We start from the raw sequence: 115,343 nt of genomic DNA on the forward strand, positions 1-115,343 counted from the left end.
GCACAGATCCAGTGCGCGAAGAAGACACCTGCGAGACGGAACCTGTACGGGTGTTCACCTTCGGGGTGGCACCGGTACGCTCGGAAACCTTCGGAGTCGAACCGGTACGATCCGAGACCTTCGCCATCGAGCCGGTACGAGTAGGCACCTTAGGCACAGATCCAGTGCGCGAAGAAGACACCTGCGATACAGACCCGGTACGCGGTGAGACTTTGGGGGTTGAGCCGGTGCGCTCGGACGCCTGCGACGGTGAATCTGCGCTCATCGGATTCTGCAGACGGACAGTATTCCAAGGGTTTGCAACCTTCGGAGCTGCATCTTTCTGCTCAGACGCTTTCACCTTGGGGGTTGAACCAGTGCGATCCGAGACCTTCGGCATAGAGCCAGTACGAGCAGGAATCTTAGGAACAGTGCCGGTTGCCGACGGTTTTCGTTTAACAGAACCGTTCTTTGCCGCTTTCTGTGCAGGAAGAGCACCAGTCTGAGCATGCTGCGCCGAACTCTTTGCTGCGACGGTATCGTTTTGTTCCTTAGCCTCAGAGCCAGCTTGAGCGGATGCGCTATCTTGCTGAGATTTCTCGTCCAGAACCGACAGGTCAAGTCCCTGAGCATCCATCGCGCGGATGGGCGAAGGAAGGTTCAACGGCACAGGAGCAACATTAATGCGGTTCTCATCGGCTTCACTCTGCGCATCAGCTGTATGACGGCTTTGCTGAGCTTTAGAGTCACTAGGTTTTACTGTAGGCTGCGGTGCAGTTGCCGGGCGAGCCTGTGAGGAAACAGTTTGATCCTCGGTCTCAACGATCTCAGTATCTTCACCCTCGACAACAGGCTCATCGCGCACCATGTACTGGTGCATCTTCGGGGAATTATCAGGAGAAATAATCGGGATTGACGAGGTGAACGTCAAATCGTCTGCCTCCACATGGAGGGAATCCTGAAGCAGGGAATCTTCCGGCTGTGGCTGAGGAGCAGGCGCCGGAGGCGCGGCAGGGGCAGCAGCTGGCGCAGGCTTATTAGCTTTAACCTCTTCCGGGCGAAGAGCACGCATAGTGCTGGTTAGCGGCTCAGGTTCATGCAGTTTCTCTTCATCATTCGCATTCAGCTTAATAGACCCCTGAGTAGCGAGTGCAGCAAAACGACGCTGTACCGCCAAAACGCGTGGATCTATATCGTGGGTATTTGCCAAAGACCCCATATTCTCAACAGGGTTAGGGCGCTCGCCACGACCCATAGCGCGCAGATAGTTCGCCACGTCTTCGCGATAACGTGCTAGACGGCGCGGACCCATCACACGCGTGGGAGGCGGCACCTCAATGCCGTCCTCAGTCACGTATGTTTCGTAGAGGTACGCGTCTCCCTCGCTGTAGGGCTTCTCTTCTTTGCCCTTAGCTTCAGCCATGTAAAACCTCTTGTTCCATTACTTTGTCTTCACTAGTTGGTTGAATATCTGTTGAGTCTTTCTGGCGAGGCAGCCCGCCGCCGTAGTGCGTGGCAGCATCCTCAGGAGAATACAACCGATACTTATTGATGTACTGCACCACGCCATCAGGAACCAAATACCAGATAGGGGCACCCTTAGAGGCGCGTTGGCGAATATCGGTTGACGATATTGCCATCGCGGGAATTTCAAGTGTGGTAATCTGCCGTCCTTCGCCTAACGGAGGATCAAGCTCGTGTCCCGGACGGGTCACTCCCACAAAGTTAGCCAACTCCCACAGCTTATGAGCATTACGCCACGTCATGATCTGGCTAATCGCGTCTGCACCGGTGATGAAGAAAAGATCTGCATCGGGTCGCAGAGCACGTAGTTCATTAAGGGTATCAAAGGTATACGTTGCGCCGCCACGATCTATATCTATCCGGCTTACCGTAAATCGTGGATTAGATGCAGTCGCAATCACCGTCATGAGATAACGATGCTCGGGATCGCTCACGTGCCTCTCCCCCGTCTTTTGCCACGGCTGACCAGTCGGTACGAATACTACTTCGTCAAGATCAAACACCGCCGCAACCTCGCTGGCGGCTACTAAATGCCCGTGGTGAATAGGGTCAAAGGTGCCGCCCATAACTCCTAGACGTACACGCCCAGGAGTTCGCGACGGAATCGACTCAAGGCTGAGCCGCAGAGCTTGAAAAGTCACGATACTTTCCTTAGCGACTAGCGGTTATGCTTCTCACTATAGCTACGCAATGCCTGTGCTTCGTCACCCTCCATGAGCTCCGGTGTGTGATCGGGCCGTACAATACCGCGTCCGCTGTACGAGAGAGTAACAAGCAGCAGAACGGTAAATACGACGGCAGCAACGATGCCGTAAACATAGGTCGGGATGCCGTTAAGCATTCCCGCAGTGTGCTCAGCACCGTGAGCTGCTAGGACAACCGAGTTCATGTGTGTGCTTCCTTTCGATGGTTAAGCTACTCTCTATGCTACCGGTTAGGGGCGAAAATACGCGAAACGACGGGCCTATTTATGCGTGATAGTTGAGACATCTTCCACGTCGTCAGGCTGCCTAATTCCCCGGCTTACCGGGCTATTGCTTGGCCTCAGGCATATCAATACCTTCAGCTTTACCTTTTTCCTTGAGCTTACGGCGATATTCCACCGATTCAGTCCACACACCCGCAACGCGCTCTTGCTCAAGCTCGGCGCGAGCCTCTGCTTTTGCATCCATGCGTTCCTTATATTCCTCACGTTTTTGGGCTCGGGTGGGGCGAATAATCTCTTCGAGGCGAGAGTCAGTACCACGAGGGGAAGACAGAAGTTCAGCGCCGCCTACCATAGTGGGTTCCCAGTCAAAGACCACGGAGTTATCATTTTCACCGATAACCACGGCGTCTCCGGCACGGGCACCGGATTTAAAGAGTTCGTCCTCAACCCCCAGTTTTGCCAGGCGATCCGCCAGGTAACCAACAGCTTCATCATTATTGAAATCGGTCTGCTGAACCCAACGTTCCGGTTTCTCCCCAATAACCCGAAAGAGCGGCTCCAAATTACGTTCTTCGCGGCGAATAATAAATTCTTGTTTTTTCTTGGAGCGGAAGCCCTGGGGGCGAATAACTGGGGCTTCAATCGTAGAATTATCTTCTTGAGTAACACGCTTCTGACGGTCTTCTTCCACAAGGTTTGCCATTGCAAAGATGAGCGGTTTAAGCCCTTCATGGGACGCCGTCGAAATTTCAAAAACTTTGTACCCCATGTTCTCAAATTCAGGTCGCACGAAATCGGCAAGTTCACGCGCTTCAGGCACATCAATTTTGTTGAGAACAATAATCTGGGGACGATCATTGAGCGGCACAGTTACCCCAGCGGTGGGGTCTACCGCATAGTTTTCAAGCTCACCACGAATAACTTCAAAGTCGCTGATAGGGTCACGCCCGGGTTCTAAAGTGGCGCAGTCAATCACATGCACCAGTGCGGAGGAACGTTCAACGTGACGTAAGAAGCGGTGGCCAAGCCCTTTACCCTCGGAAGCTCCTTCAATCAGACCGGGAACATCCGCAACGGTGTACCGAACATCACCTGCCTGCACAACACCCAAGTTTGGGATAAGAGTGGTAAAAGGATAGTCAGCGATTTTAGGCCGAGCCGCAGAGATAGCAGCAATCAGCGAAGATTTACCGGCTGATGGGTACCCAACAAGCGCAATATCTGCAATGGATTTGAGTTCTAGGACAATATCGGTTTCTTCCCCCGGAATACCGAGGAGTGCGAAGCCAGGTGCTTTACGTTTGGTGGATGCCAACGCAGCGTTTCCGAGACCGCCCTGGCCGCCTCGTGCAGCAGTATATTCGTCACCCACATGCAACAGGTCGGCAAGCACGTTACCGTCACGATCTTTGACGACGGTTCCCTGAGGTACGGTAAGCACTAGGTCTTCGCCGTTGTAGCCGTGGTGCATATCGCCGCGGCCGATATCTCCATTGGGAGCGTGTTGGTGCGGGCTGTGATGATACTCCAATAGTGTGGTGGTTTGGTTATCAACACGCAAAATCACGTCCCCGCCGTTACCGCCGTTACCGCCGTTGGGGCCGCCGAGAGGCTTGAATTTTTCTCGACGTACAGAGACACATCCGTTGCCTCCGTGACCACCGGATACATGCAGGACCACGCGGTCCACGAATTCTGCCACGGGTGTTCTCCTTCTGGTAAATTCCTGGTTCGCACAAGCCTAAAATACACGAGATTGCTTGAGCTTGGCGAGGGGGCGCATCCTCAAGTAGATGCGGAAAATCTTATGGTAAGAGGGGGTAGACTTTCGCCTACCCCCTCTTCCTAGCGTGAGCGAGTTTTACTCAGCTGCTGCCAGGATGTTAACGACCTTGCGGCCCTTGCGGGTACCGAATTCGACGGTGCCTGCTGCCAGAGCGAACAGAGTATCGTCGCCACCGCGACCAACATTCAGGCCGGGGTGGAAATGGGTGCCGCGCTGACGAACAAGGATCTCGCCTGCATTGACGGTCTGACCGCCGAAGCGCTTAACACCGAGGTACTGGGGGTTCGAGTCACGACCGTTGCGGGTGGAGCTTGCGCCCTTCTTATGTGCCATTCTGTTTTCCTACCTTAAGGTTTGTATCCGGTGGTTAAGATTACGCGTTGATTGCGGTGATCTTAACGGTGGTCAGCTCAGCGCGGAAGCCCTGACGCTTCTTGTAACCGGTCTTGTTCTTGTACTTCTGAATAACGATCTTCGGACCGCGCAGGTCTTCAATCTTTTCAGCAGTTACCTTGGCGGAAGCCAGGGACTTTGCGTCAGCGGTGATCTTGTCACCGTCAACGAGCAGCAGTACGGGCAGCTCGATGGTGCTACCGGGTTCACCTGCAACACGGTCAAGGGTAATTTTGTCTCCGACAGAGACTTTTTCCTGGCGGCCGCCAGCGCGTACAATCGCGTATGCCACTTTGGGACTCACTTTTCTCGACATCTTGCTTCTTCGTATCTCACACGTGCAGACAGCCTGCGCTTTCATTGCTGTGCGCTCCACGTGTATCTCTCATGGTGAGTAATAAGATGTGGATGCGGCCCGCGCTCCTTGTGGGATTGCCCAGTTGGATGCGCGCTCGGTCTGCCGGTGGTGTCTTCCGGAAGTCCTCACTATGGGGGAAAACCAGAAGCGGTATCTCCCGCTGACCCTGCGTCGATAGGGCTTCACTGAGATAAATACCAATCGTTAAGGATACTGTATGCGCGGGGTCATGCGCAATTGTATCCCTAAACTATAAAATAACGTTGGCAATACAGCCTCTAGTCCTGCATTGCCAACGTTATATTCATCATCTGCGGCAAGGAATCATATACGGTTAGTCTTCCTTACCAAGCCGCTTAATATCTGCAGCAGAAACACCGATACCGAAGAGAGTCGGAGCCTCAGATTCGACGGGTGCTTTCGCATCTGCCACAGAAGCCGAAGCCACAACCGAACCGTGAGCCGACTCGGTGGCGTCCACCGTCACGACCTTCGACTGCGCTCCCGCCGACGAAGCGGCTCGACGGGAGCGACGTTTACGCGGTGCAGATGAAGCAGCTGGCGCAGCTATCTTCTGCTGAGAACCATCTTTATCGTTCTGAGTCTCAACCGAGTTAGAGGCAGACCCGCCGGGGGTAATCACACCGGACACACGCGGCGCGCTGCCAATAACACCACTTACACGGGAGGCCGAAGCTGACTCTTCCGCACGTTGCTCCTGCCCTCGACCTGAACGCTCCTTCTCAGAGGAACGGCGCGAACGGCGGCGCTTACGTGGGCTCTCGTGCACATCTTCAACCTGCAGATTCTCACGCTCGGCGCGAGGCGACTTCTGCTCTGCTGAAGACTCGTCACCCTGATTTGACTTAAATCCACCGCTCTCGCTGCGGGTAATGCGGCCAGCCTTCTGTGAGGCACGAGCCTTCGCCTCTCCAGCGCGGATAGCCTCCGAACGGGAAGACTCGCGGGTAAACCGAGCATCATGTTCTGGGGTCAAATCACGATCGAATGCCCCAGCAAGCTGTTCCAGTGTAAAGTCGCCCTGCTCACCAATCCAATCGGTCTCGGTTACTTCAGCAACTTTGTCCTCACGGGATGAGACTTCGCGGTGTGCCTTCGCCCCCGCCTTGATGCCTTGAATCTCCTGCTCCAGCGAAAGCTCGGCAGTTTCGGTACGACGAGAGCGCTTACGACGTTTACGCTTCTTACGGTTTGCTTGGTCCTCAGCTTCAAGCTCGTCAGCCGTGTGCGAGGCTGCAGCAATAGAGGCCATAGCGTTGCGGCGCTCTGCCTTCTTCTCGTCCTTCTCTGAGTCCACGCCCTCAGCGGCATCACGGGTATTATTGCGCGAAGCCGCTCGTGAACGCTTACGTTCGGTGCGCTCTTGACGGTGAATGAAATCGGAGGCACCGCCGGAACGTCCGCTTAACGGCTGATCGTGCACCAACAAACCGCGTCCACCGCATGAGTCACATTGCTCAGAGAAGACCTCAAGAAGACCTGTTCCCAAACGTTTACGGGTCATCTGCACAAGACCCAGCGAGGTTACTTCAGCAACCTGGTGCTTAGTGCGGTCACGCCCCAGGCACTCGATCAGACGACGCAGCACAAGATCACGGTTTGATTCAAGCACCATATCAATAAAGTCGATAACAATAATGCCGCCAATATCACGCAGACGCAGCTGACGCACGATCTCCTCTGCCGCCTCCAAGTTATTCTTGGTGACGGTCTCTTCAAGGTTACCGCCGCTACCGGTAAATTTACCGGTGTTAACATCTACCACGGTCATAGCTTCGGTACGGTCGATCACCAAGGAACCCCCCGAAGGAAGATATACCTTGCGGTCTAGTGCCTTCGCCAGCTGCTCATTAATGCGGTAATGGTCGAAAAGATCATCTTCGTCCTCCCACTTCTGCAGGCGTGAGAGCAGATCAGGGGCAACATAGGTCACGTAGGCCTCAATAGAGTCCCATGCGCTCTGGCCCTGCACGATCATAGAGGTGAAATCCTCGTTGAAGACATCGCGCACGGTCTTAATCATCAGGTCAGGTTCCTGATAGAGCATTTCGGGGGCAAGCACCTTGCGGGAATTCGCTTTTTCCTGAATCTCTTCCCACTGCGCGCGCAAACGATTAATATCGTGGGTCAGCTCTTCTTCGGATGCGCCTTCCGCTGCAGTACGCACAATCACGCCTGCGCCATCCGGCAGCTTATCCTTCAAAATCTTTTTGAGACGTGCACGCTCAGTATCGGGGAGCTTACGTGAAATACCGGTCATTGAGCCACCGGGCACATACACCAGGAAGCGACCGGGAAGCGAAACCTGACTCGTCAAACGCGCGCCCTTATGACCGATTGGGTCTTTGGTCACCTGCACCAGCACGGAATCGCCCGGTTTAAGTGCATTCTCGATCTTGCGGGGTGCACCGTCAAGACCGGTAACATCCCAGTTCACTTCACCCGCATAGAGAACAGCGTTACGACCACGCCCAATATCGACGAATGCTGCCTCCATGGACGGAAGAACATTCTGCACTTTGCCAAGGTAAACGTTCCCAATCAAGGAATCCTGCTGGGTTTTAGAGACAAAGTGCTCTGCCAGCACGCCGTCTTCGAGAACTCCAATCTGAATGCGCCCCTCTTTTTGACGCACAAGCATCTGACGATCTACTGACTCGCGACGCGCCAAAAACTCTGCCTCGGTCACGATGTGACGACGGCGACCCAGCGATCGGGACTCGCGGCGGCGCGCACGTTTAGCTTCAAGACGGGTAGAACCACGCACGCCAGTCACGGTGTCAGAAGCATGAGAATCTGCAAGGCGAGGAGTGCGGACCTTGGTAACGGTCTCAACCTCGTCATTGGCGTTACCTTCAATTTCTATATCTTCGGTTCCACGACGGCGGCGGCGACGGCGGTGACTCGTCACCTCAGCTTCAGCTGCTGCCTCTTCACGACGGCGCTCCATACGATCGCGGCGCTCTTGTTCCAAACGCTCGGCACGCAAACGCTCGCGCTCCACAGCGACTGCAGAAGCAAGCTCAGAAAGCTCAGTGGGTTCGGGCGAATAGAATAGGGGCATAGCGCCCGGGCGCACCGATTCGCGCAACTGCGCAATCTTCTCATTCTGTACGTCACGCAAAGTTTTTGCTGGCTCCGCCGTTTCCTCTTCGTCTGACTTTTCATCTTCGAATGTGCTGGCAGTGCTCTCTTCGTCTGTCGGCTCAGAAGTCTCAGCTTCATCCTCTTCAGCGTCGTAGGTCGCTTGAGGCTCAGAGTCTTCATCGTTCTCTGCCACTAATTCCTTTGACTGGATGGTATGAGGCTCGTCAGCATCTTTAGTGTTTTCTTCCGAAGATATCATGGCTGTCTTATCTTCTTGAGCAGCTTCTTCAGTCTGGGCTTCTTCACGGTTATCAGAGACAGGCTCTGCTACCTCAGTCTGTTCGGCAAGTTCGGACACCTCAGTGTCCACTTCGGGAGAGGCAAGGTTTTTGGCAGAAGAATCGCGGGTTTCAGTTTTCTGAGATTCGGGTTGGGGCATAGTTTCATCAGCTGATGCTGCAGACTCGGCGGCTTGGGTAAAAAGAGTATCAAGAGTGTTCGCGACTTCTTCGGCAGAGGCCGCAGCCACAGTCTTCCTTGGTGCAGGGGCATGCTTAGCCTTCTGATTACGTAAATCCGTTAACCCAGCCGCAACAGCGTCTTCGGGCGTGGGTTCAGCAACTTTCTTAGCGCGCGATGAGTTCTTACGACGCGGTGCTGCTGATACTGCAGATTCACTATCCTTCAGGGGATCTGCCTGCTTTTCAACCCGGGTATTATTTTTTTCCTGATGAGTTCTCATCGTCTCGCCGGAGACATCCTGTTTATCAGCGAGAGAGATCATGTCAGCAAGAACATCCATATTCATGCTAGATTGATGGGCGTTCTTTTCGTCAGCCATTCTTTTCTTTCTTCTTCCTTCAAGAATTTTACGCCGCATCGTAAAACTCTCTGCATCGACGCGTTAGCGTGTCATAAGCCTAATTACCAAGAAATACGTGGCTCAAGCCTGCTCTTTGTGTCTGCCTTCGTTTGCTTCCGGGCGTACAAGACGGCGAGCACGAAGTCGGCTTACTCCGCAAATACGGCGGATGCGTTTCTTCATGATTTTCTCGGCCAGTATGTTTAACCGAGATGTCACTAAGATGCCAATGCCTGGGGTCATCATCCGCTAACGTCTTATCTGAACTTTTGCTATGACGGATGCGCGTGCACGTTCTCTCGGTCAATATACTGGGTATCTTTTATGCGTGCGGGGCATAAAAATGTACCGCTCATCATTATACCGTGTGCAATCCAGAACACCCCATACATGCATAAAAAGCGCAACATTGGTGTGACCAACATTGCGCTTATAACGAGAGTAAAACCTAGCCGAGACCTAGTTCAGCATCACGTTTTTCGCGTGCTTTCTGCGCCAGTTTTGGGTTACTAGGCAGATACTCTGGCCCGGAACCTGTGGCAAAGGGAATACCGAGGATGAAAGCGAAAGGAGCTGCGATCAGTAAAATAACCCACACCATCGAGAACTTTCCTGCGGTCAGAAAGAGTAGCGCCGCCAAAAAAATTACTGCTGATGCCAGCATCAATGTTGTGCCAAAGCCTTTCACGGATTCTCCTCGGTGATTGAACAATAACGCTACGATTATACGCCTCTTCTTAAAAATTTCGATGCGTATCTTGGCTGAAGCACACATGTCGGCGCCTCTTTCCCCTATGATATTGAGCAACCACTACAGAATGAACGCAAACAAGATAGAGGAAAATTATGACCGAAAAGACCCTAATTCTGGTAAAGCCTGACGGTGTTGAACGCGGGCTTATTGGCGAGATTTTGAGCCGCTTTGAGACTAAGGGTTACGTGATTGAAGGACTGAAAATGCTTCAGCCCACCGAAGAACTTCTCGCCCAGCACTATGCTGAGCACGCAGGCAAGCCTTTCTATCGTTCCCTCGTGGATTTCATGGTTTCTGGTCCCGTGGTCGCCGCTGTTCTCAGCGGAGATCGTGTAATCGAGGGTGTACGTACAATGCTGGGAACCTCAGACCCGACAACGGCAGCACCGGGAACAATTCGTGGAGATTACGGACGTGATTGGGGTGAGGGTGTGCAAAAGAACCTGGTGCATGCCTCAGACTCCCCCGAATCTGCAGCCCGTGAGATTGCTCTTTGGTTGTCTTAGAGTTGAAACCATATAACAGTGAGGGTGGGTCTTCCAGAAGATTATGGAAGACCCACCCTCACTGTGTTCACATAAAAATTAGCGCATCATATTCATGATCACGTCAAAGAAGCGGATCACAATAATCCCAAAGATGAGAATGAGCACCAAGGTGATAGTAAACCAGCTCCACGTACCGATACTCTCACGAATATTTTCAGGGGCAGGAATAACGCTATGAGAAATATTGCGTACCGTCACCTTTACAAACATAGTAATCGTCATAACCCACACGATCATGCAGAAAAGACATAGTGCGTTAATGTGGAAGGTAGTCTCAAACCAGAGCCAGAAGACAAACGCCGTAGCGAGCGCTAAGCCGATGTTGGTGGCTACCCAGAACCATTTTTTGAAGGTAGCTCCTGCAAGCATGGAGGCGGCTATCGTCATAACGATGGAGAACCCTATGAGTCCGATGAAGGGGTTGGGGAATCCAAAGGCTTCAGCTTGCGGGGTGCGCATCACGGTGCCGCAGTTAAGAAGGGCGTTGATGTCGCAGACCGAGGTATGCCCCGCATCCACGAAAATCTGAAGACGCTCAAAAACAAGGGTTGCCGATGAAGCCAGGGCTATAGCTCCCGTCATAAAGAGCCAGATCGCTAAGGAACGCTCCGATCCTTCTGCCGTATCTCGCTCACGAGAGGAAACCTGGGAGTCTATAACATCTTCAGATAGTAGATCGTCGGTTTCCGATGTTTGCTCAACGGCACCCATGTGCTGCTCCTTTACATATACCTGTTTATCGGTGGTGATAAGTGACGCATCATACCGCAGCCGCAGTATGATGCGTTGAACCCTTTGTAGCTATCCTAACGTGTTCGGCGCCTAGGGTTAAGTTTCTCGTCATAAAGACAGGGATTTTTATACCTATATCTTGGTGTTGCCAGCGATCATGGCATAATCGCCTGTATCGTTGCTTACTCACTCTCATGTAAGTTTTTACGCTCCCATTCTTCTTGTTCGGCGGCGCGTATTTCGTTTTCGGCATCGATGCGGGTACCGGCGTGTAGCGCATACCACCAGCAGGCAACAAACGGGATTGTTACTACGAGCGAGAGGGGTAACGCAATGACTGAGGCAAGAAGCATGGCGCCTTGAAGCACCCAACCAGCAGAGTATCCCCACGGTTTTGCCAGCTTAGCGGGTAGGAATATACACGCACCGGCAAGAACCAAACCTGCAACCCAGATTATAATTTTTACAGTGCTCGGATCGTTGAAATGAAGTCCGAAAACGGCTAGTGTGCCGAAGAAAATCGTGAATGCTTCGAGTACCAAAATGGTGGAAGCAAACATGACTTTCGTAGAACGTGGTTTCTTAACCGTCCCGGGCTTCCAATCCCGTTGAGCGCGTGTCATAAACTGCTTTTTTGCCATATAGTCTTAGCTTTCCTCAGGATTATCGGTGCCGTCTGCCAGAGGCAATCCCAATGAGTCTTCTAACGGGATTTCACGAGGTTCCTCCCCCGCCAGCTCAGCCATAATCTCGCCAAATAGTTCATCGGAATCGGTTTCTGCAGCCTCAGCGAGTTCTTCAGGCTCGGCGTTGTGCTGTGCAGTGGATTCTTGGGCGGGTTGTGCCAGCAGGGTACGCGCCTCCCCAATGACCGTGACCGATCCTGTTACCAACACACCAGCAGTTTCCTGCTCAAAGAGGGCGTTCTCCATGGCGATGGCAAGAGCCTCATCCAGGTGGTCATATACCGTAATAATGTTTTCGTCGAACCCGGCGTCGAGGGCGATCTCTTGAAGTTCTTCCGGGGCAATGGCTCGGGAAGATTCTGAGGCAGAAAGATACAACCGGAATGTGGCATCGGTTGAGTCTACGTATTCTTCACGAAGTACTTCAAAAATACCGAGAGCGTCTTTTTCGCCTAGAATACCGACGACTGCATGCACATGGGACAGTTCAAATGCCTCTTTAAAAGCCGTAGATGCGGCGCGCACCCCATGCGGATTATGGGCGGCGTCAAGCACTACCAAAGGCTCGCTGCGAATCATCTCAAGCCGCCCTGGCGAACGTACCTGGGCGAATCCGGCGAGTACTACATCTCGCGCAAGGGCACGATCCCCACCGAAAAATGCCTCGACTGCGGCAAGAGCTAATGATGCGTTCTGCCCCTGGTGCTCACCGTGTAGGGGGAGCTCAATCTCGGGGTATTCTCCTGCTAAACCTCGGAGAGTCAAAAGCTGCCCGCCGACCGCGCGGTCACGCTCAACCACACCAAATTCAACACCTTCGAAGGCGTACTTGGCGTTCTGCTTACGAGCAGTATCAAGAAGTATGGTCGCTACTTCAGGGTCTTGCGCCGCAGAAATAAGGTATCCGTCGGGTTTAATAATCCCGGCTTTTTCCGTTGCAATCTCAGCCAGAGTATCCCCCAGCATATCGGTATGGTCAAGGCCAACGGGTGCCACGACGGAGACAATACCGTCGGCTACATTCGTAGAATCCCACGAACCACCGATCCCGACTTCTAGAATCACCACGTCCACGGGCTCATCGGCAAAAATAGCGAAAGCAAGTACGGTGATGGACTCAAAGAACGTAAGTTTTGGTTCTCCACGTGCAGCAAATTCTTCGTCCACAAGAGTGAGGTATGGCAAAATTTCATCCCAAACGCGCACGAACGTGGCATCAGGCACCGGTTCACCGTTAATGCTGATGCGCTCAGTAACGCTTTCGAGATGTGGGCTAGTAAAACGCCCGGTGCGCAGATCATGAGCCAACAAAAGCGATTCAATCATGCGGGCGGTACTGGTTTTACCGTTAGTTCCGGTGATGTGGATGACCGGGGCGGCGCGGTGCACATCCCCGAGGATTTCAACGGCTCGACGAACCGCATCCAGCCGGGGAGCCATCTTATTTTCGGGGGCGCGTGCTAGCAATTCACCGTAGACGCGTTCAACCCCTTCGGGGTCCGGGATTGCTGGGTAGCTCATCTCGCTCATAGTGTTCTTTCCTTGGCTGGTATCAAGCTGTGCGGCCAGCGTCTTTACCAGGATTCTGCCTTATGTACAGATATATATTTGGGTGTATAGCCACCCCAGCACGGTACATACCGCGGTGTGTTATATGTGCCGGGGCGGCTTAGAGGCTATATTGCCCCTATTCTATGCTGCCTTTGCGACCGTAATGGTCAGGCTCTCGCCCTCCGTGAGGTCCAGGGAAACCGCTAGGGTCTCGCCAGTGACCAGTTCCTCGTGGGTGCGCAGAGCCTCCAGGGTGTCCTGCGGGGCACTCACCGTTAGGTTAATGCGGTCAGAGACATTCAGTCCGGCATCTTTACGGGCCTGCTGAATAGCGCGAATAGTATCGCGGGCAATACCTTCTGCTACAAGTTCATCGGTTAATTCGATGTTCAGCACTAGGAAACCGCCGGGCAGCACGGCTGCCGCTTCACGCTCGGTACCATCGTCCGAGGACGCTACCACGGTTGCCAGCTCATATTCGCCGTCAACTAGTGCAAGTCCGCCGTCGATGGTGTTGAAAGCAACGGTTACGGTACCGTCTTCGGCGATTGTCCAATCGCCAGATTTCGATGCCTTAATAGCTGTCTGAACCTGTTTACCAAGGCGGGGACCTGCGGCACGGGCATTCACCTTCAGCTGTTGCGAGATACCGTAGTCGGCTGGGTTAGCGTCCTGTGCATTCACGAGGATAACTTCACGCAGGTTCAGCTCGTCTTTCACAATCTTGGCGAAGTAATCGGCGCCCTTAGTGCCGAATGCGGTTTCCAGCTGTGCGAACTGCTCGTTGGCAATGGCCGCCGTGAGCGATTGCAGAGGCTGACGCACACGGATCTTCTTCTCTTTACGCAGAGAAGACCCTGTAGAGCATACCGCCCGTACGGTTTCCATGAGCGAAAGCAGCTCAGATTCATCAGCAAAGTCTTCAGCGGCAGGCCAGTCGGCAAGATGTACCGAACGCTCGCCGGTCAAGCCACGGTAGATTTCTTCGGTCGTGAGCGGCAGAAGTGACGCCGCTACCTTTGATACCGTCACCAAAGCGGTGTACAGGGTATCGAAGGCATCGGGGTCTTCGTCAAAGAAACGTTCACGTGAGCGGCGCACATACCAGTTGGTAAGAGCATCAGCATAAAGACGCAGATGCTCGCAGGCACTCCAGATATCGTAAGAGTCCATGTCCGCAGTAACCTGCTGTATCAGCTCCCGGGTTTTACCCAAAATAAAGCGATCCATCACATGCTGCGAATCGTACTTCACCTGTGCCGTATATCCCGCGCCTTTATTGGCGGCATTCGCGTAGAGAGCGAAAAAGTGATAGACGTTCCAGAGCGGAAGCATCACCTGTCGTACCCCTTCACGAATCCCCTGCTCGGTCACAATCAGGTTGCCGCCGCGCAGAATCGGCGATGACATGAGGAACCAGCGCATAGCGTCTGAGCCGTCGCGGTCAAGAACTTCAGAGACATCCGGGTAGTTGCGCAGCGACTTTGACATTTTCTGCCCATCAGAGCCGAGCACGATGCCGTGGCTGACAACATTCTTAAAAGCAGGACGGTCAAATAGTGCGGTCGCCAAAATATGCAGGGTGTAGAACCAGCCGCGGGTCTGACCAATATACTCAACGATGAAGTCCGCCGGATAGTGGTTCTCGAACCAGTCCTTATTCTCGAAGGGATAGTGAACCTGCGCATACGGCATCGACCCGGAGTCAAACCATACGTCCAGCACGTCTTCGACGCGGCGCATCGTAGACTTACCCGTTGGATCATCAGGGTTTGGACGCGTCAGCTCATCAATATAGGGGCGGTGCAGATCTGGCTGCCCCTCCTTGTTCAGCGGCAGGCGACCAAAGTCAGCTTTGAGTTCTTCAAGCGATCCGTAAACATCAACACGAGGATAATTTGGATCGTCCGAAACCCAAACGGGAATAGGAGAACCCCAGAAACGGTTGCGCGAAATTGACCAGTCGCGAGCGTTCTCAACCCACTTACCGAACTGCCCGTACTTGACATTTTCGGGAATCCAGTTGATCTGCTCGTTCAGCTCAGACATGCGGTCTTTGAACTCGGTCACCTTCACATACCAAGAGGTAATGGCGCGGTAAATAAGAGGATTACGGCAGCGCCAGCAGTGCGGGTAGGAGTGCACATAGGATTTCTCCACGATGAGCGCACCATCTGCCTTGAGAGCATTAATAATGGTGCGGTTTGCCTCGAAAACCTGAACTCCGGCGATACCCGCAAGTGCGGTAGACCCTGAAGGGCTAGGCTGTCCGAATAGGGGAAGGAACCTGGCGCCTTCATCTACCGAAAGCACCACGGGAATATCGTAGGATTCACAAACTTTCTGGTCGTCTTCACCATAGGCGGGTGCCTGATGAACGATACCGGTACCATCGGTGGTACTTACGTAATCGGCAACGAGAATCTGCCATGAGGTTCCTGTGCCCCATTTCTCGGCATCGGCGAAGTAATCCCACAGCGGAGTGTAGCGCACACCTTCTAGTTGGGAGCCGGTGTAGCGCGCTGTGATGGCGGCTGCCGCATCCTCGGCGGGGCTCTCCCCTGCATACCCGAGGTCTTTCGCATAGGTTCCCAACAAATCAGCTGCGATGAGGAAGCGCCGTCCGCTGAGCTCACCGGCACCGGGAACTACGACATATTCAATGTCGGGTCCGACGGCGAGCGCCTGGTTGGTGGGTAAGGTCCAGGGGGTGGTGGTCCAGGCAAGCGCCTCAACGCCTGCCAGTTCAGCGACAATATTTTTATTGGCAGCGAGCGAGTCGTCCGCGGTGAGAGCGAAAGCTACCGTGACGGTCTGATCTTGACGATCCTGGTAGACGTCGTCATCCATGCGCAGCTCGTGGTTCGATAACGGGGTTTCGTCTTTCCAGCAGTACGGCAGAACACGGAACCCTTGGTACGTGAGCCCTTTATCGTAGAGACGCTTGAACGCCCAAATCACGGATTCCATGTACTCAACGTTGAGGGTCTTATAGTCGTTCTCGAAGTCCACCCAACGCGCCTGCCTGGTAACGTATTGTTCCCACTCATTGGTGTATTTGAGCACGGAGGCGCGCGCGGCATCATTGAAATTATCGATGCCCATCTCTAGGATTTCTTGTTTATCGGTCATGCCGAGCTGTTTCATGGCTTCAAGCTCGGCAGGCAGACCATGAGTGTCCCAGCCGAAGCGGCGTTCTACTTTATGCCCGCGCTGAGTTTGGTAACGTGCTACAAGGTCTTTCGCGTAACCTGTGAGCAGGTGCCCGTAGTGCGGCAGACCATTTGCAAATGGAGGGCCATCGTAGAAGACGAATTCGTTATCGCCGTGGGGCCCGGCTTCGCGGTTATCGATAGATGCTTGGAAGGTTCCGTCTTTCTTCCAATAGTCGAGTACAGCTTCTTCGAGCTTAGGGAATTTAGGTGATGCGCTTACACCGTATCCTGAGGCTTCAAACGCGCTCACCTTGGGGTAGATATTTTCTGACATGCAGTGCGCCCTATTTCTGTTCAGATTCCCGCCATTGGGTACGTGAACCGCACCCTTTGCCGAGGATGGACAAACGGGTGCAAGGACGCCTTCATCGTGCACCCCTCATGGGGCGTATATGCTGGCGCGGTACCACCTTGCTTACTGATACAGACAAACGCACCGACCTCCCCCGGGGCTATGAACTGTTCATCAGGAACGTTCTTACGCCCCCGGAGAGCGGCACGTTGAGCGAGTATCAGTCGCTTATTAACAGCTGTATCGGGCTTAACCGTCCGGGTCTACTAAGACTGCATCTGTTCCGCTAAGGCGCCCCTCGCCGCAGCGAAAAGGTGGGGTCCCGCAGGTGCGGTCTGTTCTTCCGAATTGCTCGCCGGTGATCGCCGGGTCTTTGCAAACATCTACATTCTATGGGGTTTGTAGCTACGGGTGCAAGCTACAAAAAACCCAATTTTTACCCGCTTTCAGACCCTCTGTGACGCATCTCGGGCGTGTCGTAAATGCATGTTTTTACAAATATACTCAATGTTTTCATACACTTTCAGTTGAATATTAACCCTCGACACTAGGTATTGGGGTCATTCTTGCCAGCCTCCACTAAATATGCATTTTTACGTGCTCTGTCAACGAAAAAATTTTCGTTTATCTAGCGTTTATACAGCACATGGGACGTCCTGTTTCTCTGAAGAACACGCCCAGAATGCTGTGGGAAAGTTCACGGGTCTCCCCACATCGATTTCCTTCCTCAATGATGCACTTCTGACATTCCGCGCCAGTTCGGCTCCCTCTGAAATAAGGGGTTATTGAATCTGAAAAACATAAATTTTTAACAGAAGTCGCTAGCCCCTGAATGCTCTGCTCGGGTAAGTGTAGCTCACGTTCTTCATGTGCACGGCAAGCAGAGTCGTCTCGGTTGCTAATTCGGGAAGCCCCAGAATCTCGGAATTCTCCATAGAAAGCAATCCGTTATGTTCTATTAGCAATATTTTTGGGACTATAGAACAAAAATCATTTTTGGGACAATATTTACGTTTCCTGCTAGCTGGAACAAGTGATGGCTTCTAGACTGTATGACATGGAGAAAACCCGCACGCGATCCGCCGGAACACCACTGTTTATTGGAGCCGCTATCGCAGGTTTATTGCACGCTGCACCCAGCTTTTACTGGATGTGCGGCGGGATGTGGCTGTTAGATACCGTGGGGCCGATGGCTGTCGAACTACAGCAAGAGGGTAACGTTCCGGTGCGGTTTTTACTGGCTGCCGTGTTTATCGCCAAAGTTACGGGCGCACTTGTGCCGCTTATAGACCATCTACGACCGCCTGCGCACGCGTGGGTTCGCATTGTTTCTTGGGTGGGCTCTATAGTGCTTATAGGCTGGGGCGGCCGTGGAACTTTTACGGGGTGGCAGCGTGTAGTAACTGGCAAAGCTTCCCTGGATAATCCAATCATCGCGGGACACACCTACTTATGGAGTCCCCTTTTCCTCATTTGGGGACTGCTGCTGTGCGGGGCGCTATTCGTCTCGCGCGCTCGACGCCAGAAAGTGTCGTCAACAGGCTAAAGACCACTCGGCGTATGACCTTAAGAGATGTTGAAGGCATCTGCCACATCGCTACTACATATAACGTTTTGGGTAGAAATGGAGGCTTAAATTCCCTCGGCAGAAAGCTTCTTAATGTATTTGGTTAGTTCAAGGAATGTACAGTCGAGGATTTTTACATAATTATTATCTTCTGGCTCCCCGAAAGTATTTGGGGAGCCAAAAGAACTTTTGAAAATTACTTTAGAGATTTCTGCGGCTAAAACCGTAAGAGTAATGTAGCTAGGCAGCGGAGGAAGAGCTGTTGCCATTTTCAACAAGCTGAGGATATTTTTGCTTCAGATAGGTATTGGTAACGTACTTCCACGATCCACCATCGTATATGGTCACCATGTAGATGTTATCCGCTGTATCTGCTGGCTGGTCTGCCACTTCTTCCTTGCTGAGGTGGGCTTTATAGGCTTCAAACTTTTCACCATAATTCCAAGCAACAGCAACGATATCGGATTCGAATACTACCATAGGCCTTTTATCAAGAATCCAGCACTTGAGGTCGTACCCTTCCATCCAGCCACCACCGTTATAAATGTCACGATACAAGTCAAATTGTGGTCGAAGATTCGGATCATCTTCATGGCTAAGTTTCTTCGCATATTCAGAATTTCCGGTAAGAACCGCGTAAAGGAATGATGCCTCATAGGCGGCAAGAGCCTTATATGAGCCTTCCAGGGTCTTCTGGCGTATGGCATTCTCGTCAATATCAGGTTCGGGAACGTTCTTTGCAGGCTCGGTGTTGGTTGCGGGAGTATAACCGCCTTTATCTTTAGTCGGAAGTTTTATGTCTCCCACATATTTATTCCAGTCAGCAACGAACTTTGCGTACTCTTCCGGTGAGGTCGAGTCGCTGGGTGAACTTGTTGACGAAGCGCTAGAGCTTGAAGAGGATGAGCTGTTGCTCGGCGAGTTTTGAACACTCTTGACGGAGGGGGCGCATCCGGCGAGGGTTGCAATCCCAAAAGCCCCAAAACCAATAAGAGTAGCGCGACGTGAAGGAGTAGAGGTGAAAGTGGTGTATGGCGAATTCATTGGTTTTCTCTTTTCAGTATGCGTATGTTTTTGAGTGATTACTCTGCACCGTAACAACCGCGTCTGAAAAGACCCTGAACTTTCGTACCCACAACCTGAGAGTAGCCTAAAAGTTACAGAACAAAACTCTAAGAATTAGACCTGTAGGTAAATATCGCCGTCTCGCACTTCTAGAGGGTACACACCAATCGTATAGTCAGCCCCTGAGACACACTCACCCGTGGTGAGATCATACACCTCTTTATAAAGGGGCGAGGCGATAGTCGAGTGTCCGTCTTTCTCTCCAACAATGCCGCGAGCAATCACAAGAGACTGACTATTAGGGTCACGATGATCGCATGCATAGTACCCATGCTTAGTTTTAAAGATTGCGTACTGCTGACCTTTGACGAGGGCAACTTCGCCCCAATTTTCTTCGAGTTCACTTTCGGGACAGATGCGAACCCAGGAAGGTGCTACGGCGGCATTTTCAGCCATGACGGCTCTACCTTTCGACAGGTGCTATCTATGCAACCGGTCACAGTCAAGAGCTACATATCAAATCAGCATAGACAGAAGGCGGCATACGAGAGCACAAGTATTTCTTGTGTGTTCTGTTTGGAGTCTACCTTATAAAAACCACAGATAAAAATATGACATACCTAAGCTACTAAAGGTCTGAAAAACCCTTAAAAACACAGCGCTTTAGGGAGTTTAGGCTTACCTAAAACAACAATCCTTAGGGTCAAAAACACCCATTGATCCCTAGATATTTCAAGGAATTTCCTTAAAATTTTTCTCAAAAATACCGATTTTGGCACTTTCGTCGTATAGCCTCTGTGTAAGATAAAAACAGCGACTTTTTACAAGCAAGAATCTGCGTATAAAACAACATAATCCCACACTCTTGTTGTTCTGGCTCAAGGTTTGTTCCCGGTTTTCCTGCATTGCCGGTTCCTAGAGACAGGTCATTCTTTGCTGAAGTCGGTATACACACAACTAGGAAGGACAAATATGTCTCAGAACGGCCCTGGGAACACCGCCCGTAATATTCTGGTCGTCGGTGCAGGACCCGCAGCATGGCGTTTTGTACGCGCTTATCATGAAGGTGCCCAAGACGCTGGACGCGCCTCTGACACCATTACCGTTCTCAATGATGAACCGTATATTCCGTACGACCGCGTTGCTATCGAACAGCTTTTTAAAGATACCGACAAAGACCTTACCCTTGGCGACCCAGCGCTCTGGGACGAGTCCACGATCAACCTGGTTAACAATACCCGTGGCGAATCACTCAACCGTGACTCGCGCGTTGTTAAAGGTTCAGACGGCGTAGACTACCCCTACGATGTGCTTGTCTTCGCTACCGGTTCAAGTGCGGTGCGCATTCCGATTCCTAACGCAGATTGCGCCCATGTATTCCGCACCGCAGACGATGTTAAAAACATGGTCTCCGAAGTTGAACGGTTGCAGACTAAACTTGGGCGCGCACCGCGCGGTATTGTTGTCGGCGGAGGCCTTCTCGGGCTGGAAGCCGCAGAAGGTCTCAAAGACCTTGGTGCCGAACCCACCATCCTCGATGTTGCCCCGTGGCTTCTCTCCGTGGAGGTCGATCAGGGCGGCGGTTACGCGGTCAACGCCCAGATCAAAGCAACCGGGATCGACATCGAAACCGGTGCGTTCATATCCGCTATCAACAAAGATGCCTCAGGCGAGGTTATTTCGGTCTCCGTAGCAGATTCCACCTCGGACGAAGCCGTTATTCACCAGATTGATGCAGACCTCGTGGTCTTCGCTGCAGGTATTCGCCCCAACGATGAGCTGGCACGCGCCGCTGGACTAGAGACTGGCGAACGCGGTGGTATTCTCGTCAATAATGCATGCCACACAAGCGACGAGCATATCTGGGCTATCGGCGAAGTAGCCTGCGTACTTGGACGAACTTGGGGTCTGGTTGCCCCCGCCAACGCGATGGCGGATGCGGTCGCCAAGAATCTGCTCAACGGCAACGAAGATGCTCAGGTCGAAGAATTCGATATCGCCACGAAACTCAAATTCTCAGGCGTACAGGTTGCAGGCTTCGGTGACCGCCGCGGCACCACGGAAGGCTGCCTCGAAATTCTCTTCGCAGACCCCGCGCGCGGCATGTACCAGAAGATCGTGACCAGCGGCGACGCCAAGACTCTCCTCGGCGGCGTTTTCGTGGGAGACACCGCTCCTTTCGATTCCCTCAAGCCGCTGCTGGGACGAGAACTCCCGGCAGAGCCCAATGTGTATCTCACGGCGGCAGGTGGCGGCGACGGCATTCCTGATACAGAGCTGCCTGACGATGCCATTCTCTGCTCGTGCAACAACATTAGCTTCGGCGAAGTCCGTCAGGCAGTGGTTGACGGCAACCACGACGTACCCGCCCTAAAGGCATGCACCACGGCTGGCACCCAGTGCGGCTCCTGTGTGCCCATGCTACAGAAAACCCTCGAACAGCAGATGAAAAAGATGGGTATGACCGTCTCTAAGGCGCTGTGCGAACACTTCGATTTCTCCCGCGCAGAGCTTGCAGAAGCGGTACGCCTTACTAACCTCGACGACTTCGATTCGGTCATTGCACGCTTTGGGCACGGCGGCGACGGCTGTGCTATCTGTAAACCAACGGTCGCATCCATTCTTTCATCTTTCCGCAACTCCTACGTGCTCGATGCCGGTCGCGGCGGCCTACAGGAAACCAACGATCGTGCTCTGGCAAACATGCAGAAGAATGGTACCTATTCGGTTGTGCCGCGCATTCCCGCAGGCGAAATTCCCGCTAAGAAACTGGCCGTTATTGCTGCCGTTGCGGATGAGTTCAACCTCTACGTCAAGATCACCGGTGCGCAACGTATCGGTATGTTTGGCGCCCGATTGGAGCAGCTGCCCTACATTTGGGAGCGGCTGGTTGATGCTGGATTCGAGTCCGGTCAGGCATACGGCAAGTCGCTGCGTAACGTTAAATCCTGCCTCGGCTCAACCTGGTGCCGCTACGGTGTTCAAGACTCGGTGGGTATGGCCGTCGAGCTGGAGAATCGCTACCGTGGTCTGCGTTCACCCCACAAGTTCAAGTTTGGTGTCTCCGGCTGTAACCGTGAATGTGCTGAAGCACAGGGCAAAGACGTGGGCCTGATCGCCACCACCAACGGCTGGAACCTATACCTTGGTGGTAACGGCGGCGCGAACCCCGCGCATGGGCGCTTGTTCGTCAAGGATGCCTCCAGTGAAGAAGTTGTTCGTTACATCGACCGCTACCTCATGTACTACATCCGCACAGCGGATAAGCTACAACGCACTGCCCGATGGCTTGAAGATCTTGACGAAGAGCACGGTGATGGTTTGGCTCATCTGCAATCCGTACTCATCGAAGATTCTTTGGGAGTCTGCGAGGATCTGGAACGAGATATGCAGCGCCACGTGGATTCTTACCAGGACGAATGGGCTGCCACTCTCAAAGACGAACGCCGTCTGCGTCGCTTCCGCGCCTTCATCAACGAGCCCGATGGCAGCGATGAAGCAGCGCACCTGTTTGTTCTTGAACGTGAGCAGATTCGCCCAGCAACGCCCGAGGAAATTGCTGCCGCAGAGAAGGGTGAAGGCAATACCGTGCTGGTGACGGGAGCGAAAATCCCAGTCGGCCCACCCAGCGCGCATAATCCTGTTCCAGCGAACGCATAAGGACCCGCCCATGTCACCTAAAATTCCGCCGTTTCCACCGCGCGAATTTGCGACGATAGATGAGGTTCTAGCCAATATTCCGGCGGGTGTTGCTCAAGACGCGCCTTTAGTTCCAAGCTCCCGGGCAGATGTACCCGGTAAGGTGTACATCGCCGGGGGCGGTCCCGGTGCTCTCGATTTGCTGACTCTACGTGCCGTTCGAGCGCTCGGTGAAGCCGATGTCGTGCTGTTGGATCATTTAGCTCCACAAGAGCTTGCCGAATACGCTCCAAACGCCCTGATCATTGACGTGGGCAAAGTACCCGGTAAGCATGCGGTGCCGCAGTCACGCATCCAGCAACTCATGATTGACTATGCACTCGCGGGCAAAACCGTGGTGCGGCTTAAAGGCGGCGATCCATATGTATACGGTCGCGGTGCTGAGGAGCTAGATGCTTGTTTTGCAGCCGGACTGGATGCTGAGGTTATTCCGGGCATTACTAGCGCTATTGCGGTGCCTGCCCGCGCTTCTATCCCCGTGACTCTGCGTAAAGTATCGTCGATCTTTACTGTAGTTTCGGGCCATTCGGGGCTTGATGAAACCGATATACAAGCTGTTGTTTCAACATTGCGCGCTCATGGTACCGTGGTGCTTCTGATGGGTGTGCGTACTCTGCCGGATACTATCGAGCAGATGATGTCGTGCGGTGTTGAAAGCGATATGCCGTTGGCCACCATTGAGAAGGGCTTCACGAACCAAGAGCGCGTTATCGTCACGACCTTGCAGCAAGTTCCTCAAGACTGCCAAGACGTTAAATCACCTGCTATTACAGTCATTGGTGAGGTCGTCTATTATGCACGCGACGATCGGCATCAGTTCATCAGTCATGTACATGAACGGCTGCGTGAGCAATCCACGTCTTGAGTTCTCTGCCGCTCAGAAACTTGCTCCATAGTGGATTGATTATCCGCTAATTCTGGCGCATACAACGTGGCTTCCGTCTTCGTTTTCCTAGTTGTCGAAGGCGGAAGCCATTTTATATGCTTGACCGTATTTGAGTATTATTCGGCAGAGATGGTCAGCACCTCGTCAAGACGAGATAGAGCGCACTGAGCAATAATGCGTGCGGAGGCAATATCGTGAGAGGATACCAACGGTGCAGCCACTATAGTTGAAGCGCTAACAGCCTCGATATCACGTCTCATCTTTTTGGCAAAAAATCCATCTGCAAGCAGGTACGGGGACGCGAACCTTGGTTGCTCTTGACGAGCTATATCAATTATTGTCGGCTCAATTGCTGCGATAAAAGCGTTTCTGGTAGGTGTGTGAAGAACTTCTGCGAGCAAATCGGCGGCGCGCTGCATATCTGCTCGCCCATCTTGGCGGGATGAACCTGCAGCCCCTTGAACAATCGGTGGTGCGGCAGAACCGGCAGCTATTTTTTCATGCCATCCAATTTCCTCAAGCCGAGTTCGCTGAAGATGGGCAAGCCGCGCATCCGGCCCCAGAGAGGCAGCAATATGAATATCTTTAACTCCGCTGGTACGTGCAGCGCGCCTTAGATCAACCTGGGTGTGAAATCCTGTGGACAGTAGAACCGGCACAATAACACAAGGCTCGTCATCCGGTAAGGCTTGAGCGACTTCATCTACACTCGGTGTCTGAACGTCGACATAAGCTTCGTGAACTTTATATTCTCGCCCGTCAGATGTGCTTCGTTCATGAAGTAGCTTTTGAAGCTCGGCGCGCACGAGGGCAATCGCTTGGCGCCCTTCTGAAGAGTCGGTACCGTGAGAGGTCGCAAGAATATTGAGAACAGACATAGCTCAAGTGTACGCGCCTGAAGAACCCGACTCACCTATAAAGGTAATTACCACCTTATAGAAGGGCATAAAGAATGGGTACCCGTACGATGCGGGCACCCATCCTTGTACCTATTCACAACACACGGAATTCGTGTGCTTCCCTATGTGATAACCTGCGGACTACCGCAGAGGTTCTTATACGTTGTCTTTCTTACGACGACGAGCCGCAACGAGAGCGGTACCTGCCACCAACGTTGAGCCGCCAAGCGTCGTGAAGAGTACAACGCCGTCAGCACCGGTACGAGCCAGGTTACGCTTATTGGCTGAGGTCGTAGCTGCAGAGCTCGAGTTACTGTGCGCATTACCAGTATTGGCGTCCGGTTCAGCTTGTACTGCATCGCCTTCTGCAGATCCGTTCAGAGCAGCTGCACCGCCTTGTCCGCCGTTGTTGTGTCCAGCCTTCTTAGCGCCGGGGCGGGTTGCGGCGACGTTGGCATTGTTATCCTCGCCACCGGGTGCCGGGTGCGAGTCATCAGAAACCATCGCTACTGTGTATGCCTGTACATGTTCTTCACCCTTGGGATTGCTAATCGCGACGATACCGTATGAGTACCCTGGACGCAGCTTTGCAGCTTCGACTTCCAGCTGTGCAGTGAACGAACCATCAACAATTTCTGAGGGTTTCACAAAGACACTCTTGATGGCTTCGCCTTGTGCTTTACCTTCGCTATCCAATTCGAAGATAGTAACTTCAACGCCTTCTGAGACGTGTTCGCCGGTAAAACCAGTACCCCGGACTACAACGACGTTAGTTGCTGCATCGCCAGAGAAGTGTGCGCTATCGACACGCAGCGAAGCCTTATTCGCTACATCCATTGTGGTTTCTTCCGCAGACGATGCAGGGGCAGGAGCTGAAGGAGTTGCGGAGGGGTTAGCAGATGCAGTCTCTGAAGCTTCAGCAGATGCATTGGAAGGGGCTGCACTAGCTGATTCAGAAGCGCTGGGAGCCTCGCTCTTCGCTGTATCAGTGGATGCGCTCGGTGTGGGAGCCGCGGACTCTTGAGGTTTGGGAGTTACTGTCTCTATAGGCTTAGGCGCCGGGGTATTCTCGGTTTGCGCCGGTGCGGCAGTCGAGGCATCCTTCTTACTAGATTCCTGAGGAGCCGGGACCTCACTCGTTACAGTATGAGCAACGCGGCGCTGCTTGAGCTCAACGATGGTACCTGCTACAAGGTGATCTTTACCGCCGGGGTTACTGACAGCAACAATTGCATAGCTCTTATTGCCTTTCAGTCTGCTTGAGCTGACGTTCACAGTGGCGGTAGCAGTACCATCAATGAGTTCTTGGGCAGAGACACGACCGGTTGCAAGAGGGGCGCCTACAGGGCGGCCTTGAGCATTTACTTCCTGAATGCGAACCTCTATAGAGCTACCAACGCGCGGACCGTAGAAACCACTGACACGCACGGTGAAAGGGCTAAATTCGTTATCGGTGTAGATAGTGGCAGAATCAACAGAAACCTTAGGAGCGTTCTGGCGCCCCTCTGAGGTTTCATCACCCTCATTCTCAACCCCGATAACCTTTGTGCCGGGAGTAGCCTTTGAGGTTTTCTCGGTCTGTTCTGGAACGGCAGAGGTTTCAGATGGTTTAGCTTCAGGGGTTGAGGCTGAATCAGTCTCAGAGGCGGTCGGAGATTCGGATTTTACCGGTTTTTCCTGTTCAGGCACCTGTGTAGAGGCCGCAGAAGCGGTTTCCTGAGCACCTGCCGGTTGAGCAGATGCGTTGGAGTTTGCCCAAGGGATAGTCTGAAGCGGCAATGAGGAATTCTCATGCGTCGATTCAGTAGCGGAGGTATCTGAACCGGTCGAACTACCTGCTTCAGATGCAAAAGTAGCAGGAACATAGCTTAACGTTCCTGCTGTAATAACGGTCGCGGCGGCGAGTGCGTAGACACGGGTTGACTTCTTTGGAGCCATGTTTCCCTCTTTGAAGTTATGTGAGTTGAGCTACTGCATATTTCTGTGATGTGAGTGCCAGATTCAGTTACTCATTGACCCATCTCAATTTATCGGTGACGCCCTAACACTAGCATTCGTGAGGGGCTTGCAATGAGAAACTGTACCACCACCCCAAAAGTGTTACCAAATATTTATTTTTACCATTACTTAATCCACGTTAAAATCAGACCAATAGCGCATATATTACGAATATTGGGAGTAAACCTCAGGTTTCTCTTGAAGGAGTAATAAGAACGCCAGATACCGCGTGCGAAACCTTAGTTTTGCACGCGGTATCTGTAGCACCTCTTTAAATATCTACGAAGACCGGATGACCTTGAACTGGCTTGCCTGAGCAAGCGGACGCAAAGTCACATGATCAAGATTGATATGGTGAGGGATATTCAATGCGAAAACTACTGTCTGAGCAACGTCTTCTGCCACCAAAGGGTTCTGTACCCCGGCATATACCTTTTCGGCAGCTTCCACAGACCCCAAGCGGTTCAATGAAAATTCTTCTGTATGCACCATACCCGGGCGAATCTCAATGACGCGCACATTGTGGTCAGCTTCCTCAAGACGCAGAGCCTCGGTAAGTCCCCGAGCACCGAATTTCGCGGCGTTATACCCTGCACCTCCTTCATAACCGCCTTCGGCTGCTGTGGAGGTCAGGTTCAGAATGCTCCCCTGACCTTGAGCCCTCAGTGCGGGAGCAAAGGCACGCACCGTATGTAGAATTCCGAGCACATTCAGGCGGTACATCGCAAGGTAGTCTTCCGGATCTCCATCAGTAACACGATCAAGACCGATCGCTCCCCCAGCGATATTAACCAGCGCATCAAGCTGTAAGTGCTCCGTTATGATCTGCTTTGCAGCTGCGTTTACTGCCGATTCATCAGTAACGTCACAGGTTATAGGATGCGCTCCGGTCTCTGCTTCAAGCGTGCGAAGACGTTCGGTACGGCGAGCAAGCGCATAAACCGTCCATCCGGTAGCCGTTAGCTGTTCAACGGTTGCGCGACCGATGCCACTGGAGGCTCCTGTTACGACGGCAACTTTACCCTCACAAGCGTTGGGGGCAAATGGATTGGCAGGAATACGAGTATTGTCTAGCATCATGAACTTACCTTTCCACGTCGGTGGTGAAAGTCTTATTCATCTATGATGCCATACACAAAATTATCGTATAGAAAGATAGGCAATGCGCGCTAACAGAGTCACACGCGCATCGTACATCTGCGGGATAGCAGACAGCATTATCGATTCTTCCCACTCTCATGAACGCTCACCTTATAAAGGTGCATAACGCAGTACTCTTAGCGTTTCCGCTGGGGAAAACCCCATTTAGAACGTTTACCGTCACGGAAACCCAGACGATGCTCAAAATGGCGAGAGCTGCTGCCCGTCTTCGTAGTATCGGGAGGAACGGTTCCTGCTTTTGCTGACATGAGGTATAAAATTCCCGCTCCCGGCAAGAAAAGCACAAGCGGAAGTATCATATGCAGACGCTCTTCGTTGTATCCGGTTCGCGTTGTTAAATGCCAAACGCAAACCGCAACGATCGCGAGATGAAGAGCAAGTACCGTCATAACAGGAGCTGATATCTCAAACATGGAAGTCCCTTAAAAAGTTTTCCTGTGTGATATTCACCAGTCTACTCTTATGCGGTATCTTGTGATAGGGAATCGAGAGGTAACACACGATGAATAGATAAATACCTCACATAAGGCACGGAAACTACAGATATACCTATGGATCTTTTAGCATTTCGCTCTCGCAGCACACAATGCGATGCTCTCTATACCCGCCGCGAGCAGCTTCGTACTCGGGCCGAGCAAATCCGTGCAAGAACGCGTCGCCCCTGGAGCTCCGATCTACATTTCCTCTTTGGACAGACCTATCGGGACCCAAAGTTCTATCATTATTTTTCGCATCTTCCACGCCGGGAACAGCGCCGTTTTCTCTCCTCGCAACGCGAGCTTATTGCACGAGTTGAGCGTGCATTAGCAGAGTACGAAACACAGGCATATGGTGCGTGATGATACGTTTCTGCGCTATACGGGATATCTATAAACTCACTCATCGTAAAGCGCCAACCTATGCTAGCGATACACCGCCACAGCCCATAAAGTATGAGAAAATAGCCCCTATGGCTGAAAATACTCAGGGCTCAGACTCGCCCGCACAGATTAACGTTCCTGATCGTCCCGCGCTCGAAGGCCTCGAAGACAAACTCTCCGAGCGCTGGGCACAGCAGAAAACCTACGCCTTCGACGAGAACACGACGCGCGAACAGGTCTATTCGATTGATACCCCACCGCCGACCGCGTCCGGCTCGCTCCATGTGGGGCACATGTTCTCCTACACTCAAACCGACGTCATCGCCCGCTACCAGCGTATGAGCGGCAAGAACGTCTTCTATCCTTTGGGCTGGGATGATAACGGTCTGCCCACCGAACGTCGCGTACAAAACTACTACGGTGTATTGTGCGACCCTTCCGTTCCCGATAACCCAGATTTTCGCCAGCTGATTCCGCTCAAGGCCGATGGCTCACCCAAACCCGACCGCAGCCAAGCAAAGTGGCCACGTATTTCACGCAATAACTTCATTGAGCTATGTGAAGAACTCGCTGTTGAAGACGAGAAAGTTTTCGAGCATCTTTTCACAACCCTGGGGCTTTCCGTCGACTGGTCCCATACCTACCGCACCATAGATGCGCATTCACGCAAAGTCTCACAGCTTGCATTCCTCAAAGACCTTGAGGCGGGTAATGCTTATATGGCGGAGGCACCGACTATGTGGGACGTTACCTTCCGAACCGCCGTAGCGCAGGCCGAGCTTGAAGATAAGGAACGCGACGGAGCATACCACCGTATCAGCTTCCACCGCGAAGATGGCGAAAAAGTCTGGATTGAGACTACCCGCCCCGAGCTGTTGCCGTCCTGTGTAGCGTTGGTGGCGCATCCCGATGATGAACGGTATCAGCCGCTCTTCGGAACGAAAGTGACTTCTCCTCTATTCGGCGTTGAGGTCGAGGTGATGGCGCATCCGCTGGCTCAGCCCGATAAAGGGGCTGGCATCGCCATGATCTGTACCTTCGGTGATACCACCGACGTTACCTGGTGGCGTGAATTGCAGCTTCCAACCCGAGCCCTCATCGGGCGTGACGGCCGTTTCTCCCGCGAGACTCCCGAATGGATTACCTCTGCCGAAGGCCGCGAACGCTACGAGCGCATGGCGGGCACCACCGTCTTTACCGGTCAGAAGACCGTAGTCGAAATGCTTGTTGAAACTGGCGAGATGGAGGGTGAGCCGAAAAAGATTAAACACCCCGTCAAGTTCTATGAGAAGGGCGATAAGCCTCTTGAGATCGTGGCTTCACGCCAGTGGTATATTCGCAACGGTGGTCGCGACGCCGAGCGCCGCGAAAAGCTTATTGAGCGCGGACGCGAAATCAACTGGGTTCCCGCCTTTATGCGCAGCCGCTACGAAAACTGGGTGGAAGGTCTTAACGGCGACTGGCTGATCTCCCGTCAGCGTTTCTTCGGCGTTCCGTTCCCGCTCTGGTACCCGCTTGATGCCGAGGGTGAGCCGGATTGTGAGAACCCGATTCTGCCGGCTGAGGATATGCTTCCGGTGGATCCGGCCTCGCAAGCTGCCCCCGGATATTCGGAAGACCAGCGTGGTGTACCTGGCGGATTTATTGCCGATCCAGATGTTCTCGATACCTGGGCTACTTCTTCACTCACCCCGCAAATTGCAACCGGCTGGGCTACAGATCCTGAACTGCACGCGAAGACCTTCCCGATGGACCTTCGCCCGCAGGGACACGATATTATTCGTACCTGGCTCTTCTCCACCACCGTACGCGCCGAGACCCTTGCATCCTCTGTACCTTGGTATAACACCGCACTGTCGGGATGGATTCTTGACCCCGACCGCAAGAAAATGTCGAAGTCTAAGGGCAATGTTGTTGTCCCGCACGATGTACTCGATAAATACGGTTCGGATGCGGTACGCTACTGGGCAGCCTCGGCCCGCTTGGGCGCTGATACCGCTTATGACGAAGGTCAGATGAAGATCGGCCGCCGCCTGGCGATTAAACTTCTCAACGCCTCAAAGTTCGTGCTGAATTTGGGTGCTACTGAGAAATCGGTGATTACCTCGCAGTCTCAGGGGCAGGTGCTTACCAACGCGCTGGATCGCTCCTTGCTTGTGCGTTTGGCGTACCTCATTGAGGAAGCAACTGCTGCTTTCGAGAAATACGAATACGCTCGTGCCCTCCAGATTGCAGAGAGTTTCTTCTGGTCTTTCACCGATGATTTCGTGGAACTCATTAAAGACCGCGCCTACGGCGCTCGTGGCGAGACCGAGCAGGCTTCTGTGCTGGCGGCTCTCGCCACCACTCTGGATGCGCTTCTGCGGCTCTTCGCGCCTTTCCTGCCGTTTGTGACCGAAGAGATTTGGTCGTGGTGGCGTGCGGGCAGCGTGCACCGCGCATCCTGGCCACAGGCTCTGCCGGTTCTTGAAGGTGCATTATTGGCGGAGTATGCAGCAAACAACCCAACAGACGGTATTTCGGCACAGTGGGTACTTGCTGATGTGAACCCCGCCCAGATTGAGAACCTCAAGCAGGTCCTCCCCGATGTCGCAGAAGCACTCGGCGGTCTGCGTAAGGCGAAGAGTGACGCAAAGGTTAAGCAGCGTACCGAGGTTGAATCTGCTACGATTGCCGCCTCTCAGGAGCAGCTGGAGCGCATCCAGTCTGGTCTTGAGGATTTGCGGGCGGCAGGCAACGCTCGCGAGGTTTCTCTGGTACCTTCGGAAGGAGAACTTGAAGTTCGTGACGTAGTGCTTGTTGTGGGAGAAGCTGCCGAGTAGTCTCTCTAGAACAGCCACGTTCTCACGTTGTTTCTGGATATGCCGCATGGCATAGACTCCGTGCTGGAGCGAAGAATTAGGTTCTTCGCTCCAGCATTTTTTTATACGGTGGGGAACGGTTCAGCGAAACGACGCCCTATTGCGCACCGCCCTATGGTAGCCTGTAGAATTCACATAAGCGCCGAACGCGCAAACGCACAGATTATGCAGGCAGAAGGAATCCCCATGTCACATAAACCTTCTGACATTATTAATGAGGGTGTAGCAGAAGAACATGTTAAGGCGAGCAAACCTGTAACGGTCGCGCCTCCAGCATCTCCTCCAGTGTATCGGGGCGACTTTGAGTCGCGCGGCGAGCATAAGGATATTATTCCGAGGACCTTCTGGGTTGGTATTTGGGATACGGCTTTTTTTACGCTGGCAGGTATAGCCTCTGTGGTGCTTACCGTTCTGATCCTACTTAATACCGTGGGACATTCTTGGTGGGGCATTCCGATTGCACTTTCGTTCTGGGCAGTCACCGCTTATTTGACGCTCCCCCGATTTCACGCGATCATGACGCGCATCTATGTTCCCGACTATTTTATTGGGCGCACCCGCACCCCGGATGGATTATTAGGCGACCCCGTCAATATCGGTATTATCGGCTCAGAAGAGCAAATTCACCAGGTGATGCAGGACGCTGGCTGGACTCGCGCAGATGAAGTCACTTTGGTTTCCAGCTGGAAGATTATTGTTTCGACAATTACCCGAAAATCCTATAGTGAAGCACCGGTATCTCCTCTCAAGATTTTTGGGCGCGTACAGTCTTTTGCATACCAGCAGGAGGTTGACGGGAACCCGGAGAAACGCCACCATGTGCGGTTTTGGCGAACTCCAGATGGCTGGCTGCTTCCCGGTGGCCATCGCGTCGATTGGCTGGCGGCAGGAACCTACGATTCAGGGGTCGGCTTTAGCTTTTTCACCCTACAGGTGACGCATCGGATCGATGCCGATACGGATTTTGAGCGTGATTATATTGTCGAGTCTATTCAGTATGCGCATCCGAGCACACGGGTAGATATTCTCGAAGATTTTTCGACCGGCTACCACTCCCGAAACGGTGGTGGAGATACAATTCGTACGGACGGCGCGCTACCTATTATCACGCTAAGCAATGAGGGCGTGAAAGACCCGCGCCAGGTTAAAGACCTAAACTTGGCGAGCGCTCATGACCTAGCTTATGAGATGCCTGCGGGTCTGCTGATAGCCTCTGTGATGATGATTATTTCAACTCTCTTAGAGCTTGCTAACGCTGTTCTGACTGTGGTTAATCATCAGGAATTACGCAGCACGGTACTCAGAAGCGATGCGAGTGAAGAAATTACGGCCTTGCTTGCTGGGGAACAGGGGCAAACATTTTTGACGGTGCTTAGCGGTGTGCTTCTTGCGGTAACTCTTGTCTTCTCTCTCGTACACCTATTTCTGCTCTGGAGTACGCTCCGGGGTTCGTCGAAGGCTCGTCGTCTGGTTCTCTTACTCCTTGCGGTGAGTTTTACAGTAACCGCTGGCGGTGTTATCTGGGGGCACCAGCATATGCCATTGAGCGCGCTTTTCTTCCAGCTTGGAGTCAGTGTTTTTGCCATGCTAGGTTTCACCTCGGATGCGGCGGTCAGCTATACGGCTGCACGCACATTCCATATGCGCGATATTCGCTTGCGGCATCGGGGTTCTCGGCGAAAGCAAACGAGTAACTAATTAAATACGCATAGCTGAGCCGTTACGCTCCTCCAGAGAAAGCGTAACGGCTCAGCTATAGTACATGGTAAATCTACTACCCATCTTCACCGTGGAAGATAGGTCCCACGGTACGACTGCGCTTGAGTTCAAAGAACCCAGGATACGATGCCATTGCTACGGCGCCGTCAAAGACCTTACCGGCTTCTTCACCATGCGGTGAGGGCGAGAGCACGGGACCGAAGAAAGCTACATCGTTAATCGCAAGAAGGGGCACGCCAACATCATCGCCGACCTTATCAAGCGCCTCTGCTGTCGAGGCGCGTAACTGCGCATCGTATTCGTCGGTGGTAGCGTACTGAATCAGGTCCGCAGGCAAATTCGCTTCTTTGAGAGCTTCCTCAATAGCAGGCAAAAATTTGTCTCCTTCAGAGATGTTTTTCTGATGGTGGATCTGCTCTCCCAGAGCATCGTAGAGAGCCTTCAAAACGTCGTCACCGTGGAGTTCGCGGGCAGCAGCCACTACACGGGCGGGGCCCCAGGTGTTGTCGATCATAGCGCGGTATCCAGGATCAAGCTCGCGTCCTTCATTCAGAACAGCGAGTGAGAATGGGCGCCAATGTACCTGAATATCACGCACCTTCTGCACCTCGCCAATCCAGCGCGAGGTAATCCAACACCACGGGCAGGTAGGGTCGAACCAAAAATCAACGGTTGTTGTCACGAGGGTATTTCCTTTCATCATTGTATAAGTTCAAACCTCATCCAGACCTCCAATATTCCGCCGGGTTCTCACCTGCACGAATAACCTACGCAGCCTTCTTCTTGGCACGAGTACGAGCACTCTTAGAGGACTTTTCATCAGCTTCAAGAACGTATACGGGCTCAGCACCGGTGCGCACGGTATCTTCTGTGATTACCACGGAGGTAACGTCCTGACGGTCAGGAACCTCAAACATAATTGGCTGCAGAATACCCTCCATCATGGAGCGTAGCCCGCGTGCCCCAGTCTTACGGGTTTCTGCGAGCTCGGCGACCGCGTGCAAAGCATCATCTTCAAAGATAAGCTCAACGCCATCAAGCGCAAAGAGATGCTTATACTGCTTCAGCAAAGCATTTTTAGGCTTCGTAAGAATCTGTTCAAGCTCTTCGGTGGTGAGCTCTTTCAACGTAGAGATCACAGGCAAACGACCGATTAGCTCAGGGATGATACCGTAATGGGTCAGATCTTCGGGCATGATCTGCGAAAGCGTCTGATCAGTATCCGGTGCGGCGGTCAGCTCGGCCCCAAAGCCTATACTGGTTCGATCGGTGCGGGCTAAGATCCTGTCTTCCAGCCCATCGAAAGCACCAGCGACAATAAAGAGAATATTTGAGGTTTCAATCTCAAGATTGGTATGTGCCGGATGTTTACGCCCGCCCTCTGGAGGAACCGTTGCCAGAGTACCTTCAATAATCTTCAAAAGCGCTTGCTGCACGCCTTCCCCCGAGACATCGCGGGTAATAGATAGGTTTTCTCCGCCTTTGCGGGCAATCTTATCGATTTCGTCAATATAGATAATGCCGTTCTGCGCCTTTTCGACATCACCGTCGGCGGCGTTAATAAGCCGAAGCAGAATATTCTCGACATCGTCGCCAACGTACCCAGCTTCGGTGAGCGTAGTAGCATCGACAATGGCGAAAGGAACATCAAGCTTCTTTGCAAGAGACTGCGCAAGATAAGTTTTTCCGCTGCCGGTGGGACCAATCATCAGAATATTAGATTTTCCCAGGTCTACGGATTCACCCGCAGTTGCCGAAAGGGTTCGGGAGTGAAGTACCGGATTGTTTAAGTCATGGACGCGCTTGTAGTGGTTATAGACCGCCACCGCCAAGGTGCGTTTTGCAGAATCTTGACCGATCACATAATCATGCAGATAGCTGTAAATCTCACGAGGAGTAGCGAGTTTCTTGATCTTTTTGGTCTGCGGCTTCTTTGTTTTTTGCCGTTCCTCATGCAAAATCTCGTTGCATAGTGCAATACATTCATCGCAAATGGAGACATGCGGACCGATCACAATCTTGAAAACCTGGGTACGCGTCTTAGAACAGAATGAGCAACGCATACCCGGAGCAACAGTTTTCTTGTTTTCTTCCGTACCACCGGTGTTGTCGGTGTTAGCCACGCGCCCTCTCCTTTCTACGAGTGTTTGCAAGCTATCACAAGGTGCTTGTTACCAGGCTACCCTAGTTTTTCGCTGAGGTGTGAAGACAGGCTGTCACTGTGATGCGGCGTGTCGTATTCGATGTAATTTGACAATTATGACGCTGTGTAACTTGAGGTTTTATGTACTTTTTGGGGTACAACGTATAGGTGCCGCATCCTCAATTTTGAGGATGCGGCACCTAATAGTAATCGTATATACGTTTAGACAACAGAAAGGACTACACTCATATTTCTAATCGTGCGACGTAGCAGTATTGGTAGCAGGCTTGTTAAGTTTACGCGAATCCAGTACCTTATCCACTAAACCGTATTCTTGAGCGGCAGCAGCAGTTAGAATATTATCGCGCTCGATCGAACGGTCAACTTCCTCATAGGTCTTACCGGAGTGCAGAGCCAGGGTCTGTGCAGTCCACTCACGCATACGCATAACTTCGTTCGCGTGAATCTCAAGGTCAGAGGCCTGTCCGCCTTGCTGCCCGCTCAGGGCGGGCTGGTGAATAAGCACGCGAGCATTCGGAAGAGCCAAACGCTTACCCGGGGTTCCAGCAGCCAAAAGCACTGCCGCAGCCGATGCAGCCTGCCCCAAGCATACGGTCTGAATCTCGGGGCGAATAAACTGCATGGTGTCATAGATGGCGGTCATTGCCGTAAAAGAACCACCGGGAGAGTTGATGTACAGGGTAATATCGCGATCGGGATCTTGAGCCTCAAGCACGAGAAGCTGAGCCATAATATCATCTGCCGAAGCGTCATCAACCTGGGTACCCAAGAAAATAATGCGATCCTCAAATAGCTTGGCGTACGGATCTTGACGCTTATAACCGTAGGGGGTACGTTCCTCAAAGCTGGGGAGCACGTAACGGCTCGAGGGCATCTGCGGTGCAGAATCTTGAGGTAGGTAGTTCATATGTGTATTTCCCCTCTTTACTTACCCTCGGCGGTCAGATTACCGCCAGTGGATAGTGCGATGTGATCGAAGAAGCCGTATTCCAAGCCCTCTTCAGCGGTAAACCAGTTATCACGGTCATTGTCTTTCAGAATGGTCTCAAGGCTTTTACCGGTACGTTCAGCCGTGATCTCTGCCAGACGTTTTTTCATATCTAAGATGAGTTCTGCTTGAGTACGGATGTCGGATGCGGTACCACCAATACCACCAAGCGGCTGGTGCATCAGGATTCGGGCGTTGGGGGTCGCATAACGTTTGCCCATGGCACCTGCTGTCAGAAGGAACTGTCCCATAGATGCAGCCATACCGGTTACTACAGTCACCACGTCATTCGGAATGAGCTGCATTGTGTCGTAAATAGCCATGCCAGCGGTCACCGAGCCACCGGGAGAGTTAATGTACAGGTAAATATCTGCCTCGGGATCTTCAGCCGATAGCAACAACATCTGTGAACAAATTAAGTTTGCGTTTGAGTCCCTTACTTCAGACCCCAGCCAAATAATACGCTCCTTGAGCAGACGATTATAGACGTAATCTTCCTGCCCTGTGACGGGGTTCGTAGCCATAGTCGGGGTGTTATTCCCAGACCCAATAGGCAGAGGCATGTAGCTAGACATCTTCCCTCTTCTTCTCGATGGGTTTCACGCGCTCCCTACCATGCGGGCCCGTGAAAATATTCATTGCTACTACAATACCGGGTCACGGCTGTATTCGGGCGGAGTTTCGCCGTAGTTCGCCAAAGGGCGAACGTCACTCAACCCTCAGCGCATTATATCTATTTCCTCTGTTGGGGCATGTACCAAAACTTAACACAACAATGCGGGCGTGCACCGCAGGATTCTTTCCTGCACATGCACGCCCGCATCCGTTATAGGTATCTGCGGAGAGAAGGACTACTTCTCGTCTTCTTCACCTTCAGAGAGGAACTTGGAAAGGTCTACAGCCTTACCCTTAGTGTCTTTGACGACAGCCTTCTTAAGAACTTCGCCTAGAGCCTTGGAGCGGCGTACCTCGCCCACAAGCATTCCAGCCTGGCCGGAACCGTCAAGCATCTGTGCGAACTGGTTCGGATCCATGCCGTACTGCGAGCTCATGGTGATGATGTAGTTGATCATCTCATTCTGGTTTACTTCAACTTCTTCAGCATCAGCAATAGCATCAAGCACCATCTCATTCTTAAAGGCGGTCTCGGTGTTCTCACGAACTTCCTGACGGTGCTCTTCGGTATCGTGGTCTTCACCGGCTTCGGGGTTGTTGAAGTGCTGCTCCAGCTGTTCTTCAATGACCTTTTCAGGTACGGGAACCTCAATCATCTCAATGAGCTTAGCCAGCACCTTATCGCGTGCCTGTGCGCCCTGCTCAGAGACCTTGGCCTCGGCAACCTGGTTCTTCATGTCTGCTTTAAGCTCATCAACAGTATCGAACTCAGAAGCAAGCTGCGCGAACTCATCGTCAACCTCAGGAAGCTCACGCTCCTTAACAGCGGAGAGCTTCACCTTAATGGTTGCGTCCTCCCCCGCGTGATCGCCGCCGGAAAGCGTGGTCTCGAAAGTTGCATCTTCGCCCGCAGACAGACCGATCAGGGCCTCATCAATACCGTCCACCATGGTGCCGGAACCGATCTGGTAAGACAGGTCGTTTGCTGCGTCAATTTCCTGACCATTGATTTCAGCGGTGATGTCAATGGTGACAAAATCATTCTTAGCTGCGGGACGCTCAACGTTCTTCAAGGTACCAAAACGCTCACGCAGAGCTTCAAGAGCCTGCTCTTCGTCTTCTGCAGTAACCTTGATTTCGTCAACCTCAACCTCGATACCCTCATAGTTGGGAAGCTCGATTTCAGGACGAACGGTCACGGTGATGTTCAGCTTCACGTCTGCTTCACGATCGTTCACCGTGGGCTGGCTCTGCACATCAAGTTCGGGCTGTGCCAGCGGGGAGAGCTCATTCTCGCCCAATGCCTGTGAGTAGAAGTCGTTCAAGGCGTCGTTCAGAGATGCTTCGACAATGTAGTCGTAACCTGTGCGCTGCTCAATGAGCTGCTTAGGCAGCTTGCCCTTACGGAACCCAGGAACGTTAATCTGCTGAGCCAGGTTCTTATAGGTGCGGTCCAGGTAGGACTTGAACTCTGCGAAGGGAACCTCGACCTCGATCTTCGCGAGGGTCGGGTTGAGCTTCTCGACGGCGGTCTTCACGTCCGTGTTCTCCTCATATAGTCGAATGCGGCACAAGCCTGTGAACCGCAGTTGGTTACTGGAAAAGGGCGCCGCACATGCGACGCCCGCTTCACGTCGGGGCGACAGGATTCGAACCTGCGATCTCCTGCTCCCAAAGCAGGCGCGTTAGCCAAGCTACGCCACGCCCCGTGAAACGCGAATGCTTTTAGGCATTCGGTTTTTAAGTTTACCGTGTACAAGGATAAATGCCTAACATTCGAATGTCTAATTTAGAACACGAAAACCTTAAGTCTTTCTGAGGAATAATCTGAGTACGCCCATCTATCATGCATGCTAGCTTATTCAGACGCTTCTACACGTCCCAGTCTCATCGGATTGCCGCGTTAAATAGGCTCCTTGTATTCAGGAATTTTTCTAATTCAATACCAGGATGGATACAAGCGGCTCTTTGGTGAGAGACATCAAAAATCTGTGCCTATAAAAGATCCCCGTTTTGGCCTCTCAGTAAAAACACCCCAGCGCGAAAACACTAAGAGTTTTTATTCCCGAGAGGGGATGACGAGCTGAAGGGTACAAATTCCGAGCAAACGAGGCACCAAATCCGTGCCTGTCAGCGATTCCCGTCTCAGATCCTCGGAATAAGGAAAACGCCCCAGTGCAAAGCACCAAGGCGTTTTATATATACCGAGGGGATGACGGGAATCGAACCCGCGTCATCAGTTTGGAAGACTGAGGCTTTACCATTAAGCTACATCCCCGCAAGAACTAGATAAGATTACCTGCCTGTACTGGAGACTGTCAAGTTCGGCGCGCATCGTTTGCGGGGATCGTAGCTAACGCTATTTCTGGCATCCAGGGCACCAATAGAGTTTGCGGCCCGCTATTTCCTCCATACGAATGGTGGTGCCACATCGGGGGCAGGGTTCTCCGTGGTGCTGGTAAACGTAGTTGGCATGCTCAGGCCAGGCTTCGGTTTCATGGATTCCCGGGCGGTCCTTTTGTTCGGTGGTGATGATGCGGCCGACACGCACTCCGATGGTGAGCAGATGTTTGTTATCTTCCCAGAGTCTACTCAGCTCATCATCGGTGAGAGTCTTACCGGGGCGAAGAGGATCTATTTCTTGGCGGTAAAGCGATTCGGCACGAAAAATATTGCCCACGCCCGAGATAGCGGCCTGATCCATGAGGATCACGCCGATAGGCCTTGAGCTTTTGCGGGCTGCGGCATAGAAACGTTCGGGATCTGCATCGGTGTTGAGCGGATCCGGTCCAAGTTTGGCGCGTACCTGGGCAACTTCGTCTGGGTTTAAGGTTCGGCAGATAGTGGGACCAACGAGGTCAGCCCAACCGTGTTCTGAAACGATGCGGCACCGGGTAGTGCCTTTCGGCGCGGGCGGTCCGGTATATTCTTCGGCCTCCCCCGCCGTATATTCTTTTTCGCCGATCTTACGGGGTGCGCCTATGCTGGATGCGCCTGTAAAAGTTTCGTCCCCTCCAAAGCTCCAGTTGCCATAAATGCCAAGGTGCACGTTGAGGGTCAGCTCATTGTTGAAGGGCACGAAAAGATGCTTACCGTGCGCATATGCGTTGAGAATGCTGGCTCCGTCAAGAAGGGCTGCACCATCCGTATAACGCCCCTGTGGGCTTGAGACTCGCACGCTCTCCCCCGTGAAAACATCGTTGAATTGACGGGCGATACGATGTATCGAGTGTCCTTCGGGCATGGGAATTCTCCTGTGAGCGCGTGTCTGTGGTTGTATTTTGGTGCATGCGTCTGGGGTCTAAACTTTAGAAGATGCACCTTTAATACGGTACACCGCCTATCATTCGGACGGCGCCTTGGGGTGTTTCATATACCTATAAACTAAACGGCGAATGCAGCGACATTTGTTATTCCCCGATTTTTCAGGGTACGCTACCGCCGCATCCATATAAAAAATCTGTGGCTTACTGATCTACGGTGCTATGAGTCGATATGCTTACCTTCAATACGACCGGTTCGCTCGTATTCGGCAACCTGACCGATGCGGCGGGCGTGGCGTTCTTCGTTCGTCCACGGGGTGGAAAGGAAAACCTTAATAATCTCTAGTGCTTCTTCATTGCTGTGCTGACGACCACCGACCGCAATGACCTGGGCATTATTGTGTTGGCGGGCAAGAGCGGCAGTATCGTGATTCCAGGCCAGTGCGGCACGAATTCCTTCTACTTTATTAGCGGCAATCTGCTCGCCATTACCAGAACCGCCTAGGACGATGCCCAGCGAGTCAAGCCCCTGATCACGATCTCGTTTAACGGCAAGGGCGGCGTTAATGCAGAAACTTGGGTAATCATCCAGCGGATCGTACTCTTGGGGCCCGTGATCAATCATGTCGTATCCTGCGGCGGTGAGCTGTTCGATCAGGTATTGACTCGTCTCAAGACCTGCATGGTCGGTGGCGATATGTACGCGCAAGGGGTTCTCCTGATGGTGTTCCGTGGCGCTCACAGCGTGGATATTTATATCTTTGCAGTGAGTGGTGGACTGGCTTCCCGAAATGTGCACGGCGATAGTCGTCTCTATTCTGGGCGCCCTCAGCTGTTGTGTCTCTATAACTGTAGCGAATTTAAACTTATTCCTGTAACCGGTATCGGGGCAATGGCAGGTATTATTTCGGCACATATTTTTCTGCCCACACCTGCCCTTACCATCGGCACGTATTTTGCGCATGTGATGAGTAATAATGTGCTCTCTGACAGGATGCGTTAGACTGTGGTACTAGGCACTTTTTGCCGGGGCACATACACATATCTGAATTTGTCTGATGCCTATATTCTTGAGCTTGGTTTTGCACTGTTTCTCCTGGTAGGTCCGCTGCAAAACGCTACAGGAAGATTTATAAACACATATCGAGAAAGGGAATCATGCCCGGTCTAAATTTAACCCGCGATGAGGCGATTGAGCGTGCGGGAGTTATTAAGCGGGTTCACACCTACCGTGTTGATCTCGACCTTCGCACAGACAAAGATGTTTTCTCGTCGATTGTTGAGATTCGGTTCGATGCTGAGCCTGGCGCATCCACGTTTATTGACGCTATTACCTCTCAGGTAAATTCGATTGAGCTAAACGGCGAGCGGCTTGATCCTGCTCTTGCCGATGGGGAGCGCATTGCTCTGCCGAATCTTGCAGCGCAGAATGTTCTGAAGATCGATGCAGAGATGTTCTATACAAATACCGGTGAAGGTTTGCACCGTTTTGTGGACCCGGCGGACGGTGAAATTTATCTGTACTCACAGTTCGAGGTTCCGGATTCTCGCCGTGTTTTCCCTGTATTTGAGCAGCCAGATTTGAAGGCCGAGTTTGAGTTCAGCGTGCGTGTTCCTTCGCACTGGGTTGTGGTTTCTAACCAGCCCGAGGTGAAGATTGAGCCCAAGGACTGCGGTTGCGGTCGGGCACAAACATGGTATTTCAAGCCTACTCCGCGCATGTCTTCGTACATTACAGCCATCGTGGCGGGCCCGTATGAGAAGGTTACGAGCGAACTGACGAACTCTGAGGGGCGTGTTATTCCGCTGGGTGTTTACGCGCGTAAGTCGCTGATGCCCTATGTGGATGCGGACGATATTTTTGAGCTGACTCGCCAGGGCTTCGAGTTTTATGAGGAGCAGTTCAAGACGCCGTATCCTTTCGAGAAGTACGATCAGCTCTTCGTCCCCGAGTTCAATGCGGGTGCTATGGAAAACGCAGGGTGCGTAACCTATCTTGAAACCTATGTGTTCCGTTCCAAGGTTGCAGAGGCGCTGCGTGAGCGCCGCGCCATTACGATACTTCACGAGCTTGCGCATATGTGGTTTGGTGATTTGGTCACCATGAAGTGGTGGAATGACCTGTGGCTGAACGAGTCATTTGCCGAGTTTATGTCTACACTGGCTGCGGCTGAGAATACCCGCTACGCACAGGAAGCATGGGCTACGTTCTCTGCTTCGGAGAAGACCTGGGCGTATAGGCAGGATCAGCTCTCCTCAACCCACCCAATTGTGGCTGAGATTCGTGACCTTCATGATGTTCAGGTGAACTTTGACGGCATTACCTACGCGAAGGGCGCATCGGTGCTGCGGCAGATGGTTGCGTGGGTTGGTCAGGAAAACTTCATGGCGGCCTTGAAGAAGTATTTTGACAAGCACGCTTGGGGTAACACGGTTCTTGACGACTTGCTGGTCGAGCTGGAAGAAACTTCCGGCCGTGATGTACGCGCATGGAGTGCCAAGTGGCTTGAAACCGCCGGGGTAAACACACTTACGGTCGAGGTCGCCGATGATGCCGAGGGCAATATTACTTCTCTGGGTATCCGCCAATCCTATGCTGCCGGTTATGAAACGTTGCGCCCGCATCGTGCAGTTATCGGTTTCTACGATCTGACAGACGGAAAGCTGACTCGCACCGACCGCATTGAGCTGGATATTGACGGCGAACTGACCGAGGTTGCCGAGGCTGTAGGCAAGAAACGCCCCGACCTGATTCTGCTCAATGATGAAGATTTGGCGTTTGCCAAAGTTCGCCTGGATGAGCGTTCTATTGATACTGCGGTGAAGTATCTGGGCGACATCGACTCGTCGGTAGCTCGCGGCGTGGTCTGGGGTTCCCTCTGGGATACCGTGCGTGACGCCCAGATGCCAGCGCGGCAGTATGTGGAATTTGTGCTCAATAATATTGGCAAAGAGACTAATTCGACTGCACTGCGAACCCAGCTGGGTAACCTCTCCATCGCTCTGCGTTCCTTTGTTAATCCTGAGTTTAGGGATGAAACTCGTGAACGTGCCGCCGATCGCCTGTGGTCGTTGGCTTGCGCCGCTCAGCCGGATTCAGACTCGCAGCTGCAGCTGGTTCAGGCATTTGTGAATCAGACCCGAACCGAGGCGCAGTATGAGATTGTGCAGCGGCTTTTTGAAGGCGATATTGTGCTGGACGGTTTGGAGATTGACACCGATTTGCGATGGACCCTAATCTGCCGCCTGGCGACGGGTGGTCGTGTGAACGCCGCACAGATCGATGCTGAGGCGGCAAACGATAACACGGCAACCGGTCAACAGTATGCGGCTCAGGCATATGCGTCTCAGCCAAGTGAACAGGTGAAAGCCGAATACTGGAACAAGATTATGGTGACCGGTGAACTGTCTAATATGATTCAGCGCTACGCCATTTTCGGTTTCAAATCGGGCGAACCCGAGCTCATTGCACCGTATATTGAACCGTATTTTGAGCTGATTGAAGGTATTTGGCGTTCGCGGTCACACGAGATTTCGATGCAGATTATTGGCGGCATGTACCCTTCGGAACCGACCGCCGAACTACTGGAACGCACCGAAACCTATTTAGCGTCTTTGCCTGAGGATGCGGCGGCGCTGCGACGACAGATTGCGGAGGCGCGCGACGGCGTGGCTCGTGCCTTAAAGGTTCAGGCGGCTGACGTTTAGGGTAATAATCCCCTAGCCTGCCCCCCCCAACCTATATAAAAAGGTTCTTGATGTGAAACAAACCGCGAAAATTACGCTTATTTCACATCAAGAACCTTTTTTAGCGCCCATGGGTTACATTGAGCCAGGTGGGTCTTGAGAATTATTGTTTTTGAGCAATAGTTCTATTCGCTAAGATCCTTGAAGTACCGAGCAACGGGCCAGCGAACAAATCCTTCGGACTCATAGAGCGCTCGGGCCGGTGCGTGTCCCGAATCGCCGCCGGTTTCGACCATCACCATGCGCATCCCGGCGTCTTTAATCTGCGCAAAGGCATGCTCCATAAGCTGCTGCCCCACGCCGCGCCGCTGGTACTCGGGATCAACAGCAATCACATAAATCTCACCCATCTGATCCTCAGGATGGATACGCGTGCAAACCCAAGCGACCGGGCACTCACCCTCAAGCGCAACAGACACATTCTGAGGCTCCTGATCGAGCACTTCCTCTAAATCGCTGAGCTGCCGCTGCTGCCACCCTTGAGGGTAGAACGCATCATAAACGAACTCGGGGACGTCGTTGTGCATCCGCGGAAAAACGGGTCCCCAGGCGCGAAGTGAAATATCCAGAAGAGCTTCCCGATACTCAGAGTTATAAGAAACAATACGCATTGTTACAACCTATAAAAGCAACGTCTGAAATGCAATGCTGTCTTGAACTATGCCCGGTTCTGCATGGCACGTGCCGCACGCTCGAAATAGTCCCACATGGTCGCATCAATCATCATCGGAAGATCGAGGGTATCCATTGCCTGCCGCATATATTTCAGCCAGGTATCGCGTTCCTTTGCGCCGATCGGGTACGGGTTATGCCGGATGCGCAAACGCGGGTGACCTCGCTGCTCCTGGTAGGTGTTGGGCCCACCAAAGTACTGAATCAGGAACATTTTCAGCCGCCGTGCCGATGCATCGAAGTGGTCAGTATCGTTTGCTTCAATCTCGGCGGTCTGTTCCTCTGTGAGGTGCTCTGGCGGAAACGGGTCAAAATCCGGGTACATGGCGGAAAACTCGGGGTCGGCCTTCACGAGCGCATAGAACCTGCGGGTGAGCTTATCGAAGGTTTCCTCGCCACCCACCTGGTCGTAAATGCTGACCTGCTCACCCGGCTGATTCGCAGCATAACTCATGCGAGCGCTCCCGAGCCCGAACGCACCAGCACATGCCCGCCGGGGGCGGCAATGCGTATCCATCCGTCAGAACCAGTACGGGCGGCATATATAGCGAGCTCACCGGTGAAGGTTTCGGGAAGGAATCCGAAGACTTGCAGGGCGAAAGCTGCGCCTGTAGGTATAGGGGCTCGGTCAAACTCCGGCAGGTGCTCAAGCACCATGGGTGATGACCAGATGCGGGTTCGCACGGTGGTGAGCACTGCAGCACCAGGGTTTTCGGGGAGTGCTTTTTCGACGGCGGCAAGTCCTTCACGGCTGGCGCGGCGGAACTCGTCGGCGTCAATAGTTCCTAGTTTTTCCCATCCTTGCAGGGGTGCGGCTTTCCCAGCCCATTCGGTGTGCACGGTAACGGGCGGCAGATACAGCACCATCTCGGATTCTTCAATGCGCGCCAGGCGTTCGAGCAGGGCGGCTGAATCTACCACAATATCAAGGGATGAAGGCTTTGCGAGGTTGAGGGCTCGCATCCCCAGAATGGTGGGGGTGTTATCCAGCATGGTTTCGGGGGCGAGAGAGCATGCGAAAACGGCGAGCACGCTCCCGCGGGCGGTAAGTCGTATTGCCGCTTGGGTATCGAGGGAACGTGCGCGTGAAATATAGGTGCTGAGGTCGGCAGCGGCGGCTATACCTTGCTGGTTGTTGGGGAAGATAAGGTAGGGTTCGTCGATGCCTTCGTGCGGATTGTATTTGAGGTCTATACGCCGGGTGTTGGTTGTGGCTGAGCGTGGAGGTTCTTGTGGTTCCGGTTCTGGCAGAGGTGCTGCGTCAGGTGTGTGCAGGTCATCAGTCATGTTTTGCCTCTCGCTCGCATATTTTCTTCGATAAATCATCCTCAACTTTACCCCTTCGTGTCAGAATTAAAGAATGACGAAGCCCACCCCCACCCAGAACTTGATGACCATGCTGAACCTGACCCCCGCTGAGTCGGTGGGCGGTGACGATGCTTTTACCGCTGTGACGCTAACACGCGAGACCCCGCGCACTTATGGCGGGCAGGTGCTCGCTCAGGCCATTATGGCGGCTGATAATACTGTTAGCGATAAGGTGTTGCATTCGATTCATGCATATTTTTTGCATCCCGGTGATATTACGAAAGAGCTTATTTTTACCTCACAACAGCTCAATAATGGGCGTTCTTTTGCGACTCGCCGGGTTCAGGCGCTTCAGGACGATATTCCCATTTTCTCTGCGATTGCATCATTTCAGAAGCCCGGTCGCGGCCCCGAGCATACGGTTGTTGAGATGCCGCAGGTTCCCGATCCTGATGGACTGCCGAGCGTGAGTGACTACATTGGCGAGGTGGCGCATCCGGTAGCGCAGGCTGTTGCATGGGAACGCCCAATTGATATTCGGTATGTGAGCCCGCACCTGTATACGGCCCCGGATTCAAGCTCGCAGGAACCGGTTGCCACGGTGTGGTTTAAGACTTTCGATCCGCTGATTGATGTTTCCGGCGCCCCGGTTTCGGATGCGATGCATCGGGCGGCAATTGCGTATGCTTCGGATTATCTTCCCCTAGAACCAGCGCTACGCAGGCACGGCAAGTTTTGGCTTGAGCAGGGCATGAAGTCTGCCTCTTTGGACCATGCGATGTGGTTTCATCGTGAGGCACGTGCGGATGAGTGGCTGCTGTATGTCATGGACTCTCCCACAGCGCAGGGTGGCAGGATGCTCGCGCAAGGTTCGATTTTCAATCGTTCCGGTGAGCTGGTGGCGACCGTGGCGCAGGAAATGATGTTCCGCCTGCCCGAATATCGCTAAAGCTCGGGCGCCGTTAGGGCTCCGGTACAGCGACAGCTCGGAGCGTCAAAGCATACAGAAAGACCGTGTGAGGTGGTTGTCTCACACGGTCTCTCCTATGTTCTAGTGTACGGTCTAGAAGCCGTTAGGAAGCTCTTATCTAGCTTCGACGTCAATCGCACCGTCCGGGGAAATATGCACGGTGCTCTTGGTGCGGCGGGAAACGAAGAAGTCACCCACGAACACCAGACCGGTCACCAGAAGCCCCAGGGCTGCCATCCATACTGCCGCCACGCCGAAGATCATCGGGAACAGCAGCACGAGGAAGCCCAGAATCAGGGAACCAATCGCAGAGAACTGCAGGTGGCTCCCAGCGGCATAGTTTAGGTGTTTCATTTCCTGGGCGGTCATCAGACGAATCAGCGCCCATGCAACCATCCATATGCCCACAACGATCGGGATGTAGGTTGCCTGTGCACCCACCGAGGCAGTCAGCAGAATCAGACCAGCCACCACGGTCAAGATGCCGTCAACCAGGTCCCAGCCGGTACGTGCCTGCTTTGGCGTGCCGAAGTAACGCACCACTTCAAACACGCCACCGAGCAGCACCGCAAAGGAGAACACATAACCCAGAACTACCAGCGGAGTAGCGGGATCGGCGAACATGTAGATTGCCGCTGCAATCAGCAACAGACCGGTGACCAAGGACGTCCAGTTATATTTTGAGAGAATGATGCACTCTCCTTCTTATGAAATACATCAACAGTACACACCCATTATAAACCACGAATGTGAACTCCGCCATGATGTACCGGTCACCACTGGGCGAACTATTTCTACCGACGAACAGCCAACACGTAGCGGAGCAACACGTGAGATAGCGGGATCATGCCCCCCCATCAGGCACAGCAAAGCCCCGCCTCCTGAGTCATAACAGCATCAGGAGGCGGGGCTACAGCTATCAGCTACCCCTAGCGAGTAAGCTTGCGGTGCACCACGCGGTGCGGCTTCGCAGCTTCCGGTCCCAGACGTTCGATCTTGTTCTTCTCGTAAGACTCGAAGTTACCCTCGAACCAGTACCACTGATCCGGATTTTCTTCGGTGCCTTCCCATGCGAGGATATGGGTCGCCACACGGTCGAGGAACCAACGGTCGTGGGAGACGACGACGGCGCATCCAGGGAATTCCAGCAGAGCATTCTCAAGCGACGCCAGGGTTTCCACATCAAGGTCGTTGGTGGGCTCGTCCAGCAGCAGCAGGTTTCCGCCCTGTTTGAGAGTCAGCGCCAAATTCAGGCGGTTACGCTCACCACCGGAGAGCACACCCGCTTTCTTCTGCTGATCCGGCCCCTTGAACCCGAACGCCGAAACATAGGCACGCGAAGGCATCTCAACATTGCCGACCTGGATATAATCCAGACCGTCCGAGACAACCTCCCACAGGCTCTTTTCGGGGTCAATGTTGGCGCGGTTCTGATCGACATAGGAGATCTTCACGGTTTCGCCGACCTTGAGCGAGCCGCCGTCAAGCTCTTCCAAACCGACGATGGTCTTGAACAGGGTCGATTTACCCACACCGTTCGGGCCAATCACACCCACAATGCCGTTCCGCGGCAGCGAGAACGACAGACCGTTAATGAGCGAGCGCCCGTCAAAACCCTTCTGCAGGTTCTCGGCCTCAATCACCAGGTTGCCCAGGCGCGGCCCCGGCGGAATCTGAATCTCTTCAAAATCGAGTTTGCGGGTCTTCTCAGCCTCGGCCGCCATCTCTTCGTAACGTGCCAAACGTGCTTTCGACTTCGCCTGACGTCCCTTCGAGTTTGAGCGCACCCACTCCAGCTCTTCGTTCAGGCGTTTAGCGAGTTTCGCGTCCTTCTTGCCCTGAACTTCAAGGCGGGCACGCTTCTTCTCAAGGTAGGTGGAGTAGTTGCCTTCGTAAGGGTAGAGGTTGCCGCGGTCAACCTCGGCGATCCATTCGGCAACGTGGTCTAGGAAGTAGCGGTCGTGAGTAATCGCAATGACCGCACCTTCGTAGGACTGCAGATGCTGCTCAAGCCACAGCACCGACTCAGCATCTAGGTGGTTGGTGGGCTCGTCGAGTAGAAGCAGGTCTGGTTTCTGCAGCAGGAGCTTGCACAGTGCCACGCGGCGGCGCTCACCGCCGGAGAGGTGGGTGACGGGGGCGTCGGCGGGTGGGCAGCGAAGTGCCTCCATAGCTTGTTCCAGCTGGGAGTCTAGATCCCAGGCGTTTGCGGCATCGATAGCTTCCTGCAGCTTACCCATTTCTTCCATGAGGGCATCAAAATCAGCGTCAGGTTCAGCCATGAGCGCGGAAATTTCGTTGAAACGATCCAGCTTCGTCTTGATCTCGCCCACGCCTTCTTCGACGTTGCCGAGCACGGTTTTCTCTTCGTTCAGCGGCGGTTCCTGAAGCAGAATACCTACGCTGTATTCAGGCGAGAGGCGTGCCTCGCCGTTTGAGGGCTGATCCAAGCCAGCCATGATTTTCAGGATGGTCGACTTACCGGCGCCGTTGGGACCAACCATACCAATCTTGGCGCCCGGGAAGAACGACATGGAAACGTCGTTAAGAATGACCTTATCGCCCACAGTTTTGCGGGCTTTGGTCATCGTGTAAATAAATTCAGCCATAGTGTTCTATTCTACCGTGATTCTTTGGATGCGCACGCGGTTTTCGCCGCAGATTTTACGGGTATATTCCTTCTGGGTTTTCGACGTTCTACAGATGTAAACCGCCCCGGCGGCTTGGTTTTGGTTTTCTCAAACTTTGAGTCCTTTCACTACGGTGTAACAGCCGTTAGACTCGAAGGTATGGGTACACCAAATTCTCAAGAGATAACCGCCGAAGACCTCCATAAGGTTGTCGATCAGATTGCGCTTACTATGCCGTTGGCTACCTCCGATCAGCCTTTCGGACCACGTAATACGGTGTACCGCATTAGCGGCAAAATTTTTGCTATGTACACAAACGGTATCGGCTACCCGATCGTGAATCTGAAGACCGACCCCGAAGAATCCGAGGTTCTGCAGCGCATGTACCCAAGCATTATTCCAGGGTGGCATATGAATAAACGGCATTGGATTTCGGTCAGCGCAGGCAAGGGTGTTACGCGCCAGCTTCTTGAAGAGCTCATCGAAGATGCTTACCTGCGTATTATGTACGCCCTGCCCAAGGCAAAGCGCCCTATCGAATTCCGCGAGCGCCCGGTTCCCGAAAAACATTAGATACTGCAGGCTCACATGTATATTCCCGCCAGCGATCCCGTTCTTTTTCTGAAGCTTTCTGCTGATTACAATTATGCATACATGGCGCATGGACGTACCGGCGGGGTGGTTCTGCGCGCCTATGATAGGTTTCAGAAGGCGCATGCTCTCGGTATTCCTGCGGTTCCGTGGGGTTTTTCATGCCCTGAGAAAACGGTTCGGCACATTCGCCAGGAAATTCTGCGTACCCGTAAGCTAGGCGGTGAGCTGGAAATTTTGATGATCTATCGTAAGCCTGATCTGCCGGTTATTCCGGCGCCCGAATCGCACGGTTTTGAGAGGCGTGATGATGTTCCTCAGCTGATGCCTTCCGAGTTGCGTGATAGTTGGTTGGATGCCGGTTTTTCGGCGGAACGTCACGGTAGTTTAGAGGACCGGATGCTTGCTCTCGCTCAGGTAGAGGAATTTACTGACCCTGAACCTCTAGATCTTGCCCGCTATGAGCATACGAGTACTCACCGCCCGTTATCATTCTCGATGCGCGGCTCGCTCTCCCGTGCCCTGGGCAGCAGGTATAAGCCTGCGGAGGATCCGGGTGCCCCGAGTAAGATTTATTGGGTTCAGGGGCGCGCCGTTGTTTACGATATTCTCGACTTTGAACGTTTTAGTTTTAGCCATCAACTGTAAGGGGCTTCAACGAATGCAACGGTGCGGGGTGTTAGAGCTCTTCCGGTTTAGTCTGCTTGACGAGATTTGGGGAAATGCACACCGCGCTCGGCAAGAAAACGCCGGTCTTTCTTATCCCACTTCTCCTCGGGGTACGCCGCAAAAAGGTCGGGGCGGCGACTCATGGTACGTTCAATCTGCTGCTCACGCCGCCACCTGGCAATAGCACCGTGGTTGCCCGACAGCAGGATAGGCGGAACCTCGTAGTCGCGCCACTGCGCCGGTTTCGTGTACACCGGGTACTCCAAAAGCCCGCCGGTGTGCGACTCTTCTGCAAGAGATTCTGGGTTTCCCAATGCCCCGGGAATTAGTCGAGTAATAGCCTCGATCATCGCCATCACCGCAACTTCTCCGCCGTAGAGCACATAGTCCCCCATAGAGACGGGAAACACGCGGAAGCGGGTTTGTGCCCAGTCGAGCACCCGTTCATCAATACCTTCATAACGCGCGGGAGCAAACGCAATATGCTGTTCCTCAGCGAGTTCATAAGCCATTTGCTGGTTAAAAACCGCGCCCGCCGGGGAAGGAACAATCAAGAGAGGACGATTATCCTGCGCAGGCACGAGTTTCTGAGGACTCGAATTTTCCTCTGCTCTTTCTCGCTGTTCTTTCGGCTCATCGCGATTATTTTCGTGGTGCTCCTCCTCCGCCCGCTGCGGTGAATTCGCAAGCACTTCATCAAGCGCAAGCCCCCAAGGTTCCGGTTTCATGACCATACCAGCACCGCCGCCGTAGGGAGTATCATCAACCGTGTGGTGACGGTCGAAGGTATAGTCACGCAGATTATGCACACGCAGATCGACCAAACCGTTTTCGCGGGCTTTCCCTACCAGCGAGAGGTCTAACGGTGTCAAGTACTCGGGAAAAATAGTGATAACGTCGTAGCGCACAGGCTACTCCCCCGTATTATCTGAGTTCGATACGGCAGATTCTGCTTCAGCCACGTTGATAAGACCGGGTGGCGGGGTCAGAAGCACGAAACCGGGTTCGTCCTCAGCGGTGGTCACAACTTCAGGAACGATCTCTTCGACGAAGGGAATCATAATCTCGTCGCCGCCGTGTTCGGCAGCAAGTTTAACGAGCAGTATATCCTGCGCGGGCATGGTCTGCAGACCGGTAACCTTTCCCAGAGGCTTCCCCGCTTTAGGATTATTGACGGGGTTCTCCCCCTCAGGAACCTTCACCAGAAGATATACGGGCAGGTTCACGAGTTCCTGTTCGTAGAAGCCTTCATCATCTTCGTCCTCGGGAACCTCAAACATCAGGCGGCTGCCCCGCAGCTCTTCCGCTTGGTTGCGGGTAGTGACTTCCTCAAAACGCACCACCAGAATCTTCTTATTCCAACGATGCCCCGCTACTTTAAGCCTGCCCGTTGGTGCAACAGTGGCCACAGGGCTCTTCGGGGTGAAGTTTTCCAAGTCGAGAACTTCTCCGGGGGCAAAGCGCTCCTCGGGGATATCTGTGAAGAGTTGAACCGTAACTTCACCACGAATACCGTGCGGTTTGCCGATGCGCGCAACCAAAACCTGCATGTTGTAAACCTCTAGAAAAACTGGGGCTTGTAGACACCTAATATTCTACCGGCAGGTCCGAAAAAGCGCAGACTCTCATAAGCTTTGGAGGCACCCGCCTGCCGTGCGATTACCTGATGAAAATTCTCATGGTTAAAGCAGAACGTTCCAACACCTTGTCGGTGGTGGAACGCTCTTGATGCTATATCAGCTAACGTTTTCTGTCGGTGTCGATAATATCGATCCGAACCTGATCGCCCTCAGAAATCGCATCCATTACGGTGCGAATGCTCTTAGCGGTTCGGCCCGAACGACCAATCACTCGACCCAAATCATCGGGATGTACCCGAACCTCCAGCGTCTCGCGATGGCGCTGCTGGCGCAAACGCACTTTCACATCGTCCGGATGCTCGACAATCCCTCGAACCAAGTGTTCGAGTGCATCAGCCAACATAATTACTCAGCTGCTTCCTCGGCAGCCTCTGCTTCAGCTTCAGCAGGAGCCTCCTCGGTTGCTTCCTCAGCCTTATCGGCCTTGGGGGTGATAGCCTCAGGAAGAATAACGGAACCCTTCTGAGGGACAACGAACTCAGCCTTAGGCTCAACGGGCTTGATGCTGTTCTCAGCCTTCTCGCCCTTGAAAGTTGCCCAGTCACCTGAGAGCTTCAGCAGAGCCAAGACCTGTTCGGTCGGCTGTGCGCCAACAGACAGCCAGTACTGAGCACGCTCAGAGTTAATCTCGATACGCGAGGGCTGCTCGGTCGGGTGGTAGATACCGATCTCTTCGATAGTCTTACCATCACGCTTCACGCGAGAATCCGCAATCACAATACGGTAGCGAGGATCGCGGATCTTACCCATACGCTTGAGACGAATTTTAACAGCCACTGTAGTGGTTACTCCTGTTTCAATACTTGGTGCGAAACCGCGCTTCAGCGCCCGTGGGGCGGGCCGTTCACGAAGTCTCTATGGACACAACAAAGCGCGAAGAGAGGGGTCACGCAATGTCGGGTACTCAGATAGGGTAACAAATAGGGCGATTTAAATCTAGCGGATCCCCGCGTTTTCGGGCATATGTCGCTGTTATAGCGTTAATCGTCGGAGCTTATCTCAAGAACTTCGCCGGTTTCTAGGGCTTTCAAGGCTTCTTGCAGCCGCCTCACCATCGCCGGGCGCACGTAATCGCCCAAGTTTTCGCCGGCCACCCACTCATAGGTCACCAGTTCATCATTCTGCAAAGTAATGGGGGTGTCGCGCGGAATAACGCCCGCATCGTACATGTAATATGTGGAATCGCCCCAGACACCTAATGCGAGCCCATGGAAAATAGCCACCAAACGACCCGGAGTTAGGGTAAGCCCTAGCTCTTCCTGAACCTCACGGAAGCATCCTGTTTTCGGTGCCTCGCCCGCCTCTACGGTTCCGCCCGGAAGAATCCAGCCGTCCTTGTAGTTCGGCTTCACCACAAGTAGTTCGCCTTCTTCATTGCGAATAAGCGCTCCGGCGGCAAGTCGACGTGTTGGAAGTGTTGCAATAAAAGCTACCAGTTCCTCATGGCTTAAATATGTATCTTTCATAGATTCCGCTTTCGTCTGTACTTAAGCATGGTTCTTGCAAGCGTTGAAGGTTTTAAGAGAAGAACTTACGGACGGTACGACGTACCCTCTCCCCCAGCTCTGCGGCGGACGAAGCATCTGACGTGGAACTCGCGGCCTGTGAGCAGGCTTTGCGGGACTTACGCGGAGCTTCCACGTAGATGCCGTCACGCAGGTCATCAACTAAGGTTCGCCGGTGCAGCCCCTCCGACGATGCGCCCTGCGGGTTATCGCCCCGGCGCACGAGCTCCGCGCTTACGGGAGCGTCTGAAGCTTCTTTACTGCGATGCTCATCAAGTTTCTCGCCAGCAAGCCGAGCGAGACGAGGCGCTAAGAGAATCTCACTCGTGCCGCCAGCTGCGAGAACAGTACTCAGAGCTGTCAAAATTGGGGCGCTCTTACCCTGCGCTTTTTTGCGGCGCGCAACAGTCCAAAACACGGTTGCCAGCCCCAACTGCGCGGTACCGTCCACCCGAAAAACACGGGTAAGCAAACGATTTTTGGGATCTTTTCCAGCAGAAGTCTCACCAGGCGATTCCGAGTGTGCGGGCTGAACTGTATGCGTTGAAGAGTTCGTCTCAACGACCGCTTTGTTTGATGCACCGCTAGGGCTAGACGCATCCACACGCGGACTTGAGGAAGGCTTCTTCACCAAAGACTCGTTCTGCTGATTATCCCGTTGTTTGGTGGTACCCACATGAGTATATTCGTAAGGAATCTCGCCACTTTGAGACGCAGCAAGCCACTCCGCAAGAGTCACACGGCGGTTTGTAGCTACCAGACGATAGCTGCGTTTTAAAGCCTCTATATCGGGAAGTTTATCGGACTGGTAATGTGCAGACAGTGAGTTATCGTCACTCTGCGCAGGATCCATGTCTACTTGAGACGAACTTTCGTCATGAGGTGCCGCCAGCAATTCAGCAGGGTCTTCGCCAAATACACGAGCGGTTCCAATAGCACCGATCTCAAGCCCTTCCGTCGGTACCGCTGCCAGCTCAACGGGAACGTGCAATAGCTGAAGCACCGATTCGAGAGCAAGAGTGTTCTTCGTATCTCGCAGATAGCTTTCAAGGCGCCTTCCCGCAGAAGTTCCAGAAGGAACACCGAAAAGCAGGGAAAGCTCAACAATAGAGCGAGTAAGCTCGTCTTGGTCCAGGCCAAAAGGCTCAGGCGGCAAACCTGGCAGACTCGTCAGAATATCTTCCAAAGAACCCTCATAAGAATCGCAATGTTCACGAGTCATAGTTCGTGTGAGAGTCTTCGGAACAGACTGCCAGAAGAACTCCAGAATGGTCGAATCCTTCTCCTCCGGCTCGCCCAACATCCAGGCAGGTGCGTTTTCGTCCTGCTCTAGCTCTTGAGGGGCCTCCATAAAGATGAGATGCTGTTGATGCGCATTCCCCTCCGCAATCAAGGCATGACACTTTGCTTCGGCGATAACAGCCAAAATGTCATGCGGATCGCCGCTAATAATCGTCCATGTTCCTGCCGGGGCTGCGACAATCTGGCGTTCCGGCTGGGTGAGGAGCATGCTGGTGAGTGCATCCAGGTTAATATCTAGAAGCGCCGCGGCATCGCCATCAACTAAAAATTCGATCTGGTAAACATCATGCGGTACCGGTACCCACATCCCGGGTTCTTCTTCAAGAGCAATACCGGTTACTGGCATGCGTTCAAGAAGCCACTCAACGTATTCTTCCAAGGGCTCACCCTTGCGAATCTGTCCGTGTGCCACATGCAAAACGTTCAGATAACCTGCGGGATTAAGCGAACACAAAACATATATCTGAACCTCACGCTCACCCATCTCATAGGCAATAAGTTCGGGCCGTTCCCGAGTCAGCTCTATAAGAGCCTGAATTACATCATGATCGCTGGCGGCGCGCGCCAACATGCGGCGACGGTGCAGGTTCTCATCCTCAACATCAGAAAAAGTCACATCAAAGATCTCTTCGGGAGAACCCGCATGGTCATGCCGAGGAGCCGAATAATGTTCTCCGTCTTCCTCGGAGCTATCCGGGTCTTGGGGAGCCGGAGTATCCTGCCACATCTGGTTAAGTTCTTCGACCGTCAGATCATCATGGGCTAGTGAGGCAGCAACATCATCTACTTCACGCGGATCAATGCGGTGTTCTTTCTCCTCATGAAGTTGTTTCGCCCGCCGGATCAGGTCAATAATAGCGCTCGCAACATCCGCAGTTTCAGGACCAGTATCATCACTAGAGTCACTAGAATAGACCACTTTAGAACCGGCGATGTCGGGGGTGTTTTCACCATACTCTAAAGACAGGCGAACCCATAAATAATCCGGGACGGTGCCATTTTGACTGGCAGATGCCTCCGGCTTGGTGTAAGTCCAAGGGTTGGCAGTTTCATGGCGCTCACGACCGTTCTGTTCAGCGCCGCCCTGCGCCGAGTCTCGGTGATGTTGCTCGTTGTTCTGCATTCTTCCCCTTAATAGCGTTCTGCCGTTTGCCTCATCTGCCCCGCTACTAACACCGTAAAGCCTTCTGCTAATTTGTAGGCGCAGTTCGCATTTAGGGCATCGCCGGTGAGAAACGGCGTTACGAATCATCGGATGCACACTGTAGAGATCTGCATTCCACGCCTATCAATCGGATCCGTTTTCTCATGCAGGTTTTCAGCCTGCAGCACGTGACCTGATGGTGTGTGTCATAGGCGCGGTATTATCGAATCCTCTATACCAGAGTAACGCGTATGTCTTCATGATGTGTGAATACGGAGTGAGTCGTCTTCATACACCGGTAAATTCTTGTCAAACAACGTTCACGATGTTTGACGGCTCCTTCATAAAGCCGCCAGAACACCGCGAACACCATTTCACAGTCCCTCTACTGTAGGAACTTCTCAAAGCCCTTCGGCAGATTCATCTTCGAAAGATCAAGATCTTCTTGCTGCTGCGCCTGCTGCCCGAAAGCCGCACCCTGGCGTGCCTTCTGAGCGGCAAGTGCCTCTGCCTCTTGCTGCTTACGCTTCATGGGGTTGCCTGAGCGACCCGCCTTCTTCTTGTTATTATTTTTCTTATTCTTTTTACGGTTACTTCCGCCAGCCGCGGCCATACCGGGCATCTGCATGCCGCCGGGCATACCAGACATCTTGCCGGTGGCAAGCTTCTTCATCATCTTCTGTGCCTGAGCAAAACGCTCCATGAGCTGATTCACCTCAGAAACAGTCACGCCCGAACCTTTCGCGATACGCGCACGGCGTGAACCGTTAATGATCTTCGGTGCCACACGTTCATGCGGGGTCATCGAACGTACGATAGCTTCAACGCGGTCAATTTCACGTTCGTCAAAAGACTCTAGCTGCTGGCGCATCTGGGCGGCACCGGGCATCATCATGAGAAGTTTCTTCATGGAACCCAGCTTGCGAATCTGCTGCATCTGCGCCAAGAAATCATCAAAGGTGAAATCTTCCTGATCAATGAATTTCTTGGCCATGCGGTCGGCTTCTGCCTTATCCCACGTGGCCTCTGCCTGCTCGATCAGGGTGAGCACATCGCCCATATCCAGAATACGGCTGGCCATACGGTCGGGGTGGAACTGCTCGAAATCATCCACGTTCTCACCCGTGGATGCGAACATAATAGGTTTGCCGGTAACCGAAGCAACGGAAAGAGCCGCACCACCGCGGGCGTCACCATCGAGTTTAGAGAGCACCACTCCGGTGAAGTCCACACCCTCGTTGAAGGCATTTGCGGTATTCACGGCGTCCTGACCGATCATCGCATCAATCACGAACAGGACTTCTTGAGGCTCAATAGCATCGCGGATATTACGTGCCTGCTGCATGAGTTCAGCATCCACACCCAAACGGCCTGCAGTATCAACGATTACCACGTCATGAAGCTTCGCACGCGCTTCAGCAACGCCATCTCGTGCAACCTGCACAGGATCGCCGGTAGGGGTATCAAATTCACTGGTCACGCCCGGGTGAGGCGCGAAAACGGGCACGCCCGCACGCTCACCCACAACCTTCAGCTGGGTCACCGCGTTCGGACGCTGCAAATCAGATGCCACCAGGATAGGGGTATGCCCCTGCCCCTTGAGCCACTTTGCGAGTTTACCCGCCAACGTGGTTTTACCGGCACCCTGTAGACCAGCCAGCATAATAATGGTGGGACCGGTCTTCGCCATGTTAATGCGGCGAGTCTGCCCACCCAAAATGGTAATAAGCTCTTCGTTGACAATCTTGACGATCTGCTGTGAAGGGTTGAGCGCTTCTGAGACCTCAGCACCGAGGGCACGCTCCTTAATATGTGCAGCGAATTCACGGACAACAGGCACGGCGACATCCGCATCCAGCAGGGCGCGGCGAATTTCGCGGACGGTTGCGTCAATGTCTGCCTCAGAGAGGCGGCCCTTGCCACGCAGGTTTTTAAAGGTTGCCGTCAAACGGTCAGAGAGAGAATTGAACACGAGCCGTGATCACTTTCTTATCGTCGAGGAAACGGACTGCACCCAGCTTGAAACCAAGATGGTCGCCCATTTTTAAGATGCTTACTCAATCTCCAAGGATACAGGATGTGCCAAGATCTACTGTCGATGACACCCTCACAATGAGCGTTTGGCGAAACTGTATACAATACGCAGTTAGATAATAAAGGTATGGATTTTCGAACGACAGCTGCAGGATATCAGTACGGTGTGCGAGCTTCGGCACTGATCATACACGCCGGTAAGCTCTTGACCTACAGTCACGACGGCAAATATTTTGTGCCCGGCGGCGCTGTACAAGTTGGTGAGCACAGCGCGGATGCGGTGCGTCGCGAAGTACGCGAAGAACTAGGCATCGGCTGCACGGTTCGGCAGCTTGCGTTCGTAGGAGAGCACCTTTTCACAGTGCACGGTATACCGAACCACCGCATTGAATTTCACTACCTCGTGGAGGTTGATTCTGAAGCGGTTCCGATAACCATCTGCGAAGAGGAGCATCGCTACCCCTGTGTCTGGCTGCCGCTCAATTCTCTGGCGGATTATCCGCTCAAACCAGAGTTTCTCGTGCACGAACTGCCGCAGTGGGATGGGAAGCTAAAACACCTGGCAACTCGTGAATAGGGTGTTCTGGCAAGCGAATACACAAAGCGGGAGCGTTTTCTTCATCTGGTAACAATTTAAGATGAAGAAAACACTCCCGGAAATATCGCCTCATTGATATGCTCCGCTAAAATGCACGACGCACAAGAGCAGGGTTCAGCCGCTAATCGAGAAGCGCATCCACGAAGCCTTCGGGGTCGAAGGGGGCCAGATCGTCCGGGCCTTCGCCGAGTCCCACGAGCTTGACGGGAACACCCAATTCTTCCTGAATCGCCACCACGATGCCGCCCTTCGCGGTACCGTCGAGCTTGGTGAGCACAATACCGGTCACATCCACGATTTCGCCGAAGACCTTCGCCTGCACCATACCGTTCTGCCCGGTTGTCGCGTCAATCACCAAAAGCACCTCGGTCACGGGGGCTTCCTTTTCGATCACGCGTTTGATCTTGCCGAGCTGATCCATCAAACCGGCCTTATTCTGCAGGCGACCCGCGGTATCAACCAGCACCGTGCCGATACCCTCAGCTTTAGCGGTCTTCACCGCGTCGAAAGCAACAGAGGCAGGATCAGCACCTTCCTTCTCGCTGCGCACGGTCTTCACGCCCACGCGGTCGCCCCAGGTCGTCAGCTGTTCGGAAGCCGCCGCACGGAAGGTATCAGCCGCGCCCAGCAGAAGCGAATTTCCGTCCGCAACCATCACACGGGCGATCTTACCGACCGTCGTGGTCTTCCCTACGCCGTTCACGCCGACCACAAGCACCACGCCGGGATTACCGTCGGTGCCCTCGGTCTTTAGCTCACGATCCATTGTGGGACCAATAATCTCAAGAAGCTCTTCATGAAGCATCTTCTTCACGGCGGCGGGGTTATCGGTTCCCTCCACACGCACCCGTTTCTGAAGCGCCTCCACTAGGCGAGTGGTCGGCTCAGCCCCCAAATCAGCCATGAGTAGAGTCTCTTCGACCTCATCCCAGACATCCTGATCGATGCGATCTCGTGAGAGCAGAGCCAAAAGCCCCTTACCCAGCATGTTGTTCGACCGCGCCAAACGGGCACGCAGCCGCACCAGACGCCCCGCCGAAGGATCAGGAATATCGTAATGGGAGGCTGGTTGCTCGGTCTCTTCCGATGTGTCTTCCGTCTGCGTATCATCAGCATCACGTGTGCTCGGATACCCGCCACGCGGCGCTTTAGCACCGCGTGTAAAGGCGAAAATGACGCCAGCAATCACTAATACACCCAGCACAACTGCCAGGATTATCCACATTGATTCATTCACACTACTAGCTTACCGGCTGGTATGAAGATGAAAAGGGGGCTTATGAAGGAAAATCCGTTCTGCAGCGCACTTCCGCATAAAATAGCTCTTCGCTCAGGCGTTTCACGGCAGGCAAGGAATATCCTCAATGCTCCCGACCCACAATTCTTAAGAAGAGTAGACTAGTGAGAGCGAGCGGTATCAGGCAAGATTCTGATGCGCTCCCCCTAACCAACACGCACGGCAGCTTCGCTGCCAGGGTGGTTCTACCGCCAAATACTCAGAAAGAGTTATGACCCCGCACGAACACAACGCACAGTCCCGAGGCTCCTCCCCCGCAGAAACTCAGCAGGATACCGGGAAGAAAGAACCTTCCAATACCGGCAGCACGCAGCAATGCACACCGGACTACATGAGTGCAGCAACCGGTGCGATCCCTATCGTCAGCCCCGGAGCGGATGCCATCGCATCCGCAACTATTGAGGATGAGAGCGGCAGGCGCATCCAGCTCACGAAGGCTGACGAAACTGAAGGTACACCGCCTGAAACACCTGCAAAAACTCGTATTCCTACCGGGTTGAAGGTACTCATTGCCGCATCTTTTATGATCGCGCTCGGGTACGGACTCGTAGCACCTGTACTCCCCAGTTTTGCGCGTAGCTTTAACGTGGGAGTAGCGGCAACAACGATTGTGGTCTCGGCATTGGCAGCCATGCGGTTAGTCTTCGCACCGGGGGCGGGCAAGCTCATCTCACGGTTTGGTGAGCGCCCTATCTACACCTGCGGCATGGTTATTGTGGCGGTTTCGTCCTTCGTAAATGCCGCTGCCTGGGATTACTGGGTGCTGCTCGCTTCGCGCGCATTCGCAGGTATTGGTTCGGTCATGTTCACGGTTTCTGCGATGGGTCTTCTGGTGCGTTTAGCACCTTCGCATATGCGCGGGCGGGTTTCGGGATACTACGCTACCGCATTCCTGCTCGGGAACATTATGGGACCGGTCGTCGGCGGTGCGCTCAGCGGCTTGGGGATGCGTCTGCCATTTGCCCTCTACGGCTGCTCTCTGCTAATAGCTGGGGCTATCGTCTGGTTCATGATGCCTCCTGCCGATCAGATTGATGCCGAACGTGAGGCATATAGCCTTCCCACCCAGCATGATACTGGCTCCAAAGCTTCCCCTGATACTAACGATGCTTCTGCAACCGATGTACCGGCTTCGGGCGAGGAATCGCCCCGGCAGAAACCCCCTATGCCAGCCACGATGACCGTTCGGCAAGCACTCAAATTTACGAACTACCGATCGGCGCTTTTCACGAACTTTACGATCGGCTGGGCTGTTTTAGGCATACAGTCTTCTCTGATTCCTCTGCTCGCGGCGTATTTGGCGACGGGCGGCGATGCGTCTAGGGCACCGGAGGGAACCGTCCTTGCCTCTACGGTGATGGCGGTCGGTTCGTTAGCAAATGCTCTTACCCAAACCGTTTCGGGGCGTCTATCAGACAACTTGGGGCGGCGCATCATGATTTTTATCGGTTTGCTTATCGCCGGAACCGCCATTTCGACTATTGGTATTTCTTCGGCGCCTTGGATGCTTGTGGCTCTCATCGTGGGTATGGGTGCTGGTGCCGCACTGATCACGCCCTCGCTGCAAGCCTCTGTTGCCGATGTGATCGGTAGCAAACGCGATGGTGCCCCCGTACTTGCAACCTTCCAAATGCATAGTGATTTCGGCATGATTCTGGGTCCGCTTCTCGCCGGTGCTGTTGCCGATACGTGGGGCTTCACACCTGCATTCATGCTCTGCGGAGGTTTACTCCTGGCAGCTTCACTCACCTGGCTACCGTTCCGTACTCCACACTGGCCCCGCGAACTGGCGGATGAGAACTATACCGGAAGGTAGGAGGAACATTCACAAAATACTGTGGGCTAAGAACACCTTCGAGCGTTCTTAGCCCACAGTATTTTATTTTGCGCCTAGAAAACGTTAGAGAAGCTCGCGCAGCTCATCCATATTTTGTGAGATTACAGTCGAAACGCCGTTGCGCATCGAAACGCCGTAAAGGGTTTGTGCAATCTGCATCGTGCGTTTTTGGTGGGTTATCACGATGAGCTGCGAGCGCTCCCCTAGTTCTTGCAGTACTGTGAGGACTCGCCCTAGGTTGCGGTCGTCAAGGGCTGCTTCTACCTCATCAAGGGCATAAAACGGTGAGGGGCTTACCATAAAGATGGCGATTAACAACGCCAGGGATGCGAGCGATCGTTCTCCACCGGAAAGAAGCGAGAGACGTTTGACTTTTTTGCCAGCCGGACGGGCATAAATATCTACGCCTGAGTTAAGAATATCGTCAGGGTCGGAGAGCTCTAGGCGACCTTCACCTCCGGGGAAAAGTATGCCAAAGATACGTTCATAGTGCTCGTTTACGGTGTTGAATGCCTGCGTGAAAACTTCAGTAATGTGGGTGGTGACTTCGTCCATGACGGTCATGACATCGCCGCGAGATTTTTTGAGGTCAGCGATTTGTTCTCGCAGGTAGGTGTGTCGTTCGGTGAGTGCTTCGTATTCTTCGAGGGCGAGGGGGTTGATTTTGCCGAGCTTTTCGAGTTCGCGTTCGGTGGCGGCAAGCCGTGTTTGAATGGTCTCGGTGGGTACGTAATCTTCGGCGTTTTCGTCTGGGTTGGGGTGTGTCTGCAGAATTTCGTCGAGAGGCAGCTGGGTCAGAAGCCGTGAGCGTTCTGCCAGAGTTTCACGACGGGTTTCGAGGCGTGCGAGTTCGGTTTCGGCGCGCGAGATGAGGGCGAGGGCTGCTTGGTGGGCTGTCGCAAGGTCTTGTTCTTCGGTGTAGGTTTCGGCGCGTTGTTCGGCGGTTTCACCCATGCTGCGCGCGATTTCGTCAAGACGATTTTTCCAGGTTTCTGCTTCAGTGGTTAGAGCATCAACTAGCGCGTGAGCTTGGCGCTGTTGTGAACGTGCTGCGGTAGCTAGGCGATGCGCTTGCTCGCGCGCTGCCTGCGCTGCGGTGAGAGCACGTTCTGCACGGCTATAAACCTCCCGAGTGCGTTCCATTGAGGCTTCTGCAGCATGCATTTCGGCGACTCGTTGTGCAGCTTCGGCCTGGATGCGGGCATGGTGCTGTTCTGCCTTATGCAGTGTTTTGCGTGCCTGCGCGAGAGAGCCTTCGAGATCGGCAGGGTTATCCGGGGTACCATCGGCTTCGGCCTCTGCACTCCCCATGATGCTATGCGTTATACGAGCTTCTTCATGGGCGGTCAGCTCGTCGCGTGTCTGTTGGTATGCGCTCTGAAGTTCCTGTGCTTCATCTGCGGCATGGTGCAGTTTTTCGGCAGCGCGCGCGATCTCGGCATGCAAACTTTCGGATCGGCTTAGGATGCGCGCATGCTCAGCCTCGGCCCGGGCGCGGGCGGCACGGGATTCGCCTAGAAGTTTGGCGGTGCCGCGTTCCGCATCGAGTGCATCGGTGAGAGCGCGTTCGGCGGCCGTAAGTTTTTTCTTGGCACGGTTGAGTTTTTCTAGAGCTTTTTCGGCGTCGTCACAGGCGGCCTGCGCGGCGGCGGCAAGTTCGAGGGCACTCTGTTCGTGTGCCGGGTGCAGAACACTGTAGGCGGTGTATTCGATTCCCTGCCTGTCGTAAACACGGTAAGCGCCGGCGGTAAGTGCCAAGGCAGCTGCGGGCGCATCCTGCACAAAGTAAACTCCGTGCAGGCGTGCGTAGAGTGCCGCGTTAAGAGCTGTGCGGGCGGGTTTATCGAGTAGATTCTCTGCCGAGTCTGTGGCAGGAGTAATGACTGTAAGCGCCGCTACGGCATCTGGCACATCTGGAAGGCCCAGAGTTTTTTCCGCTAATTCTTCTGTCTTTCGAGATGGCTTCTTAGTCTTCGCTGTCTTCTTCCCAGCATCAGAGATAAGACGAGAAATATGGGTGTCTTGCGGGGCGTTAATTGCCGCCGATGCAAAGGCAGCCAGTGCGGCAGAGGCGGCGCGCTCCCAGCCTTTCTCGATGGTAAGAACCTCAAAAACACGCACGAGCTGATCGAGATGTACTTCCGAGAGATTGCCAGCTATATCTAGGCTTTGCCCAAGGGCTTCTCGCAGAGTTGCGGCGCGTTCATGGGCGCCAGCGTATGTTTGGGAGGCCTCTAATACCCGGGCACTGGCCTTTTCACGGGTTTCTTCGGCTTTAGTTCGTGCACTAGCGGCAGCGGTGAGATCCCGCTGGTGAGTTTCTTCTTCCGCTGCAGCTGTCTGCAGGGCAGCCTCTGAGTGCGCTACGGTCTTAGCCATACGCGCAGATTCGGCGGTCAAGTCTTCGTGTTCAGCACGGCGGGTCTCTTCCACGGCACAAGCGCGTTCATAGGTGGCGCGTGCCACGGCGGTAGCTTCAGCAAGTTCGGCGCGGCGTTCCCTAGCGCGGTCACGCTCAACCTCGCGTTTAGCACGAGTGTTTTCCAATGTGGCGAGAGCGCTTGTAAGTTCCTGTACTCGACGTTCAGATTCCTGAGCCTCCGTCTGCGCTTTTTCGTGCTCAACAGCCGCACTGTCACGATTTTTTTCATCCTCTGCAAGGCGTTGTGCACAGCGCTCAACTTCCTGCCGATAGTCTTCAAGAGCAGGAGCGTTTTCTTCCGCTTGGGCACGCTCAGCCGCTACCGCGATTACCGCGTTAACCCGTGCCACAAGCTCGCGGATGCGCACTAGATGAGCGTTCGCCTCCGTTTGCTCGCGGCGGGTTGATTCAAGATTCTCGTCGAGGGTTTTTCGCCGCGTCCGTATTTTTTCGCGGTTTTCATCGAGTTCATGCGCCTGCTCACTCGTATCGATAAGTCGCCGGGTCTGTTCCTGTACTTGGGCGTTGAGCGCATGGGTTTCTCGGGTGATTAGTATGCCGTGCAGTTCGCGGATGCGCGCTTGCAGTTCGCGCGCGGTTGCCGCAGACTCTGCTTGATCCCCAAGCGGTTCCAACTGGTTGCTGAGCTCGGCAGCCAAGTCGTTCAGGCGGGTCAGATTAGCACTCATGGCCTCAAGTTTGCGGGCGGTTTTATCCTGGCGGCGGCGGTATTTTAGGATTCCGGCGGCCTCTTCCATAATTTCGCGGCGTTCGGCGGCAGAGGCATGCAAAATTTTATCGAGCTGACCCTGCCCGATAAGCACGTGCATCTCACGCCCCATTCCAGCTTCCGCGAGAATATCATGCACATCAGACAGACGAGCAGGCGACCCATTAATCTCATATTCGCTGCCACCGGCACGGAACATAGTGCGTGAGATTTCGACAGTGTCGGCGGGTATCGACAGCGCACCATCTGTATTATCTAGGCGCAAAACAACTTGGGCACGCCCTAATTGGGATTTTCCGCCGTTTTCGGCTCCACTCGTACCAGAACCCGCAAAAATAACATCCTGCATGGAACCGCCACGCAGAGTTTTTGCCCCCTGCTCCCCCATAACCCAGGCGAGCGCATCCATAATATTGGATTTTCCCGAGCCGTTAGGTCCTACCACAGCGTTAATGCCGGGTGCGAATTCAAATGTGGTGGACGATGCGAAAGACTTGAAGCCGCGTAGGGTGAGCGAAGTCAGGTGCACGGATTGCCTTTCATCGGGTGGAAACCGCGCCGGGGTTTTAGCAGGCGCAGAGTAGTTCTATTGTACTCAGATGCATCATCAGCGTTCCGGGCATGAAACGAGCTTATCCAGATTTTAAGGACGCACAACGGACGTTGCCCGGCTTTAGGAAAGTTTGCATCCTGAACTGCCGGGAAGCGTCGGCTTCCAGTTGAAGGTCTTAAGCGATAGGTGAACGAATATTCCGTATCTCGAAGCCGCCAAGGGCCGCACAATAACTTTACGCCTTGATATTCTAGGGATGTCTGCCATGCGGCGCACGGAGTCATGAATGCGGAATTTCGGACTTTAGGGCGCGGGTACGGTAGATTTAACTAAGTCGACGATGCGGGGAGCGTACCAGCGCCTCCGCTATTTCTTCGTTGCACCCATCATAGACGTACCTCCCTGTAAAGGTCATACAGATTGTCCGAACACACTGCAGCCGCGACTTCTGACGCAGATAAGCCCGGCGTAAATTCTGATATCCGGCATCGTAACGCTGCTTTACTTTCTATCGCGCATGAACTTCCTCCCCGTGTAGTTACAAGCTCATATTTTGACGAACAATTGTCCAACACCTATAAGCGTCTGAAGATGCCTAAGGGGTTACTGGAGCGTCTGGCGGGTATTAGCGAACGTCGTGGCTGGGCTGAGGGCCAAACTTTTGAAGATGGTGCCGTTGCTGCAGCAGAGAAAGCGCTTCAAGCTGCGAAGGTTGACCGGGACCAAGTGGGGCTGCTCATTAATGCTTCTGTAACCCGCGACAATTTTGAACCCGCAGTATCTGTGGGTATTCATGACCGCCTTAATCTGCCTCGTCACGCCCTAAACTTCGATATTACGAACGCCTGCCTAGGGTTTGTAAACGCTATGACTGTGGCGTCTACGATGATCGATTCCGGTGCCATTGACTACGCTCTCGTTGTTGCCGGTGAAGATCCTTCCCCATGGCATCGTACCGCCCTGCGGATTTTGAGCCAGCCTCATACATCTCGTGAGGATGTGCTCGCCCAGTTTGCTACCCTCACCCTCGGCTCGGGTGCGGCGGCGGCGGTACTCAGTAAGGCAGATGCGCATCCCGAAGGGCACCGCATCATCGGTTCGGTATCGCGTGCGGGAACTGAGCATCGTAATCTGTGCATTGGCGGTGAAGCTGATCAGGGCATGAATACCGATGCCGCTGGTCTTCTTGAGCATGGTCTGCAGCTGGTAGCTCAGGCTTGGGAACAAGCTCATGAGGACGGCTGGGAGTGGACCGATATGGATTCCTATGTGACTCACCAGATTTCTAATGCTCACACCAACGCTATTATCGAAGCCGTAGGAATTAAACGCGACCGTATTCCGCTGACTTTCCCCGTTTGGGGTAACGTAGCGGCAGCGGCACTGCCCATGACTCTTGCGGAATGCGCCCCCACCTATAAAAAAGGTGACCGTATTCTATGCATGGGTGTGGGTTCCGGTTTGAATACTGCGCTCATGGAAATCGACTGGTAACGTGAATTAGTATCGTCTCATCGCGTGGGAGCCTCGGCAGGTGCGGGGCTCCTCACTGTATCGGTACATAGCCCCACGCCAAGGTACTCTGAATATCACCGGCGACGAGCCGTCGCAACAGCAAGGACAGTATATGCGCCACCTTAACTTCCCGAAGACCCAACCACCATATAACCCACACGAGTGGACGGGCGTTGATCCTCGCTACTCGCACATGCTTGAGGTACCTACCACCGCCCCGATTGAGGCGCGGGCCGCCCAGGCGCAGGCACGACGGTGGCATTACCTCGACAATACTCCAGCGCTTCAGGAACATGGGCTTGACCCTATCGGCACGATCCTGTGCGTACACGGCAACCCCACCTGGTCGTATCTGTGGCGTACCGTACTCGATGCCGGTGTGAACAGTACAGCGCCGTGGCGTGTTATCGCTGTCGACCAGCTCGATATGGGGTACTCCGAACGCACGCACCTCGATCTGGAGGACGAACGGCGCTCTCTTGAAGACCGCATAGCAGACCTGGGTGACTTTACCCGTACACTCGGGCTGGATAAAACCGATAAACCGGTGGTGACCCTCGCCCATGACTGGGGCGGTTTGATTTCGCTGGGCTGGGCGATTGAACACCATAATATTCTTTCAGGCGTCATGCTCACGAACACGGCTGTATATCACGATGGTGTTGAGCGCATCCCGGCGGCGCTGCGCCTAGCTTTGGGGGTTCACGAGCTGGGTACACGAGACTCTACAACTTTTCTAGACGTTACTCTGGGGCTGGCGCAGAACCAGGGCCGGGTACCCTCCGAAGGTGAGCCAGGCTCTTCGGAACGGGCTCTAGCCGGGCCACAGGAATCCCAACCGCGTGCGCTTTACCCCAGCAAACTTCACGAGGGGATTCGCCGCACCTACCGGGCACCCTATGCGCATCCGGCGTGGCGCGAAGGTATCCGCAATTTTGTGGGCGATATTCCCACGGGAACCGATATACCCTCATACGCTCATATGGTGCGCATTGCGGAAGGTGTTCGGGATTTGAAGGTTCCCGCGTTCTTCCAGTGGGGTACTAAAGACCCGGTTTTTCAGCGGCGCTACCTCTTCGATCTGATGGGTCGTTTTCCCCAGGCCAAGGTGCACCGCTACGAAAAGGCATCGCACCTAGTTGCCGAAGATGAAGATATTGCCGCCCCTATCTTTTCTTGGCTGGGGCAGAACTTCGGCACGCTCGTTGAGGGTTATCTAGAGAAGCCGGTCAACGCAGAGGCACAGCATCGTGAGGCGCGGCGAGCTTTGGACGAACGTATTCGGAATCTGAAAACTTCCGAAGAAGAAGCACACGAAGAATTCCGCCCGATGATAGCGGCGTTGAACGAACGCGCGCAGGACACCTCGCTCGCAATTGTAGATATGGACTCCGCAGGCGATGGAACCCAGGTTGCAGCACAGCTTACGTGGCAGCAGCTCGCAACGCATGTGGATGCGGCGGCGGCGCGCCTGCACGCCCTAGGGGTACGTCCCGGTGACCGTGTGAATCTGATGGTGCCACCTGGGTCACGCCTGACAACGCTTATTTATGCGTGCCTTAAACTGGGTGCGGTTATTGTGGTGGCGGATACCGGTTTGGGGCTTACGGGTCTTACGCGCGCGCTCAAGGGCGCCAACCCGCAATTTATCGTGGGCATTCCCGCCGCTCTCGCCGCCGCACGATCCCTGTTGTGGCCCGGGCACCGCATTTCCGTAGAACCGCTCGGTAAGTTCCAGGATCGGGTGCTCGGTGTAGAAGGTTCTGTCTTTGAGTCCGTTCACAAACGTTCGGCACGTTCTAAAACATCCGAAAACACACTCAGCGCCCCTATTGCCACTCCTGCGGTTATCGAGTTCCCCGACCCCGATCCGGATGCGGATGCCGCTGTCCTGTACACTTCCGGCTCAACCGGCCCCGCAAAGGGTGTTGTGTACACCCAGCGTCAGCTGGCGGGTATGCGCGATGCCATCGTCAACACCTACGGGTTCAAGTCCGGGTCAGGTCTGGTAGCTGGATTCGCGCCCTTCGCGCTTCTAGGCCCGGCTCTGGGCGCTACGAGTGTTACCCCGAAGATGGATGTGACCAAGCCCAAGACGCTCACCGCAACCGCGTTAGCCTCCGCAACCGAGGCGATTGGCGCATCCACCGTCTTCGCCTCCCCTGCGGCACTCGTGAACGTGGTGGCAAGCGCCTCTGAACTCACTGATTCGCAGCGCGCAGCCCTAGCGGAGGTCACCACCGTACTGTCGGCTGGGGCGCCTATTCCTGTTCCCCTGCTTGACGAACTCTCGAAGCTGGTGCCTCATGCCTCACTGCACACCCCTTATGGTATGACCGAGGGGTTGCCGGTTACCGATGTATCTTTGGATATGATTCGCCAGGCACTAGCTGAGGGAACCCCAAATACCGAGGGTGATATTCTTGATCCTTTTGCACGCGATGGAGTATGCGTGGGATACGCAGTCTATGGTGCGGCGGTGGCGATCGCTCCTTTGCAGGAGGATGGAACCGTGGCTTCGGAGATGACCCACGAACCGGGTGTGACCGGTGAGATTTTGGTATCGGCTCCCCATGTAAAAGACCGTTACGATACCCTCTGGGTGACCGAAGAACAATCGATTTCAACCCCTGGCTGGCATCACACCGGCGATGTGGGGCATCTGGATGCTGCCGGTCGTCTCTGGGTTGAGGGGCGCTTAGCGCATGTCCTTTTGACTGCCCAAGGTGTACTGACCCCGGTTGCCGCTGAGCAGTCCGCTGAGACCTTGGATGCAGTTCGCCGTGCCGCACTGGTCTCGGTCGGTCCTGCAGGCACAGCCGCACCCGTGCTCGTCATTGAGACCGCCAACCGTAAACTCAAGCAGGGTCAGGCACCCTTCGAGCTGAGCCGACAGATCCGCGAGCGCGTTCAGGACGATACGGGTATCGAGCTGGCGGCTGTGTTGGTTATCAAGGAGCATCCGACCGATATTCGCCATAACTCGAAGATTGATAGGCCTGCCCTTGGCGAGTGGGCTTCAAAGGTACTTGCGGGTGCTTAGTTCTTAAGATAACGGTGAGAGGATACGCAGGAAATCCGCCTGACATTGTTCTCCCGTTGTGTTTTCGCATATAGATTCTTGAAGATCAGGAGAAACCTGAATTTTGGAGGCTTTTATGGCTACCCCGGCTCCTTTAGCGGCTCGGTATACCGACCCTGCGCCGCGGTCTTTGCGTCCCGTCGATGAATCGTATTTTGCTGCCCGTAGCGGCGAACGTGTGCTTATTACCGGCGCAAGCGGCATGCTCGGTCGTGAAACCGCCATCGCGCTGTTGCGTGCCGGGTATGATGTGCGCGTATTCCAGCGCAGTGATGCGGGTATTGCAGCGCTGCTGCCAGATACGATACGCCCTCGTTTCGAGCAGATTCGCGGTTCTCTTAATAATGCTGAGGTTATTGAGCAGGCTCTTGTGGGAGTGGACGGTATTGTGCATGCCGCTGCGAAAGTCTCGGTTTCGGGCGATTGGGAGGATTACGAGCGTACCAATATTGTGGGCACTCAGGCTCTACTGGATGCCGCTATAGAGCGTTCGATTTCTAAGTTTTTGTATGTATCTTCTCCTTCGGTTGCTCATGCCGGAACGGCTCTCATCGGCGAGGGGAACGGGGCGGCGTCCCCCGAACATGCTCGTGGAAACTATGCTCGTTCCAAGGCGACGGCAGAGCTTACTGTTTTGGCGGCGAACGGCACAAAGCTCGCCTCGGGCTCTACCATGCGCGTGGGGGCGTTACGCCCGCACCTGATTTGGGGACCGGGCGATACTCAGTTGGTGGAGCGTATCCTAGATAGGGCTCGGTCCGGGCGGCTGCCCCTACTTTCCGGGGGCACAGGTCTGATCGATACGCTCTATATTGATAACGCGGCTGATGCGCTGGTACGTGGTTACGAGCGCCTAGAGTCAATAGCCGGGCGCGCGCTGGTGGTCACAAATGGTCAGCCCCGCACGATTGCTGAGCTGATGAGTGGTTTCTGCACGGCGGTTGGGGTTCCTGCGCCGCGTTTCTCGGTTCCCGCACCGACGGCGGCTTTTGTGGGGCGTTTGATCGAAAAAGTGTGGGGGCGTCTGCCGAAGTCGGTAACAGCCGGGGATGAGCCTCCCATGACCGAATTTTTGGCGGAGCAGCTTTCAACGGCGCACTGGTTCGATCAGAGGCTCACCCGCGAACTTTTACAGTGGGAGCCCGCCGTTACGATCGACGAGGGGTACCGTCGTCTGGGTCTTTTCTACGGGGATAAATATTCACGTTCCTCTTCAGCAGTGTAGGAAAAACGTTAGCTGATTTTTAGCCCGCGCGGGGTGCGTTGGCAGTGCGGGCAGCGGTATGAGGAACGGTTCATAAATGGTTCACGCATAATAATGCTAGTGCGCCCAGCCTCTAAGCACCGACGGCAGGGTTCGCCGGCACGGCCGTAAGCGTTCAAGGACCTATCAAAATAACCGGACTGCCCATTGACGTTCACATAGAGCGCATCGAAACTGGTCCCGCCTGCGTGTAGCGCTTCGGTCAGTACCTGGTGTACGGCGGCGAATAGCTCCCGGGTTTGGGCGGCACTGAGAGATTTTGCGGGTTTTGCGTAGTGTATTCTGGCACGCCAGAGCGCCTCGTCCGCATAAATATTCCCGATCCCAGATACCACGGACTGGTCCAGAAGCAGGCGTTTAATGCCGCTGGAGGTGCGCAGCATGATGCGGCGAATCTTTGCCACATCAAAGTATGGATCTACCGGGTCACGCCCAATATGCTCAACAGCTTCAGGAACCAAGAACTCTTCCGATATTTCTTCCGCACCAGCGGGCGAAGTGCCCGCAGGAATGTCGGGAACTAGATTTGAGAGGAACATTCCCCCAAAGATACGCTGGTCGACAAACCGTAATTCAGTGGCTTTATTGGTACTCTCACCATTGGCGGGTTCGAGTTCAAGTACGATTTTGAGGTGCTTCTCAGCGGGGAATCCTGGAGTCTTCACGAGTAGCTGCCCGCTCATCCCCAGATGAATAACAAGCGCGTACGGCAGTAACGTGTCATTGCTGTCGCCACGCTTCGGGAAAGGTTCGTCTTCGGGTGCAGAGAGTGTCAGCCACATATACTTGCCACGCCTATATGCCCCGCGAATACGGGTTCCTTCTAAACGCATCGTAAAATCCGCAGAACCCCCGATATGGCGGCGAATAGAGCGTTCATCGAGAATGCGTACACGCTCGATTACACAACCGACAGCATGATGATGCACACCCTCACGCACAGTCTCAACCTCGGGTAGCTCCGGCATCTCTCTCCTTCACAGCGTCATGAACTCGCCACTCGGCGCAAGAGCTAGTTTCTCCCACCGGGCGGCGCAAACTTATTTTTAGACTAGTATGCGATACGCAGCTTCTGCGGCGAGACGCTCTGCTTCCTTCTTGCTAGGTCCGCTTCCGGTACCCGCGGTCTGCTTTGCCACGATAGCGCGGGCGGTATACAAGCGAGCATGGTCGGGGCCTTCTGCTTCGAGCTCGTAGGTTACATCTCCCCAAGACCGCGAGGTTACCAGCGTCTGCAGATCGGTTTTCCAGTCGCGTCCGGAATTGAGAATTTGCTCGTCTTCTAACATGGGTGCAATCAACCTTAGAACGAGCTCACGGGCGGCTTCCCGCCCCAAGCTGATGTACGTTGCTCCAAAGATAGCTTCCATTGTGTCGGCAAGAATCGAATCTTTATCGGCACCTCCCGTAAGCCTTTCCCCCTTACCTAGACGGATATGCTTACCCAGCTCTAGTTTACGGGCGGCTATTGCCAAAGCGGGAGCCGAAACCACCACATGGTGCAGTTTCACGAGCTCACCTTCGGGAAGTTCGGGGTGGCGGCGGTACACCTCCTCTGCAATGGCGAGAGAAAGTACAGAATCACCCAGGAACTCTAGGCGTTCATTATGCTCTACTCCGGGGTTTTCAAAAGCGTAGGAACGGTGTGTGAGAGACAGCAAAAACGTCTCGGCGTCAATATCGACACCGAGACGTTCAAGCAACTCCCCAGCTTCGCTAGGAATGTTAGTCATCAGGAATACTCGCGTGATTAAGCGTCGGCGACCTTACGGCCCTTGTATTCCAGGAACAGGGCGTTGCCTGCAGCGTCGGTTACAACCTTTGCCTGGTGAGGCAGGCTGTAAGTCACGCGACCGTTTTCAACAGTCTTAACCAGCGGCGGCACAGATGCCTTCCACTGGGAACGACGCGCGCGGGTGTTAGCGCGGGACATCTTGCGCTTGGGAACAGCCACAGCTATCTCTCATTCTCTCGTAACAACAATTTAGTTTTCGGTATCCTCGCTCAGCAAACCCTGTAGGGCTGACCAGCGCGGATCCAACACCTCGTGATGATGCCCGGGGTCTTCCTCCAGGCGCGCTCCGCATTCAGAGCACAGTCCCTGGCAGGTTTCCCGGCAGACGGGCTGGAACGGCAGTTGAAGGATTACTGCATCCCGCAGTGCCGGCTCAAGGTCAATAGATTCACCTTCAACGGCATACTGCTCATCGTCTTCGTCTTCGGGGCCGCCAGAGGGGGCCTTCTCGAAAACAAAAAGCTCTTGTATGTTGGTCGACATTTCGTAATCAATCGGATCCAAACATAGGCTACACTCGCCGTGTACATCCACTACGGTTGTGCCGCTTACCAGGATACCATCTACTACCGACTCCAGCCGAATGTTCAGGTCCATGTCGGTGCCTTCTTGTACACCAATCAGGGCATTACCCATCTCAGCGGGTGCCTGTACAACCTCGTCGAGGGTTTCCATAGATCCGGGACGGTGCACCAGATTTTTGACTGACACCACCAAATCAGAGGAGTTTTGAGGTGAAATGGCATATCTCCTTATACAAAATGCTTAAACCAAAGAGATATTCTATCCCCTCAACCGCCGTTAATCAAGGTTTGGGTGGCAAACTATGACATTCGACGTATCAAAATTCACATAAAATACGCGCAAACCCAGGAAAAACGCCCTAGATCGTGGGAGAATCGCGCATAAAACTACGCAATCGTGTTATCGGTCGAGACCTGTGAGTGCTTAGCGACGAGCGCGTCCGAGACCACACGCGGCACATAAACAGAAACGTCGCCGCCTAAGGATGCAACCTCACGGATAATCGTCGAAGACACCCCGCCGAAACGGTCTTCCCCCGCCAAGAACACCGTCTCCAAGTTTGCTAAATGACGGTTCATACTCGCCATTGGAGCCTCATACTCGTAATCCGCCCCCGAGCGGAGGCCCTTAACAAGCACCTGCGCCCCGTGTTCCTGAGCCCACTGTGCCAAAAGTACCCCCGGCGGAATAACCTCAACCTTCACGGTGGTAATACCGCGCTCCGCGAGGGAACGCTCCACCAAGTTCACGCGCTCCGACAGAGAAAAAAGGTATTTTTTAGAGGAGTTATGTGCAACCCCCACGATCACATCATCAAAGAGCGCAGAGGCACGAGCAATAATCTCCAGGTGTCCATGGTGAATCGGGTCAAACGATCCGGGGCAGATAGCTAACATGAAGCATTCTCGCTTTCGGCGGGTTCAGAACCAGTATCCGTATATGATTCATCTGGTTCAAGATAGTACAGCACCGTCTCGCCATATTTCTTCATTGCAAACCGGCGCAGCTGAGAGCTCCACGCGGGTTCCGCATCGCGTGAGGAACGCTCCACGACCACGATGGCACCCTCCGCTAGATTCGGGGTGATGACACGCAAAATATCGAGAACCTGCTCTTGCGTAAATGCATATGGAGGGTCAAGAAATACAAGATCCCAGGGGCCGCTATGAACCGCTGCATAGCTTTGCGCGCTCCCTTGAGTCACTCGGGTAATACCGGTTGCAGTTTTCGACGTTGCCGCAACATTTCGGCGGGTAACCTCACATGCCTTGGGGTGCTTCTCCACGAACTCGACGGATGCGGCGCCCCGCGAGAGCGCTTCGCATCCGAGGGCACCCGATCCGGCATAAGCATCAAGAACACGCGCTCCCTGCACAACATCATAGCTCTCCAGTTTCGAGAAAAGTGATTCCTTCACTCGGTCGGTCGTGGGACGAGTGTTCTCCCCCGGCACCGAGGCAAGGCGTAGACCACCAGCAGTTCCGGCAATAATACGACTCATGCGTTCCTCACGTCTGTTCGTCGATAGTCTCTAGTGGCGGAGGCCCAAGGTAACAAAACCGCCAAACCCGTGTGTTAGCCACGCCCCAAAAATGCCTCACGGTCGGCATCAAGCGCCCGGTCAATCGTACGTGCCAAGTTCGGATGCTTCGCCAGCGTGGGATCCGCCGCGATCAGCGCCCGCGCATCCTCACGAGCGCGCTCAATAATGGTTGCGTCAGCGAGAGCCCTCAGGAACTTAAGGGTACTCTTCTTCCCGGACTGCGCGGCACCTAGGATATCACCCTCACGGCGCTGCTGCAGGTCTATCTGTGAAAGTTTAAACCCGTCGGTGGTGGCCGCTACCGCATCTAGACGTTCGCGAGATACCCCTCCCGCTTCTTGCCGGGTAACAAGCAAGCAGGTTCCGGCAAAACCACCACGCCCTACACGACCGCGAAGCTGGTGCAGCCCGGAAATACCGAAGCGATCGGCGTCCATAATCATCATGAGGGTTGCGTTCGGTACGTTCACACCCACTTCAATAACAGTGGTGCTCACCAGAATATCTATCTCTCCGCGTTCAAACGCGGTCATTACAGCAGTTTTTTCCTCGGGGTCCATACGCCCATGCAGGCTTGCAATCCGGGTTCCAGTCAGCGCCGGATTCTGTTTTAGATAGGCGGTCATCGCAGTCACGGAGGTCAGGCGTGTTTTGCCGTCAGAACTCTGAGAACCTTCACGCCCGGCATCGCCGAAGAGGTGCTGGCCTTCTTCAAGTTCTTCATCGTCATCGCCAATTTTGGGAACTACCACGTAGACCTGGTGCCCAGCATCGATCTCTTCGCGAGCGCGTGTCCACAGGCGATCTGCCCAGGTCGGTTTTTCGGCAAGCGGCACCACGTGGGTTGCGATCTGTTGCCGTCCGGCGGGTAGCTGATCGAGAACGGAAACATCAAGGTCGCCAAACACGGTCATGGCGACGGTACGCGGAATGGGGGTTGCCGTCATCACCAGACGATGGGGCAGCTCGCCGTTGTTCCCACGCAGAGAGTCACGCTGTTCCACGCCAAAACGGTGCTGTTCATCGACCACAACCATGCCAAGGTCGCGGAAGGTGACCGTGTCCGAAAGCAGGGCGTGGGTTCCGATTACCACGTCGGCGGTGCCGTCGGCGATCTCGGCGAGTACGGCACGCTTGTGTGCACTAGGCATTGAGGCGCTGAGTAGCCTAACCCGCACGCGATGCGCGGGTTTTTTGCTTTCTTTTTGGTTTTGGGGGTGAAAAAGTGTAGTCTCATATCCCGGTATGCCCTCGGTATCCGCTAAATCCCCGAGAATATCGAGAATCGAACGGAAATGCTGTTCGGCGAGCACTTCGGTGGGTGCGAGCATCGCGGATTGCCCACCAGAGTCGGCTACCTGAAGCATAGCGCGAAGGGCTACCACCGTTTTGCCCGAGCCGACATCGCCTTGCAGAAGCCGATTCATGGGTGACGGTGAGGCGAGATCACGGGAAATTTCCTTGCCCACTCGTTGCTGCCCCTCGGTGAGCTCATAGGGAAGCACGTTCAGCAGAGCATCTGCTGCCCCATCCGGCAGGGCGGGCCGGGCCACGGTGGCGTGGGCGGCACGTGCGGCGTGTAACCGGGCCAAGGCGCTCTGCAGAACGAAGGCTTCTCGGTAGCGCATCTGAGCTTGAGCGGCGCGCCAGGTGTCCTCACTATCGGGAGTGTGCAGGGCGCGATAGGTCCACTCCAGCGAAGGGACTTTTCGGGCGCGGCGTATTTTATACGGTATTGGGTCTTCAAGCTCTTTTAGGGGCACAGATTCGATGAGCTGAGCAATAGCAGTCGCGATGCGATCCGTTGGCAGTTTTACCGGAGCACGATAAACGGGAATGGGCGCCTCGGCCCGTTCGGGGGCGTTCGCATTTCCGTCGTCCGAAAGCAGGGCGTAATGCGGGTTTGTCAGTGTATACTCCCCACGATAAATCCCCACCTTCCCGGAGAACATCATGGTTTCGCCGGCATGGATCTCGCGTGCCGCGGTCCATGCGTTGAAGAAGGAAAGCTTCATGGTGGAGCCCACCCGCCCGGTTCCTGATATATCCGAACCGCCGAATATATGTTGCGGCACGCCGAAGAAATTATTCCCGCTGCTCTGTTGTCCGTAGGAATCCGCATAGCCCGAGTAACCGGCGGAAGGCGCGGCCAATCCGCTCACGCGCGGGTTGGTTTTACCCGCAGGCATTCGTTGCGGTGTATTGGCCCTACCCTCGCGTACGGCAAAGGTACCTGATGAAGAATTATCGACCGAATTCTGGTCGGATTCTGCAAGGGTATCGGTAATCGTGACTTCGGTGATTTTTCCTCTGCGTGCCGCCATAGTTCGGGTCGAAACGTTCGTGACCCTGGCGATAATTGTCACGTCCTGTCCCTCAACAAGGTCGGCAAACCGGCTAAGTTCTCCGCGAGGCAAATACTTCCGTGGAAAATATTCCAGCAGCTCCCCCACCGTGCTTATGCTCAGGTGAGTTTTGAGGGCGCGTGCCGTTGCCACTGACAGGTAGCGTGTTAAGGGTGCGTTTTCCAGGCGTTTCTCATCGTTATAGCGTGCTAAAACCTGCGACCGTGCGGCACGTTGCTGTTGCTTTTCTTGCTCTTGAGAAGAGTCCGAATTATATTTTATATTCCGCACTCGCGCGGCTAACTTATCTGCTTTCTTAGGGGTATTTGGGCCGGTGGCTTTCTTGCGCGAAGGTTTCTTTCCCGGTGTCTTTACGGCGTTCTTTGGTTCGGCCTTTTCATGATGCGGCTCTTCTACAAGAGAAGCAAGATTATTGTTTTTCTCCGGAGAGAAATCCGTGCTTAATTGCTTATGCGTAGAATTTTTTGGATTGGTTCGTGGGGGTTTCGCTTTCTTTGCTGCCGGTTTTTGCGGTTTGGTTTGTGTGGTCTTTGTGCTCTTTCGTCGGGCAGATGTTCCGCACCTAGATGGTGCCTCAGTACGTGCCGTATACGCAATATCAGCCAGTTCGTACAGTTCCACTGTCTCCATATTCTGAGCCGCCGCACCCAAAGAGGCACGCAAAGCATCCACAATACGCTGATACTCCGAACTTTCACGCTGATGCGCAAGGGTGGAGAGCTCCGCTAACGTTTTAGTGCCGCGTGCATACTCGGCAAGGTCGCGAACCGTTACATATTCATGGGCTACAAGTTCGTCCTCAGAGAGAATGGCAGATGATTTAGGGTCAGAATGCTCGGCATCGGTTGGCTGCTGTTTGGCAGCTTTCTTGGCCTGTCCAAGACCGCTTTCTAAAAATTCATCAGCAAAAAGGCTGGGAGTCGAGCCCTCATCATGCGCTTCTTTCGAGTTTTGAGGTGACACGTTTTCCCTCCTTTCTGCTCGCGGCACTCCGTCAACCCGAATACCTTCGGCTCAAACGGTCTTATAAGACGTAGATTTAATACTACCGTTGCACATTTGGGACACGCTACGAACCTCGTTAGCTCATGTCACCACGCAGCGCATGTCCTGATCGCCCACCCTCCCCGTGAACACAGGCTCTAGAAATCTTGAGAGCAGGATGGCGCAGTACTTTCATTCTCTTGGGCGCTCAGTGAGCTCACCCGTTCATCGTCCAATACGCCGTAGCGCGCGATAACTCTGCGGGCTTCTTCCAAAGACGGCACATGCACGTGTAAGGTCCACATATTGTTCTTAAAATCGAGCGGGGTGAGCAACAGCGAGTCGCCAAGCTCTTCTAATTCTGCTCGAAGCTGTACGAGAGTAAGGGGGTCTATAGTTAGCGTCCCCATGATTTCCCAGATTGACCCTGGGTTTTCCCGAGTACCGGTCGCATCAGTATGATGCTCTGCCTGGTCCTGCGTTCCTTCGGTCTTTCGTGCTTTCCGAGCAGACGTACTGTTCGGCTTTGTAACATCTGTAGGAGGCTCCGCCAAGGCATAAACTTCCTGCGCAGGCATACGCGAGCTCATCCAGCGCGGATTTGATTGTACCGCTGCCAAATAAAAGCCTAGGGCACCTGCATCTACGTATCCCTTGAGTTCTGGCAGCGGCGGATTCTGCGCTGTGCCCTCAAGCGCTCGGCGCATCGTGGCGCGACGAAACTCTGCACGTGCCGTCACATCGGTAAGCTCCGATCCTGCACGATAGTGAAAACGGTAATCTGCGAGCGCAACCATAATCGCTACCATAGTGCCCTGCTCTAGGCTTTCATCCGCAATAATACGGCGTACTCGTTCGGCGGCAAGCGCTAACGCATAGCTCTCACGGTACGCGCTCTCGCGTGTACCGGTTTCCGTAACAGGTGTTTCACGGTACATCGCCTCAAGATCCTGAAGAAGTGGCAGATTATGTACCTCTTCGCCCAGCTCTTCTGCTAGACGGCCGGAAAAATTCCAGTAGGTACGCACTGCCTCCAACGCCCAGGCGCACAGGAGTGTCCCAGAATTGCCGCGAGCCATCCGACTGGCTTGCACGAGAGCATTCTCATAGATTTCACCCAGACGTTGGTTAACGCTCTGTATATCCGTCGTGAGAGCGTGAAGATCGTGCAGAAGGGTATCAAGCTCCTCACTAAAGGCCTTATTGAGGGCATCTAAAGTGTGTACCAAATTCGAGCCTGTGTCCTGGTCGGGAACAGGGAAAGCGTTCAGAGAGTTAAGTGTGTCGCAATATGCCCGCACCGTTGAGAGCGCCTCGCCAATCCACGTGACCCCGAAGTTAAGCGGGGTTTGTGCGGCAAAGTGCTCGCTCGTCATAACGTATCCTTCCCATCTAGGATTGGGTAACCGTGCTCTTTCTAGCATACGACGGTTATGCTCGGTAATGTTCCCAACCATAGTTTTGGAGCTCATATCCATCGCACAGAATTCGTGATGCACTTCGTTCTTGAGCACTGCAAGAGCCTAAAGCGACAAATCCCTCAGGAATCGTGGCACCCGCCGGAAAACATGCTAAAAGCCCGTGGTCCTCGCCACCGCCCAGAACGCATTCACGGGCCAGGCTGACCGCAGAATCACCATGATCGTTATGGGGCTGATGCTCAAGAATAAGACTTGCCACTGGTACCAGCTCACGTGCCAGCTCGGTAATCGCAGGATCATTGAACACGATATCGACGCCGGATGCTTCGGCAATTCGACGCGCGTCTTTAACGAGTCCGTCTGAAAGGTCTAGCATAGCGTTGGCGCCGTACGCTGCAGCGCGTCGCCCTGCGGGTATGGGCGATACGGGCCTTAGCTGATGGGTAACAGCGCGTTCGATACGTTCTTTCTCCGTGGAAGGCAGCTGCTCTATCAAGTCGAGAGAGCCTGTGATTGTCAGTAGCCGCAGCCCGGCATCAGCCCACCCGGTACGGCCCGCCAAAGCTACGGTATCTCCCGGTTGCGCCCCAGACCTCAGCACGGGGTTTTCGCATCGTCCAACAGCCGTTACGGTAACGCTGGCATCACGTGCGCTACCTAGATCACCGCCGCCTACCGTACAGACTGTAGCGCCGCATGCATGCAGCGAGTCGAGGATACCGCGGGCAAAGTCTTCAACCCAACCATAGGGGGTTTCGGGCGGCAGACTTAGAGATACAAAAAGGCTAACGGGTTCAGCACCCATAGCCGCAATATCGGCAAGGTTCTGGGTGGTGGCTTTCCACCCTACCTCGTAACCGCCGCTACGCGGACCGGCAGGCCAGATATCGAGAAAATCTTGCCCATGTACCAGAGTATCTGTGGTGATAACCGTGCGTCGATTATCGCCCGTGAGCACTGCGCAGTCGTCACCGGGACCTACTTCAAGCACCGGTTCCTGCCCATGTGCGGAGGCAACCTGGATTACGGAGCGGTTATGCTCATCCAGCATGGGCATAAACAATTGCAAAACACGGGACTCCCCCAGCTGAGCCAATGTACTCTTCCGGAGTGAACTTTCCCGTGCTTTATGCTTTTTGGTCCGAGGGTTCATTCCCCAATAATCGCCCATACCCTGTTACCTGGCACGGATAAAGTACCGAATCGCCACAATGGTAATCGCAAGAATTAGCAGGGAGAAGAACGCCAACGGCACGAAACCTGAGAGTCCAGGGCCACGAGAATCCGTTGAACGTTCCTGAACACTCTTAGGGCTATCGCCGTTCCGTTGCGCTTGCGAACCAGCGGACGTTGCAGGCGGACGGGCAACCGGGTTCACAGCAGATGGAACAGAATAAGAACCGTTTCTAGACTCCTGTGGGTTCGCCATTCTCAAAGTTGGCGAGCCATTCCGGGCGTTCTCTCCACGGGACAAATATCCCTGTACCCAGTCTGCGGCGCCGGGGAACGCATTGGGGAACCCTGAATTTGTTGCAAAACGCCCCAACGTCGCGATGCTATTGGGGAAGGGTTCAGCAGATGTAGACGGCGCGGGTGCTGGAGAGACATTGCTCGACGGCGTTGCCGAAGGGCTGGCATCTGGAGCTGGCGAATCGTCAGACCCCGGGTTTCCATGCCCCGAAGGACTCGGGCTAGGAGTTGGAGCTGCCGATTCGGAAGCACTTGGGCTCGGGAACGGAACAGGCTGGCTAGTAGGCTGCTCCGAAGGCGCAGGGGTCCACCCAGGATCCTGAGACGGTGCAGGTGCGGGGTCTGCAGGAGTAGGTGTTACGGGCGACGGGGTCGGAGAGACCGGGACCGGCGTGGGGGTCACGGGTGTTGGCTTAGCCGGAGCCGGTGTTATGGGAGTGGGGGTAGGATACACCGGTGTTGGGTTGGCCTGTGTAGGCGTAGGGTTCGCCGGGACCGGTGTGGGATTCACCGGAGCAGGGTTAACCGGGGTCAGATCCGGACTAGGCACAATGGTCGGTACCGGATCAGGCGCAGGGGTAACTGGTGTTGGGTTGGCCTGTGTAGGCGTAGGTTTCACTGGGGCCGGTGTGGGATTCACCGGAGCAGGGGTTACCGGTGTGGGATTCACCGGAGTCTGATCTGTAGGAGCCGGAGTAGGCGTCACAGGAGTAGGGTTGGCAGGCACAGGCTCCGGGTTCACCGGGGTCGGATTAACCGGTGTGGGCGTAGGGGTTACTGGTGTGGGATTCACCGGAGTCTGATCTGTAGGAGCCGGAGTAGGCGTCACAGGAGTAGCTGCTGGTTCTTCTCCAAGGTCCGGGGAAGCTGCCTCAGCGTCCTCAGCAGGAAGGTTCTGAACGGGGGCTGCAGGAGTTGGGGTTACAGCCTCTGTGTCAGCATCCTCTGTAGGAACTTCGGTATTATAAGGCTGCGCCTGCGGACTCTCATATTCGGGGCTTACAGGCTGAACTTCCGCGTCATCTTCATCAGTGTTCTGGTCCGGGGCAGCTCGTTGTGTAGGGGTTTCGGTAGCCTCAGGAGTCTTGTCGTCCTGCTGGTCATAGTCAAGCGGAGGTGCAGCGGCAAACTCGGCGCCTGCAATGGGAGACTCCGATTGCAGGGCGACGGCAGGCTGAGCAGCATAGGTTACGTTGCCGGAGGCCATGCCGTACATAGTCAAGGTAGCGGTTGCAGACGGCATGGGCATAGGAGTCACAGCATTTTTCTGACCTAAAGCTGCAAAGGTAGCTGGTACGGCAGGTTGTACGACAGCTTGTCCGGGCGCGACAACGTCAGAGGTCGCAGGATGGTTTGCGACCTTCCCGGAAGCGCCACGTGCCTCCTGTGTCAGCGTTGCGGCGATCGGCACACTACCGAATGCAATCAATGCAGTCGCTAGGCTAGCCGACGCTACTTTGCATTGTCTGTTTCCCAAAAAGTGTCCTTATACCGAATAGCTACCGAACAATATGCGTGCTTGGGTGAGTCTACACCCTAAATAACAAGGATGTGCTTCTCTCAAAAGTTTATCGAATTTTAAGAATCTTTTCACGATCAACTATTAACTGTTACTTTCATGGTACCTGGACTATGGGCAAATTGTCGTGACTTTGAGCTTTAAATTGGTATTCAAATTTTTGCTTTCCTCTGATCTGCCGCGCTATGTTTTTGCGACACGCCAGTGAATATACCGTACGTTAGAATGAAAGAGTGACTTTTACGTCTTTTAACTTTTTCGTCATGTCCCCAGCGAAGCGAGCAGGCTTGGGTCTTGCGCTCACCGGGGTGCTGTCGCTCAGCGCATGTGGAGCGGGCAATGTCAATCTTGATCCGGCTCCAGATGCCGCCAACCCCGTATGTGCTTATGCGATGGTTGCTATGCCAGAAAAACTCGTTGGCCTACAGCAGCGTGAAACTACGGCGCAAGGAACGACTGCTTGGGGCGAACCAGCCTCCGTGATTCTCAAATGCGGTGTTACCGTTCAGGAACCCGTATCGGACCCATGCGCTGAGGTCAATGGGATTGATTGGGTACTGCGTCCCAAGGATGCGCCAGAGAACTCAGCACCGCCAGTCTCAGCGTCTTCCTCCGCCGCTGCAGGCCCTGAAAACCGTGCGACGGGAACGTGGACGGCAACCACGTACGGACGAACGCCTGCCATTGAAGTAACCTTCGACGCAGATAAGGTTTCATCATCAACTCTTCTTGCTGAGCTCAACTCGGCGGTCAAACAAATTCCGTCTCAGAAGAAATGCACGAACATCAACGATACTCTCAACGGTGTCAAAACCGGAAAATAGAGGATTCAAGACCTCTGGATCCTTACCGTCAGTTCGCTTCACGCAAACGCAAATTTTAGAGCCCCCAAAACCTGAGGTCTTGGGGGCTCTAACACTGGAATTTCCTTCTCTATTTAAGACTTCATTAGCGCAGCCCTAAAGGACGCTCCAGTGCAAGAGTCAGCAGTTCATCAATCAGTTCGGTATAGGAAATTCCGGTGTTTTCCCACATGGTTTTGTACATTGAAATCGGAGTAAATCCCGGCATAGTGTTCACCTCGTTGATCACCAAACGACCATCCGGGGTGTAGAAGAAATCTGCGCGGGACAATCCTTCGCCGTCAAGGGCCAAAAACGCCTTAACCGCCAGAACACGCAAACGCTCCTGCATATCCTTCGGTAAATCGGCGGGGCACCGGGTAACTGCCGAAGACTTTGAGATATATTTAGCATCAAAATCATAGAAACCGTGGTCCTCATCAACGACCTCGATTTCGCCGGGGTATGATGCGCGCGGCATATCACCGTGGTGACCGTCTAGGACGCCGCACTCGATTTCACGCCCCACAATGCCAGCTTCCACAATAATCTTTGCGTCATGGCGGCGCGCTTCTTCGATAGCCGGAACAAGTTCCTCAAATTTATCCACTTTGGTAATGCCAAAAGAAGAACCCGCACGCGTGGGTTTAACGAACATGGGGTAACCAAGGGCGGTTATACGTTTAAGCGATTCCTCGCGCTCATGAGTCCATTGGCGATCGGTCACCACCTCATAAGGCCCAACCTCCAGCCCAGCAGACTCAAATGCAACCTTCATAAAGTGCTTATCCATACCTACGGCTGATGCCGTCACGCCGCATCCTACATAGGGCAACTCAGCGAGTTCCAGAAGACCCTGAATTGTTCCGTCTTCGCCGAAAGGACCGTGTATGAGGGGGAATACCACGTCAAGGGCAGGACCATACTCAAGATTTCCGTCATCATCTACTAGGTGCACTCGCGAATCCCCGGCTCCAAGAGGCAGGAAAACCTGGTGCGAACCACCTGTAAACTCTGCATGTGCAGGGGCAGCGTCGAGAAGTGCACTCAGCTCTTCCAGATTCGTCAAATACCAACGACCGTCTTTTGTAATGCCAATAGTCACCACGTCGTAGACGCTGCTGTCAATGGCGCCTAGCACGCCTACGGCAGTAATCAGAGAAATAGGGTGTTCCGAAGAACGTCCGCCACACAGTAGAGCAACAGTTTTCTTCTGTGCGTTTTCGGTCATTGTATCTCCTTCGTAAGAGAGCGCCCCTCAAGCGCCCATGTCTGCGCACACGTGCTGTATTAGTTGTTTTACCTGCCGCAAAAATTTTCTTGCGGAAGATCTTGATGTTAATGGCCTTCGCGCTTCAGGCGCCGTCCCAGCAGCAGCGGTGCCAGCTGTCCGATCTCGATGCGTCCAGTCAGGACAGCAACGACCGCTTCCACGATAGGCATTTCGACTCCGTGACGGCGTGCCAATTGCGCTACGACGGGGGCTGATTTGATGGATTCCGCTGTCTGGCTCATATGTTCGCTGAGTTTATCCGGGCTTATCCCTTCGGCAAGTAGACGCCCGGCAGTATGATTTCGTGAAAGCGGCGATGAACAGGTAGCAATCAAATCTCCCATCCCCGCAAGCCCGCTCATTGTTGCTGCTTCACCACCCAGTGCGACCGCAAGACGAGTAATTTCGGCAAGTCCGCGCGTCATGATTGAGGCTTTGGAGTTATCACCGTAATTGCGACCTTCACAGATGCCGACGCACAAGGCGATCACGTTCTTCACCAAACCGCCGATTTCCGTACCCACCACATCGGTATTCGTGTAGGGGCGGAAATAGCTGCAGGCACAAGCCTGCGCGACAATTTCTGCGATGGGCAGTGTGCGTGCTGCGACTACAGAGGCGGTGGGCTCCTCCCCCATAATCTCAGTAGCAAGATTCGGCCCTGAAAGCACGCATACCCGATGCGGTATATGCCCGATAGTGCGGATGTCTGCGCCGCGCATCGCCAAGGCTTCCTCAAGTTCCTCGGTAATCACCTGGGACATGCGCAAACCGGTACCGGTTTCTAATCCCTTCGCAAGCGAAACCAGCAGGGCATGCGGCTCAATATAGCGGGCATAAAGTTGAAGCTGCGAACGTAGCACCTGTGAGGGTAAAGCCAGTACCACCAAATCGGCGCCAGTGAGCCCGGTAGGAGCATCCGCCGTGAATTCCAGGTTCTCGGGTAGCTTCATCCCCGGAAAATATTTACTATTTTCCCTAGTCTGAGAGCACTCTGCCATAGCTTGTTCGCTGCGGCCAATAAGGACTACCTGCACGCCCGTTTTATTTTCTCGCGCCGAATCAGCCACAATTTTGGCGAATGCTGTCCCCCAGCTTCCCGCACCCAAGATCGCAATTTTTAATACCTTACGCGGAGCCGGTTCGCTGTTGTCAGCGGAATTCGTGAAAAGAGCCATAACCTCGCCTCCTATTTAGGATCCGGTTCGCCCAGGTTACCAGCTATCCCGGTCATTTCACCGGGAGCTTCACGACGCTTGGTTCGGGGATTCCAACGACCGGTTGGCGCCTTTTCACCACGTATATCTTCCAGCAGTTCGGTCACTGCATCAAGCATAGCGTCGGTCACGACCCCAAGCTCAGTACGCGTATGCTTTGCCTCCGGCGAAGGATCATCGATTAAAGAGGCGATATCGAGAGGCTTACCCACCTTCACTTTGACCGTTTTACGGGGAAATAGGGAAACCTTACGATGTTCTTTGACGCGGCCACCATCCACGGTTTCGTAGTCATACCCAAGAATCTGCTCATCGCCCCAGTGCGCCACCGGTACTACGGGAGCACCAGTTGCGAGGGCAAGACGGGCAGCACCCGTACGGGCCTGCATGGGCCAGCCCTCGGGGTCGCCAGTAGTTGTCCCCTCAGGGTAAATCACTACAGCGCCACCAGCCTCTACAACTTTACGGGCAGTAATAAGTGCCTTGCGAGCGTCTACAGAGCCGCGTATCACGGGAATATGCGCCATCTTACGCATAATATATCCCAGAACGGGCGCTCGGAACAAAGAGTCCTTCGCTAAAAACCGCGGGAAGACTCCGTTATTGAAGATAGGGAGTGCAACGGTTACAGGGTCTATCTCGGTGGAATGGTTAGCAACCACGATATAGCCTCGGTCGGTCGGGAAGTTCTCGCTCCCGATAATTTCGATGCGGGCTATGCCTTTATACACCGCACGGGCGGCGTTACCAAGAATCTTAAAGAGCTTATCTCCTTGAGGGGTAGGCTCAAGTGTGGGTAGTGCTTTTTTCCCCTGTTGACCGCTCATACTAGCCCTGTACCTCAACCTCTTCTGGCACAACAATCTCAATTTCTGCATCGGGCTTAGGAGTCTTGCTCTGTTTGCGGGCAAGTACCTCAAACTTTGCGCCCAGAGCTTCGAGTTTCTTTTCAAAGTTCTCGTAACCACGCGCGATAATTTCAACACCCGTAACGTGGGATGTACCTTCTGCTGTCAGAGCGGCGATAATATGCGAGAATCCACCGCGCAGATCGGGCACCTCAATGTCAGCGGCCTTAAGCGGGGTAGAACCGCTAATAATAGCGGAGTGCCCGAAGCTCTTACCGTGGAAACGACAAAACTCGCTACCAATGCAATCGCGCATGACCACAATATCGGCGCCCATCTGTTTGAGGGCATTCGTAAACCCAAAACGCTCTTCGTACACGGTCTCGTGCACAATAGAAGTTCCTTTTGCCTGCGTCAGCGCAACGACAAGCGGCTGCTGCCAGTCGGTCATAAAACCGGGGTGCACGTTGGTCTCAAAAACGATAGGGTTCAACTCTGCCCCGGGAGTAATCACACCGGGGTGAGTAAAGCGGATTCCTTCCGGTGTAACCTCGAATTCACCACCCATCTTCCGGAACTGATTGAGGAACGCCGTCATATCCTTCTGCGAAGCGCCGCGCACAAAAATATCTCCGCCGGTTGCCAACGCGGCGGATGCCCAGGAAGCGGACTCATTGCGGTCTGCCAAGGCGGTGTGGTCGTACCCGGTTAGGGCGTCAACCCCTTCAATAATAATGGTGCGGTTTTCGTTAATGAAGATAATGGCACCCATCTTCTGCAAAACCGCAATAAGATCAATAATCTCGGGCTCAATAGCGGCGTTCTTCAAAACCGTGGTGCCACGGGCGCGCACACCGGTCAGAAGAACCTGTTCTGTAGCGCCAACGGAGGGGTAATTGAGTTCGATTTCAGCACCGTGCAGGCCTTCATCGGGAGCGTTCAGAGTAGTGCCGCTTTCATCGTCTTTCTCGACGACGGCACCAAATTTACGGAGGGCATCCATATGGTAATCAATGGGACGGTCGCCGATTTTGCATCCCCCTAGATTAGGGATGCGCGCGGTACCGAGCGTATGCAGAAGCGGGCCTACCATCAGGATCGGAATACGTGAGTTACCGCCGAAGAGTTGAATCTCTTCAGCGTTATCGGCCGCAGTCTTCGCGTCTTGGGCGGGATCTAACGTGAGAATACCGGCTTCAGGATCATAGTTAACTTTCGCACCGTGAAGTTCAACAAGGGTAGTTACAATCTCAACATCGCTTAGGTCTGGTACGTTACGCAAGGTCGAACGGGTGGATCCGTGCAACGCTGCTACCATCGCTTTAGGTACGAGGTTTTTGGCGCCTCGAACGTGGACTTCGCCTTTAAGAGGGGTACCACCCTCAATGCGAAGTTCGCTGATGTTAAGGGACATAACTAATCCTTCGAACGGTCGGCTCGGTGGGGCCGACAAGAACTGCTGTTAGTGCTGAGGTCCGGCGCCATTAACGAATTATTAATAGGTCTGCACAGACTTTCAAGCTATCATTTTACGTTCTCGAACGGGCTGCTACAAACGGAAGAGCTGTGTAGAACCTGTGCTTCGCGATGTTTATCGAGATAGTTCAAAGATGCCGCTCATAAACTTCCTCGAAGAACCACCTCATATAACCATCAAACCCCAGCAACATACCAATAATGTGTTTCTGATACACCCCGTAACGCTCGGTGAGGTGCGTACCCTGATGTCACAGGGTACGCACCTCACCGAGTGTCCAGTCTAGACTTCCTGAGTTCGGGGCATCCACGCGGGGCGGCGCGCCTCGTAGTCTTTAATGGCCTCAATGTTCTGAAGGGTAAGCCCGATATCGTCAAGCCCTTCCATCAAACGCCAGCGTACATAATTATCAATCTGGAAAGGCACCACGAGGGCACCCACAGTTACCGTCTTATTCTCTAAATCAACGGTAATTTCGGTACCAGGTTCCCGCTCAAGAGCTTTCCAAATCAACTCGACATCATCCTGAGCCACCTGAGCGGCAACGAGTCCTTGTTTACCTGAGTTACCACGAAAAATATCGGCGAATCGTGACGATATAACGACTCGAAACCCGTAATCCTTAAGCGCCCAGACCGCGTGCTCACGCGAGGACCCTGTGCCAAAATCGGGGCCCGCCACCAGCACTGACCCATTTTTATAAGGTTCTTGGTTCAGAACAAATTCGGGGTTCTTACGCCAATTCACAAAGAGGGCATCGTCAAAGCCTGTTTTCGTTACGCGTTTGAGGTAAACCGCCGGGATAATTTGGTCGGTATCCACGTTCGAGACGCGCAGAGGAACACCAATTCCGGTGTGTTTAATAATTGGTTCCACAATGTTCTCCTTTACGCCGCCGCAGGGGCATTGTCTGCGTGTGGTTCTAAGTCAGAAGGTGATGAGAGGGTTCCGCGAACCGCCGTTGCGGCAGCGACTAGCGGCGAGACAAGATGGGTTCGTCCGCCTTTACCCTGGCGTCCCTCAAAGTTTCGGTTCGAGGTGGATGCGCATCGCTCCCCCGGTGCCAGTTGGTCGGGGTTCATGCCCAAGCACATAGAGCATCCGGCAAAGCGCCAATCTGCCCCAAAGTCCTTGAAGATTTTATCTAGGCCTTCTTCTTCGGCCTGTGCGCGAACTTTCTGTGAGCCGGGAACGACCATCATACGCACGCCTGAGGCAAGGGTACGCCCACGAATGATTTCGGCGGCAGCACGCAAATCCTCAATGCGTGAGTTAGTGCACGAACCTAAGAATACGACGTCCACCGGAATATCTTTCATGGGAGTTCCAGCTTTAAGGTTCATGTACTCCAGGGCACGGGATGCGGCTGCCTGGTCGTTTTCATCCTCAAAGTCTTCAGGTGCGGGAACCGCTTGGCTCAGCGGCACACCCTGACCCGGGTTTGTTCCCCAGGTAACGAAGGGCTCAAGCTCGTCTGCATTAATAAAGATTTCTTTGTCGAAAACAGCCCCTTCGTCGGTGGGAAGGGTCTTCCAGTAGGCGAGCGCATCCTCCCAATCTTGCCCCTTGGGTGCGTGAGGGCGTCCTTTAACATACTCGAAAGTAGTCTCGTCGGGAGCTACCATACCCGCACGCGCGCCTGCCTCAATCGACATATTGCAGATGGTCATACGCCCTTCCATAGACAAGGAGCGTATCGCGGAACCGCGGTATTCGAGTACGTATCCCTGCCCACCTCCGGTACCGATCTGAGCGATAACGGCAAGAATAATATCTTTGGCGGTTACTCCAGGTTTTAGGGTTCCTTCGACATTGATTGCCATTGTTTTAAAGCGCGCCAGCGGCAGGGTTTGGGTTGCCATCACGTGCTCAACCTCAGAGGTGCCGATGCCGAAGGCAAGTGCACCGAAAGCCCCGTGGGTTGAGGTGTGCGAGTCACCACAGACGACGGTTATTCCGGGCATGGTCAATCCCAGCTGCGGGCCGACTACGTGTACGATACCCTGTTCGATATCGCCGAGCGGATGGAGGCGCACGCCAAATTCCGCGGTGTTACGACGCAGGGTTTCGATCTGGGTTCGCGAAGTAATATCCGCAATGGTCGAGAAAATATTTTCGGTGGGGGTATTGTGATCTTCAGTTGCGATCGTCAAGTCGAGACGGCGCAGGGGCCTGTTTTCGAGGCGTAGTCCTTCAAAAGCCTGGGGCGAGGTCACCTCATGCAGAAGATGCAGGTCAATATAGAGAAGGTCGGGTTTGCCATCTTGCCCGGGCACCACGACGTGGTTCTCCCAGACTTTTTCGGCGAGAGTACGCGGGCGCTTCACAGATGTGGGTATAGCGCTTGTCGCAGCAGTATTGTCCCCTGCCATTTTTCCTCCTGCTTTGATATGGCGGGCTTTCCGCCAATCATAGATATATAGTGCCTTATAACACATATATTCTTAACCCTGGAATATATTTCAAAAATTTGGTATTCAGGGTTCCTCCATCATGGGCAGGTTCAGAAGAAGAGTCTATGAAGTGAGCCCTATCTTCCACATTTTGAGATGCACTGAGCTAAACTAGAGTTATGACATCTGCACCATCGTCTACACCGTTGCCTGGAGCACGTCACCCTCGCGATACGTCGGGGCTTTCGACTCCTTTGAAGACTCCCCATACTCTCACGGATGACCAACAGGTTGTTGAGGTCGAACCAAACATCTCCTCCGGCGTGGGGGTACTTGATAAAGCCGCGCTTATTCTTTCATGCCTAGAGGCTGGTCCGGTCACGCTGGGGCAGCTTGTTAAGGCCACCGGGCTAGCCCGTCCAACGGCGCATCGTTTGGCGGTGGCGCTCTCTCACCACCGTATGGTGGCACGCGATGTTCAGGGGCGATTTATGCTGGGGCCCCGCCTAATGGAACTGGCGAATGCAGCTGGTGCCGATCACCTCCTAGCGGTTTCGGGAGCGGTTTTAAATCAGCTTTGCCATGTGACCGGCGAATCGGCGCAGGTTTATCGGCGTCAGGGAAATTGGCGCGTATGCGTAGCATCCGCAGAACGTCCCGTTGGACTGCATGATTCAATTCCTATAGGAACCCAGCTCTCCATGAAGGCTGGTTCCGCAGCCCAGGTACTCTTGGCATGGGAAGATCAGAACCGCCTTGTTGAGGGTCTGCAAGATGCGTATTTCAGCGCTGCCATGCTTGCTTCCGTGCGCAGATTAGGGTGGGCACAGTCTGCAGGTGAACGCGAGCGCGGCACGGCTTCCGTGTCTGCCCCTGTGCGTTCACCGTCGGGCAAAATTATTGCAGCCGTTTCTATTTCCGGTTCTATCGAAAGACTCGGTATGCAGCCCGGTCGCAAATACGCCGAGGTTGTTGTTGATGCGGCTCATAAGATTTCACAGGCGCTTCGGAACGTATAGTAGCTTAGGTCAAACCATAGAGGGGTGTGGAACCGACTAGTTGGTTCCACACCCCTCATGCTGTTTAGGTGTTCATTCTTATGTCAGAGCCTGCCTATAGCGCCTGAGCTTCTCGCATTCTGTCAATACGGGCGCCACGACAACCTGCTGTGCCGCGTTTTCGCACTGTTGGATCATGCGCGTTCGCAAGGAACGCCGGTAAGCACGGGCACTCACATTCACCAGTGCCCTACCCAATACGGCACCCAGGATCCCTAAAAGCACCCCCAAGATAAGTAAAAGTGTGGGTACAGGTACGGGGGATCCTTCGGGTACGGGCGCAGGCGGCAGAGGTATCTGCAGGTAGCTTGCAAATGCCATTGCAGTCAGCCAGGCTACGCCTCCCAAAAGACTGAGAAATGCAATCCATTGCACCGCGTTAAGTAGCTTCCACCAGAAACGTGACTGGGTAGTGTTGTAGTCTACACGCGCGATCGCCCTCTCAAAGGCCTCCGGAAAATCCTGTTCTCGGGTCAAGGCGGCGTTCTGGATACGTTGCTTCCAGGGAGCTTCAATATTTTGGGCTACAGACTCACCATAACCGCGCGCTGCCTGAGCTAATGCTGCCTGCTGAGCTGCAGTAAGCGGCGGTAACGAACTAGCCGTTAGATGCATCGGAGATTTCTGTGGTGCAGATTCACTCGCGCTATGAGTACCCGCAGTATCGTCTCCAAGATGCAGACGCTTAAGCGGGTCGGCACGGAACTTAGCAACCCACCGCGTAGCTATCCATCCTGTGTTGGCAACGGCACGACGACGATACGAGGCTTCTGCAGCATCAAGAACTTCAACAGCCCCGCAGGCTTGAAAGCAGCCTTCCGTCAGCTCATCAACGGCGTAGTCAGGCTCATGAAGAGGTGCTTCACCACCCTGATAGTCTGCAAGATCACGGCGAATCGCATATAGCTGCGCCTCAGTACGCTCATACGCCGCATTTTTCTCAGCCGCCACACGTCCTAACAACGACCGCAGGGCAGAAACGCCTTCGCCGGTATGCGCCGAGAGTGCAAATGGGGCTGTAATGAGCAGCGGCGTAATACCGTCCGCTTCTAAAAGCTCCGTGAGCGCATCAAGTACTTGTGGAACCTCATGGGAATCTAGGGTATCTGCTTGGTTCAGAACGCATACCATGCGATGCCCACGAGTGGAGAGAGGAGCCAGAAAATCATGGTGCACCGCCGCATCCGCGTACTTTTGGGGGTCGAGGACCCACACCAACACATCCACATAGGAGAGCATGCGCTCTACCTGCTCCCGGTGGTGATGGGCTACCGAGTCAAGGTCGGGCAGATCCAGCAGGATCAGCCCGCCAGATCGTGTGCGGGTCTGCCCACGCCCAACCGCCGTTTTGAGCTTATTCCACATACCAGGAACGGGCTCTACGATTTCGTGGGGTGCTGCAAAATCTGCCGCCGAATTTTGTGTTTGGGTACGAATCTGGCGTATCGATTCGTTCTCCTCGGGATAGACCCTATGTTCGATCTTAAGCCAGTCCAGAAGCTCTTCGCTTCCGTCCCGTCCCCAAATCGCCGCCTGAATTTCTGAGGTAGTCGGTCGTGTAACGGCGGTACGTGCCAGGGGCATCCCAGCAATGGTATTGAAAAGGGTGGATTTTCCACTTCCGGTGGCCCCGAAAAAACCAATTACAGTGTGTTCTGCCGAAAGCTGCCGACGTTCCATGACACGGCTCAGCGTTGCGGATGCGTTCTCCTGCACGGTATCAGGAATAACGTCAAGACCCAGGCCGAGCGCATCGTGAAGGCGAAGCGCACGTTCTTCAAAAGACCCGCGCGGCGTAGCGGATGCTAAAGATGAGTTCATCGTGTGTGCTCCTGGCGAGAGTTCTTAACAGGTAATGGCTGTGTTGTATCGTCATGCATGTGCTGAACGAGCCCCGAGTTTTGAGGCGAGTCTTCACGCCAAGCCAAGGGATCATGATCTAGTTCTTGACCTAAGTCATGAAGCTGTTCGGCAGCGACACGAATTTCGTCCGGCTGTACGCGCGGTTCACGGGAAGAAAGCACCTGCCGGTAGTTTTCGGATTGCCGTTTGAGCAGGGTTTCTAGGCGTGCCACTAGATCACTGCGAGCGCGAGTCGCCATGCGGCGCACAGCATCCTCGCCGAAGACCGATTCAAGAAGCTTAGATCCAACGACCCCAGATCCTCCCGCAATACCAATTTCGATGCCGGTGAGTCCGCCAGTCGCCGAAAAAGCCACCATCATGAGCAGCACCGCCGTCGCGTTAACACCCAGGGAGAGCACGCGCGCTCGCTGGCGTTTGCCGTTGCCTTCAGCACGGATCATATCAAGTACAGAACTTTGCCAGGCTCGTATTTCTGCGGCGATAGTCTCATCAAGCTCCGCACGAGCCTGGGTGCTGTGCGGAGGGTACGGGCTCTCGTCAATATTCTGTAAGAGTACGCGCCCTGCCCGTTCCGCTCCCCAGCTTCGACGGATAGTTTCATGCGCACGTTGAGCGGCATCAAGAACAACGGCGTGCAGACCCGTTTCGAGAGCCTGCTCAACCCGCGTGGTCGCTGCCGGTTTCCCGGTCAGCATTCCGGCAAACCTGTCCCGCAGCCGTCCGATGCGGTTCTCCAAAGAGCGGAAGAAGTCGCCCGTTCCCACAAAATCGTGCCACCGGGCCAGAACCTCGCCGCGAAGCAATGAGCCGTCAGTGAGAGAATCTTCCACACGGGCGAGCGCATCCTCATAGGCTAAGGTCACCGCAGTTTCTAATCCGGTGTAGGTTTCCACCTGACGGGTTTGTGCATCAGCAAGTTCTTGCAGAGAGTTACCGGCACCGGTGATAGCGCCCGCCAGGGTGCGACGCGCGATAGCTGCACGGGCTGGCGCATCCGCACCAAGCTGCTCAAGCCAGGATGTTAGAGGCGCTACCGCTTCTGCGGGCAGCATCCCCTGTTCGTCCCGCAGCTGTTCATGGATACTATGCAGAATAACCGGTGTCATACCGGCTTCGGTGAGCATCCGCATAAGGTCGGACTCGATCTCATCCGCAGCCCCTTCGGGAACTCGGTTGAGAACGACTGCTACAGCAATATTGCGCTGGGCAGCGCGATGCAACAGATCCCAGGGTACGGCATCCGCATAACGGTTAGCAGTTGTGACGAAGAGCCACAGGTCGGCGGCAGATAAGAGCTCGTTGGCAAGCCTGCGGTTCTCGTCGGAGACCGAATCAATATCGGGGGCATCGATCAGGGCGATGCCGCGCGGCAGAGCGCTAGTTTGCACGCTGATAAGCGTATCGTGCAGATGATGTTCGGCACCTGGCAGCTCCCAAATGTCACTCCGGCGTGGTGAAGTTTCAGAGATAGATGCCATCTCCTGCCGTTCTAGGGTAGGCAGAAAACGTTCGGGGGTCAGGTATTCGGAGTCTTCAGCACGATAAAGCAAGATTGGCTGCCGAGTGGTGGGGCGAAGCGCACTGGAACGGGATACGGGGGTTCCCATCAAGGTATTCACCAAAGTCGATTTACCGGCACCCGTAGAACCACCAACTACCACGGTAAGGGGTGCCTCCAAAGCGGTAAGCCGCGGCAGAATGTAATCGTCGTACTGTTTACTCAGAGAACGCACTTGTTCCCTCGCCCGAGTAACATCAGCGGTATCGAGGGGTAGAGTGAGCTCATCTAGGAGTTTGCGTGCAGAATATACACGCTCATCGTTTGTGTGTTGCACGTGCGCTATTGTTTCACACTTTATTGCATGCTTGCTGAGGAAACTTAGAGTGTTTCCTGTGAGTTTAAGTTGCTTACCTCACGAATTTTAGGTGCCGTAAACAGAGTCGAAGCGCTGTATTTTGCGTAACTCTAGCCTAATATCATGGTTTAGGTCGCTGTACGTTTGTGCTTTCACCCACCACGCCCTAGTCTGGTTTTACACACTAAACCCGGGTTTCAGATTTTCTGGAAATAACGATATTTTGGGAGTTGCTATGCGCCCTTCACGTCGCCAGTTCTTCGTCTTTACTGGCAGCGCCGTTGCTGCCGCACCATTATTAGTTTCATGTTCCTCTAACGATTCCTCTAATTCTGCCGCTGGTTTAGCAACCGCTGAGGGAGCATCCCCCTCAGAGACAGGCGCACACTATGGAAATCTTTCGGGAGAGCTACTCTGGCAGCGTTACGATTCCGCCACCCCGGTCACTCCCAGTATGAACCCCGAAACCGGGGAAAAGGTCGTGCCGATTCCCCAGGCAGACCCGGCAACTGCCGATCACAAGGCTCAGAACGTTCCCATCCCCCAAGAAGACGACCTGATGTTCAAAGAGGATTTTCAGGGGCTGCGAAACACCTTCGCCTATTATGTGGCGTGTATTAACTATGCACGCATGACTGGAGATCTCACCCCTGCTCTCAAAGTGGTACATAGCGAAAACACCGTCGATCTTGAGCGGCTTAAGGCCTGGGAAACTCTGTACGCCGAACCTAATAATAGTTGGATCGTTGGAGGTACCTGGAAAATCTCCGTCTCGGAGAAACCGACAGAGCATAACGGCAAATTCTCGTGGGAATGCACCGCTACCCAGGAAAACGGAACGCTCATCAATAAAACGACAAACGTGACGAAACCGCTTTCGCAGGATGAAATACGCGATTTTACGGCTCTCTACGCGCAATGGATGAAGGACAGGTGGCTCATCATCTCCCCACAGCAGTTTGACCCAGCGGCAAAGCCCACACGAGCCTATACACCCGCTCCACAACCGACTTCTACCTATACCCCAAAGGTGAGTACCATACCCGCCGATTACTAAACCCCTAATCCTTTATTTCTTAACGTGAAAGGTTCCGCGTGATAACTTCACTTCCCTATTCCCGACGCTGTGTATTACGTACCGTTGGGGCAGGGTTATTCGGCACTGCAGCCACCACTTTGATAGTCGCATGCTCTCGAAACCAGCAAACTCATGCTACGAGTGACCCTTCGGTAAGTCAGTATGTACGCAGCGATTTTAGCGGTGAGGTGGCTTTCGAGAGCTTCAACACCTCGGCAGGGTCTTATGTACCCGCAAACGCAGAACATCCGGCGCAAAACGTTCCGGTCCCCATCAAAACAGAGAATATGGGCAAAAACTCCATTGCAGGTTTTTACGATACCATCGGTTACCTCAATGCGGCGCTCAATTATCTCTTGGCTACCGGTGACACCAATCCTCTGGAAGTCATCACGATCAACCCCGAGTTCACCAAAGCTCTCCTGCTTTTCACTGACGAGACTGGTGAGAGTCAGGCTGCCAAAAGCTGGTATGTTTCTCCTCAAGCCACGCTCTCCCTCACCTCACGCATGCCAACAGCCGTGAACGATTATCGAAAAGACTGGCGATACACCCTCGATATCAGTTTGGGAGAACAGCAGGTCGTCAACTCTCAGGCCAGTGCAATACCTGCCGAGCAGCAGAAATTCCACTATGCGGGTACTATCCAAGGCACCTTCGAGAAAGAAGCCTGGTCACTCACGCTCACAGTTCGTGACCCGCAGTCCACGGCAGGCGCGAGTCCGTCCTAGAACTAAGAAGGCTCAGCGGCACCTCCGCATGAGAATATAGAGACATAATATTTTCTTCTCCAACCGCATCCGGGTGAAGGTGCCTATGCGCTTTAACCCTCATAATCATCGAAAGGCTTCCATGTCACCGCACTTAACTCGCAGGCAAGCTGTTACAGCCGTTTTAGCAGGTGCCGGACTCACTATACTCGCCGCTTGTTCCTCGAACAGCTCCACCAACACATCAAACGGCAATAACGCTAACGGCTCTGCACCAAGCCCAAAATCCTCAAACCCACACGGGTATAGCGACGACGGCAATAACTATTCCGGGCGTATTACATTTGACAATTTTGAACCGGGTAGCACTTATGAACCAGGCAACACCGAACATCCCCCACAAAACGCACCTATGCCTAAGCTGCCTGATAACGCCAACGAAAATAGCGTGACAGGCTTCCACGCGACCGTCGCTTACTATGCTGCAGCCATGGATTACCTAGTGAAAACCGGCAGCCTTGACGCCGTAAAAAAGGTCAAACTTGCAGGTAACGATGCCCAAGAAAATGAGGCGCTTGCTAAATCCATCGCTCAAGGGATCGAGCAGAAAACCTGGTATGTAGATCCATCTGCCTGGTACGAGCTCAAGGAATCACAGCCCGCTATTATGAGCGATGGAAATCTGCTCTTCAAAAGCGTCTATACGTTCGATTACGGTGCTGAAAGCGTGGCAAACGGCGAAATAAAACCGGTTAAGGAGGAAGAGCGAGTCTCTACCCAGGACTGTGATTTCCGTGGGCGTTACAATCCCACCACGAAATCCTGGGAACTCAATCTATCCTACGGCACGAAGAGCTCGGGAAATGCGGCAGCAAGTCCTGCTGCATCGGCAACGGGTGGAGCCTCGGACCCTGCGGCAACCGGAGAACCGGCAGCTAATCCCGAGAAATAGTAGCTGTCGTTATCTTTGCCCAGCCTTCGGGGTTCTGTTGATGCAGGAACCCGGAGGCTGGGTATTTTGAATTCCTGCTCTTCACCTTGCGTTCTTCAAAGTCAAACTAAGGGTTTTATGTCTCGACATATACCCTCTAGATATGTATTTTCCCTCACATGTCGGAGAGCCCTGCATATACGGTATTATCTGCGCAGCAGTGTTACTTTCCTTGTGAACTATTGGGGTTCCTGCACAGCAACGTATAACTATTTCGCGGGTCCCCTATATCTATCTTGCGAGGGCATCTTCTATGTAGAGTTACACTTGAGAAGCTAGTGCTATTTCAACGTTGAAGGGGCATTTTATGTCTTTCACTTTTTCGCGCCGAATCCTCCTGCGCATCACCGCCCTCGGTACTGTTGGACTGGGCGGAATCACCGTACTCTCTGCGTGTGGCAATACGTCGCAAAACAGCGCCGAAAGATCGAGCTATAAGGGCGAGGCTAAGCTTGATAGCTACGATACATCTGCCGGAACTTATGAATTAGCGTCACGCGAGCATCCGGCACGGAACGTACCCAAACCTGTCAAGCCTAATAATATGAATGACAACTCAGTAGCGGGCCTTTACTCGACTATCGCGTTCTTTGCGGCTGCACTGCAATACCGGCTTATTACGGGCGATGCCCAGTACCTCAAAGAGGTCAAGCTAGAACATACTGTAGATTCCATCGAAGAGATCACCAATGGTTCTACCTGGCTCTCCAATCCCACGGTTACGATTGAGCTCACTACCGATCAACCGGAGCAAAAGGACAACGAATACTTTTGGCCTGCAAAGCTCACACTCACCAAGGGCGACTGGGCGGTCGCTCGACACAGAGCAATCAACGTTCCAGAAAATGAGCAAAAAGTTACAAGTGAAGGAAAAATCAAGGCAAAATACGCCGATGGCGCATGGGCTATTCGGGACATTGCTGACTAGTCTTCACCGGATTCTCTAGAGAAAAATACGGGACTTCTAAGTCTGCACTGGGCATGGCAATAAGCCTTTGCCCGGGCGTTTTAAGTGCGTATGAGACCCATACCCTCTCCATGCCAGGTATTACCTTATACGGTAACGTTACTCACCTTTGGTTAGGGTTAGGTCACATTCCTCGGTACAATCAAGTATCTCGTTTTGTTTTACGTTTAGACTTATACGGGATTAATGCATTCACACGAAAGGTATAACGATGTCTTCGGCTCTGAATCGTCGTGCAGCATTGGGGATTCTCAGTATGGGAAGTGTCGCGTTCTTAGCGGCGTGCGGCAGCGATAAGAAAGAAGAATCTAATTCTTCAGCCTCCGCAAGCACTTCTCAGACGAAGAGCTCCAGCGCTTCCTCCTCAGCTTCTGCTACCCCCTCAGCTTCCGAATCACCTACCCCCACCCCGACTCCTACGGAACTCGTCAACGACGGTAAAGACTACTCCGGAGTCGCTAAGCTAGAGCAGTACGAAACCCCCGGAGAGTACCAGCCCGCTACGGCAGAATCTCCCGCGCAGAACGTACCCACCCCCGTTATTCCCGAAGCAATGCACCAAAACACAGTTGCAGGATTCGCCTCTGCGCTTGCATATTTTGGTGCTGCTGTCGATTACCTCCTGCAGACCGGCGATATGAAGTATGTTCGGGAGGTCAGCACCGATGCTGATACCCTGAATGCACTCCAGAAATACGCCGATCGTACGATGAAGGGTATCGAAGAAAAGACATGGTACGAAAAGCCTTCGGCCACAATGGTTATTAGCAGCAAGCAGCCTACTATCGCGCAGGGTGCCTATAACTGGACCGTCGATTTCACTATTGATTTGGGCGAAAAACTCTTCAATAAGGGTAAAGAGCAAGACACCCCTTCTGATAAACGCTACGTACGTATGCAGGGCGAGGCTGTAGGCCGCTACATCAATAACGTGTGGGATCTACACATGGATATCGACTAATAAGTATCGTTCCGCAGCACAACACCGTATGCTCACAAACGTTGAGTATACGGTGTTTTTATATCTTCTCGATTATTTTTCAAATCTCTTTTCTGTACCACATACCAAAATACGTGCGGCAGAAAAATATTTATGTGAGGCTCCCCCTACCCACCAAAGCAGCAGTCTTCGTACCGAACAGACACCAATTAACAAGAGTCCAGCAGACGACACAACGCGGGTATCAGGATGTGTGCGACGACTCTCTCGATTCTTGTGCTTAGCTCTAGCTCCACGGGCAGATGACAGCCGGTCACCTGCTCGTCAAAATGCTGTCTTTTCACGCTTGTATAAATGCGACTCGAACAAAAGTGTTTAGAGTGCGTGTTAACTTTGTGCGAAATACATTAAAAGCTTGTACCAAATAATAAAGTTTAGGTAAGCTAAAACCATCACCAACCCATCCCATGAGAGAGGACTACTTCATCATGCCTGCTTCCGGGATATTTTCCCGCCGTAACACGCTCAGATTTACCAGTTTAGGAATACTGAGTCTCGCGGTTATTCCAATGCTCACCGCATGCGGCAAAGATTACCAAGGCGAAGTCAAACTTGATTCCTATGACGAATCTGCAGGTTCTTACGAACCCGCGACAAAGGAGCATCCAGCGCAGAATGTTCCAAAACCCAAGAAGCCTCAAGACATCAACGATGATTCAACCGGCGGGCTATACTCAACCCTCGCTTTTGCCGCCGCTGCCATGCAATATGCACTGCGCACTGGAGATACGAGCTATCTTCAAGAGGTCAATATTCCTGAGAGAACCAAAGTATTCTTTATGTCTAACTCCCCTTTCCTCGGGGGTACTACGTGGACCGATAACCCCGTTGTAACCATCGCCCTCAAAGCTGGTTCTCCCACCAAAGATGGTGATACATATACCTGGCCGGGTCATTTCAAAGTCGATTTTGGCGCATGGACTGTTAAAGACGGTACGGCAACCGACACTCAAAACAACAGATTAAATTTAGATCAAGATATCGATATCAAAGCAAAGTACCAGAATAACGCTTGGACTATTCTTTCACTCGACCATTAGTACCGCTTAGAGCCTCGAGAAGGAACGCCGTGCCGTATAATTTTCCAATGGGAAATATATACGGCACGCGGACTATTAAGGGTGAAAAATTATTGCCTGCTACACCGCCGCCAGCGTTTTTATTCCCAACTCAGTAGCATATTACGAACTGTGACGGGTAAACTTACACCGCTACCCGCAGCGTAGTAAAGTTTCTCACGTACCCAAGGTTCCCCGGAAAATCAATCGGATTTTTCACCACACACTAAAGGATTAAATACTGTGGCAGAGATCGTAAACAGCATTGTTGATGCTATTGGTCAGACTCCCCTTGTTCGACTCAACCGCCTCGATGCTGGTTTGCCCGGCAACGTAGCCGTCAAGCTCGAATTCTACAACCCCGCAGGCTCTGTGAAAGACCGCATCGGCCGCGCCATCATTGATGCCGCTGAAGAAGCCGGAGCCCTCAAGCCCGGCGGTACCATTGTCGAAGGGACTTCTGGAAACACCGGTATTGCCCTTGCAATGGTTGGTGCAGCACGTGGATACAACGTTATTTTGACAATGCCCGAGACCATGTCGGCTGAACGTCGAGTACTGCTTCGCGCTTACGGTGCGAAAATTGTTCTCACTCCCGGCACCGACGGCATGCGCGGCGCTGTTGAGAAGGCACAGGAAATCGTTGCCACCACGGACAACGCAATTCTCGCATCGCAGTTCTCCAATGAGGCAAACCCTGCTATTCACTACAAGACCACCGGCCCTGAAATTTGGGATGCGACTGACGGCAAGATTGATATTTTCGTATCGGGTATCGGTACCGGGGGTACTATCTCCGGTGCTGGCAAGTACCTGAAGGAGAAGAACCCTAACCTGCAGATTGTTGCCGTTGAGCCTCAGGATTCACCACTCCTGTCTGAAGGACGCGTTGGTCCGCACAAGATTCAGGGTTTGGGCGCTAACTTTGTGCCTGACACCCTCGACCGCGAAATCTACGATTCGGTCATCGCAGTATCTGGTGAGGAAGCAATCCGCACTTCCCGCGCACTAGCAACCCAGGAGGGTATCCTGGGTGGTATTTCTTCCGGCGCAGCCGTCTATGCAGCACTGGAAGAAGCTAAGAAGTCCGAAAATAAGGATAAGCTGATCGTTGCAGTTGTTCCCGACTTCGGTGAACGCTATATCTCTACGGTACTCTACGAAGATATCCGTGGTTAACCTTCCTCAAGAAACAACGCCCCACGTTTCCGTTCGCTACGGTGCTGTGGGGCGTTTCTCTGCTCAGAGAAGAATAGGGAATTTCAGCATTCTTTTCTAGTTGTACGCAATAAAGGGTCAACATCAATATTGTGCGGCGCAGGCGCGCCTAATATGAAAACTGGCTTCGATGTTGGTACCTTGGGGAAGTATCTACGGTAACAGAAAGAAGATTATGGGATTTTTTGCCCGTCTGCGCGAAGACATTGAAAATGTTCGAGAGCATGATCCAGCGGCGCGTGGGGCTGGCGAAATCATGCTTAACTATTCGGGCATGCATGCGATATGGGCCCACCGGCTTACACACAAACTTTGGCAAAAGGACGGCACGAAATCTCTAGCTCGTACCCTCTCGCAGCTCACCCGTTTTTTGACCGGTGTCGAGATCCATCCGGGGGCTGTCATTGGGCGGCGTTTTTTTATCGATCATGGCATGGGAATTGTTATTGGTGAGACCGCCGAAATAGGCGACGATGTGATGCTCTATCACGGCGTTACTCTCGGTGGCCGTTCGCTTGAAAAAGTTAAGCGCCATCCTACGATTGAAGATAGAGTAACAATCGGTGCTGGTGCTAAGGTTTTGGGGCCAGTAGTTATTGGGGCAGATAGCGCTATCGGAGCAAATGCCGTGGTGGTAAACGATCATCCGCGTGATTCCATAATTACGGGTATCCCTGCGAAACATCGTCTGCGTACACCCGAGAAGAAGAAACCTCTGGTCGATGCTGTGGAATATATCGACCCGGCAATGTGGATCTAATCTTGAGTGGTGCTCTCTATGAGGTTTGTGGTGTTTTATCTATGACGGCATCTCGCCGCAAACCAATAGTGCAACTACTACGATATAAGGTTTCTGTACCCTGAATAAGGTCTTAAATCCACCGATAATCCGGTGTTACCCGTGTGAACCACCCACGACTCCAGGTCTTCCTTCTTTGGGCAGACAGAGCATCATTGCTCGCAGCGTGTTCTCAAGGTTCTCAGTCTATCGGTCACTGGATCACGCGCATACGGACAAAACACAGACAAAAAAGGGGTGTGGCTGCTTTCTCACGAAGCGACCACACCCCTTTTATTGACGCTGTTCTTAAGATCCAGGTTCTAGTGAACGTGAATATCTGCAGCGTTTACTTCTGAACGGTCACCGCTCCACATAGTGTGAAATGCGCCTTCTGCGTCCACACGTCCATAGGTGTGCGCTCCAAAGAAGTCACGCTGCCCCTGAATAAGGGCTGCGGGCAGACGGTCGCGGCGCAGTCCGTCATAGTAAGAAAGCGCCGAGGAGAAGACCGGAACCGGCACACCCAACGCGGTAGCCTTTGCAACCACACGGCGCCAAGAAGGAACAAGCTCTTCCATCAGATTCTTGAAGGCGGGTGCGAGAAGCATATTGGCCGGTACCTCGCCCGCGTAAGCCGCCATAATATCGCCCAGAAGCTCCGCGCGAATAATGCATCCGGCACGCCAAAGCGATGCGATAGTGTCAAGGTGCAGTTCCCAGCCGTATTCCTGCCCGGCACGAGCGATCATATCCATACCCTGTGCATACGCCACCAGTTTGGAGGCAAAGAGCGCACGGCGCACGTCTTCGACAAATTCGGGATCGCCTGCACCGACTCCGGTGGTCGCAATGAGACCAGCAGGAAGTTCCTGCTGAGCCTGTGCACGCGCCTTAACATCTGAAGAAGACAGAGCACGAGCGAAGACAGATTCAGCGATAGCGGATACTGGAGCTCCCAAGTCAAGAGCAGCCTGAACGGTCCAACGACCGGTACCCTTCTGACCGGCCTGGTCAAGAATAACGTCTACCAACGGTTTACCGGTCTTCGCATCAACCTGTGCCAAGACTTCCGAGGTAATCTCAATCAGATATGAGCTGAGGTCGGTCTCATCCCATTTCTTGAAGATTTCAGCCTGCTCGGCGGGTTCAATACCTGCAACAGAACGTAGAATATCGTAGGCTTCGCCAATAACCTGCATATCGGCGTACTCAATTCCGTTATGCACCATTTTGACGAAATGTCCTGCGCCATCAGTAGAGATCCAGGCGCAACAGGGAGAACCATCCTGAGGCGCTTTTGCTGAAATTTTCTCTAACATAGGACCTATGTGCTTGTAGGATTCAGCCGAACCGCCCGGCATAATCGAGGGTCCCCAGAGGGCACCTTCTTCGCCGCCAGAAACGCCGACGCCCACAAAGTGCATACCTTTTTCTGCAAGAGATCGTTCACGGCGAATAGTATCGGGGAAATGAGAGTTACCGCCGTCAATAATAATGTCCCCCTCATCAAGAAGAGGAGTTAACTGCTCAATAACAGCGTCTACAGGGGCACCCGCCTTTACCATAATCAGGATACGGCGGGGAGATTCGAGCGAGTCCACCAAGCCTTGAAGCGACTCGGTACGGATGAAGTCACCGTCTGCGCCGTGCTCAGAGAGCAAGGCATCGGTCTTCTCAACAGAACGGTTATGCAGTGCTACGGTGTACCCGTTACGTGCTAGGTTACGTGCTAGGTTAGCGCCCATGACGGCAAGCCCGGTAACACCAATCTGTGCCTTCTTGTTTTCAGTCATGTATACAAGAATACGCTGTTTTACGTTTTATCCGCGTGTATCCAAGGAATTAAGCGTTTGGATTAGACAGGAATAACATTCGGCAGTCTTTGAATGATTATTGTGAGCATTCCACGATATACCCATAATGCGCGGAGAGAGTGGATATAAAGGAAAATCCCGTACCGCCTGTTACGGTACGGGATTTATGTGTGGGTCCTACCGGGATCGAACCGATGACATCCACGGTGTAAACGTGGCGCTCTACCAGCTGAGCTAAAGACCCAATTTTCGCCATAAAAACCTTTGTTTTCCTGCGAACAAGGTAATACTATACGGGGTTTCTCATGTACTCGCAACTGAGATGTGCATGTTATATGTCACATCAGAATTAGATAGTGGTTACTACGCCCTCAAAGTCTTCACCCCATGACTATACCCCTCATAAAACCACATAAACACAAATAACAACATGCCTCAAGGTGTCAAATTTTAAGGGGGAAAGCCCCTATATCGGGAAATTTGCACATTTTAGGCAAAAATTCTTACCGCGGAATATCGCACCAACCTGCCTACTTTCATTCATAACCCAGAGCCTCCAACGAAAAAACCTCAAAAACAGTCATCGGAGATCAAAATAAGGTCTAAGATAGTAGAGAAAGAAGTATGCTCCTAGAACACTGTACGCATGCTTACCAAAGGGTGCCTCGCACCAGCGCCACAAGCGCCTTCACAATTGGATAAGAAGAGAGGTTGGATTAGTTTGGCTAACGTACCGAACGAACACTCCCTGAGTACTCTACTTGACGGCCTCAAGGACGTCGACGTTGAGGAGACTCAGGAGTGGACCGAGTCCCTTGAGGACCTCATCAAAACTCACGGCACCGAACGTGCCGAGTACATCCTGCGATCCCTAATTCAGGAAGCAGGCAAGAAAGGCGTTGAGGTACCGGTTCTAACCAAGACCGACTACATTAACACCATCGCAGTCGACCAGCAGCCTGAATACCCCGGCGATGCTGATCTTGAAGAACAATACCGTAACTGGATTCGCTGGAACGCTGCCATTATGGTGCAGCGCGCACAGAAACAGGGCATCGGTGTTGGTGGACACATCTCCACCTATGCAGGTATCGCTGATCTTTATGAAGTTGGGTTCAACAACTTCTTCCGCGGGCGCAATCACCCCGGCGGCGGTGACCAGGTATTCTTCCAGGGCCACGCCTCTCCCGGTAACTATGCGCGTGCTTTCGTTGAGGGCCGCCTCAACGAAGAAGACATGGATGGCTTCCGTCAGGAGAAGACCAAGGGCGAGCACGGCATTCCCTCTTACCCGCACCCCCGGTGCATGCCTGAGTTCTGGCAGTTCCCCACAGTATCGATGGGTCTAGGCCCCCTCAATGCTATTCACCAGGCTTCCTTTAACCGCTACTTGCAGAACCGCGGTATCAAGGACACCTCACAGCAACACGTCTGGGCATTCCTCGGCGATGGCGAGATGGATGAGCCCGAGTCACGCGGTGCACTGCAGCTCGCGGCTAACGAAAAACTCGACAACCTGACCTTTGTAGTGAACTGCAACCTGCAGCGTCTCGACGGTCCCGTGCGTGGTAATGGCAAGATCATCCAGGAACTCGAAGGATTCTTCCGCGGCGCTGGTTGGCATGTCATCAAGGTTGTCTGGGGCTCCGAGATGGACGAGCTTCTCGCTAAGGACAAGAGCGGTAAGCTCATCCAACTGCTGAACGAAACCTTGGACGGCGACTACCAGAACTTCCGCGGTGAAGACGGCGGTTACATCCGTGAGCACTTCTACGGCAAGTACCCCGAAACCAAGGAGCTCGTTGCCGACCTGACCGATGACGAAATCTGGGCTATTCGCCGCGGCGGTCACGACTACAAGAAGATCTACGCTGCATACAAAGAAGCGCTGGAGACTAAGGGGCGTCCGACCGTTATTCTGGCACAGTCCATTAAGGGTTACGCTCTTGGCCCCTACTTCGAGTCCCGTAACTCGACCCACCAGATCAAGAAGTTCACCATGGAAGCGCTCAAGGGCTTCCGTGACCATCTGAACATCCCGATCTCTGATGAAGAGCTGGAGAAGGACCTCTACAATCCACCGTACTACCGTCCCGGTCAGGACAACCCGGCAATTCAGTACATGCTCAAGCGTCGCGAAGAACTCGGTGGCTTCCTCCCCGGTCGCCCCAATACTCAGCCTGAGATTCAACTGCCGGACGATAAGGTCTACGCGGGTACTAAGAAGGGTTCAGGCAAGCAGCTTGCCGCATCCACAATGGCATTCGTGCGTCTCATGAAAGACCTAATGCGTGTCAAGGGCTTCGGCCACCGTATTGTGCCTATTACTCCCGATGAGGCACGTACCTTCGGTATGGACGCATTCTTCCCCTCAGCTAAGCTGTACAACCCGAACGGACAGAACTACGTTCCTGTTGACCACGAGCTTATGCTCTCCTACACGGAGTCGCCTCTGGGTCAGATTTTGCACGTGGGTATTAACGAGGCTGGCGCGACCGCCGCATTTATCGCGACCGGTACCTCTTTCGATACGCACGGTGAGCCGATGATCCCGATTTACATCTTCTATTCGATGTTCGGTTTCCAGCGCACTGGCGACGCTTTCTGGGCTGCTGCCGACCAGTTGGCACGAGGCTTTATTATCGGCGCTACTGCGGGTCGTACCACGCTTTCCGGCGAGGGTCTGCAGCATATGGATGGCCACTCCCCCATCCTGGCAAGCACCAACCCTGCCGTGAAGCACTACGACCCTGCATACGGCTACGAGATCGGACACATCGTCAAGCGTGGTCTTGAGCAGATGTACGGCAACCTCGATGAAGATCACGATGTCATGTACTCCCTGCCCGTGTACAACGAGCCGATCCACCAGCCTGCAGAACCCGAGAACCTGGATGTTGATGGTCTACTCAAGGGCATCTACAAGCTCAAGGATTCTGAGCTTACCTCCGGACCCAAAACTCAGCTGCTCGCCTCCGGTGTTGCTGTACCGTGGGCTTTGGAAGCTCAGAAGCTCTTGGCTGAGGACTGGGGCGTTTCGGCCGATGTATGGTCGGTAACCTCATGGAACGAGCTGCGCCGCGAAGGTCTTGCCGCCGAGGAAGAAACCTTACTCAACCCCGATAAGCCTGCACGTGTACCCTATGTGACTCAGAAGCTTGCCGGTGCTGAAGGTCCTATTGTGGCGACCTCCGATTACATGTCGGCTATGCCTGACCAGATTCGCCAGTTCCTCCCGAACGATTTTGCAACTCTGGGAGCCGATGGCTTCGGTTTCGCGGATACCCGCCCCGGTGCACGTCGCTTCTTCCACATTGATGCTCAGTCAATGGTAGTTCGTGCCCTGCAGCTGTTGGCAAAGGACGGTAAGGTGCCCGCCGATGCGGCTGCCAAGGCGTTTGCCAAGTACGATCTGAATAACGTTAACGCAATTCAGGCAACACATATCGATGACTAGTTCCATTGTGTTCTAGCCAGGCTTTCAGCGGAAAGCCAAATTAACTGGTTCCCTCGCTCTTGTACGGTGCAAGAGCGAGGGAACTTTTTACCCTTGAAAACCGTCCAGTACAACTTCCGAGGGGCTTCTATCACAGGTGGAGCTTTATCAAATAAATATGTTTTGATGATATTTTTTACTCCATGTCTCGGTATATAATTGGAAGGTCAGAATCACCACAATCACCAAGGGACTTCAGTGTCTAACAACCTCCAGGCAAACTTTAAAAGTATAGACGCGGAGATTACATCGTCGTGGGCTTTTGGAGAAAGTATCCACGATTCCGAATTTGTATCTTTTTATACTTTTGTCGAGAAAATTAAATCCGCACAACAAAAGAATACTCAAATACTACCGAGTAAACCTTTTAATGGTAGCGTGCAGGTATATTACTCCTTTAAATACAATGACACTATCGTTCAAACAGAACATGCTTTCTACGAGAATATTTGGCAAGGTTTTCGGGAAACTCTGCGCATGATCCTTGACGGCCATGACAACCTACTTCCGGGTGGCATGAACCGTATTATCGATCGTCAAATTAAAGCTGCCGAGAATCAAAACCCTAATATTTCTGCACTCCAGCTTGTGGAGTGCATTCCTCTTTTTAATACCGCAGTACAGGAAGCCCATAAACGTTCACAAGATACCGTAAAAAAGTTTTCCATATACCGCGATATTCGTATTTGCATCTATTTTGGAAATTCTGCCGGAATGCCATATTCCCGAGTTCCTGTACAACTTCAGGATCTCATTTCGCAGCATATTAAACCTTTAATCGAAAAACCGCCTACTCAACGAAAAAAACCCACGCCTAAAGATTTTGAGAATACCCTCAATGCTGTTGAAGAAGAAAGTGGCAGGTTTTATCCCACCGGACCTGTTGCAAAATCTCTTTTTAAAAATAAATGTGTTGTTCTTGAGGGAGTCGCGGGCTGCGGAAAATCTTACCAGATCAATACTCTCTCACGTGAGGATACTGGGTACGGCAAGGCCAACATTACAACGGTAGTCTTCCACCCGTCTACGAGTTACGAAGAGTTCGTGAGCGGGCTGCGTCCAAACTTTTCACGCCAAGAAGATGAGCCTGAATTTGTGTCGCACGAAGGTGTATTTCTTCAAGCCTGCCGAAAAGCTGTTGAGAACCCCACGACACCACATCTGCTTTTCATTGACGAGATTAACCGTGCCAATACCTCTCGTGTTTTCGGCGACCTTATGCTCGTTATTGAAACGTCAAAGCGTGTTTCCGTAAAAAAACTTCAGGATCATCGTGAAAAACTTTACGGTTCAGTATTTGCGGCTGATGCGGATATTCCCCAGGGTTTCACCTATGCGACTTTGCAAACTCCGCTTTATTATCAGGGTAAAATATATAACCGTTTAGTAGTTCCAGATAACCTGCACATTCTGGGAACTATGAATTCTACCGACCGCTCTGTGGGTACCATTGATTTGGCTTTGCGCCGTCGCTTTATCTGGATGGAAATGAATCCTCACAATGAAACAGATTTGCGTACAGAGCTTGAAGCTGAACGAGGTGCTATTTCTGAAGAATTAGACATCGTTATAGAACGGTATGCGGATATTAACGCCATTCTTGAATCCGAGGTTGGCCCGGATGCACGTCTAGGACATTCCTATTTCTTCTCTCGAAATTCCACCCCCGAAGACATTGCACGGGCTTTGTTAACCCAGCTTGCGGAAATTGCAGCGACTTTCAATATCAGTTCCGGCATTCTCGAAAAGATCGGTTCTATCAATGGGCTATCCGTCAAGATGGTGGGCCAGCGACTCGGCAGCCGCCCACGCGTGGTTGGTTCATGGAGCGGTCCCGGTCTGCCTTCTGCTCCTAAGCCCGCAGGTCAAATTCCCTGGTTGGAAGTAACGAGTGGTGAGTGAAGTTCGCTACTTTCAAGCGAGCGCGCGCGGTAACGGTGTCGGCGTTACGATCCTAAAACACACGCATCCTCAGCCGGGTGTCGTGCATACTCTGGTTATCCATGTGCTGCCCAAGCTCTGGTGCACACAATGGGTATCGGCTGAGCAGCCGGAGGTTATTGCGCCTTTTAATGTGAAAATCGCCCCTGAGGCAGGCGGACAGTTCGCCTCTGTGCAGGATCCTGAGTCTTCGCTTTACGAGCATAGCGATGACGGTACGTTATCTCTCTATGTCTATGAGACTGAGATTCTGGTGCTTCCGAAGCCTTGGGCTGGGTATTTAGAGACGGTTTCGGGCTCTGCCCTGCCACCGCATGATGATGATAATGAGGGCGGTGCCTCAGATCCACTGTGGACAGCGCTGGAGTACCCTGAAAAGCCTGTCTATGCAGTGGCTGCTACGGTTTGTGGACGGGTTTTAGGGCCGGCTACGGCCCGTGAGAATATGGACTTTTCGGCAGGTGGTCAAGGTACTGGCTGGCAGAAGGTTTCTTTGTTATGGCGTATGCTGGCAGAGCATCATGAGGAACAGGCAATTATTCAGGGACATCGTGACATTACCCCGCAGGGTTCCGAACTTTTTCCGCATATTCCTTCGCTCAAAGAGGCTATGTACCGCGTTTTTGTTGATTCAAGCGGGCAGGCTTTGGCGCATCGTCGTCCGGTTTTTGAGCCTGAGGTGGATGAATTACTTTTTGTGCGTGGTCGTATGCTTCCACGCGAGCTTGTAAACCGACGGATTAACCGACGTATTGGGGTTGTTTGCGAGTTCGATTCTCTGACGACGGATACGCATTTATGGCAAATGATCCGCGCCGGATTACAGCAGGTGGCAACTCATGCCGCCAATAATGAGGTCGTCGACGATGCTTTAGGGTACGAGTCTGTGTTGCGTGATGTGAGCACGCAGAATATTCGTAGTCTGCTGACCGAAACGCTCTCCCCTGCTTTTGCTATGCGATTGTCGGCACAAACTTTGCGCGCTTACCACTATGCGCAATCTATTTTGTCGCAACAATATGGTTTTGGTTTGAGCGATAGCCCGTATGAGGCGGGTGTGCTGGCAAATATCAAATTTGATACTTCGTCATTATGGCGAAAAATGTTGGTGCGGGCCCTCACGGATACCGGTTTAGAAGTGCGTGTGGAAAGCCCCGTTGGTATGCTTTATCACCGCAATGCTGAGGGTCGCCAGCAGGGTGTGGCCTTTGCGAAACCAGATATGATGCTGTATTCCCGAGGCATTCTGGTAGCAACCCTTGATGGCAGGTACACCACGTATTGTGAAGATTTAATGCAGCTTCCCGAGCATGAACGGTACCGGATGCTGGCGGTCGCGTACCGCACAGGCGCGGATGGTTATACAGCATATCCAGTAGCTCACGGTCCTGGAACTCTAGGCAGGATCCTGACGGTAGGCGAGCCCGGGGCGTATCCTCAGGCGCCTATGTCTTCGGAACATCATGTGACGACCTGCGGGGTACGTTTCCCTCAACCCGAGGATGGACGCACTACTGCTGATGCCTCGCATTTGGCGAAGGTGCTTAGGAAGGTTCCTGCTGAGCCTTCATAGAGTGCACCAGGGGCATGTGTGTCTTACCCCGAATTCTTATTCGCACGCTTTGCTGCCTCTGTTTTGTCCTATACCACTGGGGCGCAGGTTAGAAGGCTTCTGCAATAATTTCAGGAATGCGCTCCGGGTTCACCAGATCGGGATGGGTACCGTTCTTCAACGTGACGGTACGGAACGAGCCCACATGAGGCTCCCAGCCGTGCGCATCCAGATAGGGTTGATCGTCATGGTTCACTCCAATCAATACGACTTTTCCGCCAAAGTTAAGGTGTTTCGAGCCGCGCATAAGGGCGGCAGAGGCGCGCATTGACTCCAGACACACCCCTAACTTATCTTCAGACAGATATCCCATAGCCGACCCGGCATCTCGCAGTCGTTCGAGCGTCTGTGGCAAGTCAAGAACGGTCTGCGCCGATACTTCGGGAAGACCGCCCATACGTAAGAGGGCACGAAAGCTCTCTTGCTCGTCCGGTTCAGGAATCCCCTGCCACTGTTCGACGGGGTATGCATCCAGAAGCGTAACCTGTTGTACATCGTAACCGGCAGTCTCGGCAAGCGCGGCTACCTCGACGGCGGCAGTACCGCCAACGGACCAGCCCATCAGGGAAAATTGTGATGGAAGCTGACGTTCCTCAAGGGTCTCACGAATACGCGCAAGATACCCCTCGGCGAGTTCACGAAGGCTCTGGGCGTAGCCAGCATTTGGGTTCGTGAATGCCTCATGTTGCAGTGCGTAAACCGACGGATGCCCGGGTATGTAGGGCAGATAGGCGGCATAGCACCATCCCAGACCGCCTGCGGGCGGCAGGATAAAGAGCGGTACGGTATTCTTCGATGTTGCGGAGTCCACCGAGTCCGCCTCACGCAGAGGCAGAACCGGGGCAAACTCGACATCAGTAGAATCCTCGTTCAAGACCGCAGCCTGCCCCTTGACCGTGGGATTAGCGAAGAGGGCACCAATACTGAGCATCTTTCCAAGGTTTTCTTCAATCTTGGCAATGACGGAAAGTGCCGCGAGGGAGTTACCACCTGCTGCGAAGAAGTCTTCGGTTACGCCGAATTGTGAGCGTCCCAGCACACCCGCGATAATCTCGCTAATTTGCTGTTCCAAAAGTCCATGGGGGCCGTCTGCGGTGTTGGTATCAAAGGTAAACTCGATCTGTGCCAGGTTTTTGCGATCTGTCTTGCCTGAGGGGCTAACCGGGAACTGAGCCTTGGTGTGCCATAGGCGCGGTACCATATAGTCCGGCAAGGTGTTCTCACAATGTTGGCGAGCTTGAGCAACGATACGGTTGCGTTCTGTTTCAGAAACGTCACCTATCTCTAGGAACGCCGCGAGAGCAGGTTCGGACATCTTCGTGTAGAGCAAAACGACGGCGCTATGGACTCCCTCAACGTGGGAGAGCGTAGTTTCGATGTCGCCAAGCTCTAGACGTTGCCCATGTAGTTTTACTTGGTGATCGGCACGACCACGGTAGAGGATGACTCCGCGAAGGTTTTTGGCCAAGGTGCCGGGTTTTTGGTTTGTGGCGGTGAGGTTCCACTCGGCAAGATCGCCAGTACGGTAAAGCCGCTCCCCCGTAGCGTTGTCCAGGATAAAGGCTTGTGCAGTTGCCTCGGGATTGTTCTGGTACCCCACAGCAAGCTGTACACCCGATAGGTAGAGTTCCCCTACGAATCCGGGCGGTATCGGCTGTAAAGCCTGGTCGAGAATACGAGTTTGGGTGTTCCAAACGGGCTGGCCGATAGGAACAGTACTGCACTCTGGGTTTTGGGAGCTATCCCAGAAGGTAACATCGACGGCGGCTTCCGTAGGCCCATAAAGATTTAAAGGGTAAACACCCATAATATTATGCGCGCTGAGAATCTGATCCTTCTGAAGTGCCTCGCCCGAGCAGATAAGATAGCGCACATGGCGTTGCTGCTCCCCCGATCCAAAACCTGCTTCGGCTAAGGTACGTTTTGCGGAAGGGGCCTCCAAGAAGGCGGTAAGCATCGTGGGTACGAAATGCAGACAGGTAACGTTCTGTTCGGCGATAACACGCGCCAGGTAGGCCGGATCCCGGTGCCCATCAGGAGCGGCAATAACGACGGCTGCCCCTTCCTGAAGCGGCCAATAAAGCTCCCACACATGAACATCAAACGAGACAGGCGTTTTATGTAAGATGCGGTCCCCCGCACGGTCTTGTGTGGATGCGCCGACCGGAATCTGTGACTGTTGCCAGCGTAACCGGTTATCAATGGAACGATGACTAATCGCAACACCTTTGGGTCGCCCTGTCGAACCCGAGG

The 115,343-nt window shown here is 53.6% G+C and carries 87 protein-coding genes, 3 tRNA genes and 1 pseudogene (1 of these 91 cut by a window edge); 29 read left to right on the forward strand and 62 right to left on the reverse strand.

Going from position 1 to position 115,343, the window contains the following annotated elements:
* From HMPREF3164_RS00810 to HMPREF3164_RS00845, 8 genes are all read right to left on the reverse strand, one after another.
* Positions 1–1,402: hypothetical protein (locus HMPREF3164_RS00810; RefSeq protein WP_141744092.1), on the reverse strand; the 1,402-nt coding region annotated here is incomplete at its 3' end.
* Complete coding sequence (gene nadD, locus HMPREF3164_RS00815) at positions 1,395–2,144, reverse strand: nicotinate-nucleotide adenylyltransferase (protein ID WP_013399181.1); 750 nt, start codon at positions 2,142–2,144, stop codon at positions 1,395–1,397. The genes HMPREF3164_RS00810 and nadD, both read right to left, overlap by 8 nt.
* Positions 2,145–2,161: 17 nt before the next feature.
* Positions 2,162–2,392, reverse strand: a complete 231-nt coding sequence (locus HMPREF3164_RS00820; protein WP_004004816.1) for a hypothetical protein — start codon at positions 2,390–2,392, stop codon at positions 2,162–2,164.
* 142 nt (positions 2,393–2,534) lie between these two features.
* Entirely contained in the window at positions 2,535–4,133 is a 1,599-nt protein-coding gene (gene obgE, locus HMPREF3164_RS00825; protein ID WP_070448479.1) for a GTPase ObgE, read from the reverse strand.
* A 159-nt stretch (positions 4,134–4,292) separates the two neighbouring features.
* On the reverse strand, positions 4,293–4,550 hold the full coding sequence (gene rpmA / locus HMPREF3164_RS00830) for a 50S ribosomal protein L27 (RefSeq protein ID WP_004004819.1): 258 nt from the start codon (positions 4,548–4,550) through the stop codon (positions 4,293–4,295).
* A gap of 40 nt (positions 4,551–4,590) precedes the next feature.
* Complete coding sequence (gene rplU / locus HMPREF3164_RS00835; RefSeq protein WP_006887214.1) at positions 4,591–4,902, reverse strand: 50S ribosomal protein L21; 312 nt, start codon at positions 4,900–4,902, stop codon at positions 4,591–4,593.
* Between the two features lie 400 nt (positions 4,903–5,302).
* Positions 5,303–8,917 carry an Rne/Rng family ribonuclease gene (locus HMPREF3164_RS00840; protein WP_070448480.1) on the reverse strand — a complete coding sequence of 1,205 codons (3,615 nt, stop codon included), beginning with the start codon at positions 8,915–8,917 and terminating at the stop codon, positions 5,303–5,305.
* Between the two features lie 469 nt (positions 8,918–9,386).
* Positions 9,387–9,626: a nucleoside-diphosphate sugar epimerase gene (locus tag HMPREF3164_RS00845; RefSeq protein WP_238382412.1), complete on the reverse strand. Its 240-nt coding sequence runs from the start codon at positions 9,624–9,626 to the stop codon at positions 9,387–9,389.
* Positions 9,627–9,784: 158 nt separating this feature from the next.
* On the opposite strand from HMPREF3164_RS00845, the gene ndk reads away from it, so the two are divergent.
* A complete protein-coding gene (ndk, locus tag HMPREF3164_RS00850) occupies positions 9,785–10,198 on the forward strand; it encodes a nucleoside-diphosphate kinase (protein ID WP_048755287.1) in 414 nt (137 codons plus the stop codon).
* Positions 10,199–10,276: 78 nt separating this feature from the next.
* On the opposite strand, the gene HMPREF3164_RS00855 is transcribed toward ndk, so the two are convergent.
* From HMPREF3164_RS00855 to ileS, 4 genes are all read right to left on the reverse strand, one after another.
* A complete protein-coding gene (locus tag HMPREF3164_RS00855) occupies positions 10,277–10,951 on the reverse strand; it encodes a vitamin K epoxide reductase family protein (RefSeq protein ID WP_048755286.1) in 675 nt (224 codons plus the stop codon).
* Between the two features lie 203 nt (positions 10,952–11,154).
* On the reverse strand, positions 11,155–11,595 hold the full coding sequence (locus HMPREF3164_RS00860; RefSeq protein WP_246822541.1) for a DUF4233 domain-containing protein: 441 nt from the start codon (positions 11,593–11,595) through the stop codon (positions 11,155–11,157).
* Between the two features lie 24 nt (positions 11,596–11,619).
* Positions 11,620–13,188 carry a bifunctional folylpolyglutamate synthase/dihydrofolate synthase gene (locus HMPREF3164_RS00865; protein ID WP_070448483.1) on the reverse strand — a complete coding sequence of 523 codons (1,569 nt, stop codon included), beginning with the start codon at positions 13,186–13,188 and terminating at the stop codon, positions 11,620–11,622.
* A 162-nt stretch (positions 13,189–13,350) separates the two neighbouring features.
* Positions 13,351–16,698: an isoleucine--tRNA ligase gene (gene ileS / locus HMPREF3164_RS00870; RefSeq protein WP_070448484.1), complete on the reverse strand. Its 3,348-nt coding sequence runs from the start codon at positions 16,696–16,698 to the stop codon at positions 13,351–13,353.
* Between the two features lie 1,075 nt (positions 16,699–17,773).
* Between ileS and HMPREF3164_RS00875 the strand changes: the two genes are divergently transcribed.
* The gene (locus HMPREF3164_RS00875) at positions 17,774–18,262 is read left to right on the forward strand and encodes a DUF3995 domain-containing protein (protein WP_048755326.1); all 489 of its coding nucleotides are present in this window, start codon (positions 17,774–17,776) and stop codon (positions 18,260–18,262) included.
* Between the two features lie 261 nt (positions 18,263–18,523).
* Here HMPREF3164_RS00875 and HMPREF3164_RS00880 read toward each other — a convergent pair whose 3' ends face one another.
* Both HMPREF3164_RS00880 and nirD read right to left on the reverse strand, forming a co-directional pair.
* Positions 18,524–19,327 (reverse strand): DUF6318 family protein, encoded by an 804-nt coding sequence (locus HMPREF3164_RS00880; RefSeq protein WP_141744089.1) that lies wholly within the window; start codon positions 19,325–19,327, stop codon positions 18,524–18,526.
* A gap of 135 nt (positions 19,328–19,462) precedes the next feature.
* Positions 19,463–19,804, reverse strand: a complete 342-nt coding sequence (gene nirD / locus HMPREF3164_RS00885; RefSeq protein WP_070448485.1) for a nitrite reductase small subunit NirD — start codon at positions 19,802–19,804, stop codon at positions 19,463–19,465.
* Positions 19,805–20,320: 516 nt separating this feature from the next.
* On the opposite strand from nirD, the gene nirB reads away from it, so the two are divergent.
* Both nirB and cobA read left to right on the forward strand, forming a co-directional pair.
* Positions 20,321–23,008 (forward strand): nitrite reductase large subunit NirB, encoded by a 2,688-nt coding sequence (nirB, locus tag HMPREF3164_RS00890; RefSeq protein WP_070448486.1) that lies wholly within the window; start codon positions 20,321–20,323, stop codon positions 23,006–23,008.
* Between the two features lie 10 nt (positions 23,009–23,018).
* The gene (gene cobA, locus HMPREF3164_RS00895; protein WP_070448487.1) at positions 23,019–23,912 is read left to right on the forward strand and encodes a uroporphyrinogen-III C-methyltransferase; all 894 of its coding nucleotides are present in this window, start codon (positions 23,019–23,021) and stop codon (positions 23,910–23,912) included.
* Between the two features lie 137 nt (positions 23,913–24,049).
* Here cobA and HMPREF3164_RS00900 read toward each other — a convergent pair whose 3' ends face one another.
* From HMPREF3164_RS00900 to HMPREF3164_RS00915, 4 genes are all read right to left on the reverse strand, one after another.
* Positions 24,050–24,811, reverse strand: a complete 762-nt coding sequence (locus HMPREF3164_RS00900) for a sirohydrochlorin chelatase (protein WP_004004834.1) — start codon at positions 24,809–24,811, stop codon at positions 24,050–24,052.
* A 177-nt stretch (positions 24,812–24,988) separates the two neighbouring features.
* Complete coding sequence (locus HMPREF3164_RS00905) at positions 24,989–26,770, reverse strand: LPXTG cell wall anchor domain-containing protein (protein ID WP_070448488.1); 1,782 nt, start codon at positions 26,768–26,770, stop codon at positions 24,989–24,991.
* A 339-nt stretch (positions 26,771–27,109) separates the two neighbouring features.
* Positions 27,110–27,907: an SDR family oxidoreductase gene (locus HMPREF3164_RS00910; RefSeq protein WP_070448591.1), complete on the reverse strand. Its 798-nt coding sequence runs from the start codon at positions 27,905–27,907 to the stop codon at positions 27,110–27,112.
* 200 nt (positions 27,908–28,107) lie between these two features.
* On the reverse strand, positions 28,108–28,404 hold the full coding sequence (locus tag HMPREF3164_RS00915; RefSeq protein ID WP_037230985.1) for a hypothetical protein: 297 nt from the start codon (positions 28,402–28,404) through the stop codon (positions 28,108–28,110).
* A gap of 536 nt (positions 28,405–28,940) precedes the next feature.
* On the opposite strand from HMPREF3164_RS00915, the gene valS reads away from it, so the two are divergent.
* Both valS and HMPREF3164_RS00930 read left to right on the forward strand, forming a co-directional pair.
* Positions 28,941–31,673: a valine--tRNA ligase gene (gene valS / locus HMPREF3164_RS00925; RefSeq protein ID WP_070448489.1), complete on the forward strand. Its 2,733-nt coding sequence runs from the start codon at positions 28,941–28,943 to the stop codon at positions 31,671–31,673.
* 153 nt (positions 31,674–31,826) lie between these two features.
* Entirely contained in the window at positions 31,827–33,410 is a 1,584-nt protein-coding gene (locus HMPREF3164_RS00930) for an LssY C-terminal domain-containing protein (RefSeq protein ID WP_246822542.1), read from the forward strand.
* Between the two features lie 76 nt (positions 33,411–33,486).
* Here HMPREF3164_RS00930 and HMPREF3164_RS00935 read toward each other — a convergent pair whose 3' ends face one another.
* The 9 genes from HMPREF3164_RS00935 to HMPREF3164_RS00975 all read right to left on the reverse strand — a co-directional run bounded on the left by HMPREF3164_RS00935 (position 33,487) and on the right by HMPREF3164_RS00975 (position 41,170).
* Entirely contained in the window at positions 33,487–34,134 is a 648-nt protein-coding gene (locus HMPREF3164_RS00935; protein ID WP_048751457.1) for a mycothiol-dependent nitroreductase Rv2466c family protein, read from the reverse strand.
* Positions 34,135–34,198: 64 nt separating this feature from the next.
* Positions 34,199–35,494 carry an ATP-dependent Clp protease ATP-binding subunit ClpX gene (gene clpX / locus HMPREF3164_RS00940; protein WP_070448593.1) on the reverse strand — a complete coding sequence of 432 codons (1,296 nt, stop codon included), beginning with the start codon at positions 35,492–35,494 and terminating at the stop codon, positions 34,199–34,201.
* Positions 35,495–35,827: 333 nt separating this feature from the next.
* Positions 35,828–36,502: an ATP-dependent Clp protease proteolytic subunit gene (locus HMPREF3164_RS00945; RefSeq protein WP_048751458.1), complete on the reverse strand. Its 675-nt coding sequence runs from the start codon at positions 36,500–36,502 to the stop codon at positions 35,828–35,830.
* 17 nt (positions 36,503–36,519) lie between these two features.
* A complete protein-coding gene (locus HMPREF3164_RS00950) occupies positions 36,520–37,158 on the reverse strand; it encodes an ATP-dependent Clp protease proteolytic subunit (protein WP_048751459.1) in 639 nt (212 codons plus the stop codon).
* Positions 37,159–37,434: 276 nt separating this feature from the next.
* Positions 37,435–38,736: a trigger factor gene (gene tig / locus HMPREF3164_RS00955; protein WP_048751461.1), complete on the reverse strand. Its 1,302-nt coding sequence runs from the start codon at positions 38,734–38,736 to the stop codon at positions 37,435–37,437.
* A gap of 96 nt (positions 38,737–38,832) precedes the next feature.
* A tRNA-Pro gene (locus HMPREF3164_RS00960) sits at positions 38,833–38,907 on the reverse strand.
* Positions 38,908–39,405: 498 nt separating this feature from the next.
* Positions 39,406–39,476, reverse strand: a tRNA-Gly gene (locus tag HMPREF3164_RS00965).
* 81 nt (positions 39,477–39,557) lie between these two features.
* Positions 39,558–40,442 carry an Fpg/Nei family DNA glycosylase gene (locus tag HMPREF3164_RS00970; RefSeq protein ID WP_048755273.1) on the reverse strand — a complete coding sequence of 295 codons (885 nt, stop codon included), beginning with the start codon at positions 40,440–40,442 and terminating at the stop codon, positions 39,558–39,560.
* A gap of 239 nt (positions 40,443–40,681) precedes the next feature.
* Entirely contained in the window at positions 40,682–41,170 is a 489-nt protein-coding gene (locus HMPREF3164_RS00975; RefSeq protein WP_048755272.1) for a ribose-5-phosphate isomerase, read from the reverse strand.
* 36 nt (positions 41,171–41,206) lie between these two features.
* On the opposite strand from HMPREF3164_RS00975, the gene HMPREF3164_RS00980 reads away from it, so the two are divergent.
* Both HMPREF3164_RS00980 and pepN read left to right on the forward strand, forming a co-directional pair.
* Complete coding sequence (locus tag HMPREF3164_RS00980) at positions 41,207–41,464, forward strand: hypothetical protein (protein WP_141745247.1); 258 nt, start codon at positions 41,207–41,209, stop codon at positions 41,462–41,464.
* A gap of 155 nt (positions 41,465–41,619) precedes the next feature.
* Complete coding sequence (gene pepN / locus HMPREF3164_RS00985; RefSeq protein ID WP_048755270.1) at positions 41,620–44,169, forward strand: aminopeptidase N; 2,550 nt, start codon at positions 41,620–41,622, stop codon at positions 44,167–44,169.
* Between the two features lie 164 nt (positions 44,170–44,333).
* Here pepN and HMPREF3164_RS00990 read toward each other — a convergent pair whose 3' ends face one another.
* From HMPREF3164_RS00990 to HMPREF3164_RS01000, 3 genes are read right to left on the reverse strand one after another with little or no spacing between them, the layout of a single operon-like run.
* Positions 44,334–44,819, reverse strand: coding sequence for a GNAT family N-acetyltransferase (locus tag HMPREF3164_RS00990; protein ID WP_048751466.1), 486 nt, complete (start codon positions 44,817–44,819; stop codon positions 44,334–44,336).
* A gap of 47 nt (positions 44,820–44,866) precedes the next feature.
* Positions 44,867–45,334 carry a globin domain-containing protein gene (locus HMPREF3164_RS00995; RefSeq protein WP_048751468.1) on the reverse strand — a complete coding sequence of 156 codons (468 nt, stop codon included), beginning with the start codon at positions 45,332–45,334 and terminating at the stop codon, positions 44,867–44,869.
* On the reverse strand, positions 45,331–46,206 hold the full coding sequence (locus HMPREF3164_RS01000) for a DUF8185 domain-containing protein (protein WP_048751469.1): 876 nt from the start codon (positions 46,204–46,206) through the stop codon (positions 45,331–45,333). The genes HMPREF3164_RS00995 and HMPREF3164_RS01000 overlap by 4 nt, the downstream gene beginning before the upstream one ends.
* Before the next feature lie 34 nt (positions 46,207–46,240).
* On the opposite strand from HMPREF3164_RS01000, the gene HMPREF3164_RS01005 reads away from it, so the two are divergent.
* Positions 46,241–47,137: an acyl-CoA thioesterase gene (locus HMPREF3164_RS01005; RefSeq protein ID WP_048751471.1), complete on the forward strand. Its 897-nt coding sequence runs from the start codon at positions 46,241–46,243 to the stop codon at positions 47,135–47,137.
* Between the two features lie 135 nt (positions 47,138–47,272).
* Here the strand turns inward: HMPREF3164_RS01005 and HMPREF3164_RS01010 are convergent, their stop codons facing one another.
* Both HMPREF3164_RS01010 and ettA read right to left on the reverse strand, forming a co-directional pair.
* The gene (locus HMPREF3164_RS01010; RefSeq protein WP_239662017.1) at positions 47,273–47,821 is read right to left on the reverse strand and encodes an HdeD family acid-resistance protein; all 549 of its coding nucleotides are present in this window, start codon (positions 47,819–47,821) and stop codon (positions 47,273–47,275) included.
* 266 nt (positions 47,822–48,087) lie between these two features.
* Positions 48,088–49,767: an energy-dependent translational throttle protein EttA gene (gene ettA / locus HMPREF3164_RS01015; RefSeq protein WP_070448490.1), complete on the reverse strand. Its 1,680-nt coding sequence runs from the start codon at positions 49,765–49,767 to the stop codon at positions 48,088–48,090.
* 180 nt (positions 49,768–49,947) lie between these two features.
* On the opposite strand from ettA, the gene HMPREF3164_RS01020 reads away from it, so the two are divergent.
* Both HMPREF3164_RS01020 and HMPREF3164_RS01025 read left to right on the forward strand, forming a co-directional pair.
* Positions 49,948–50,361: an MmcQ/YjbR family DNA-binding protein gene (locus HMPREF3164_RS01020; protein WP_048755323.1), complete on the forward strand. Its 414-nt coding sequence runs from the start codon at positions 49,948–49,950 to the stop codon at positions 50,359–50,361.
* Positions 50,362–50,442: 81 nt separating this feature from the next.
* Entirely contained in the window at positions 50,443–51,027 is a 585-nt protein-coding gene (locus HMPREF3164_RS01025) for a hypothetical protein (RefSeq protein WP_246822543.1), read from the forward strand.
* 47 nt (positions 51,028–51,074) lie between these two features.
* Here HMPREF3164_RS01025 and trmD read toward each other — a convergent pair whose 3' ends face one another.
* The 7 genes from trmD to ffh form a co-directional block, all read right to left on the reverse strand.
* The gene (trmD, locus tag HMPREF3164_RS01030) at positions 51,075–51,956 is read right to left on the reverse strand and encodes a tRNA (guanosine(37)-N1)-methyltransferase TrmD (protein WP_070448492.1); all 882 of its coding nucleotides are present in this window, start codon (positions 51,954–51,956) and stop codon (positions 51,075–51,077) included.
* Positions 51,957–51,959: 3 nt separating this feature from the next.
* Positions 51,960–52,598, reverse strand: a complete 639-nt coding sequence (rimM, locus tag HMPREF3164_RS01035) for a ribosome maturation factor RimM (protein WP_048751478.1) — start codon at positions 52,596–52,598, stop codon at positions 51,960–51,962.
* A 190-nt stretch (positions 52,599–52,788) separates the two neighbouring features.
* Positions 52,789–53,031, reverse strand: coding sequence for an RNA-binding protein (locus HMPREF3164_RS01040; protein WP_004004867.1), 243 nt, complete (start codon positions 53,029–53,031; stop codon positions 52,789–52,791).
* A gap of 2 nt (positions 53,032–53,033) precedes the next feature.
* Positions 53,034–53,465 (reverse strand): 30S ribosomal protein S16, encoded by a 432-nt coding sequence (gene rpsP / locus HMPREF3164_RS01045; RefSeq protein ID WP_013399230.1) that lies wholly within the window; start codon positions 53,463–53,465, stop codon positions 53,034–53,036.
* Positions 53,466–53,668: 203 nt separating this feature from the next.
* Positions 53,669–54,154, reverse strand: a complete 486-nt coding sequence (locus HMPREF3164_RS01050; protein WP_048751484.1) for an NUDIX domain-containing protein — start codon at positions 54,152–54,154, stop codon at positions 53,669–53,671.
* Positions 54,155–54,206: 52 nt separating this feature from the next.
* On the reverse strand, positions 54,207–56,618 hold the full coding sequence (locus HMPREF3164_RS01055) for a hypothetical protein (RefSeq protein WP_070448493.1): 2,412 nt from the start codon (positions 56,616–56,618) through the stop codon (positions 54,207–54,209).
* Between the two features lie 406 nt (positions 56,619–57,024).
* Positions 57,025–58,611, reverse strand: a complete 1,587-nt coding sequence (ffh, locus tag HMPREF3164_RS01060) for a signal recognition particle protein (protein WP_013399233.1) — start codon at positions 58,609–58,611, stop codon at positions 57,025–57,027.
* A 189-nt stretch (positions 58,612–58,800) separates the two neighbouring features.
* On the opposite strand from ffh, the gene HMPREF3164_RS01065 reads away from it, so the two are divergent.
* Complete coding sequence (locus HMPREF3164_RS01065; RefSeq protein WP_070448494.1) at positions 58,801–59,250, forward strand: NUDIX hydrolase; 450 nt, start codon at positions 58,801–58,803, stop codon at positions 59,248–59,250.
* Positions 59,251–59,392: 142 nt separating this feature from the next.
* Here HMPREF3164_RS01065 and ftsY read toward each other — a convergent pair whose 3' ends face one another.
* A complete protein-coding gene (gene ftsY, locus HMPREF3164_RS01070; RefSeq protein WP_080972605.1) occupies positions 59,393–60,508 on the reverse strand; it encodes a signal recognition particle-docking protein FtsY in 1,116 nt (371 codons plus the stop codon).
* Between the two features lie 271 nt (positions 60,509–60,779).
* Between ftsY and HMPREF3164_RS01075 the strand changes: the two genes are divergently transcribed.
* Complete coding sequence (locus tag HMPREF3164_RS01075; RefSeq protein WP_246822544.1) at positions 60,780–62,384, forward strand: MFS transporter; 1,605 nt, start codon at positions 60,780–60,782, stop codon at positions 62,382–62,384.
* Between the two features lie 84 nt (positions 62,385–62,468).
* On the opposite strand, the gene smc is transcribed toward HMPREF3164_RS01075, so the two are convergent.
* The gene (gene smc / locus HMPREF3164_RS01080; protein WP_070448495.1) at positions 62,469–66,086 is read right to left on the reverse strand and encodes a chromosome segregation protein SMC; all 3,618 of its coding nucleotides are present in this window, start codon (positions 66,084–66,086) and stop codon (positions 62,469–62,471) included.
* A 444-nt stretch (positions 66,087–66,530) separates the two neighbouring features.
* Here smc and HMPREF3164_RS01085 point away from each other — a divergent pair, with 444 nt between their 5' ends.
* The 3 genes from HMPREF3164_RS01085 (at position 66,531) to HMPREF3164_RS01095 (ending at position 71,932) form a co-directional block, all read left to right on the forward strand.
* A complete protein-coding gene (locus HMPREF3164_RS01085; protein WP_070448496.1) occupies positions 66,531–67,604 on the forward strand; it encodes a 3-oxoacyl-ACP synthase III in 1,074 nt (357 codons plus the stop codon).
* A gap of 133 nt (positions 67,605–67,737) precedes the next feature.
* Positions 67,738–70,668: an alpha/beta fold hydrolase gene (locus tag HMPREF3164_RS01090; protein WP_070448497.1), complete on the forward strand. Its 2,931-nt coding sequence runs from the start codon at positions 67,738–67,740 to the stop codon at positions 70,666–70,668.
* A gap of 115 nt (positions 70,669–70,783) precedes the next feature.
* Entirely contained in the window at positions 70,784–71,932 is a 1,149-nt protein-coding gene (locus tag HMPREF3164_RS01095; RefSeq protein ID WP_070448498.1) for an NAD-dependent epimerase/dehydratase family protein, read from the forward strand.
* 8 nt (positions 71,933–71,940) lie between these two features.
* On the opposite strand, the gene mutM is transcribed toward HMPREF3164_RS01095, so the two are convergent.
* From mutM to HMPREF3164_RS01145, 10 genes and pseudogenes are all read right to left on the reverse strand, one after another.
* Positions 71,941–72,939, reverse strand: coding sequence for a bifunctional DNA-formamidopyrimidine glycosylase/DNA-(apurinic or apyrimidinic site) lyase (gene mutM / locus HMPREF3164_RS01100; protein ID WP_070448499.1), 999 nt, complete (start codon positions 72,937–72,939; stop codon positions 71,941–71,943).
* A 78-nt stretch (positions 72,940–73,017) separates the two neighbouring features.
* Positions 73,018–73,704, reverse strand: a complete 687-nt coding sequence (gene rnc, locus HMPREF3164_RS01105) for a ribonuclease III (RefSeq protein ID WP_070448500.1) — start codon at positions 73,702–73,704, stop codon at positions 73,018–73,020.
* A gap of 17 nt (positions 73,705–73,721) precedes the next feature.
* Positions 73,722–73,925: a 50S ribosomal protein L32 gene (gene rpmF, locus HMPREF3164_RS01110; RefSeq protein WP_004004885.1), complete on the reverse strand. Its 204-nt coding sequence runs from the start codon at positions 73,923–73,925 to the stop codon at positions 73,722–73,724.
* Between the two features lie 30 nt (positions 73,926–73,955).
* The gene (locus HMPREF3164_RS01115; protein WP_004004887.1) at positions 73,956–74,483 is read right to left on the reverse strand and encodes a YceD family protein; all 528 of its coding nucleotides are present in this window, start codon (positions 74,481–74,483) and stop codon (positions 73,956–73,958) included.
* A 194-nt stretch (positions 74,484–74,677) separates the two neighbouring features.
* On the reverse strand, positions 74,678–75,187 hold the full coding sequence (gene coaD, locus HMPREF3164_RS01120; RefSeq protein ID WP_070448501.1) for a pantetheine-phosphate adenylyltransferase: 510 nt from the start codon (positions 75,185–75,187) through the stop codon (positions 74,678–74,680).
* A pseudogene (gene rsmD, locus HMPREF3164_RS01125) lies at positions 75,181–75,798 on the reverse strand (16S rRNA (guanine(966)-N(2))-methyltransferase RsmD); the annotation flags it as partial. The pseudogene rsmD and the gene coaD, both read right to left, overlap by 7 nt.
* Positions 75,799–75,866: 68 nt before the next feature.
* Positions 75,867–79,163 (reverse strand): ATP-dependent DNA helicase RecG, encoded by a 3,297-nt coding sequence (locus HMPREF3164_RS01130; protein WP_168160738.1) that lies wholly within the window; start codon positions 79,161–79,163, stop codon positions 75,867–75,869.
* 179 nt (positions 79,164–79,342) lie between these two features.
* Positions 79,343–80,560 carry a DAK2 domain-containing protein gene (locus HMPREF3164_RS01135; RefSeq protein ID WP_048751499.1) on the reverse strand — a complete coding sequence of 406 codons (1,218 nt, stop codon included), beginning with the start codon at positions 80,558–80,560 and terminating at the stop codon, positions 79,343–79,345.
* Positions 80,561–80,615: 55 nt separating this feature from the next.
* Positions 80,616–81,701, reverse strand: a complete 1,086-nt coding sequence (gene thiL / locus HMPREF3164_RS01140; RefSeq protein WP_141744090.1) for a thiamine-phosphate kinase — start codon at positions 81,699–81,701, stop codon at positions 80,616–80,618.
* A gap of 81 nt (positions 81,702–81,782) precedes the next feature.
* Positions 81,783–83,552 (reverse strand): transcriptional regulator, encoded by a 1,770-nt coding sequence (locus HMPREF3164_RS01145; RefSeq protein ID WP_083297309.1) that lies wholly within the window; start codon positions 83,550–83,552, stop codon positions 81,783–81,785.
* Between the two features lie 275 nt (positions 83,553–83,827).
* Between HMPREF3164_RS01145 and HMPREF3164_RS01150 the strand changes: the two genes are divergently transcribed.
* Positions 83,828–84,418, forward strand: a complete 591-nt coding sequence (locus tag HMPREF3164_RS01150) for a DUF3515 domain-containing protein (RefSeq protein ID WP_239662014.1) — start codon at positions 83,828–83,830, stop codon at positions 84,416–84,418.
* A gap of 124 nt (positions 84,419–84,542) precedes the next feature.
* Here the strand turns inward: HMPREF3164_RS01150 and HMPREF3164_RS01155 are convergent, their stop codons facing one another.
* The 6 genes from HMPREF3164_RS01155 to leuC form a co-directional block, all read right to left on the reverse strand.
* Complete coding sequence (locus HMPREF3164_RS01155; RefSeq protein WP_070448504.1) at positions 84,543–85,667, reverse strand: D-alanine--D-alanine ligase family protein; 1,125 nt, start codon at positions 85,665–85,667, stop codon at positions 84,543–84,545.
* 107 nt (positions 85,668–85,774) lie between these two features.
* Positions 85,775–86,887, reverse strand: a complete 1,113-nt coding sequence (locus HMPREF3164_RS01160) for an NAD(P)H-dependent glycerol-3-phosphate dehydrogenase (protein ID WP_070448505.1) — start codon at positions 86,885–86,887, stop codon at positions 85,775–85,777.
* An 11-nt stretch (positions 86,888–86,898) separates the two neighbouring features.
* On the reverse strand, positions 86,899–87,753 hold the full coding sequence (locus HMPREF3164_RS01165) for a lysophospholipid acyltransferase family protein (protein WP_048751504.1): 855 nt from the start codon (positions 87,751–87,753) through the stop codon (positions 86,899–86,901).
* Position 87,754: 1 nt separating this feature from the next.
* Entirely contained in the window at positions 87,755–89,188 is a 1,434-nt protein-coding gene (gene murA / locus HMPREF3164_RS01170; RefSeq protein WP_004004898.1) for a UDP-N-acetylglucosamine 1-carboxyvinyltransferase, read from the reverse strand.
* Between the two features lie 345 nt (positions 89,189–89,533).
* The gene (gene leuD, locus HMPREF3164_RS01175) at positions 89,534–90,127 is read right to left on the reverse strand and encodes a 3-isopropylmalate dehydratase small subunit (protein ID WP_013399252.1); all 594 of its coding nucleotides are present in this window, start codon (positions 90,125–90,127) and stop codon (positions 89,534–89,536) included.
* An 11-nt stretch (positions 90,128–90,138) separates the two neighbouring features.
* Positions 90,139–91,623 (reverse strand): 3-isopropylmalate dehydratase large subunit, encoded by a 1,485-nt coding sequence (leuC, locus tag HMPREF3164_RS01180; protein WP_048751508.1) that lies wholly within the window; start codon positions 91,621–91,623, stop codon positions 90,139–90,141.
* A gap of 200 nt (positions 91,624–91,823) precedes the next feature.
* Here leuC and HMPREF3164_RS01185 point away from each other — a divergent pair, with 200 nt between their 5' ends.
* A complete protein-coding gene (locus HMPREF3164_RS01185) occupies positions 91,824–92,663 on the forward strand; it encodes an IclR family transcriptional regulator (RefSeq protein WP_246822545.1) in 840 nt (279 codons plus the stop codon).
* Positions 92,664–92,741: 78 nt separating this feature from the next.
* Here HMPREF3164_RS01185 and HMPREF3164_RS01190 read toward each other — a convergent pair whose 3' ends face one another.
* Together HMPREF3164_RS01190 and HMPREF3164_RS01195 are read right to left on the reverse strand one after the other, a co-directional pair.
* Positions 92,742–94,523 (reverse strand): dynamin family protein, encoded by a 1,782-nt coding sequence (locus HMPREF3164_RS01190; protein ID WP_070448507.1) that lies wholly within the window; start codon positions 94,521–94,523, stop codon positions 92,742–92,744.
* Entirely contained in the window at positions 94,520–96,403 is a 1,884-nt protein-coding gene (locus HMPREF3164_RS01195; RefSeq protein ID WP_070448508.1) for a dynamin family protein, read from the reverse strand. The genes HMPREF3164_RS01190 and HMPREF3164_RS01195 overlap by 4 nt, the downstream gene beginning before the upstream one ends.
* Positions 96,404–96,659: 256 nt before the next feature.
* On the opposite strand from HMPREF3164_RS01195, the gene HMPREF3164_RS01200 reads away from it, so the two are divergent.
* The 8 genes from HMPREF3164_RS01200 to epsC all read left to right on the forward strand — a co-directional run bounded on the left by HMPREF3164_RS01200 (position 96,660) and on the right by epsC (position 104,206).
* Positions 96,660–97,481 (forward strand): DUF6318 family protein, encoded by an 822-nt coding sequence (locus HMPREF3164_RS01200; protein ID WP_239662012.1) that lies wholly within the window; start codon positions 96,660–96,662, stop codon positions 97,479–97,481.
* Positions 97,482–97,519: 38 nt separating this feature from the next.
* A complete protein-coding gene (locus HMPREF3164_RS01205; RefSeq protein ID WP_070448509.1) occupies positions 97,520–98,233 on the forward strand; it encodes a DUF6318 family protein in 714 nt (237 codons plus the stop codon).
* Positions 98,234–98,354: 121 nt separating this feature from the next.
* Positions 98,355–99,164: a DUF6318 family protein gene (locus tag HMPREF3164_RS01210; protein WP_141744091.1), complete on the forward strand. Its 810-nt coding sequence runs from the start codon at positions 98,355–98,357 to the stop codon at positions 99,162–99,164.
* A 346-nt stretch (positions 99,165–99,510) separates the two neighbouring features.
* Positions 99,511–100,131, forward strand: coding sequence for a DUF6318 family protein (locus HMPREF3164_RS01215; protein ID WP_070448511.1), 621 nt, complete (start codon positions 99,511–99,513; stop codon positions 100,129–100,131).
* Positions 100,132–100,381: 250 nt separating this feature from the next.
* Entirely contained in the window at positions 100,382–101,131 is a 750-nt protein-coding gene (locus HMPREF3164_RS01220) for a DUF6318 family protein (protein ID WP_048751519.1), read from the forward strand.
* A 446-nt stretch (positions 101,132–101,577) separates the two neighbouring features.
* A complete protein-coding gene (locus HMPREF3164_RS01225) occupies positions 101,578–102,210 on the forward strand; it encodes a DUF6318 family protein (protein ID WP_070448512.1) in 633 nt (210 codons plus the stop codon).
* A 261-nt stretch (positions 102,211–102,471) separates the two neighbouring features.
* Complete coding sequence (cysK, locus tag HMPREF3164_RS01230) at positions 102,472–103,407, forward strand: cysteine synthase A (RefSeq protein ID WP_004004913.1); 936 nt, start codon at positions 102,472–102,474, stop codon at positions 103,405–103,407.
* Between the two features lie 214 nt (positions 103,408–103,621).
* Positions 103,622–104,206, forward strand: a complete 585-nt coding sequence (epsC, locus tag HMPREF3164_RS01235; protein WP_070448513.1) for a serine O-acetyltransferase EpsC — start codon at positions 103,622–103,624, stop codon at positions 104,204–104,206.
* 341 nt (positions 104,207–104,547) lie between these two features.
* Here the strand turns inward: epsC and gndA are convergent, their stop codons facing one another.
* Entirely contained in the window at positions 104,548–106,020 is a 1,473-nt protein-coding gene (gene gndA, locus HMPREF3164_RS01240) for an NADP-dependent phosphogluconate dehydrogenase (protein ID WP_070448514.1), read from the reverse strand.
* Positions 106,021–106,212: 192 nt separating this feature from the next.
* Positions 106,213–106,285, reverse strand: a tRNA-Val gene (locus HMPREF3164_RS01245).
* A gap of 477 nt (positions 106,286–106,762) precedes the next feature.
* Between HMPREF3164_RS01245 and aceE the strand changes: the two genes are divergently transcribed.
* From aceE to HMPREF3164_RS01260, 3 genes are all read left to right on the forward strand, one after another.
* Complete coding sequence (gene aceE, locus HMPREF3164_RS01250; protein ID WP_070448515.1) at positions 106,763–109,498, forward strand: pyruvate dehydrogenase (acetyl-transferring), homodimeric type; 2,736 nt, start codon at positions 106,763–106,765, stop codon at positions 109,496–109,498.
* Positions 109,499–109,735: 237 nt separating this feature from the next.
* Positions 109,736–111,439 carry an McrB family protein gene (locus HMPREF3164_RS01255; RefSeq protein ID WP_048752357.1) on the forward strand — a complete coding sequence of 568 codons (1,704 nt, stop codon included), beginning with the start codon at positions 109,736–109,738 and terminating at the stop codon, positions 111,437–111,439.
* The gene (locus tag HMPREF3164_RS01260) at positions 111,432–113,051 is read left to right on the forward strand and encodes an McrC family protein (protein WP_246822546.1); all 1,620 of its coding nucleotides are present in this window, start codon (positions 111,432–111,434) and stop codon (positions 113,049–113,051) included. Before HMPREF3164_RS01255 ends, HMPREF3164_RS01260 begins: the two co-directional genes overlap by 8 nt.
* Positions 113,052–113,139: 88 nt before the next feature.
* On the opposite strand, the gene HMPREF3164_RS01265 is transcribed toward HMPREF3164_RS01260, so the two are convergent.
* On the reverse strand, positions 113,140–115,343 hold the 3' portion of the coding sequence (locus HMPREF3164_RS01265) for a non-ribosomal peptide synthetase (RefSeq protein ID WP_070448517.1). 2,029 nt of this gene lie beyond the right edge of the window; the window shows 2,204 of its 4,233 coding nt (coding positions 2,030–4,233); its start codon lies beyond the right edge, outside the window; it ends in the stop codon at positions 113,140–113,142.

It is taken from the genome of Rothia sp. HMSC08A08, assembly GCF_001808385.1.
Classification (GTDB): domain Bacteria; phylum Actinomycetota; class Actinomycetes; order Actinomycetales; family Micrococcaceae; genus Rothia; species Rothia dentocariosa.

Excerpts from the sequence above, each read along its gene's own strand:
- HMPREF3164_RS00820 (WP_004004816.1), bottom strand. The coding sequence starts at position 2,392 with ATGAACTCGGTTGTCCTAGCAGCTCACGGTGCTGAGCACACTGCGGGA.
- rpmA (WP_004004819.1), bottom strand. The coding sequence starts at position 4,550 with ATGGCACATAAGAAGGGCGCAAGCTCCACCCGCAACGGTCGTGACTCG.
- HMPREF3164_RS00840 (WP_070448480.1), bottom strand. The coding sequence starts at position 8,917 with ATGGCTGACGAAAAGAACGCCCATCAATCTAGCATGAATATGGATGTT.
- ndk (WP_048755287.1), top strand. The coding sequence starts at position 9,785 with ATGACCGAAAAGACCCTAATTCTGGTAAAGCCTGACGGTGTTGAACGC.
- HMPREF3164_RS00855 (WP_048755286.1), bottom strand. The coding sequence starts at position 10,951 with ATGGGTGCCGTTGAGCAAACATCGGAAACCGACGATCTACTATCTGAA.
- HMPREF3164_RS00860 (WP_246822541.1), bottom strand. The coding sequence starts at position 11,595 with ATGACACGCGCTCAACGGGATTGGAAGCCCGGGACGGTTAAGAAACCA.
- HMPREF3164_RS00865 (WP_070448483.1), bottom strand. The coding sequence starts at position 13,188 with ATGAGCGAGATGAGCTACCCAGCAATCCCGGACCCCGAAGGGGTTGAA.
- ileS (WP_070448484.1), bottom strand. The coding sequence starts at position 16,698 with ATGTCAGAAAATATCTACCCCAAGGTGAGCGCGTTTGAAGCCTCAGGA.
- HMPREF3164_RS00875 (WP_048755326.1), top strand. The coding sequence starts at position 17,774 with ATGGAGAAAACCCGCACGCGATCCGCCGGAACACCACTGTTTATTGGA.
- HMPREF3164_RS00880 (WP_141744089.1), bottom strand. The coding sequence starts at position 19,327 with ATGAATTCGCCATACACCACTTTCACCTCTACTCCTTCACGTCGCGCT.
- nirD (WP_070448485.1), bottom strand. The coding sequence starts at position 19,804 with ATGGCTGAAAATGCCGCCGTAGCACCTTCCTGGGTTCGCATCTGTCCC.
- nirB (WP_070448486.1), top strand. The coding sequence starts at position 20,321 with ATGTCTCAGAACGGCCCTGGGAACACCGCCCGTAATATTCTGGTCGTC.
- cobA (WP_070448487.1), top strand. The coding sequence starts at position 23,019 with ATGTCACCTAAAATTCCGCCGTTTCCACCGCGCGAATTTGCGACGATA.
- HMPREF3164_RS00900 (WP_004004834.1), bottom strand. The coding sequence starts at position 24,811 with ATGTCTGTTCTCAATATTCTTGCGACCTCTCACGGTACCGACTCTTCA.
- HMPREF3164_RS00905 (WP_070448488.1), bottom strand. The coding sequence starts at position 26,770 with ATGGCTCCAAAGAAGTCAACCCGTGTCTACGCACTCGCCGCCGCGACC.
- HMPREF3164_RS00910 (WP_070448591.1), bottom strand. The coding sequence starts at position 27,907 with ATGCTAGACAATACTCGTATTCCTGCCAATCCATTTGCCCCCAACGCT.
- HMPREF3164_RS00915 (WP_037230985.1), bottom strand. The coding sequence starts at position 28,404 with ATGTTTGAGATATCAGCTCCTGTTATGACGGTACTTGCTCTTCATCTC.
- valS (WP_070448489.1), top strand. The coding sequence starts at position 28,941 with ATGGCTGAAAATACTCAGGGCTCAGACTCGCCCGCACAGATTAACGTT.
- HMPREF3164_RS00930 (WP_246822542.1), top strand. The coding sequence starts at position 31,827 with ATGGTAGCCTGTAGAATTCACATAAGCGCCGAACGCGCAAACGCACAG.
- HMPREF3164_RS00935 (WP_048751457.1), bottom strand. The coding sequence starts at position 34,134 with ATGATGAAAGGAAATACCCTCGTGACAACAACCGTTGATTTTTGGTTC.
- clpX (WP_070448593.1), bottom strand. The coding sequence starts at position 35,494 with ATGCGTTGCTCATTCTGTTCTAAGACGCGTACCCAGGTTTTCAAGATT.
- HMPREF3164_RS00945 (WP_048751458.1), bottom strand. The coding sequence starts at position 36,502 with ATGAACTACCTACCTCAAGATTCTGCACCGCAGATGCCCTCGAGCCGT.
- HMPREF3164_RS00950 (WP_048751459.1), bottom strand. The coding sequence starts at position 37,158 with ATGTCTAGCTACATGCCTCTGCCTATTGGGTCTGGGAATAACACCCCG.
- HMPREF3164_RS00970 (WP_048755273.1), bottom strand. The coding sequence starts at position 40,442 with ATGCCCGAAGGACACTCGATACATCGTATCGCCCGTCAATTCAACGAT.
- pepN (WP_048755270.1), top strand. The coding sequence starts at position 41,620 with ATGCCCGGTCTAAATTTAACCCGCGATGAGGCGATTGAGCGTGCGGGA.
- HMPREF3164_RS00990 (WP_048751466.1), bottom strand. The coding sequence starts at position 44,819 with ATGCGTATTGTTTCTTATAACTCTGAGTATCGGGAAGCTCTTCTGGAT.
- HMPREF3164_RS00995 (WP_048751468.1), bottom strand. The coding sequence starts at position 45,334 with ATGAGTTATGCTGCGAATCAGCCGGGTGAGCAGGTCAGCATTTACGAC.
- HMPREF3164_RS01000 (WP_048751469.1), bottom strand. The coding sequence starts at position 46,206 with ATGATTTATCGAAGAAAATATGCGAGCGAGAGGCAAAACATGACTGAT.
- HMPREF3164_RS01005 (WP_048751471.1), top strand. The coding sequence starts at position 46,241 with ATGACGAAGCCCACCCCCACCCAGAACTTGATGACCATGCTGAACCTG.
- ettA (WP_070448490.1), bottom strand. The coding sequence starts at position 49,767 with ATGGCTGAATTTATTTACACGATGACCAAAGCCCGCAAAACTGTGGGC.
- HMPREF3164_RS01020 (WP_048755323.1), top strand. The coding sequence starts at position 49,948 with ATGGGTACACCAAATTCTCAAGAGATAACCGCCGAAGACCTCCATAAG.
- HMPREF3164_RS01025 (WP_246822543.1), top strand. The coding sequence starts at position 50,443 with ATGGCGCATGGACGTACCGGCGGGGTGGTTCTGCGCGCCTATGATAGG.
- rimM (WP_048751478.1), bottom strand. The coding sequence starts at position 52,598 with ATGCAGGTTTTGGTTGCGCGCATCGGCAAACCGCACGGTATTCGTGGT.
- HMPREF3164_RS01040 (WP_004004867.1), bottom strand. The coding sequence starts at position 53,031 with ATGTTGGCTGATGCACTCGAACACTTGGTTCGAGGGATTGTCGAGCAT.
- HMPREF3164_RS01050 (WP_048751484.1), bottom strand. The coding sequence starts at position 54,154 with ATGAAAGATACATATTTAAGCCATGAGGAACTGGTAGCTTTTATTGCA.
- HMPREF3164_RS01055 (WP_070448493.1), bottom strand. The coding sequence starts at position 56,618 with ATGCAGAACAACGAGCAACATCACCGAGACTCGGCGCAGGGCGGCGCT.
- HMPREF3164_RS01065 (WP_070448494.1), top strand. The coding sequence starts at position 58,801 with ATGGATTTTCGAACGACAGCTGCAGGATATCAGTACGGTGTGCGAGCT.
- HMPREF3164_RS01075 (WP_246822544.1), top strand. The coding sequence starts at position 60,780 with ATGACCCCGCACGAACACAACGCACAGTCCCGAGGCTCCTCCCCCGCA.
- HMPREF3164_RS01090 (WP_070448497.1), top strand. The coding sequence starts at position 67,738 with ATGCGCCACCTTAACTTCCCGAAGACCCAACCACCATATAACCCACAC.
- HMPREF3164_RS01095 (WP_070448498.1), top strand. The coding sequence starts at position 70,784 with ATGGCTACCCCGGCTCCTTTAGCGGCTCGGTATACCGACCCTGCGCCG.
- mutM (WP_070448499.1), bottom strand. The coding sequence starts at position 72,939 with ATGCCGGAGCTACCCGAGGTTGAGACTGTGCGTGAGGGTGTGCATCAT.
- rnc (WP_070448500.1), bottom strand. The coding sequence starts at position 73,704 with ATGACTAACATTCCTAGCGAAGCTGGGGAGTTGCTTGAACGTCTCGGT.
- coaD (WP_070448501.1), bottom strand. The coding sequence starts at position 75,187 with ATGTTAGCTATCTGCCCCGGATCGTTTGACCCGATTCACCATGGACAC.
- HMPREF3164_RS01135 (WP_048751499.1), bottom strand. The coding sequence starts at position 80,560 with ATGACGAGCGAGCACTTTGCCGCACAAACCCCGCTTAACTTCGGGGTC.
- HMPREF3164_RS01155 (WP_070448504.1), bottom strand. The coding sequence starts at position 85,667 with ATGACCGAAAACGCACAGAAGAAAACTGTTGCTCTACTGTGTGGCGGA.
- HMPREF3164_RS01160 (WP_070448505.1), bottom strand. The coding sequence starts at position 86,887 with ATGGCTCTTTTCACGAATTCCGCTGACAACAGCGAACCGGCTCCGCGT.
- HMPREF3164_RS01165 (WP_048751504.1), bottom strand. The coding sequence starts at position 87,753 with ATGAGCGGTCAACAGGGGAAAAAAGCACTACCCACACTTGAGCCTACC.
- murA (WP_004004898.1), bottom strand. The coding sequence starts at position 89,188 with ATGTCCCTTAACATCAGCGAACTTCGCATTGAGGGTGGTACCCCTCTT.
- leuC (WP_048751508.1), bottom strand. The coding sequence starts at position 91,623 with ATGGCAGGGGACAATACTGCTGCGACAAGCGCTATACCCACATCTGTG.
- HMPREF3164_RS01185 (WP_246822545.1), top strand. The coding sequence starts at position 91,824 with ATGACATCTGCACCATCGTCTACACCGTTGCCTGGAGCACGTCACCCT.
- HMPREF3164_RS01190 (WP_070448507.1), bottom strand. The coding sequence starts at position 94,523 with ATGAACTCATCTTTAGCATCCGCTACGCCGCGCGGGTCTTTTGAAGAA.
- HMPREF3164_RS01200 (WP_239662012.1), top strand. The coding sequence starts at position 96,660 with ATGCGCCCTTCACGTCGCCAGTTCTTCGTCTTTACTGGCAGCGCCGTT.
- HMPREF3164_RS01210 (WP_141744091.1), top strand. The coding sequence starts at position 98,355 with ATGTCACCGCACTTAACTCGCAGGCAAGCTGTTACAGCCGTTTTAGCA.
- HMPREF3164_RS01215 (WP_070448511.1), top strand. The coding sequence starts at position 99,511 with ATGTCTTTCACTTTTTCGCGCCGAATCCTCCTGCGCATCACCGCCCTC.
- HMPREF3164_RS01220 (WP_048751519.1), top strand. The coding sequence starts at position 100,382 with ATGTCTTCGGCTCTGAATCGTCGTGCAGCATTGGGGATTCTCAGTATG.
- HMPREF3164_RS01225 (WP_070448512.1), top strand. The coding sequence starts at position 101,578 with ATGAGAGAGGACTACTTCATCATGCCTGCTTCCGGGATATTTTCCCGC.
- epsC (WP_070448513.1), top strand. The coding sequence starts at position 103,622 with ATGGGATTTTTTGCCCGTCTGCGCGAAGACATTGAAAATGTTCGAGAG.
- gndA (WP_070448514.1), bottom strand. The coding sequence starts at position 106,020 with ATGACTGAAAACAAGAAGGCACAGATTGGTGTTACCGGGCTTGCCGTC.